This window comes from Trujillonella humicola, assembly GCF_046233715.1.
Classification (GTDB): Bacteria; Actinomycetota; Actinomycetes; order Mycobacteriales; family Geodermatophilaceae; genus Trujillonella; species Trujillonella humicola.
This window is the reverse complement of record NZ_JBJNRJ010000001.1, coordinates 64,904-177,086: the sequence shown is the minus strand read 5'-3', so window position 1 is coordinate 177,086 and position 112,183 is coordinate 64,904. Positions and strand designations below refer to the sequence as shown.

The 112,183-nt window shown below is 75.3% G+C and carries 104 protein-coding genes, 5 tRNA genes and 3 pseudogenes (1 of these 112 only partly in view); 45 read left to right on the top strand and 67 right to left on the bottom strand.

Annotation, left to right across the window (positions count from 1 at the left end; genetic code table 11):
- The 6 genes from ACK586_RS00890 to ACK586_RS00865 form a co-directional block, all read right to left on the bottom strand.
- Positions 1-325: the 5' portion of a hypothetical protein gene (locus tag ACK586_RS00890; protein ID WP_409328570.1), read on the bottom strand. 290 nt of this gene lie to the left of the window's left edge; only the first 325 of its 615 coding nucleotides appear in the window; it begins with the start codon at positions 323-325; the stop codon falls past the left edge of the window.
- A gap of 190 nt (positions 326-515) precedes the next feature.
- Entirely contained in the window at positions 516-1,430 is a 915-nt protein-coding gene (locus ACK586_RS00885; RefSeq protein WP_409328569.1) for a hypothetical protein, read from the bottom strand.
- Positions 1,420-1,680 carry a hypothetical protein gene (locus ACK586_RS00880; protein ID WP_409328568.1) on the bottom strand — a complete coding sequence of 87 codons (261 nt, stop codon included), beginning with the start codon at positions 1,678-1,680 and terminating at the stop codon, positions 1,420-1,422. Before ACK586_RS00880 ends, ACK586_RS00885 begins: the two co-directional genes overlap by 11 nt.
- A gap of 211 nt (positions 1,681-1,891) precedes the next feature.
- Positions 1,892-3,064 (bottom strand): FAD-dependent oxidoreductase, encoded by a 1,173-nt coding sequence (locus ACK586_RS00875; RefSeq protein ID WP_409328567.1) that lies wholly within the window; start codon positions 3,062-3,064, stop codon positions 1,892-1,894.
- Complete coding sequence (locus ACK586_RS00870) at positions 3,061-3,306, bottom strand: helix-turn-helix domain-containing protein (RefSeq protein WP_409328566.1); 246 nt, start codon at positions 3,304-3,306, stop codon at positions 3,061-3,063. The genes ACK586_RS00875 and ACK586_RS00870 overlap by 4 nt, the downstream gene beginning before the upstream one ends.
- Entirely contained in the window at positions 3,306-3,800 is a 495-nt protein-coding gene (locus ACK586_RS00865; protein ID WP_409328565.1) for a DUF2975 domain-containing protein, read from the bottom strand. Before ACK586_RS00865 ends, ACK586_RS00870 begins: the two co-directional genes overlap by 1 nt.
- A gap of 205 nt (positions 3,801-4,005) precedes the next feature.
- Between ACK586_RS00865 and ACK586_RS00860 the strand changes: the two genes are divergently transcribed.
- The 3 genes from ACK586_RS00860 to ACK586_RS00850 are packed head-to-tail and all read left to right on the top strand — an operon-like array spanning position 4,006 to position 7,294.
- Positions 4,006-4,464: a helix-turn-helix transcriptional regulator gene (locus tag ACK586_RS00860; RefSeq protein WP_409328564.1), complete on the top strand. Its 459-nt coding sequence runs from the start codon at positions 4,006-4,008 to the stop codon at positions 4,462-4,464.
- Positions 4,465-4,474: 10 nt separating this feature from the next.
- Positions 4,475-4,888 carry a VOC family protein gene (locus tag ACK586_RS00855; RefSeq protein WP_409328563.1) on the top strand — a complete coding sequence of 138 codons (414 nt, stop codon included), beginning with the start codon at positions 4,475-4,477 and terminating at the stop codon, positions 4,886-4,888.
- 30 nt (positions 4,889-4,918) lie between these two features.
- Entirely contained in the window at positions 4,919-7,294 is a 2,376-nt protein-coding gene (locus tag ACK586_RS00850; protein ID WP_409328562.1) for an ATP-binding cassette domain-containing protein, read from the top strand.
- Positions 7,295-7,315: 21 nt separating this feature from the next.
- Here the strand turns inward: ACK586_RS00850 and ACK586_RS00845 are convergent, their stop codons facing one another.
- On the bottom strand, positions 7,316-9,670 hold the full coding sequence (locus tag ACK586_RS00845) for a lysylphosphatidylglycerol synthase domain-containing protein (RefSeq protein WP_409328561.1): 2,355 nt from the start codon (positions 9,668-9,670) through the stop codon (positions 7,316-7,318).
- A 1,403-nt stretch (positions 9,671-11,073) separates the two neighbouring features.
- Between ACK586_RS00845 and ACK586_RS00840 the strand changes: the two are divergent.
- Together ACK586_RS00840 and ACK586_RS00835 are read left to right on the top strand one after the other, a co-directional pair.
- Positions 11,074-11,931: pseudogene (locus tag ACK586_RS00840) on the top strand (sensor domain-containing diguanylate cyclase); the annotation flags it as partial.
- 145 nt (positions 11,932-12,076) lie between these two features.
- Entirely contained in the window at positions 12,077-12,862 is a 786-nt protein-coding gene (locus tag ACK586_RS00835; RefSeq protein ID WP_409328653.1) for a putative bifunctional diguanylate cyclase/phosphodiesterase, read from the top strand.
- A gap of 79 nt (positions 12,863-12,941) precedes the next feature.
- On the opposite strand, the gene ACK586_RS00830 is transcribed toward ACK586_RS00835, so the two are convergent.
- From ACK586_RS00830 to ACK586_RS00810, 5 genes are all read right to left on the bottom strand, one after another.
- Positions 12,942-13,014: transfer RNA gene (locus ACK586_RS00830), tRNA-Lys, on the bottom strand.
- A 42-nt stretch (positions 13,015-13,056) separates the two neighbouring features.
- Positions 13,057-15,378, bottom strand: a complete 2,322-nt coding sequence (locus ACK586_RS00825) for a putative bifunctional diguanylate cyclase/phosphodiesterase (RefSeq protein WP_409328560.1) — start codon at positions 15,376-15,378, stop codon at positions 13,057-13,059.
- Positions 15,379-15,814: 436 nt separating this feature from the next.
- The gene (locus ACK586_RS00820) at positions 15,815-16,714 is read right to left on the bottom strand and encodes a hypothetical protein (protein WP_409328559.1); all 900 of its coding nucleotides are present in this window, start codon (positions 16,712-16,714) and stop codon (positions 15,815-15,817) included.
- Between the two features lie 24 nt (positions 16,715-16,738).
- Positions 16,739-17,611 (bottom strand): Rieske (2Fe-2S) protein, encoded by an 873-nt coding sequence (locus ACK586_RS00815; protein ID WP_409328558.1) that lies wholly within the window; start codon positions 17,609-17,611, stop codon positions 16,739-16,741.
- A gap of 18 nt (positions 17,612-17,629) precedes the next feature.
- Positions 17,630-18,082, bottom strand: coding sequence for a VanZ family protein (locus tag ACK586_RS00810; protein ID WP_409328557.1), 453 nt, complete (start codon positions 18,080-18,082; stop codon positions 17,630-17,632).
- Positions 18,083-18,229: 147 nt separating this feature from the next.
- Between ACK586_RS00810 and ACK586_RS00805 the strand changes: the two genes are divergently transcribed.
- The 3 genes from ACK586_RS00805 (at position 18,230) to ACK586_RS00795 (ending at position 20,793) form a co-directional block, all read left to right on the top strand.
- Positions 18,230-18,721, top strand: a complete 492-nt coding sequence (locus ACK586_RS00805; protein WP_409328556.1) for a GtrA family protein — start codon at positions 18,230-18,232, stop codon at positions 18,719-18,721.
- Positions 18,722-18,815: 94 nt separating this feature from the next.
- Positions 18,816-20,360 carry a metallophosphoesterase gene (locus tag ACK586_RS00800; RefSeq protein WP_409328555.1) on the top strand — a complete coding sequence of 515 codons (1,545 nt, stop codon included), beginning with the start codon at positions 18,816-18,818 and terminating at the stop codon, positions 20,358-20,360.
- A gap of 100 nt (positions 20,361-20,460) precedes the next feature.
- Complete coding sequence (locus tag ACK586_RS00795; RefSeq protein ID WP_409328554.1) at positions 20,461-20,793, top strand: hypothetical protein; 333 nt, start codon at positions 20,461-20,463, stop codon at positions 20,791-20,793.
- A 56-nt stretch (positions 20,794-20,849) separates the two neighbouring features.
- On the opposite strand, the gene ACK586_RS00790 is transcribed toward ACK586_RS00795, so the two are convergent.
- Positions 20,850-21,512, bottom strand: a complete 663-nt coding sequence (locus ACK586_RS00790) for an AMIN-like domain-containing (lipo)protein (RefSeq protein ID WP_409328553.1) — start codon at positions 21,510-21,512, stop codon at positions 20,850-20,852.
- Between the two features lie 148 nt (positions 21,513-21,660).
- Between ACK586_RS00790 and ACK586_RS00785 the strand changes: the two genes are divergently transcribed.
- The 5 genes from ACK586_RS00785 (at position 21,661) to ACK586_RS00765 (ending at position 24,007) form a co-directional block, all read left to right on the top strand.
- Positions 21,661-21,733: transfer RNA gene (locus tag ACK586_RS00785), tRNA-Glu, on the top strand.
- Positions 21,734-21,779: 46 nt separating this feature from the next.
- Positions 21,780-21,853, top strand: a tRNA-Asp gene (locus tag ACK586_RS00780).
- 27 nt (positions 21,854-21,880) lie between these two features.
- Positions 21,881-21,954 (top strand) — tRNA-Phe (locus ACK586_RS00775).
- Between the two features lie 482 nt (positions 21,955-22,436).
- Complete coding sequence (locus ACK586_RS00770) at positions 22,437-22,757, top strand: TraR/DksA family transcriptional regulator (protein ID WP_409328552.1); 321 nt, start codon at positions 22,437-22,439, stop codon at positions 22,755-22,757.
- Between the two features lie 56 nt (positions 22,758-22,813).
- A complete protein-coding gene (locus tag ACK586_RS00765; RefSeq protein ID WP_409328551.1) occupies positions 22,814-24,007 on the top strand; it encodes a PucR family transcriptional regulator in 1,194 nt (397 codons plus the stop codon).
- Between the two features lie 50 nt (positions 24,008-24,057).
- Here the strand turns inward: ACK586_RS00765 and ACK586_RS00760 are convergent, their stop codons facing one another.
- Positions 24,058-25,068, bottom strand: coding sequence for a glycosyltransferase family 4 protein (locus tag ACK586_RS00760; RefSeq protein ID WP_409328550.1), 1,011 nt, complete (start codon positions 25,066-25,068; stop codon positions 24,058-24,060).
- A 144-nt stretch (positions 25,069-25,212) separates the two neighbouring features.
- Complete coding sequence (locus ACK586_RS00755; RefSeq protein ID WP_409328549.1) at positions 25,213-25,896, bottom strand: phosphodiesterase; 684 nt, start codon at positions 25,894-25,896, stop codon at positions 25,213-25,215.
- 197 nt (positions 25,897-26,093) lie between these two features.
- Here ACK586_RS00755 and ACK586_RS00750 point away from each other — a divergent pair, with 197 nt between their 5' ends.
- Both ACK586_RS00750 and ACK586_RS00745 read left to right on the top strand, forming a co-directional pair.
- On the top strand, positions 26,094-26,300 hold the full coding sequence (locus ACK586_RS00750) for a hypothetical protein (RefSeq protein ID WP_409328548.1): 207 nt from the start codon (positions 26,094-26,096) through the stop codon (positions 26,298-26,300).
- 167 nt (positions 26,301-26,467) lie between these two features.
- Positions 26,468-28,531 (top strand): transglycosylase domain-containing protein, encoded by a 2,064-nt coding sequence (locus tag ACK586_RS00745; RefSeq protein WP_409328547.1) that lies wholly within the window; start codon positions 26,468-26,470, stop codon positions 28,529-28,531.
- Between the two features lie 3 nt (positions 28,532-28,534).
- On the opposite strand, the gene mftG is transcribed toward ACK586_RS00745, so the two are convergent.
- Genes mftG through ACK586_RS00730 form a run of 3 tightly spaced genes read right to left on the bottom strand, consistent with a single transcriptional unit; the run spans position 28,535 to position 32,282 of the window.
- Complete coding sequence (gene mftG, locus ACK586_RS00740) at positions 28,535-30,055, bottom strand: mycofactocin dehydrogenase MftG (protein ID WP_409328546.1); 1,521 nt, start codon at positions 30,053-30,055, stop codon at positions 28,535-28,537.
- Positions 30,052-31,419, bottom strand: coding sequence for a class I adenylate-forming enzyme family protein (locus ACK586_RS00735; protein WP_409328545.1), 1,368 nt, complete (start codon positions 31,417-31,419; stop codon positions 30,052-30,054). The genes mftG and ACK586_RS00735 overlap by 4 nt, the downstream gene beginning before the upstream one ends.
- Positions 31,416-32,282: an MBL fold metallo-hydrolase gene (locus tag ACK586_RS00730; protein ID WP_409328544.1), complete on the bottom strand. Its 867-nt coding sequence runs from the start codon at positions 32,280-32,282 to the stop codon at positions 31,416-31,418. Before ACK586_RS00730 ends, ACK586_RS00735 begins: the two co-directional genes overlap by 4 nt.
- 61 nt (positions 32,283-32,343) lie before the next feature.
- Between ACK586_RS00730 and ACK586_RS00725 the strand changes: the two genes are divergently transcribed.
- Positions 32,344-32,859, top strand: a complete 516-nt coding sequence (locus tag ACK586_RS00725; RefSeq protein WP_409328543.1) for a hypothetical protein — start codon at positions 32,344-32,346, stop codon at positions 32,857-32,859.
- Positions 32,860-32,931: 72 nt separating this feature from the next.
- Here ACK586_RS00725 and ACK586_RS00720 read toward each other — a convergent pair whose 3' ends face one another.
- Positions 32,932-34,290, bottom strand: a complete 1,359-nt coding sequence (locus tag ACK586_RS00720) for a M23 family metallopeptidase (protein WP_409328542.1) — start codon at positions 34,288-34,290, stop codon at positions 32,932-32,934.
- Between the two features lie 244 nt (positions 34,291-34,534).
- Between ACK586_RS00720 and ACK586_RS00715 the strand changes: the two genes are divergently transcribed.
- Both ACK586_RS00715 and ACK586_RS00710 read left to right on the top strand, forming a co-directional pair.
- Positions 34,535-35,599: a Glu/Leu/Phe/Val family dehydrogenase gene (locus ACK586_RS00715; protein WP_409328541.1), complete on the top strand. Its 1,065-nt coding sequence runs from the start codon at positions 34,535-34,537 to the stop codon at positions 35,597-35,599.
- 182 nt (positions 35,600-35,781) lie between these two features.
- Positions 35,782-36,000 (top strand): DUF3073 domain-containing protein, encoded by a 219-nt coding sequence (locus ACK586_RS00710; RefSeq protein WP_409328540.1) that lies wholly within the window; start codon positions 35,782-35,784, stop codon positions 35,998-36,000.
- Between the two features lie 204 nt (positions 36,001-36,204).
- On the opposite strand, the gene purM is transcribed toward ACK586_RS00710, so the two are convergent.
- The 4 genes from purM to ACK586_RS00690 all read right to left on the bottom strand — a co-directional run bounded on the left by purM (position 36,205) and on the right by ACK586_RS00690 (position 40,802).
- A complete protein-coding gene (gene purM, locus ACK586_RS00705; protein ID WP_409328539.1) occupies positions 36,205-37,263 on the bottom strand; it encodes a phosphoribosylformylglycinamidine cyclo-ligase in 1,059 nt (352 codons plus the stop codon).
- Complete coding sequence (gene purF / locus ACK586_RS00700) at positions 37,260-38,825, bottom strand: amidophosphoribosyltransferase (RefSeq protein ID WP_409328538.1); 1,566 nt, start codon at positions 38,823-38,825, stop codon at positions 37,260-37,262. The genes purM and purF overlap by 4 nt, the downstream gene beginning before the upstream one ends.
- 268 nt (positions 38,826-39,093) lie before the next feature.
- Positions 39,094-39,714: an MBL fold metallo-hydrolase gene (locus ACK586_RS00695; RefSeq protein WP_409328537.1), complete on the bottom strand. Its 621-nt coding sequence runs from the start codon at positions 39,712-39,714 to the stop codon at positions 39,094-39,096.
- A gap of 2 nt (positions 39,715-39,716) precedes the next feature.
- Entirely contained in the window at positions 39,717-40,802 is a 1,086-nt protein-coding gene (locus ACK586_RS00690) for an S-(hydroxymethyl)mycothiol dehydrogenase (protein ID WP_409328536.1), read from the bottom strand.
- 195 nt (positions 40,803-40,997) lie between these two features.
- On the opposite strand from ACK586_RS00690, the gene ACK586_RS00685 reads away from it, so the two are divergent.
- Positions 40,998-42,416 (top strand): OFA family MFS transporter, encoded by a 1,419-nt coding sequence (locus ACK586_RS00685; RefSeq protein ID WP_409328535.1) that lies wholly within the window; start codon positions 40,998-41,000, stop codon positions 42,414-42,416.
- A complete protein-coding gene (locus ACK586_RS00680) occupies positions 42,413-42,562 on the top strand; it encodes an MFS transporter small subunit (protein WP_409328534.1) in 150 nt (49 codons plus the stop codon). Before ACK586_RS00685 ends, ACK586_RS00680 begins: the two co-directional genes overlap by 4 nt.
- On the opposite strand, the gene ACK586_RS00675 is transcribed toward ACK586_RS00680, so the two are convergent.
- Positions 42,552-43,343 carry a thioesterase family protein gene (locus ACK586_RS00675; RefSeq protein WP_409328533.1) on the bottom strand — a complete coding sequence of 264 codons (792 nt, stop codon included), beginning with the start codon at positions 43,341-43,343 and terminating at the stop codon, positions 42,552-42,554. The two genes, ACK586_RS00680 and ACK586_RS00675, sit on opposite strands and share 11 nt — an antisense overlap.
- A 79-nt stretch (positions 43,344-43,422) precedes the next feature.
- The gene (locus tag ACK586_RS00670; RefSeq protein WP_409328532.1) at positions 43,423-44,424 is read right to left on the bottom strand and encodes a helix-turn-helix transcriptional regulator; all 1,002 of its coding nucleotides are present in this window, start codon (positions 44,422-44,424) and stop codon (positions 43,423-43,425) included.
- 105 nt (positions 44,425-44,529) lie between these two features.
- On the opposite strand from ACK586_RS00670, the gene ACK586_RS00665 reads away from it, so the two are divergent.
- Complete coding sequence (locus tag ACK586_RS00665) at positions 44,530-45,000, top strand: VOC family protein (RefSeq protein ID WP_409328531.1); 471 nt, start codon at positions 44,530-44,532, stop codon at positions 44,998-45,000.
- 70 nt (positions 45,001-45,070) lie between these two features.
- On the opposite strand, the gene ACK586_RS00660 is transcribed toward ACK586_RS00665, so the two are convergent.
- The 7 genes from ACK586_RS00660 to purB form a co-directional block, all read right to left on the bottom strand.
- On the bottom strand, positions 45,071-45,454 hold the full coding sequence (locus tag ACK586_RS00660) for a sterol carrier family protein (RefSeq protein ID WP_409328530.1): 384 nt from the start codon (positions 45,452-45,454) through the stop codon (positions 45,071-45,073).
- Positions 45,454-47,799 carry a phosphoribosylformylglycinamidine synthase subunit PurL gene (gene purL, locus ACK586_RS00655; RefSeq protein ID WP_409328529.1) on the bottom strand — a complete coding sequence of 782 codons (2,346 nt, stop codon included), beginning with the start codon at positions 47,797-47,799 and terminating at the stop codon, positions 45,454-45,456. Before purL ends, ACK586_RS00660 begins: the two co-directional genes overlap by 1 nt.
- Positions 47,796-48,467: a phosphoribosylformylglycinamidine synthase subunit PurQ gene (purQ, locus tag ACK586_RS00650; protein WP_409328528.1), complete on the bottom strand. Its 672-nt coding sequence runs from the start codon at positions 48,465-48,467 to the stop codon at positions 47,796-47,798. Before purQ ends, purL begins: the two co-directional genes overlap by 4 nt.
- Positions 48,468-48,477: 10 nt before the next feature.
- Entirely contained in the window at positions 48,478-48,717 is a 240-nt protein-coding gene (gene purS / locus ACK586_RS00645) for a phosphoribosylformylglycinamidine synthase subunit PurS (RefSeq protein WP_409328527.1), read from the bottom strand.
- Positions 48,718-48,835: 118 nt separating this feature from the next.
- Positions 48,836-49,717: a DUF559 domain-containing protein gene (locus ACK586_RS00640; protein ID WP_409328526.1), complete on the bottom strand. Its 882-nt coding sequence runs from the start codon at positions 49,715-49,717 to the stop codon at positions 48,836-48,838.
- Positions 49,718-49,859: 142 nt separating this feature from the next.
- Positions 49,860-50,720 carry a phosphoribosylaminoimidazolesuccinocarboxamide synthase gene (locus ACK586_RS00635; RefSeq protein ID WP_409328525.1) on the bottom strand — a complete coding sequence of 287 codons (861 nt, stop codon included), beginning with the start codon at positions 50,718-50,720 and terminating at the stop codon, positions 49,860-49,862.
- The gene (gene purB, locus ACK586_RS00630; RefSeq protein WP_409328524.1) at positions 50,720-52,027 is read right to left on the bottom strand and encodes an adenylosuccinate lyase; all 1,308 of its coding nucleotides are present in this window, start codon (positions 52,025-52,027) and stop codon (positions 50,720-50,722) included. Before purB ends, ACK586_RS00635 begins: the two co-directional genes overlap by 1 nt.
- Positions 52,028-52,130: 103 nt before the next feature.
- On the opposite strand from purB, the gene ACK586_RS00625 reads away from it, so the two are divergent.
- Positions 52,131-53,534, top strand: coding sequence for an AI-2E family transporter (locus ACK586_RS00625; RefSeq protein ID WP_409328523.1), 1,404 nt, complete (start codon positions 52,131-52,133; stop codon positions 53,532-53,534).
- A gap of 15 nt (positions 53,535-53,549) precedes the next feature.
- On the opposite strand, the gene purD is transcribed toward ACK586_RS00625, so the two are convergent.
- A complete protein-coding gene (gene purD / locus ACK586_RS00620) occupies positions 53,550-54,821 on the bottom strand; it encodes a phosphoribosylamine--glycine ligase (protein ID WP_409328522.1) in 1,272 nt (423 codons plus the stop codon).
- A gap of 35 nt (positions 54,822-54,856) precedes the next feature.
- A complete protein-coding gene (rsgA, locus tag ACK586_RS00615; protein WP_409328521.1) occupies positions 54,857-55,879 on the bottom strand; it encodes a ribosome small subunit-dependent GTPase A in 1,023 nt (340 codons plus the stop codon).
- Between the two features lie 229 nt (positions 55,880-56,108).
- Here rsgA and ACK586_RS00610 point away from each other — a divergent pair, with 229 nt between their 5' ends.
- Positions 56,109-57,140: a glycerophosphodiester phosphodiesterase family protein gene (locus tag ACK586_RS00610; protein ID WP_409328520.1), complete on the top strand. Its 1,032-nt coding sequence runs from the start codon at positions 56,109-56,111 to the stop codon at positions 57,138-57,140.
- A 43-nt stretch (positions 57,141-57,183) separates the two neighbouring features.
- Here the strand turns inward: ACK586_RS00610 and ACK586_RS00605 are convergent, their stop codons facing one another.
- A complete protein-coding gene (locus ACK586_RS00605) occupies positions 57,184-58,473 on the bottom strand; it encodes an adenylosuccinate synthase (protein ID WP_409328519.1) in 1,290 nt (429 codons plus the stop codon).
- Between the two features lie 65 nt (positions 58,474-58,538).
- Here ACK586_RS00605 and ACK586_RS00600 point away from each other — a divergent pair, with 65 nt between their 5' ends.
- The 5 genes from ACK586_RS00600 (at position 58,539) to ACK586_RS00580 (ending at position 62,349) form a co-directional block, all read left to right on the top strand.
- Entirely contained in the window at positions 58,539-59,174 is a 636-nt protein-coding gene (locus tag ACK586_RS00600) for a hypothetical protein (RefSeq protein WP_409328518.1), read from the top strand.
- Positions 59,175-59,278: 104 nt separating this feature from the next.
- Positions 59,279-60,337, top strand: coding sequence for an ABC transporter permease (locus ACK586_RS00595; protein WP_409328517.1), 1,059 nt, complete (start codon positions 59,279-59,281; stop codon positions 60,335-60,337).
- Complete coding sequence (locus tag ACK586_RS00590; RefSeq protein WP_409328516.1) at positions 60,334-61,161, top strand: ATP-binding cassette domain-containing protein; 828 nt, start codon at positions 60,334-60,336, stop codon at positions 61,159-61,161. The genes ACK586_RS00595 and ACK586_RS00590 overlap by 4 nt, the downstream gene beginning before the upstream one ends.
- A gap of 196 nt (positions 61,162-61,357) precedes the next feature.
- Positions 61,358-61,990, top strand: a complete 633-nt coding sequence (locus ACK586_RS00585) for a type IV toxin-antitoxin system AbiEi family antitoxin domain-containing protein (protein ID WP_409328515.1) — start codon at positions 61,358-61,360, stop codon at positions 61,988-61,990.
- Between the two features lie 5 nt (positions 61,991-61,995).
- On the top strand, positions 61,996-62,349 hold the full coding sequence (locus ACK586_RS00580) for a hypothetical protein (protein ID WP_409328514.1): 354 nt from the start codon (positions 61,996-61,998) through the stop codon (positions 62,347-62,349).
- A gap of 132 nt (positions 62,350-62,481) precedes the next feature.
- Here the strand turns inward: ACK586_RS00580 and ACK586_RS00575 are convergent, their stop codons facing one another.
- The 10 genes from ACK586_RS00575 to clpB all read right to left on the bottom strand — a co-directional run bounded on the left by ACK586_RS00575 (position 62,482) and on the right by clpB (position 73,927).
- Positions 62,482-62,625, bottom strand: coding sequence for a GPGG-motif small membrane protein (locus tag ACK586_RS00575; RefSeq protein ID WP_409328513.1), 144 nt, complete (start codon positions 62,623-62,625; stop codon positions 62,482-62,484).
- 100 nt (positions 62,626-62,725) lie between these two features.
- The gene (locus ACK586_RS00570; protein WP_409328512.1) at positions 62,726-63,148 is read right to left on the bottom strand and encodes a DUF3151 domain-containing protein; all 423 of its coding nucleotides are present in this window, start codon (positions 63,146-63,148) and stop codon (positions 62,726-62,728) included.
- Entirely contained in the window at positions 63,145-64,179 is a 1,035-nt protein-coding gene (gene fbaA / locus ACK586_RS00565; RefSeq protein WP_409328511.1) for a class II fructose-bisphosphate aldolase, read from the bottom strand. Before fbaA ends, ACK586_RS00570 begins: the two co-directional genes overlap by 4 nt.
- A 146-nt stretch (positions 64,180-64,325) precedes the next feature.
- Positions 64,326-65,672, bottom strand: coding sequence for an FAD-dependent oxidoreductase (locus tag ACK586_RS00560; RefSeq protein WP_409328510.1), 1,347 nt, complete (start codon positions 65,670-65,672; stop codon positions 64,326-64,328).
- Positions 65,673-65,677: 5 nt separating this feature from the next.
- Positions 65,678-67,090 (bottom strand): FAD-binding oxidoreductase, encoded by a 1,413-nt coding sequence (locus ACK586_RS00555; protein ID WP_409328509.1) that lies wholly within the window; start codon positions 67,088-67,090, stop codon positions 65,678-65,680.
- A gap of 42 nt (positions 67,091-67,132) precedes the next feature.
- Positions 67,133-67,735, bottom strand: a complete 603-nt coding sequence (gene pyrE / locus ACK586_RS00550) for an orotate phosphoribosyltransferase (RefSeq protein WP_409328508.1) — start codon at positions 67,733-67,735, stop codon at positions 67,133-67,135.
- Between the two features lie 182 nt (positions 67,736-67,917).
- Positions 67,918-68,586 (bottom strand): fasciclin domain-containing protein, encoded by a 669-nt coding sequence (locus ACK586_RS00545; RefSeq protein WP_409328507.1) that lies wholly within the window; start codon positions 68,584-68,586, stop codon positions 67,918-67,920.
- A 146-nt stretch (positions 68,587-68,732) separates the two neighbouring features.
- Entirely contained in the window at positions 68,733-70,421 is a 1,689-nt protein-coding gene (locus ACK586_RS00540) for a molybdopterin-dependent oxidoreductase (protein ID WP_409328506.1), read from the bottom strand.
- 124 nt (positions 70,422-70,545) lie between these two features.
- Positions 70,546-71,190, bottom strand: a complete 645-nt coding sequence (locus ACK586_RS00535) for a hypothetical protein (RefSeq protein WP_409328505.1) — start codon at positions 71,188-71,190, stop codon at positions 70,546-70,548.
- A gap of 136 nt (positions 71,191-71,326) precedes the next feature.
- Positions 71,327-73,927 carry an ATP-dependent chaperone ClpB gene (gene clpB / locus ACK586_RS00530; protein ID WP_409328504.1) on the bottom strand — a complete coding sequence of 867 codons (2,601 nt, stop codon included), beginning with the start codon at positions 73,925-73,927 and terminating at the stop codon, positions 71,327-71,329.
- 212 nt (positions 73,928-74,139) lie between these two features.
- Here clpB and ACK586_RS00525 point away from each other — a divergent pair, with 212 nt between their 5' ends.
- On the top strand, positions 74,140-74,595 hold the full coding sequence (locus tag ACK586_RS00525) for a MarR family winged helix-turn-helix transcriptional regulator (RefSeq protein ID WP_409328503.1): 456 nt from the start codon (positions 74,140-74,142) through the stop codon (positions 74,593-74,595).
- An 83-nt stretch (positions 74,596-74,678) separates the two neighbouring features.
- Positions 74,679-75,116, top strand: coding sequence for an OsmC family peroxiredoxin (locus ACK586_RS00520; protein ID WP_409328502.1), 438 nt, complete (start codon positions 74,679-74,681; stop codon positions 75,114-75,116).
- Between the two features lie 92 nt (positions 75,117-75,208).
- Here the strand turns inward: ACK586_RS00520 and ACK586_RS00515 are convergent, their stop codons facing one another.
- The 7 genes from ACK586_RS00515 to dnaK form a co-directional block, all read right to left on the bottom strand.
- A complete protein-coding gene (locus ACK586_RS00515) occupies positions 75,209-76,798 on the bottom strand; it encodes an MFS transporter (protein ID WP_409328501.1) in 1,590 nt (529 codons plus the stop codon).
- Between the two features lie 62 nt (positions 76,799-76,860).
- Complete coding sequence (locus ACK586_RS00510) at positions 76,861-77,337, bottom strand: MarR family winged helix-turn-helix transcriptional regulator (RefSeq protein WP_409328500.1); 477 nt, start codon at positions 77,335-77,337, stop codon at positions 76,861-76,863.
- Positions 77,338-77,491: 154 nt separating this feature from the next.
- The gene (locus ACK586_RS00505; RefSeq protein ID WP_409328499.1) at positions 77,492-77,989 is read right to left on the bottom strand and encodes a MarR family winged helix-turn-helix transcriptional regulator; all 498 of its coding nucleotides are present in this window, start codon (positions 77,987-77,989) and stop codon (positions 77,492-77,494) included.
- Positions 77,986-78,456, bottom strand: a complete 471-nt coding sequence (locus tag ACK586_RS00500; protein WP_409328498.1) for a heat shock protein transcriptional repressor HspR — start codon at positions 78,454-78,456, stop codon at positions 77,986-77,988. The genes ACK586_RS00505 and ACK586_RS00500 overlap by 4 nt, the downstream gene beginning before the upstream one ends.
- Positions 78,453-79,661, bottom strand: coding sequence for a molecular chaperone DnaJ (gene dnaJ, locus ACK586_RS00495; protein ID WP_409328497.1), 1,209 nt, complete (start codon positions 79,659-79,661; stop codon positions 78,453-78,455). Before dnaJ ends, ACK586_RS00500 begins: the two co-directional genes overlap by 4 nt.
- 103 nt (positions 79,662-79,764) lie before the next feature.
- Entirely contained in the window at positions 79,765-80,466 is a 702-nt protein-coding gene (grpE, locus tag ACK586_RS00490) for a nucleotide exchange factor GrpE (protein WP_409328496.1), read from the bottom strand.
- A complete protein-coding gene (dnaK, locus tag ACK586_RS00485) occupies positions 80,463-82,331 on the bottom strand; it encodes a molecular chaperone DnaK (protein ID WP_409328495.1) in 1,869 nt (622 codons plus the stop codon). Before dnaK ends, grpE begins: the two co-directional genes overlap by 4 nt.
- A 421-nt stretch (positions 82,332-82,752) precedes the next feature.
- On the opposite strand from dnaK, the gene ACK586_RS00480 reads away from it, so the two are divergent.
- From ACK586_RS00480 to ACK586_RS00470, 3 genes are all read left to right on the top strand, one after another.
- Positions 82,753-83,754 carry a type IV toxin-antitoxin system AbiEi family antitoxin domain-containing protein gene (locus ACK586_RS00480; RefSeq protein WP_409328494.1) on the top strand — a complete coding sequence of 334 codons (1,002 nt, stop codon included), beginning with the start codon at positions 82,753-82,755 and terminating at the stop codon, positions 83,752-83,754.
- A gap of 584 nt (positions 83,755-84,338) precedes the next feature.
- A complete protein-coding gene (locus ACK586_RS00475) occupies positions 84,339-86,636 on the top strand; it encodes a heterodisulfide reductase-related iron-sulfur binding cluster (RefSeq protein ID WP_409328493.1) in 2,298 nt (765 codons plus the stop codon).
- A gap of 145 nt (positions 86,637-86,781) precedes the next feature.
- A complete protein-coding gene (locus ACK586_RS00470; RefSeq protein WP_409328492.1) occupies positions 86,782-88,101 on the top strand; it encodes an MFS transporter in 1,320 nt (439 codons plus the stop codon).
- On the opposite strand, the gene dcd is transcribed toward ACK586_RS00470, so the two are convergent.
- A complete protein-coding gene (gene dcd, locus ACK586_RS00465; RefSeq protein WP_409328491.1) occupies positions 88,067-88,657 on the bottom strand; it encodes a dCTP deaminase in 591 nt (196 codons plus the stop codon). The two genes, ACK586_RS00470 and dcd, sit on opposite strands and share 35 nt — an antisense overlap.
- A 358-nt stretch (positions 88,658-89,015) precedes the next feature.
- On the opposite strand from dcd, the pseudogene ACK586_RS00460 reads away from it, so the two are divergent.
- The 4 genes and pseudogenes from ACK586_RS00460 to ACK586_RS00445 form a co-directional block, all read left to right on the top strand.
- Positions 89,016-90,593, top strand: a pseudogene (locus ACK586_RS00460) (sensor histidine kinase); the annotation flags it as partial.
- 141 nt (positions 90,594-90,734) lie between these two features.
- Positions 90,735-91,079, top strand: a pseudogene (locus ACK586_RS00455) (response regulator transcription factor); the annotation flags it as partial.
- 114 nt (positions 91,080-91,193) lie between these two features.
- Positions 91,194-91,604 carry an ATP-binding protein gene (locus tag ACK586_RS00450; RefSeq protein WP_409328652.1) on the top strand — a complete coding sequence of 137 codons (411 nt, stop codon included), beginning with the start codon at positions 91,194-91,196 and terminating at the stop codon, positions 91,602-91,604.
- 80 nt (positions 91,605-91,684) lie between these two features.
- Positions 91,685-91,758, top strand: a tRNA-Gly gene (locus ACK586_RS00445).
- Positions 91,759-91,814: 56 nt separating this feature from the next.
- Here the strand turns inward: ACK586_RS00445 and ACK586_RS00440 are convergent.
- Positions 91,815-92,462, bottom strand: a complete 648-nt coding sequence (locus ACK586_RS00440; RefSeq protein ID WP_409328490.1) for a class I SAM-dependent methyltransferase — start codon at positions 92,460-92,462, stop codon at positions 91,815-91,817.
- A 49-nt stretch (positions 92,463-92,511) separates the two neighbouring features.
- Between ACK586_RS00440 and ACK586_RS00435 the strand changes: the two genes are divergently transcribed.
- The 3 genes from ACK586_RS00435 (at position 92,512) to ACK586_RS00425 (ending at position 95,579) form a co-directional block, all read left to right on the top strand.
- A complete protein-coding gene (locus ACK586_RS00435) occupies positions 92,512-93,387 on the top strand; it encodes a putative protein N(5)-glutamine methyltransferase (RefSeq protein WP_409328489.1) in 876 nt (291 codons plus the stop codon).
- Between the two features lie 68 nt (positions 93,388-93,455).
- Entirely contained in the window at positions 93,456-93,878 is a 423-nt protein-coding gene (locus tag ACK586_RS00430; protein WP_409328488.1) for a hypothetical protein, read from the top strand.
- Positions 93,879-93,920: 42 nt separating this feature from the next.
- The gene (locus ACK586_RS00425; protein ID WP_409328487.1) at positions 93,921-95,579 is read left to right on the top strand and encodes a GAF domain-containing sensor histidine kinase; all 1,659 of its coding nucleotides are present in this window, start codon (positions 93,921-93,923) and stop codon (positions 95,577-95,579) included.
- A 20-nt stretch (positions 95,580-95,599) separates the two neighbouring features.
- On the opposite strand, the gene ACK586_RS00420 is transcribed toward ACK586_RS00425, so the two are convergent.
- The 4 genes from ACK586_RS00420 to ACK586_RS00405 all read right to left on the bottom strand — a co-directional run bounded on the left by ACK586_RS00420 (position 95,600) and on the right by ACK586_RS00405 (position 98,574).
- The gene (locus ACK586_RS00420; protein WP_409328486.1) at positions 95,600-96,226 is read right to left on the bottom strand and encodes a response regulator transcription factor; all 627 of its coding nucleotides are present in this window, start codon (positions 96,224-96,226) and stop codon (positions 95,600-95,602) included.
- Between the two features lie 113 nt (positions 96,227-96,339).
- The gene (locus ACK586_RS00415; RefSeq protein WP_409328485.1) at positions 96,340-97,356 is read right to left on the bottom strand and encodes a type III polyketide synthase; all 1,017 of its coding nucleotides are present in this window, start codon (positions 97,354-97,356) and stop codon (positions 96,340-96,342) included.
- A 52-nt stretch (positions 97,357-97,408) separates the two neighbouring features.
- Positions 97,409-98,197 (bottom strand): methyltransferase domain-containing protein, encoded by a 789-nt coding sequence (locus ACK586_RS00410; RefSeq protein ID WP_409328484.1) that lies wholly within the window; start codon positions 98,195-98,197, stop codon positions 97,409-97,411.
- A 23-nt stretch (positions 98,198-98,220) separates the two neighbouring features.
- Complete coding sequence (locus ACK586_RS00405) at positions 98,221-98,574, bottom strand: DUF3140 domain-containing protein (protein ID WP_409328483.1); 354 nt, start codon at positions 98,572-98,574, stop codon at positions 98,221-98,223.
- An 87-nt stretch (positions 98,575-98,661) separates the two neighbouring features.
- Between ACK586_RS00405 and ACK586_RS00400 the strand changes: the two genes are divergently transcribed.
- The 4 genes from ACK586_RS00400 (at position 98,662) to ACK586_RS00385 (ending at position 101,928) form a co-directional block, all read left to right on the top strand.
- The gene (locus tag ACK586_RS00400) at positions 98,662-99,246 is read left to right on the top strand and encodes a DUF6328 family protein (protein ID WP_409328482.1); all 585 of its coding nucleotides are present in this window, start codon (positions 98,662-98,664) and stop codon (positions 99,244-99,246) included.
- Positions 99,243-99,404, top strand: coding sequence for a hypothetical protein (locus tag ACK586_RS00395; RefSeq protein WP_409328481.1), 162 nt, complete (start codon positions 99,243-99,245; stop codon positions 99,402-99,404). Before ACK586_RS00400 ends, ACK586_RS00395 begins: the two co-directional genes overlap by 4 nt.
- Positions 99,405-99,786: 382 nt before the next feature.
- Positions 99,787-100,866: a TauD/TfdA family dioxygenase gene (locus ACK586_RS00390; RefSeq protein ID WP_409328480.1), complete on the top strand. Its 1,080-nt coding sequence runs from the start codon at positions 99,787-99,789 to the stop codon at positions 100,864-100,866.
- Between the two features lie 132 nt (positions 100,867-100,998).
- On the top strand, positions 100,999-101,928 hold the full coding sequence (locus tag ACK586_RS00385) for a ribokinase (protein WP_409328479.1): 930 nt from the start codon (positions 100,999-101,001) through the stop codon (positions 101,926-101,928).
- 88 nt (positions 101,929-102,016) lie between these two features.
- Here the strand turns inward: ACK586_RS00385 and ACK586_RS00380 are convergent, their stop codons facing one another.
- From ACK586_RS00380 to ACK586_RS00365, 4 genes are read right to left on the bottom strand one after another with little or no spacing between them, the layout of a single operon-like run.
- A complete protein-coding gene (locus tag ACK586_RS00380; protein WP_409328478.1) occupies positions 102,017-103,231 on the bottom strand; it encodes a hypothetical protein in 1,215 nt (404 codons plus the stop codon).
- A 50-nt stretch (positions 103,232-103,281) separates the two neighbouring features.
- Positions 103,282-104,490 (bottom strand): Dabb family protein, encoded by a 1,209-nt coding sequence (locus tag ACK586_RS00375; protein ID WP_409328477.1) that lies wholly within the window; start codon positions 104,488-104,490, stop codon positions 103,282-103,284.
- Between the two features lie 10 nt (positions 104,491-104,500).
- Complete coding sequence (locus ACK586_RS00370; protein WP_409328476.1) at positions 104,501-105,016, bottom strand: aromatic-ring-hydroxylating dioxygenase subunit beta; 516 nt, start codon at positions 105,014-105,016, stop codon at positions 104,501-104,503.
- A complete protein-coding gene (locus ACK586_RS00365; RefSeq protein ID WP_409328475.1) occupies positions 105,013-106,458 on the bottom strand; it encodes an aromatic ring-hydroxylating oxygenase subunit alpha in 1,446 nt (481 codons plus the stop codon). The genes ACK586_RS00370 and ACK586_RS00365 overlap by 4 nt, the downstream gene beginning before the upstream one ends.
- A gap of 274 nt (positions 106,459-106,732) precedes the next feature.
- Between ACK586_RS00365 and ACK586_RS00360 the strand changes: the two genes are divergently transcribed.
- Positions 106,733-107,521 (top strand): IclR family transcriptional regulator, encoded by a 789-nt coding sequence (locus ACK586_RS00360; RefSeq protein WP_409328474.1) that lies wholly within the window; start codon positions 106,733-106,735, stop codon positions 107,519-107,521.
- 45 nt (positions 107,522-107,566) lie between these two features.
- On the opposite strand, the gene ACK586_RS00355 is transcribed toward ACK586_RS00360, so the two are convergent.
- The 5 genes from ACK586_RS00355 to ACK586_RS00335 all read right to left on the bottom strand — a co-directional run bounded on the left by ACK586_RS00355 (position 107,567) and on the right by ACK586_RS00335 (position 111,973).
- Positions 107,567-107,992 (bottom strand): AraC family ligand binding domain-containing protein, encoded by a 426-nt coding sequence (locus tag ACK586_RS00355; protein ID WP_409328473.1) that lies wholly within the window; start codon positions 107,990-107,992, stop codon positions 107,567-107,569.
- A complete protein-coding gene (locus tag ACK586_RS00350; protein WP_409328472.1) occupies positions 107,989-108,801 on the bottom strand; it encodes an aldolase/citrate lyase family protein in 813 nt (270 codons plus the stop codon). Before ACK586_RS00350 ends, ACK586_RS00355 begins: the two co-directional genes overlap by 4 nt.
- Positions 108,802-108,829: 28 nt before the next feature.
- A complete protein-coding gene (locus tag ACK586_RS00345) occupies positions 108,830-110,014 on the bottom strand; it encodes a hypothetical protein (RefSeq protein WP_409328471.1) in 1,185 nt (394 codons plus the stop codon).
- Between the two features lie 46 nt (positions 110,015-110,060).
- Positions 110,061-110,933, bottom strand: a complete 873-nt coding sequence (locus ACK586_RS00340; RefSeq protein WP_409328470.1) for a fumarylacetoacetate hydrolase family protein — start codon at positions 110,931-110,933, stop codon at positions 110,061-110,063.
- A 152-nt stretch (positions 110,934-111,085) separates the two neighbouring features.
- A complete protein-coding gene (locus tag ACK586_RS00335) occupies positions 111,086-111,973 on the bottom strand; it encodes an aldo/keto reductase (RefSeq protein WP_409328469.1) in 888 nt (295 codons plus the stop codon).
- Positions 111,974-112,183: the final 210 nt, after the last annotated feature.

Sequence of the window (112,183 nt, the reverse complement as noted above, 5' to 3'; positions counted from 1 at the left end):
CGGCGAGCGTGGTCAGCGGGTCCTCGTCGTCGACGACCTCCTCCCACTCGGCCGGCAGGCGCTGCAGCTGCTCCCCCAGGTAGGCCAGCCACGCCCACTCCTGCGGTGAGGGGCGGCGCTTGACCCGGCCGTCGGGGCGGCGCACGCCGTAGACCGCCTCGACCGACCCGGGCGCGTGCTCCGCGGCCGCCCAACCGGCCTCGGCACGGGTGGGGAAGGGACCCGCGACGACCGGGCCCCGCCCGTCGTCCTCGACCTCGGTGAGCCACCAGCCCAGGGCCGTCGCGCCGCCGAGGGCGATCCCGCTGACAGGCAGTCGACTCACGCTGTGCACCACCACTCCAGAGCTGGGGCCGGCGCCGGGGAGAGCGCCGGTGCCGCACGTCGCCGGCGAGCCGGGCCGTGGGCCGTTCGAAACGTAGGAGCCGGACCGCCGCCGGACCGCGCTCCCGCCGGGCGGGCTCCCGGCGCGTCGCGCGGATCTCGCGCGGCGGCCACGGGGAGTCGCGGCCCGCTCACCGCGGACCGGGCGTGACCATCCAGCAGCCGCTGGACCCGAAGGGCTCCACCTCGAAGCCCGTGGCGCGCAGCACCTCCGCGACGGCGGCGCTCAGAGTCCGCTGGACGGCGGCCTCCATCGCCGCGCCGCGCACCTGGTCGACGCTCATCCGGTCGTGCTGGTGCCAGGTGACCAGCACCCCGGCCAGCGCGGGACCGGGGCTCAGGCAGACCCCGCCGGCGGCGCCGTGCCCGGCGCAGTCGTGCAGCGGCAGCCCCGCCTCGACCAGCGCGGCGGCGATCTCGACCACGAGCGTGGTGAGCGCGTCGTCGTCGGAGACCAGCTCGTCCCAGTCGTCGCCGAGGCGGTCGAGCTGGTTCCCCAGGTCGGCCAGCCAGGCCCGCTCGGTGGGCAGCTGCCGGCGGACGACGGTGCCGTCGGCCCGCTGGGAGCCGTAGATAACGCGGGTGGACTCGGCCAGTCCGAGGGCCAGCAGCGCCCAGTCGGCCTCGACGCGGTCGGGGAAGGGCCCGGCGACGGCGTGGTCGCCGGGCTCGTCGACGTCCGCGTCGACCAGCCACCAGGCCGGGGCGGACCCGGGCTCGCCGATCCGCCGGCCCGCCGGGTGGGTGGCGACCCCGACCGCCGTCGCCTGCGCGGCCCGCGCCGGCGCCCCGGCGCCGTCCGACCCGCCGTCCGGGCTGCTGTCGAGCCCGCCGTCCACCGGCCGCGGGCCGGGAGCGGCCTCCACCGAGCGCGCCACGGGGGCGGCGGCGGCCGGTACCGCCGCGGTCCGGGCCTGCACCGCGTTGCGCTCGAACTCGTACCGCGCGGTCGAACCGCGCCCCAGCGCCACCACGAGGGCCGCCAGCAGCAGGAAGCCGAGCAGGGTCACCGCCGGCCAGAGCAGGAGCAGCTCCTCACCAGGCACGCCAGGCTCCTTGCGGGCCGGCGCCCCACGCGGCCGCGCGCTGCGACGACGCGCGGGTCCAGGCGAGCAGGCGGGCACCCAGGCGGGGCGCGGAGGCCCGCAGGGTCGGACGCGGGCGCTGCCCCGGCGAGGGGGTACCGGCCGGCACCTCCTCCGCCGAGAACATGTCCAGCAGCGCCGTCAGCCCGGTCTGCTCGTCCGTCCCGGACCGGGAGGGCGGGCGGGTGGCCAGTGCATGGGGGGCGTTCACGCGGGTGCTCCTCGAGGCGTCCGTCGCGGCCGGGGAAGAGCCGCTGACAGCACGAATAGTGGGGTCCGCGACCCGCGCCGGCGGCCCGCCGGACACGACCCGGGCGACGCCGCAACACAACCGTTGTGAACGCCTCGAGCGGGGCCGGTGACCCCGCTCCCGATCCGCCGCCATGTCGACATACGGCGAGGTCAGGAGCGTGGCGGGCCGGTCAGGACCGGGCGGTCGCACCCGGGCGCGGCATGTCGGCCGGCACGGCGGGCGAGGGGTCGGGGAAGGAGCGGTCCCCGAACAGCACCCGGCGCGCCGCGGCCCGCCCGGGCGGCGTGCGCAGCAGGGCGAAGCCGGCCGACGCCACGGCCGTCGTCCGGACGCCGGAGAGCCCGCGGCGCAGCAGCAGCCGCCCGCGGAAACGCGCCCGCAGGTCCGCGCCGTCGTAGGCGGCCGGCAGGTCGGTCCGGCCGGCGCGCAGCGCCTCGTCGAGGACGGCGGCGGCGTGCGCGGACAGGCGCAGGCACGGGTCGAGGCCGCCGGCCGTGAGCGGGGAGACCGCCCCCGCCGCGTCCCCGACGAGCAGGCCGTCCGACGAGGCGATCCGCCGCAGGAGCCCGCCGACGGGGATGGGGCCGCCGCGCCGCTCGACGTCCCCGGGCACGGCGGGGACGGGCCGGCCCGGCGCGGAGGCGCGGAACGCGTCCAGGGCCGCCCGCAGACCGTCGGGGAACCGGGTGGCGTGACCGGCGACGCCGACGTGGGCGTGCCGGCCGTCGTCGACCACCCAGGCCAGGTAGCCCGGCGCCAGGGCGGGGTCGAGCACGCAGTGGAAGGTGGGCGGCCCGGCGGACCCGGCCACCGGGAAGACCTCCTCCGCACCGACGAGCAGGTGCCGGTTGCGGTCCAGGCCGAGATCGCGGGCCACCCGCGACCGCGCGCCGTCGGCGCCGACGGCGAACCGTGCCCGGACCCGCACCGGCCCGCCGGGGCCGGTGAGCAGCCAGTCACCGCCGTCCCGCCCGCCGCAGCGGGTCCCCAGCGCGATCCGCACCCCCGCGCCGGCCGCCTCCCGGGCCGCGGCGAGGTAGAGCGGGCCCATGTCCCCGACGCGGAACTCGTCGCGCTCGCTGTCCAGCTCGACCGACCGCCGCCGATCGGGCGGGTACAGCACGACGCGCCGGATGGGCGGCCCGAGGTGCTCCGCCGGCAGCGGGAAGTCGTCGAGGGTCCGGCGCACGAAGATCCCGGTCGTGCGGACGGCGCCGGTCAGGGTGGGACGGCGCTCGGCCAGCAGTACGTCGTGCCCGCAGCGGGCCAGCAGGGTGGCCGTGTGCAGGCCAGCGAGCCCGGCACCGACGACGAGCACGTCGGCCGACCACGCTCCGGTCACGGGGCAGGCTCGTGCGCGGGCAGCGGGGCGTCGTGCTCGTCGGGGACCCACTCGAGCAGGTCGCCGGGCTGGCAGCCGAGCACCCGGCACATCGCCTCCAGCGTGCTGAAGCGGACCGCCTTGGCGCGGCCGTTCTTCAGCACGGCGACGTTGGCGGGGGTGAGCCCGACGCGCTCGGCGAACTCGCCGACGCTCATCTTCCGGCGGGCCAGTTCCACGTCGATGCGGACGACGATCGGCATCAGATGACCGCATCCAGGTCGGTGCGCAGCGCGGTGGCGTGCCGCAGCAGCGCGCGCATCACGACCAGGAGGAGCCCGACCACGGCCCCGATCAGCAGGAGCACGAGCAGCAGCAGCGGCAGCGCCGGGTCGTCGCTGACCTCGTCGACGACGAAGTAGTAGGAGCAGACGAGGGCCCCGGCGAGCATCGCCTCCCCGACCGCGACCGCCCGCACGATCGCGTCGACCCACGGCAGGGCATCCGCGCTGAAGATGCGGTCGTCGGCGACGAGGGTCAGCAGCCGCCAGGTGCACACGACGACCACCTGCACGCAGACCAGGCCGAGCACCGAGGCGGCGAGCATGGCCGCCCGCACCGTCGACTGCTCCGGCGAGGGGTCGGCGATGTCGGGGAGCATCCGGGGCAGCGCCGCGACCTGCGCGGCCACGAGCGCGGCGAACACCACGACGAGCAGGACGCGCAACGGCAGCACCACGCGGGGGATCCGGGACATGTATCGACCCTCGCGCTCTTGCTATCGATTGTCAATCGATACACGCCGACTGTCGCTAGCCCCTGGCGGTGTGATGCCGCCTGTCCGACGTGGCCGTCCCGGCGGGGAACCCCGCCGAAGTGGCCACGTCGGCGGAGGACGATGCCCGCGCGTGCGCGCGGCCGACCGCGCACGACGCCGTCCCGACCCGGCAGGATCGGCGCCCGTGACGAGCACGCCCGCCGACCAGCGGCTGCGCGACCTCGCGCGGCTGCGGCGCGTCCGCGACCGGATCGACCGCGAGTACGCCCGGCCGCTGGACGTCGAGACGCTCGCCCGCGGCGCGCACATGTCGGCCGGGCACCTGAGCCGCGAGTTCCGGCGCGCCTACGGCGAGTCGCCGTACTCCTACGTCATGACCCGCCGCATCGAGCGGGCGATGGCCCTGCTGCAGCGCGGCGACCTCAGCGTCACGGAGGTGTGCTTCGCCGTGGGCTGCTCGTCGCTGGGCACGTTCAGCACCCGGTTCACCGAGCTGGTCGGGATGTCGCCGAGCGCCTACCGCCGCGCGCTCGCGCAGACGACCGCCGGACTGCCGCCGTGCGTGGCCAAGCAGGTCACCCGGCCGGTCCGGCTCCGCGACCGGTCAGAAATCGAGAAGCCCCGGCAGCGCCCTCGTCCCTAGCGTGACCGCCATGACCGACATCGCCGTCCACCAGACCTTCCTCCCCCACGACGACCCGGAGGCCTCGCTGGCCTTCTACCGGGACACCGTCGGCTTCGAGGTCCGCCTCGACGTCGGCTCCGGCCCGATGCGCTGGATCACCGTCGGCCCGCCGGGCGGCGAGGGCACCTCTGTCGTGCTGCACCCGCCGGCCGCCAACCCCGGCGTGACCGAGGAGGAGCGGCGCACGATCGCCGAGATGATGGCCAAGGGCACCTACGCGAGCCTCATCCTCGCCACGAAGGACCTCGACGCGGCGTTCGAGCGGATCGCGGCCGGCGGCGCCGAGGTGGTGCAGGAACCGGTCGACCAGCCGTACGGTGTACGGGACTGCGCGTTCCGGGATCCCGCCGGGAACATGCTCCGCATCCAGCAGCTGCCCTGACCTCGCCTCACCAGCGGAACGGAGACCCCAATGAGCACCCGCTCCGACCAGCGGCACCCCGCCGACGGCCACGACCTGATCCGCGTGCTGGGGGCGCGGGTCAACAACCTCAAGGACGTCAGCGTCGAGATCCCCAAGCGCCGGCTGACGGTGTTCACCGGCGTCTCGGGCTCGGGCAAGAGCTCGCTGGTGTTCGACACGATCGCCGCGGAGTCGCAGCGGATGATCAACGAGACCTACAGCGCCTTCGTGCAGGGCTTCATGCCGACGTTGGCCCGGCCGGAGGTCGACCGGCTCGAGGGCCTGACGACGGCCATCCTCGTCGACCAGGAGCGGATGGGGGCCAACCCGCGGTCCACGGTCGGCACCGCCACCGACGCCAACGCGATGCTCCGGATCCTGTTCAGCCGGCTCGGCACGCCGCAGATCGGCCCGCCGACGGCGTTCTCGTTCAACGTGCCGACGCGGAAGGCCAGCGGCGTCATGAGCACCGAGAAGGCCGGCGGGCGCGTCCAGAAGGACGTCGTCCGCGACGTGACCTACCTGGGCGGGATGTGCCCGCGGTGCGAGGGCATGGGATCGGTCTCCGACTTCGACCTGACCGCGCTGTACGACGCGTCGAAGTCGCTGGCCGAGGGCGCGCTGATGGTGCCCGGCTACAGCATGGAGGGCTGGTACGGCCGCATCTTCAGCGGCTTCGGCTTCGACATGGACAAGCCGGTCGGGCAGTTCACGAAGAAGGAGCTCGACGACCTCCTCTACAAGGAGCCCACCAAGATCAAGGTCGAGGGGATCAACCTCACCTACGAGGGCGTGATCCCGAAGATCCAGAAGTCGATGCTGTCCAAGGACGTCGACGCGATGCAGCCGCACATCCGCGCCTTCGTGGAGCGGGTGATCACCTTCCAGCGGTGCCCGGAGTGCGAGGGCACGCGGCTGACCCCGGAGGCGCGGTCGTCGCGGATCGAGGGGAAGAACATCGCCGACCTCTGCGCGATGCAGATCAGCGACCTCGCCGAGTGGGTCCGGGCGCTGGAGGCGCCGAGCGTGAAGCCGCTGCTCGACGGGCTGCAGCACCTGCTGGACTCGTTTGCCGGGATCGGGCTCGGCTACCTGTCGCTCGACCGGCCCGCCGGCACGCTGTCCGGCGGCGAGGCGCAGCGCACGAAGATGATCCGGCACCTCGGCTCGTCGCTCACCGACGTGACCTACGTCTTCGACGAGCCGACGATCGGGCTGCACCCGCACGACATCCAGCGGATGAACGACCTGCTCCTGCAGTTGCGGGACAAGGGCAACACGGTGCTCGTCGTCGAGCACAAGCCGGAGACCATCGCGATCGCCGACCACGTCGTCGACCTCGGCCCGCGGGCCGGCTCCGCGGGCGGCGAGGTGGTGTTCGAGGGGACCGTCGAGGGGCTCGGGACCAGCGGCACGCTCACCGGGCGGCACCTGCACGACCGCGCGTCGCTCAAGCCGGCGGTGCGGACGCCGTCCGGGGCGCTGGAGGTCCGGGGGGCGAGCACGCACAACCTGCGCGACGTCGACGTGGACATCCCGCTGGGGGTGCTGACGGTGGTCACCGGCGTCGCCGGGTCGGGCAAGAGCTCGCTGATCCACGGCTCGGTCGCGCCCCGGGAGGGCGTGGTGGTGGTCGACCAGGGCGCCATCAAGGGGTCGCGGCGCAGCAACCCGGCGACCTACACCGGGCTGCTCGAGCCGATCCGCAAGGCCTTCGCCAAGGCCAACGGCGTGAAACCGGCGCTGTTCAGCTCCAACTCCGAGGGGGCCTGCCCCACCTGCAACGGCGCCGGGGTCATCTACACCGAGCTCGGCGTGATGGCGACCGTCGAGTCGCCGTGCGAGGACTGCGAGGGCAAGCGGTTCCAGGCGGCGGTCCTGGAGTACCGGTTCGGCGGCAAGGACATCGCCGAGGTGCTGGCCCTGCCCGTGACCGAGGCCGAGGCGTTCTTCGGCGCGGGCGAGGCCCGCACCCCGGCCGCGCACACGATCCTGCGCCGGCTGGCCGACGTCGGCCTCGGCTACCTCACCCTCGGCCAGCCGCTCACCACGCTGTCCGGCGGCGAGCGGCAGCGGCTCAAGCTCGCGGCACAGATGGCGGAGAAGGGTGACGTCTACGTCCTCGACGAGCCCACGACCGGACTCCACCTGGCCGACGTGGAGAACCTGCTCGCGCTGCTCGACCGGCTGGTCGACGCCGGCAAGTCGGTCGTCGTCATCGAGCACCACCAGGCCGTCATGGCGCACGCGGACTGGATCGTCGACCTGGGTCCGGGCGCCGGCCACGACGGCGGCCGGGTCGTCTTCGAGGGGACACCGGCCGACCTGGTCGCCGCCCGTTCCACGCTGACCGGCGAGCACCTGGCGGCCTACGTCGGCCGCTGAGGCGGCCGGTGAGGCGGCCGGTCAGATGTGCCGGCGGCGCTGCAGGTGGACGAAGGCGACCCACCCGACCGGCGCGGGCAGCCAGAACGTGGCGGTGCGGAAGGCCAGCACGGCGGCCAGAGCCGTCGCCACCGGCACGCCGACCGCGGTCAGGCCGCCGACCAGCGCCGCCTCGACCGCCCCGAGACCCCCCGGGGTGGGCGCCACCGAGCCCACCGTGGAGGCGACCAGGTACACCCCGGCCAGGGTGGGCAGCGAGACCGACCCGGCGAAGGCCCGCAGCGAGGCGTCGAGCGCCAGCACGTACCCGGCGTTGAGCACCAGGATGCCGAGCAGCGCGGTGCCCAGCCGCCGCGGATCGGTGGCCGCGGTCAGCAGCTGGGGCAGCGAGTGCCGGACGAAGGGCTCGAGCCGGCTGTGCAGCAGGCGCCGGACGGGCGGCACCGCGAGCAGCGCGGCCACCGCCAGGAGGGCACCGACGAGCACGAGCAGCACCTGGCCGCTGGGCAGCAGCGACAGCCGCGCCGTCGTCACGCCGCTGACCCAGCCGGCGACCAGCAGCAGCGCGATCGTGACGACGACGGTGGCCACCTGGCTGACCGCGACGGTCGCCGCTGCGGCGGGGACCGGCATCCCGGACCGCTGCAGGAAGCGGACGTTCAGCCCGACGTGTCCCACGGTCGGCGGCGTCACGAGCGTCAGCCACGACGCGGCCACCTGCACCAGCGTCGTGCGGGCGAGGGAGATCGCCGACGGGGTGAAGGCCACCAGCACCAGGGCCGCGCCGAGGTAGGTGACCGCCGAGCCGACCAGCGCCACGCCGAACCACCAGGGATCGGCGTCGCGCAGCTCGTCGAGGAGGCTGACCCGCGACAGCTGCGTGGCCAGCAGGAAGGCGGCCACGACCGTGGCCGCCACGGTGAGGATCGTGCGGATCGCGAAGCGCTCCAGCCGCGGCGCGGCACCCGGCGGGCCGCCCGGGACCGCGAGCTCCGCCCGCAGCGGGCCCAGGACGTCGGCGCGGCGCACCGGGCGGCGCAGCGGCGGGGCGAGCGCCAGGGGCCGGACGAGCGCGCCGAGCCGGGCCTGCATGGCCGGGTCCCCGCTGTACTCCGACCGCAGCGCCGCCACCGATCCGGCGGCGCCGGCGACCAGGGCCCCCACGGCGAGCAGGGCCACGACGTCGAGGTCGCGCTGCAGCTCACCGGCAGCGGGCTGCGCCGCGCCGAGGTCGGTGAACCCTGCCTCCCCCTCGGCGGTCAGGACCACCGTGTCGGGCCCGATCGCCCCGTGCGCCAGGCCGTTGTCGTGCAGGCGACGCAGGGCCCGGAACGCCGCCTCCAGTCCCTCCGGAGCACCCGCCGGGCCCTCGGCCCCGGTCAGGGGGAGCCCCGTCAGCGGTCGCTCGACGAGCATCAGCGCCGGGCCCACCGAGAGCACCGCCAGGACCGCCGGCGCCGCGACACCGGCGGCGGCGGCCAGTGAGGCGCTCAGCGCCTGCCGCTCGATCAGGCCGCGCTGGGTGAGCGCCGGCCGGCCGACGACCGCGGCGCGGAAGCGCACCATCCGGCCGAGCCGGCGGACGACGGAGGGCCCGCGGCCGTCCGGGTCGACGACGGTCACGCAGACCTCGCCCTCGGCGTCGGTCCCCACGTAGCGGGCACGGCCGGTCGACTGCTCGGCCAGCCGCAGACCGTCGAGCGGAACGCCGGCGCGGGCCAGCGCCGACCGCACGGCGTCCTCCGCGGGGCGGGCGGGGGCGACCCCCACGGCCAGCCGAGCACCGCAGCCGACCACCGCGGCCAGCAGCAGGGCGCCGATCGCTCCCGGCACGGTCACCGACCCGAGGGCCACCGAGGTGGCGGCCGCAGCCAGCACCGCGTACCGGGCCGGCGCGAGCCAGCGTCGGCGGCGCTGCAGGTCGGCGCCGACGAGGAGGGCGGTCGCCGCGGTGACCGGCACGAGCGCCGCGTCGTCGCGCGGACCGGTCAGCGCGTGCGCCACGACGCCCCCGGCCGCGTCCCCGAGGCTCTCGGCGAGGGCGGCGAGCACGAGCCCGGCGAGGCAGGCCAGCACCGCGGTGAGCAGTGCGGGGCGGCGAGACCGCCCGGCGTCCACGAGGACGGCGACGATGACGCCGAGGGTGCCCAGCGAGATCGCCACGGAGGCGATGGACAGCAGCACCCGGACCGGGCCGGCCGTCGCCGCGGGGACGGCGTCGGCCACGTCCGTGGCGACGTCGGGCGCCAGCAGCGCTCCGAAGACCAGGAAGCCGAGGCCGGCGAGGGCCCCGCCGAGCCGGACGAGATCGGAGGGACGGCGGACCCGCGGCCCCAGCCAGACCGACCAGGGCACCCGCGTACCGGCGCCGTCCACCCGGCCATACTCACAGGTCAGCCCGCGCGCCACGCACAGGCCGGGGCTCCGGAGGGTCGCGACCGAGAGCCCTCGCACCCTCGGCCGTGCGGGCCCGGCGCTCCCGCACGCCGGCGTCCGTCCCGGGCGGTCGGGCGCTCGCCTCCCGCACCACCGGGCGCGGCGGGTCGCCGTGGCCCCTGACGGGTGGGAGCCGGCTCGACCTTCACTCAAGCCGAGACGACATCGGCCGATATCTGCCGGGAAGGTCGGCGGTGAGCGCGGCCCGCAGGGACAGGACAGGAGGCACCGTGGACGGGACGAAGGCGCTGGCGGGGACCTCCACGGTCACCACTCGGCTCCTGCTGCGTGTCGTGGCCGAGCGCGGCGGCGAGCACGCGGTCGAGCGCGTGCTCGACCGCGCGGATCTGGCCGGCCGGCGAACGCAGCTGACGGGCGTCCGGGGGCGGGTGTCCTATCCGGAGAAGCTGCGCCTGTTCGCGGCGGCCGCCGAGGAGCTCGGTGACCCGCGTATCGGGCTCGCGCTCGGCGCCGCCGCGATCTCGGACCCTGCGGTGACGGCGCTGCGGACCGTGCTGACCGCCTTCGGATCCCCCGCCGGTGTCCTGCGGCAGGTCTCCCGGATCTCGCCCCGGTTCGACACCTCCGCGGTGTTCCGCTGCGAGGCCGCTGCGGAGCGCACGGCGCAACTGACGTGGCGGGTGCTCCCCCCGCACGCTCCCAGCCGGGTGGACTGCGACTACAACGTCGGGTTGCTGCGCGAGGTCCCCGTGCTGTTCGGCCTGCCCCCTGCGGTCGTCGACCACCGGGCCTGCCAGGTCGACGGAGAGGCGCAGTGCGAGTACACGGTCACGTGGGAGGAGCGGACTGCGCGCCCCCGCTGGCGGCGGCGGACCGGGCACCGCTCCGCACCGGGGAGCACCGTCGCAGCGCCGGCCGCCGATGCCGAGGAGCGGCTGCGCAACCTGCAGGCAGCCGCGACCGATCTCCTCAGCGGGGACTCCCTCGAGGACACCCTCGACCGCGTCGCCTCGCGGGCGGACCAGGCGGTGCACGCGCCGGGGTACGTGCTCGACGTGCGCCTGCCGCACGGTCGACGGCACGTGCGCTCGCGAGGCCTGGGCTCGTCGGTGCTGGCCGCGCTCGGGGACGGCCGGCTGGAGGTCGGCTGCCGGGAGGTCGGCGGCACGTCCGTGCTCGCCGTGCCGGTGACCTCCGCGACGCGGCACTACGGCGTCCTCGCCGTGGTCGCCTGGCCCGGGCAGCACACCTTCCCCGGGGACGTCGAGCTGCTCACCGCCTACGCCCGCCATGCAGCGGCCGCCATCGAACTGGCCGCGTCACTGGCAGAGGCCCGGGAGCAGGAGGAGACAGCGCGCCTGCTGCTCGCGGTCGCCCGCTCGATGGCCGGGCGCCGGGAGCCGCGGGAGATCGCCCAGATCGTCGCCGATGCCGTTCCGGCGCTCTGCGGTGCCGACCGGTCCGCGGTTGCCCTGTGGGAACCGGAGGCCCAGTCCGTCTGGATCGCCGGGATGAGCGGCTGGCCGCAGGACCTGGCCCCGAAACTGGCGGACTACACCACCAGCACCGCCGACAGCCCTGAGCTGCGGGAGATGGCCGCCGTCGGAGCGCCGATGCTCGTCGACCGGTCGAGCTCCCCGTGGGCCGCCGAGGTGCTCGGCGCCTTCGAGGTGACCGCGATGGCCGGGGTACCGGTGAAGGTCGACGATCGGCTGGTGGGCATCGTCCTGGCCCACTGGGCGCACAGCACGGCACCGGCCGCGCTCGGCGAGGGCGTCACCGAGCGGCTCTGGGGACTCTCCGGTCTGGCCGGCGTGGCGCTGGACAACACGCACTTGATGGACGAGATCCGCCACCGGGCCGCACACGACCCCCTCACCGGCCTGCCGAACCGTGCGGTCCTCGAGACCCGGGCCGGCGCCGCCCTGAGGGCGCCCAGGTCGCGAACCGGACGCGTCGCCGTCCTCTTCTGCGACATCAGCCGGCTCAGGCGCATCAACGACAGCCTCGGGCACGGAGCGGGCGACCAGGTGCTCCAGGTGGTCGCCCGCCGGCTGCGGTCGGCGGTCCGCAGCCAGGACTCCGTGGCGCGCTTCCGCGGGGACGAGTTCGCCGTCCTGCTGCCCGACACGTCCGAGGTCGGTGCAGGAGAGGTCGCCGACCGGATCCGCCGGTTCCTGCTGGCACCGGTGCCGGTCGGGGACCAGGAGGTGTTCGTCCAGCTCTCGATCGGGACCGCCGTGGACGAGGCGACGGCGGCAGGCATGGACGACGGCGTGGCGCAGCAGTCGACGCGGGACCTGGTCGAGCGGGCACGGGAGGACATGAAGCGGAGCAGGATCCAGCTCCTGGCACTGCCGGACCAGGACGACCGGGCGCGAGCGCCTGCGGCTCGAGACGGATCTGCACGGCGCCGTCGGGCGCGGCGAGATCGGGGTGCACCTGCAACCGCAGGTCGACCTGGCGAGCGGCCGGGTCGTCGCCGTCGAGGCGCTCGCGCGGTGGGACCACCCCGTCCTCGGCGCCGTGCCGCCGGACGTCTTCATCCCCCTGGCCGAGGCGAGCGGCCTCATCCGGGAGGTGGGGGTGCACGTCCTTGCCGAGGCGTGCCGCACCGTGGCGGCCTGGCAGGTGGACGGGCTGCACCTGGAGGTCGCCGTCAACGTCTCCGCCGTCCAGCTCACCGATCCCGGCTTCACCGCCACCGTCGAGCGGATCCTCCGGGAGACGGACCTGCCGTGCTCCCGGCTGATCCTGGAGGTGACCGAGAGCCAGGTCCTCTCCGCCGTGGCCACCCGGCACGGACACCTGGAGGAACTCGACGGCCTCGGCGTCGGCATCTCGGTCGACGACTTCGGGACCGGCTACTCGTCGCTGGCCCAGCTGAACCGGTTGCCGGTCAGCGAGATGAAGGTCGACAGGTCGTTCACCGCACGCCTCGCCGATGACGCGCGATCGCCGATGGTCGCCGGCATCGTGGGGCTCGGGCACGGGCTGGGGCTGCGGATCGTGGCCGAGGGCGTGGAGACGGAGGGCCAGCTGCGCGCCCTGCGGGCCATGGGCTGCGAGCGCGGCCAGGGGTACCTGTTCGGCCGTCCGGCCCTCCCGGCCGCCGTCCGGGAGTCGATCCTCGAAGCGGCCCGGCGGGCTCCGGCGGCCGGGCCGTCGTGACCCGGGGCCGGTCCGATGACCGGACCGCCGGACGGACGCCGCACCTCGATGGGCGCACGGATGGCGGGCCCTCGGCGGGTGGGCCCCGTGGGGATCGAACCCACAACCCGCGGATTAAAAGTCCGCTGCTCTGCCAGTTGAGCTAGAGGCCCGGTGGGTGCGGTGGCCGCGGCCCGGCCCGAGGCTACCGCCGGTCAGGCCGGCGAGGTCGAGAGCCGCCGGGCGCCGCGCCCCTCGAGCCAGGCGCCGAGCTCGGCCGCCGGGATGGGCCGCTGGTGCAGATAGCCCTGGACGGCGGTGATGCCCGCGCGCTGCACGAACTCCTGCTGCGCCGGGCACTCGACGCCCTCGGCGACGGTCTGCAGCCCGAGCCGGTCGGCCATCTGCGCGATCGCCTCGAGCACCGCCTGGTCGGCGACCTCCGTGGCCGCACCCGCGACGAAGGACTTGTCGATCTTCACGATGTCCACCGGCAGCGTGCGCAGCGTGGTCAGCGCCGAGTAGCCGGTGCCGAAGTCGTCGACGGCGATGCCGACCCCGACCGCGGCGAGCACGTCGAGGGTCCGCCGGACGGCCGGGGCGTCGAGGACGGTCGACTCGGTGATCTCCACGACCAGCTGCTTGGGGGCCAGCACGTGGCCGGCCAGGCAGTCCCGGACCACGGTCACGAAGCGGGGATGCGCCAGCTGCGACGGCGACACGTTCACGTGCACGGCGACCGGCCGCCCGCCGTCCTGCCAGCCGGCGGCGTCAGCGCAGGCCCGGCGCATCACCTGCTCGCCGATCGCCGCGACGATCCCGGTCCGCTCGGCCACCGCCAGGAACTGGTCCGGCGCCAGCAGCCCCCGGACCGGGTGGTCCCAGCGCACGAGCGCCTCGACCGCCACGCAGCGACCGCCGGAGGTCGCGACGATCGGCTGGTAGTGGACGACGAACTGCTCGTCGAGCACGGCCTGCCGCAGCTCGGCCTCCAGCCCCGCCGTGCCGTGCACGTCCAGGAGCTCCTCGGTGAAGCCGTGCACCCGGTTCTTGCCGGCTGCCTTGGCCGCGTACATCGCGATGTCGGCGCGCTGCACCGCGGCCGTGGCGGTGAGCCCCGGATCCAGCCGGGCCAGCCCGACGCTGGCGCCCACCTGCGCGAAGCGGCCGTCCAGCCGGACCGGCGCGGAGAGCAGCTCGACCAGTCGCTGCGCCACCCGCCGGGCCTCGCCCTCACCGGCGTCGCGCAGCAGGACGGCGAACTCGTCGCCGCCGAGCCGGGCGCACAGATCCACCTCGCGGAGGGCCCGCAGCATGCGGGCCGACACGTGCCGCAGCAGCTCGTCTCCGGCGGCGTGGCCGAGCCCGTCGTTGACGACCTTGAAGTCGTCGAGGTCGAGGAACAGCAACCAGGCCCGGTCGCTGCCGGAGCGGACGGCGTCGTCGAGGGCGGCGGTGAACGCCGTCCGGTTGGCCAGGCCGGTGAGGGCGTCGGTCAGCGCCTGCGTCTCCAGGTCCCGGTGGGCCTGGCTGCTGCGCATCGCCAGCGCCACCTTGTTGTGCAGCGACTGCATGGCGGTGACGGCCTCGGCCGATACGCCGTCGGGCGCACCCAGCAGCATCCAGGCGCCCGGGAAGTGCGCCGTGTGGCCGGGGAAGGCCGGCAGCGGCATCCGCAGCCAGACCCGGGCGAAGCCGGCGGCCTCCGCCAGTGCCGCCGGTTCCCCGATCTCCTCCACCTCGCCGCAGGCGTCCCCGGCCGGCGCGAGCTCCCGCGGCAGGGTCGCCGGCCGGCGGTGGAACTCGCCGGCCGTCTCCACCACCCGCAGGAGGCCGCGCTCCTCGTCCACGGCCACGGCCAGCGCCCGCAGCCCCGGGGTCACCTGGCAGACGTCCTCGACCGCCCGCCAGCCGGTGTCGCGGATGGCACCGGGGTCGGTGAGCCCGAGCAGGCTGGTGCCCAGCGCGCGGAGCACCCCGTCCCGGCTCCGGGTCTGCTCCCGCTCGAGCATCTGCTGGGCGAGGTGGCGCGCCGCCACGGCGGTGAGGCCGATGAGCGGCAGCGCGCCGATGACGATGTCGAGGTGGGCCTCCGGCCCCAGCCCGGCGCTGCGGGCCAGCGCAGCGGCCGCCAGGCCCGCGCCCAGCGCGACGCCGTACGCGACGACGTGACGGGTCCGGCCGTACATGGCCCGCGACCACACGGCCGGCAGCGCGATCCCGTAGGCGGCGGCCGGCAGCGAGCAGGCGAGCGCGAAACCGGTCACCGCGGCCACGTCGACGACGTCCAGCACGGTCCCGGCCGAGCGCAGCAGGTAGCGCCGCGTCCACACGGCGGCCAGGACGAGACCGGCGGCGGCGAGCACGGCGGTCCGGGCCGGCCCGGCGCCGGCGACGGCGCCCGGGGCGGTCAGCACCAGCGCGGCCAGCCCGACGTGGAACAGCACCCACCGGGTGTGCTCGACCGGGTCCGCCGGCCGGCTCAGCAGGCCCCGGGCACGCCGCCACGGTGACGACGCGACGGTGCTGCGGCTCATCGGCGTCCTCGAGGTCGGGGGGCTGGGTGCCCGGTCCCGCCATCGGCACCGGGCCGCCGACCCTGGAGCCGGGTGGACCCGATCGGGTGAGACCGGGGCCGCTGCTCAGAGGACGTCGAGGAGCAGCAGCACCAGCAGCGTCAGCACCGCGGAGACCAGCAGCGAGCCCAGGCAGCCGAGACGGGAGGAGAAGAGGAAGAACATCGCCGCCCGGTGCCCATCCCCGCGGTGACCTGAACGCCACCCCGGTCGATGGTGACGCAGCGCGCACCCGACCGGGCGGCGTCACCCGGTCAGGGGATCGCGGCGACCCCGCCGGTTACCTAGCGTCATCTCCGTTCCGCCGCCGGACTGCGCCGCGCGCGCCCGGCCGGCGGACGCCAGGCCCCGGCCCGGCCGCCCCGTTCCCCCCGGGGCGGCCGGGCCGGTCCGGCGTTCAGGACGGCACGCACACCCGCTCGGTCAGCTCCCGCAGCTGACCCCGCTGCACCTCGTCCAGCGGCAGGTCGAGCACGACCTCCGGCCCGCCGTCGACCGCCACGGCCAGCGGCATCAGGTACGGCTGCTTGGTCTCGGCCAGCGCGTGGGCATCGCAGCGCGCCGTGGTGATCATCAGCCCGGCCGACACCTCGCGCTCGCCCGCGCCCAGTTCCAGCGGCAGCTCGGCCTCCGCGGTGTACAGCACGTTGCCCTCCACCCGCGTCACGGTCACGCCGGCCTCGGCGCCCCCGGTCCGGGTGACGGCGAGACGGCCGGTCAGGGTGTCACCGGCCGGCGCCAGGCCCACCACCGAGACGGCGACGATCTCCTGCACCGCCTCCGCCGCGCACAGCCGGGCGTGGACGCCGGCCAGCACCTCCGCGACCAGCGGCACCCGCAGCTCCTCCACCGCCCCGCCGGGCCGGACGAGGGTCAGCCGCGCGGCGGCCGGCTCCGCCGCGCTGCCGCACACCGGCGCCCCGTAGGGAGTGGGCAGGTCGATCCGCCGTCCCGGCACGAACGAGGCCGTCACCGCGACGGGAGCCAGCGGCGTGAAGCCCGGCGAGTCCAGCGCCACCGAGGTCACCGCGAACGGCTCGGTCCCCGTGTCGGTGACCTTGACCTGGACCTGCCCGCCGGCGGCACGATCAGTCCGGTTCTCCACCACCTCGGCCGCGATGCCGGCCACCGGCGGCACCGGCGGGCCCGAGCGCAGCGCCGGTGAGGACGACGCCGGTGAGGACGGCGCAGGCGCGGGCGGCGACGACGAGGAGCCGCCGGAGCCGCACGCCGCCCCGCCGAGGACCGCCACCAGCGCCACGACCGGTGCGAGCGCCCGGGCCGCCGTCCGCCTCACGCCCGGCAGCGTAGGAGCGCGGGGCTACCGGTTGTGGCTGGGCAGCCGCGCCATGACGTGGCCGGCCTGCATCCGCACCTCGAGCCTCTCCTGCGGATTGGCCGCCGGTCCGCGCCGCGGCTCGCCGTTGTCGAGGTCGAACGCGGAGTCGTGCCACGGGCACACCAGGCAGGCGTGCCCGCGCACCTCCTCCACGCGCCCCTCGTACAGCGGTCCGGCCAGGTGCGAGCAGGCCCCCACGAAGACGTCGACCCGCCCACCCCGGCGGACGGCGGCGAGCGGGACCGCCACACCGCTGCCCGTCCCGGTGCGCAGTGCCGGCCGGCCTTCGGGCAGGTCGTCGAGCGGGCCGAGGTCGATCCAGTCCGAGGACAGCGCCCGTGCCGCCGTCGCCGCGTGCGACGCGCCCGAGGACTGGGCGTAGGACATGTGGCCGCCGATCGCGGCCGAGCTCCCGGCCAATCCGAGCCCGGCGTAGGCCAGGACGCGCCCCAGCGTGCCGCGGCCCGTGGCGCGGGCCGCCAGCGAGCCGACGTAGAACCCCAGCGCGACGGTGTTCAGGGCCGCGTGCACCACGCCGAGCCGCCGGACGCCGATGCCCTGCTCGGACCAGTCGGCGGCTCCGGAGGCGGCGGCGGGCAGCGACGCCGCCACGCCGGTGCCGATCAGCACCGTCGCGGCCGGCCGCATCCGCGGGATGGCGTCGAGGATCCCGGCCGAGACCCAGCTGCCGACCGGGACCTGGACCAGCACCGGGTGCAGCGGGTGCCCCAGCCAGGTGCCGTGCAGGAAGTCCTTGAGCGCGCCGGGCCTGAGCGCCGACTGCACGGCCTTGCGGGCCGGCTCCGTCGCCTTGTCGAAGGCATCGGCGTCGGCCAGGCGATCGAGGAAACCCATCAGTCCCATGGTCGCCCCCTACCCCCGGCGGCCCCCCGGCACGCCGCCCGGCCACGGAGCGATGACAGCGGCCACCAGCAGCCCGACGGCGACCGCCCCGGCCGCGTTCAGCAGCGCGTCCACCGGTGAGACCACCCGGCCCAGCGGCAGTGCCCACTGCAGGAGTTCCACCGTCGTCCCGGCCGCCACCGCGGCGGTCGCCAGCGGCACCGGCCGGCGCAGGACCGGCCAGCGCAGCACCGCGAGGACCGCCGCCGGCGCGAGCAGCAGCAGGTTGCCCACCAGCTGCAGCAGCACGGGCGGCGAGTGCAGGCCGGTGAGGTACCACCGGACCTCCGTGACCGGGTCGCCCCAGGCCCAGCCGGCTCCCGCCGGGCTGAGGGTGACCAGGACGACCGGGAGGACCGCCAGCGCCAGAAGCACCCCCGGCACCCGGAGTGCTCCCGTTCCGTCGGTGCGCCGTGGTGTCATGCAGCCACGGTCCCCGGCCGGCCTGTGCGGCGGCTGGACGCGACCTGGGGGCCGCCTCCACCCCTCCCCCGGGTGAAGGCACTGCTCACAGCAGGAATACCGCTGGCGTCCGGGCAGCTCCCAGGAGGAAGCTGCAGAACGGTCTGCGTGTCCACCCAGGAGCTGACGATGTCGTGCGCCACCCTCTCCCGCCCGCGGGGCGTGTGGGTGGAGGCGGCGCTGGGGAGGGTCCGGGGGGACGACGCCATCGCGCAGTTCGCCCGGTTCGTGCTGGTCGGCGGGTCGACCAGCGCGCTGTACGCACTGATCTTCGTCACCTTGCACGGCCTCGGCGAGCAGCCGGCGAACTGGATCGGCTCGGTGGTCACCTCGGTGCTGGCCAACGACATGCACCGCCGGCTGACGTTCCGGGCCGGCGAGCGGGTCGGCTTCCTGACCGCCCAGGTCGAGGGCGGGGCCCTGTCGATCGCGGGCCTGGTCTCCACCAGCGTCGCCCTGGCCTGGCTGACCGCCGCGACCGGCACCGACGACCCGGTGGTGCAGTTCGGCCTGGTCGCCCTGGTCACGGTGACGATCGGCACCCTGCGCTTCGTCGCGCTGCGCTGGCTGTTCCGGCCCCGGGCCGAGCAGCTGGACTGAGGACCGCGGCCGGTCGCGGCCCGCTCTCCCGGCGGGACCGCGGCAGATGGCCTGTCGGCGGGCCCCCGGAGGCGGCGCTCAATAGCCTGGTGGGATGAGCGAGCCGACCGACGCGCCGCCGGCCGAGGTGCCCCCTCCCGCGGACGGCGTCCCGGCGCGCGACCGGCCCCGCCGGAACCGGCTGCGCACCGCCGGCCGGTGGGGGCTGTGCGCACTGGTCGCCCTCACCGGCGCGCTGGTCGGACTGCTGCTGTTCGGCAGGGTGGACGCGCCGCTCGGGCCGTTCGACGCACGGTTCAGCGTGAGCCCCACCGGCGGCGGCGTCGCCCTCGACATCCCGCCCCTGGGCGCCCTGGACGTCGACGCCTACGACGGACCGCTGGGCCTGGACGTGCAGCTGCAGCGGGCCGACGAGGCGCGCATCCGCGCCCTGGTCCAGGACCCCCGGCGGATGGACAGCCTCGTCGACCGGGTCACCGCCGACCTCCGCGACGCGGTCACGAGCCTGGTGGTGCGCTCGTCCCTGGCCGCGGTCGGCGGCGCCGTGCTGCTCACGGCGGTGGTCTACCGCCGTCGCTGGCGGGAGCCGCTGGTGGCGGCCGGGACCGTCGTCGTCGTCCTGGCCGGGGCCGGGGGCATCGGGGCGGCAACCTGGCGGCCCGACGCGCTGGCCCAGCCGACCTACACCGGTCTGCTCGCCAACGCCCCGGGCCTGATCGGGGACGCGCAGGACATCGTGACCCGCTTCGACGCCTACCGCGCCTCGCTGACCGACCTCGTCGGCAACGTCAGCACGCTGTACGCCGCCCTCTCCGCGCTGCCGGCGCCCGGCGGGGGCACCGGCACCGTCGTGCTGCTGCACGTCTCCGACATCCACCTCAACCCCGCCGGCTTCGACCTGATGAACCAGGTGGCCACCCAGTTCCGGGTCGACGCCGTCCTCGACACCGGGGACATCACCGACTGGGGCAGCCAGCCGGAGAACCAGGCCATCGCCTCGATCGGCCGGCTGGACGTCCCGTACGTGTTCATCCGGGGCAACCACGACTCGGCGGTGACCGCCGCCCTCGTGGCGGCCCAGCCGAACGCCACGGTGCTGGACGACAGCGCGACGACCGTCGCGGGCCTCACGATCGTCGGCACCCGCGACCCGCGCTTCACCCCCGACCCGGCCAACGACGTCGGCGAGGAGTCGCTCCAGGCCAGCGGCGAGCAGCTGGCCGAGATCGCCCAGGAGCTGCCCACACCGCCGGCGATCGCGATGGTGCACGACCCGCAGCAGGCGGCTCCGCTGGACGGCGTGGTCCCCCTGGTGCTCGCCGGGCACACGCACAACCGCCGCACCACGACGCTGGACGGCGGCACGCTGCTGCTCGTGCAGGGGTCCACCGGCGGCGCCGGCCTGCGCGCGCTGCAGGGGGAGTACCCCGAGCCGCTGACCTGCACCGTCCTGTACCTCGACGCCGAGACCGGTCAGCTGACCGGTTACGACGACATCACCCTCGGCGGGCTGGGCGAGACCGAGGTGACCATCGAGCGCACGCTCGTGGCGCTGGACGAGGACGCCGCCGGGGACGGGGATAGCGGCGGGGATAGCGACGCGCCCGGCGACGAGGGCACGAGCGAGGACACCGACTGACACGCCGAAGTGGCCACTTCGGCGGACGTGGCCACCCGGGACAGTCCGCCGAAGTGGCCACTTCGGCGGATCCGGCAGGCGGCCGCCCTACGCTCCCGGCATGACCACGATCCGCACCGCCCGACTCGCCGGCGCGCTGCTCGCCGCCGGGGCGGTCCTGCTCAGCGCGGCCGGCTGCTCGTTCACCTCGCAGACGTTCTCCTGCGACACGAACTCCTGCACCGTGACGCTCGACGGCGACGGTGCGGAGGTCGACCTCCCGATCGGCCCCTCGATCCGGCTCGGCGGCGTCCAGGACGGCCGGGCGTCGATCAGCGTCGGCGGCTCCAGCGTCTCCTGCGCCGAGGGCGAGAGCGTCTCCGCCGCCGGCCTGACGCTGGAGTGCACGTCCGTCTCCGGCGACGAGGTGAGGCTGACCGCGTCGCTGAGCTGATCCCGGCCGGCGTCGCACGGCCCGGCGTCGCCCGGCCCGGCTCAGGACGGGTCGGCTCAGGACGGGTCGGCGACCTCTACCACGACCCGGGTCGGGCCCTCGAGCAGGTAGACGCGGAACGGCGACTCCCCCGTCGTCCCGACGAAGGACTCCGTCGTCCCCTCGAACGTCGCACCGAGGACCACCTCGGTGACCGCCGCGCCCGGCCCGGCGACCGGGCCACCGGGCTCGAACTGGTCGACGCCGGTGTCGAAGGGGTAGCCGACACCGGTCAGCGTCACCATCAGCACGGCCTCGCCGGCCACCTCGACGGGCGCCCCGCTGCCCTGGGACGTCGGGTCCTCGACGTAGCCGACGTCCCACCCGGGCGCCCCCTCCCCGGCCACCTCGAACACGACCCGGTCGAAGCCCTCGTGCCCACCGGTGCGGATGTCGGTCACGGTGACCTGGGCGCCGGCCGAGGCCTCCTGCCGGTCGGGCTGCACGTCGGACGGGAACGGCGGGGAGTCGCCCGACCCGTCCCCGCCGTTCCCGGCGGAGCCCTCGCCGGACCCTCCCCCGTCCCCCCCGTCCGGCGATGCCGTGCCGCTCGCCGCGGTGTCGCCCGCCGCACCCGTCGAGCCGGCGGGCCTGCCGTCGTCGTCCGCGCCGCAGCCCGCGAGCAGCAGGGCAGCGGCCAGCAGGGCCTGGACCGGGGTCGTGCATCGGCGCGTCCTCACCCGGCGAGGGTCGCAGGGGAGCCGCACCGACCGGGGCACCCGTGGCCCCGCGCCGCGTCGTGTCGCCCCCGGACACCCGGGGACGGCCCCCCGTCCAGACACCGGCGGCGGGCCATGTACAGTTCTCCACGCCCCCGGCGAACACCGAGCCCCCATCGTCTAGCGGTCCAGGACGCCGCCCTTTCAAGGCGGTAGCACGGGTTCGAACCCCGTTGGGGGCACGCAGCACGACGCACCACCGCAGGACGCACCAGAAGGACACAGCAAGGCCCTGTAGCGCAGTTGGTTAGCGCGCCGCCCTGTCACGGCGGAGGTCGCGGGTTCGAGTCCCGTCAGGGTCGCTTTCGGCGGCACCGATCGCCGGATCGGGGCAGGTAGCTCAGTCGGTACGAGCGCTCGCCTGAAAAGCGAGAGGTCGGCGGTTCGACCCCGCCCCTGCCCACACCTCCTCCTCGCGGCGGCTGCGACCCGCTCGCGGCGGCTGCGGCTGGCCGCGGTCCGTCCCCGGGCACCTACCGGCCGCCGAGCAGTCCCGGGCCGCGTTCCCTGCCCGGTCCTCACCCGCGGGCAGCCGGTGCCGTCCGCGGCCCTGGCGAGCCGGTGGCCGCCCTCCTTGCCGGTGACGGGCAAGGAGGGGGCCGGCAAGTCGCCGATCGTTGCCGTACCGCTGCCCGCCCCGGAGTCGCATGCTCGGGATGCGCCCTCCGGACCGGGGGGCGCGCCAGTCGTTGCGCGGGAGGAGGGGACGTGATCGGCGCAGCTCCGCCCGGGCCGTCGTCCCCCGGCCGCCGGCGACCGCCCGGCAGCTGAGCGCCGCGCGACGCCCCGCCCCCGGCGGTCCCGCCCCTGCGCCTCCCGCGAGTCGCGCGCGGGATGTCCGCATCCCGCCGGCGCCCCGTCTCCCTCGTCCCCCAGGAGGACTCCATGACCACGGCCACCACCCGCTCCACCACCACCGGCACCGCACGCTGGGCCGCGTTCCGGTCCGCGCTGGAGAGCCAGCGCAACGACTGCGTCCGCCAGCGAGAGGCCGCACTCGCGGAGACCGTCGCCTCGTTGCCCGACCCGGTGGCCGTCCAGCGCAGTGCCACCCTGCGCAGGACGATCGAGGAGATCGACGCCGCGCTGGCCCGCATCGACGCCGGCTCGTACGGTAGCTGCGAGCGGTGCGGCACGGCCATCCCCGAGGAGCGGCTGGAGCTCCGGCCGTTCGCTGCCACCTGCGTGGCCTGCCAGGCGCGCTGACGGCGGCACCCCGGGCGGGCCACCGGCAGACTGGCGGCGGCGGCACGGGAGGGGACATGACCGACGGCGGGGCGCAGCACTCCCCCGAGGACTGGCTGACCGCGGTCGGCACGTCGGCGGCCGCTGCCTGCCGGGTGCCGGCGGAGCTGCTCGGCGGGTACCTGCCGATGCTGGCCGAGGCGGCCATCACCGGACGCCGGCCGCTGCCGCAGGACCTGGCGGCCGTCCGGGAGCTGGGCCGGCAGGCCGCCACGCAGGGCGTGGCCGCGGGCGCCGCCGTCGACCTGTACCTGTCCGCCGCGTGGCGGCTGTGGCGGCAGCTGCCGGCGGTCGCGCGCTCCGCCGACCCGGAGAAGGTGCGCCGGGCGGCGGAAGCGGTGCTGCGGGTGCTGGACGACGCCGTCGGCGTGCTGGTCGACGGCCACCAGGCCGAGCGCCGGGCGCTCATCCGCCACGAGGAGGCGCTGCGCCGCGAGTTCGTCGACGACCTCCTGCGCGGGGACGCCGACGTCTCGCGCATGGTCCAGCGGGCCGAGCCGTTCGGCATCGACCTCGGCGCCCCGCACCACGTCGCGCTCGCCGAGCCCGGCGACGGCCAGGCGGCCGTCGACCGCGCGGCCATCGCCCTGGAGCGACGGGTGGTCGACCGGTTCGGCGACCGCGACGTGCTGGTCGCCACCAAGGACGGCCGGGTGGTGGTCGTCGTCCCGGGCACGGCCGCCGGCGGGCAGCCGTCCGGTTCCGGCCTGGCCCTCGGGCGTGCGCTGCGCGAGGACCTGGGCCGAGCCCGCCCCTGGCGCGTCGCGGCCGGCCGCGCGTTCCCCGGCGCCTACGGCGTGGCCCGCTCCTACGAGGAGGCGCGCGAGGCGCTGGCGCTGGCCGACCGGCTCGGCCTGGATCCCGACGTGGTGGACCCGCGCGACCTGCTCGTGCACCGGGTCCTCGGCCGCGACCAGGCGGCGATCGTCGACCTGGTCCGCGAGGTCCTCGGTCCGTTGGACCGCGCCCGCGGCGGCGCCGCGCCGCTGCTGGAGACCCTGCTGGCCTACTTCGCGGCCGGGGACGTCGCCACCGAGGCCGCCCGGCGGCTGGGCGTCTCGGTCCGGACGGTGACCTACCGCCTGGCCCGGGTGGCCGAGCTGACCGGTCACGGCGTGGCCGACCCCGACCAGCGGTTCGCCCTCCACGCGGCGGCACGGGGAGCGCGCCTGCTGGAGTGGCCGGCGCGGGCGCTACCGGTCGACCCCTGACCGCGGGCGGAGGAGATCCGTGGGCGTGACGCCGCCCGTTCTCCTCCGGGTCAGCCCGGGACCCGGTCCCCGACCACCTGGGCGTAGACCTGCGCGTGCACGTCCTGCACCGCGGTCCGCTGCTGCTCCCGCCAGGCGCGGTCGGCCGGGCGCGGGGCGGGGCGGGTGAGTGCCGCGGCGACGGCGCCGTTGAGCGACACCGGGTCCAGTCCGCGCTCCTCGTCGTTGCCGTAGGTCACCACGTCCGACCACTGGTCGGCGAACCAGCCGCAGCTCGGCGCGACGACCCGGGTGCCCACGTCGCGGCAGATCTCCAGCTCCGCGGAGTGGGTTCCGCAGCTCTCCGGGAGGACGGCGACGTGCAGCTCCTGCAGCTGGGCCGGCCAGCGGTCCTCGTCCAGCACGACGAGCTCCAGGGCCGCGCTGTCGGCCAGGTCACCGAGGTCCGGCAGCCGGTGGCCGGGCTCGAGGAACACCCGCAGCCGCCCGCCGCCGTTGAGTGCCCCGTGCAGGGCGGCGCGGACCACACCGGCGGGGTCGGGCACGCGGGCCCCCGCACGCAGGGCCAGCCCGACGAGCCCCCGCTCGCCGCCGACCACGGGGTCGGGCACGGCGAGCGAGGGATGGGCGACGACGATCGCCGTCCGCCCGTACCGCTCGGCGATCTCGTCGGCCGCACCCGGCGTCAGCGTGAAGACCACCTCCGCGGTGGCCAGCAGGGCACGCAGGTGCGCCTCGTGCCGCGCGGGCAGCGGCTGGGCCGGGTCGTGCAGCTGGTGCACGGTCGCCACCAGGGGCACGCCGGTGCGGCGGATCGCCTCGGTGAAGCTGTCCACCTCGTCCTCGGGCAGGTGCCCGAAGCCGGTGTGCACGTGCACGACGTCCACCTCGGCGGCGTGCGCCGTCAGGTACGCGGGGTCCAGCCAGCGGCTCGGCCGGTGGTCGGGACCGACGCGGACGACGCCGTCGGGCAGCACGGCGTCGACATAGGGGTCGCGGTGCGGGATCGAGGCCACCCGGATCGCGGGCGACGCTGCCCGCGACGGCTGTTCGGGGTCCACTCGGACGGCACTCCTCCTGACGCCGAGCACGCGACGGCAGGGCGGTGCTCTCGATGGGACGTAGGTCCCTGTCCGGCTACCCAGCATCCACTCCGGCAACCCCGCGTGGTCACCTGGGTGGACTGCGTCACCCGAAGGAGGGGCTCAGGAGACCCGCTCCCGCTGCGCCCGGGCGTAGGCCGGCGCGCGGAACCGTGCCATCGGGCCGTCGGCGACCAGCTGCGGGGGAGGGTGGCGGACGGCGTCGAAGCGCAGGTCGGGGTCCGTCTCCTCGACCGGCTCGCCGATCGTCAACGTGGCGAAGCGCCGCCACGCGCCGAGCCCGCGGGCGACCGCGACGGCGTACTCCACCGGCCGGTCGCGCAGGGTGGCGAGCAGCGGCCGCGGGTCGGAGGGCACCGGGCGCGCGCCGCCCGCCGTCCAGGCCGCGAAGCGCAGGGTCCCGGCCGGCGAGCGGTAGCCCATGATGGACGAGAAGGGCCGCCCGGCGTCGGTCCGGAACGTCGGCAGCAGCCGCGTCAGCGGTCCGCGTCCGGTGGACGACAGCAGCAGGTCCACCGGCCCGGCGGCGCCGGGCGCGCGGACCGCCAGCCCGAGCAGGTCCGGCCACGGCTCGGGCAGCCCCACCCCCCGGCTGAGCCGGACGGTCACGCGGTCCCGCGCCGGCCGGTCCAGCCACTCGACGCCGGTGCCGAGGCCGCCGGCCCGGTCGAGGACGCCGGTCACCACCGTGCCGCGGGGGTGCATCGGCTTGCCGCGGCGCCAGTGGGCCACGGCGCCCAGCGGCGCGGCGACGGCCCGGCCGGCCAGCTCGGGGACGGTGGTCACAGCAGCCTCCTGTCGTGGGACGGCGCTCCCCTACCCCGCCGGGGGGCGCGAATCCCGCCCTGCGCGACCCCGCCAGGACCCCGCCGGGCCGACCTGGCGGCGTCTGGCAGGACCTGCACAATGCCAGCCGGATGTCCGTGGCTATTCGCCACCGCGGCGCCGGTGACACGGAACGGTCACCCCCTTACGTTCGGTACATGTTCACCACGCTCCTGGTCATCGGTGGGATCCTCGTCGGGCTGCTCCTGCTGCTCGTGCTCATCGTCGCCCTGAGCGCTCGCCCGGCTCCGCGCACGGGGACGGCGCCCGCCGCAGCGTGGGCCGCGCAGACCGGCCGCCCGCACCCCGACGCCTGGTCCCCGCTGACGGAGACGGGCACCTCGGAGATCACCGCCATCCGCTGATCCCCCTGGACCCGGCGTCCCGGCGGCTGCGGCGCAGCGCCGCCGGGACGCTCCGGACGGCCGGGCCGCACCGACTTGTCCCCGGCCCCCGGTCGGGCACATGATCGTCCCGACGGGGCACGCCCGGGCCCGCCGGGCCGCGCACCCGCGGACGGGCAGGACGATCGATGGCCCGACGGCGCCGCCACCCCCGCCTCCGGGCGGCCGCACTGCTGCTGGTCGCCATCCCGCTGGCCGGCGCCCTGGTCGCCGCCTCGCTGGCCCCCTGGGTGGTCGGCACCGGCCTGGCCGCGCAGTCCTCGGCGGACCTGCTGGCCCCGCTGCCGGTGGAGCTCACCGACCGGACCTTCCCCGGCCCCAGCGTCGTCCTCGCCGCCGACGGCTCGGTGATCACCTACTTCTACGACCGCAACCGGCAGCCGGTGCCCGGGGACCGGATCGCCGACGTCATGCGCCAGGCGCTGGTCGCCATCGAGGACCGCCGCTTCTACGAGCACCAGGGCCTGGACGTGGAGGGGACCCTGCGGGCGCTGGCCCGCAACGTCCTCGCCGGGTCGGTGCGCGAGGGCGGCTCCACCATCACCCAGCAGCTGGTCAAGCAGACGCTGGTGCAGACCGCGACCGAGGCCGAGGAGCGGCGCGCCGCCACGGAGGAGAGCGTCGGCCGCAAGCTGCGGGAGGCGCGGCTGGCGCTGAGCCTCGAGGAGGCGTACTCCAAGGAGGAGATCCTCACCCGCTACCTCAACACCGTGTACTTCGGTGAGGGCGCGTACGGGGTGCAGGCCGCCGCCCGCCGGTACTTCTCGGTGGACGCAGCCGATCTCACCCTCCCCCAGGCCGCCATGCTGGCCGGCCTCGTGCGCACCCCGACGGCCGACAACCCGCTCGCCGACCCCGCCCGCGCCGTCGTCCGCCGCGACCAGGTGCTGGCCCGGATGCTGGACGTCGGCTCCATCGGCCAGGCGCAGTTCGACGAGCTCGCCGGGCGCCCGGTCGAGGTGGCGCCCTCCCCACCGCCGCCCAACGGCTGCGTCGCCGCGGCGATCGGCGGCTTCTTCTGCGACTACGTGCAGCAGCACCTGACCCAGAGCCTCGGTATCCCGCAGGAGAGGCTGGACGCCGGCGGGATGGTGGTGCAGACGACGCTGCGGCCGGACCTGCAGCGGTCCGGCGACGCCGCCGTGCTGACCGAGCTGCCCCTGGGCGACCCGCTGGCCATCATGTTCACGGCCGTCGAGCCCGGCACCGGGCACGTCCTGGCGATGAGCGTCAACCGCGTCTTCGGCTACGACGTCGCCGACCCCGCGCAGGAGTCGGTCAACCTCAACGTGGTGGCCAGCCAGGGCTCGGGGTCGACGTACAAGACCTTCGTCGCGGTCGCGGCGCTGGAGGCCGGCTTCCCGCCGTACCACGTCATCACCACGCCGAGCCCGTACGTGTCGTCGGTCTACCGCAACGGCACCGAGCCGTACACGGTGGCCAACGTCGGCAACTACCCGTCGACGCTGGACATGGCCGAGGCACTGGTCCGCAGCTCCAACACCTACTTCGTGGCGCTGGAGGACCAGCTGGGCAGCGTCGAGGGGCCGGTCCGCGCCGCCCAGCGGATGGGCCTGTTCTCCCTGGATCCCATCGCCGACCAGGTGGTGGCCGAGAACCGCGGGTCGTTCACCCTCGGGCCCGAGGCCACCAGCCCGCTGGCGCTGGCGAGCGCGTACTCGACGCTGGCCGCCGAGGGCACCCGCTGCGCACCGGTACCGGTCACCGCGATCTCCGACGCCGCCGGCGGCCCGTTCGCGCTCGAGCTGGGCGGCCCGCCGGTCGTCCCCGCGGCGGACTGCACCCCGGAGGCCATCCCCCCGGCGGTGGCCACCACGCTCAACCAGGTCCTCGTCGGCGACACCGAGGCGCCGTACGGAACCGGGCTGCAGGCGCGGATCCCGGGTCACCAGGTGGCGGGCAAGACCGGCACCAGCCAGAACCGCTTCTCCGTCGCCTTCGTGGGCTACACGCCCCGGTACGCCGCGAGCGTCATGGCGCTCAACCCCAAGCGCAACCAGGACGTCGGCTCCTTCGGCGGCGGCCGCGGCGCCCGCGTGTGGCGCGACGCGATGCTGCCGGTCCTGTCGGCCGAACCGGCCGTCCCCTTCCCGCCGGCCGGCCTGCCCCTCGAGCCTCCGCCACCGCAACGGCCGGGGTCGGGTCCCCAGGACGGGCCGCCCGGGCCCTGACGGTCAGCCCTCGGCGGCCAGGAGCTCGGCCGCCCGCTCGCCGACCATGACCGCGGTCGCCGCCGTCCCCCGCGAGGGCACCGCCGGCAGCACCGAGGTGTCGGCCACGCGCAGGCCCGCCACCCCGCGCACCCGCAGCCGCCCGTCGACGACCGCGCCGGTGTCGCTCGCCGGCCCCATCCGGGCGCCGCCGCACAGGTGCACCGCCGTCCCCAGGTGGCGGCCGATCCAGCCGTCCAGAGCGGCGTCGTCGGCCAGGACGGCGGCCGACAGCTCGTCACCGGGCGGGCCGTCGGGGACCCCGAGGGCGGCCAGCGGCGCCGTGCGCAGCAGGTCTGCGGCGAACCGGACGCCGGCCCGCATCCCGGCCCGGTCGCCCGTCGAGGACAGGTAGCCGTACACCAGGCGGGGCGGCTGCTCCGGGTCGGCCGAGCGCAGGGTCAGCCGACCCCGGCTCTGCGGCCGCAGCAGCGAGACGCCGAGGGACAGGACGCCGTCGTCGGCCGGGGCGGTCCGCCACGCGGGGAGCAGCGCGGCGAAGGAGCGGAACCACGGCAGCACCTCGATGCCCCCGGGCGCGCCGTCGGGTGCCGCGTGCAGCACCTGCTGCAGCGGGAGCCCCGGCGGCGCGGGGAACCCCGGCACGGGACGCCACGGCACCTGCAGCATCGGGTGGTCGCCGAGCCCCTCCCCCACCCCGGGGACGTCGGCGACGACGGGCAGACCGAGCGCCCGCAGGGTGTCCGCGGCACCGATGCCCGAGCGCAGCAGCAGCTCCGGCGACCCGACCGCCCCGGCGGCCAGCACCACCTCCCCGGCCCGGACGGTGCCGGCACCGGTCACCACGCCGACCGCGCGGCCGCCCTCCACCAGCACGCGCGCCACCCGCACCCCGCCGCGCACGGTCGGACCGGGCTGCCCGCGCAGGTACGCGGTCGCGGTGCTGACCCGGAGCCCGCCGACGGCGTTCGACGGGAGCGGCCCGCAGCCAGGGGCGCCGGCGCCGTTCTTGTCGGGCTCGGCCGGCACGCCCAGCGCCGCCGCGGCAGAGGCGAAGGCCTCCGCCGGCTCGTAGCCCGGGGCCGGGCGGGTCACCGGGATCGGGCCGTCGGCGCCGTGCAGCGGCGAGCCGCCGAACTCGCGGTCGGCCTCCAGCCGGCGGAACGCCGGCAGCACCGCCGCCCAGGCCCATCCCGGCACCCCCCAGCCGTCGCAGTCGGCCGGCGTCGCGCGGACGAAGTAGCAGCCGTTCACGGCGCTGGACCCGCCGGCGCCGCGGCCGCGCACCACCGACCGGCTGACCGTGGGCGTGAGCTCGGTCGGCACCTCCACCGCGGCGGGCGAGCCGGGGACGGCGGCGCGCATCGTCGTGGCGTCCCGCGTCTCCGGCGGCGGCTCGGCCGGGCCCGCCTCCAGCAGCAGCACCGTGCGGCCCGCCTCGGCCAGCCGGGCGGCCAGCACGCAGCCGGAGGTTCCGGCACCCACGACGACGACGTCGGTCTCCGTGGGAAGGCGGCCCGTCAACTGTCGGCCTCCCCGCAGGGGCCCGGCGCGAGCTCGCGAGCGGTGGGGGGCGGGGAGGTCCTTCCTCGCAGCACGCCCGGGAGGTCGAGCCGGCGCACCTTGCCGGTGGAGGTGCGGGGGAGCTCCGCGACCGGGTGCAGGCTCTTGGGCCGCTTCGCCGGCGACAACCGCTCCCGCGCCCACGCCGCCAGCCCGGTGGGGTCGGCGTCCCCCACGTAGGCGGCGACCACCCGCTGCCCCCAGTCCTCGTCCGGCACCCCCACGACGGCGCTCTCCACCACGCCCGGGTGCGCGTCGAGCACCGCCTCGACCTCGGCCGGGTACACGTTCACCCCGCCGGAGATGACGAGGTCCTCCCGGCGGCCGTCGAGCCACACGAGGCCGTCGTCGTCGACCCGGCCCAGGTCCCCGACGGTGGCCCGGTCGCCCCGCCAGGCCGCGGCGGTCTTCTCCGGCGCCCGCCAGTACTCGAAGCGCGCCCAGCGCGGCACCGCGCACCACAGCTGACCGCGCTCGTCGGTCTCCAGCGCCCGGCCCGGCCGCGCCCGGCCGACGCTGCCCGGGGAGGCCAGCCAGTCCTCGGGGGAGCAGACGGTGAACTGGGCCTCGGTCGAGCCGTAGAACTCCCACACGCTGCCCTCGGGAGCCGCGTCGAGCACGGCCCGCTTGACCGGTTCGGGGCACGGCGCCCCGGCGTGCACCAGCCGGCGGAACGAGGCGAGGTCCGCGCCGTGCCGCAGCAGCCGCTGCAGGTGGGTGGGCACGCAGAACGTCGTCGTCGGCCGCTCCCGCGCGATGACGGCGGCCGCCCGCGCGGCGTCGAACGGGCCCGGCAGCAGGACCTCGCCGCCGGCCAGCAGCGTGTGCACCGCGAACCGCAGCGGCGCCGAGTGGTGCAGCGGGGAGAGGACGACGTGGCGGTCGCCGGGGCCGAAGCCCCACAGCTCGATCTCCTCGGCGGCGAGCGCGCGGGCGTCCTCCTCGGCGAGCACACCCGACCACACGCCCTTGCGCCGGCCGGTGGTGCCGGAGGTGTAGTGCATCGGCCGGCCCAGCGGGACGGCGGCCAGGTCGGTCTCCGCCGTGCCCTCCAGCAGCCGCTGCGGGTCGGCCCCGACGTCGAGAGCGGGGTCGGCGTCGGTGGCCAGCGCCGCCCGCTCGCCGGCGGGCAGGGCAGGGTCGAGCACCACCGGGACCACGCCGGTGCGCAGGGCACCCAGGACGACGGCCAGCAGCGCCGGCGAGGCGGCCGCCGAGACCAGCAGCCGGTCCCCGCGCCGCAGGCCGGCCGCCGCCAGCGCCGCCGCCGCCCGCCGCTGGTCGCGCTCGCTGTCGGCGGACCGCACGACCGGCACGGCCGTCATGCGGGGCGGACCTCGTCCCCGGCCACGACGAGCCGGCCCTCGGCGGCCAGCTTGTCCAGCATCGACCGGGTGGAGGCGGCCGCGGCCGGCCACACCTCCCGCGGCACCGCCGCGTAGATGGTGGCCACCAGGTCCTCGACGCTGCGCGCGCCGGCGTCGACGGTGGCCAGCACCTGCGCCTCCCGGAAGGCGCGGTGGGCCAGGTAGAAGTCCAGCACCGCGAGCGGGTCCTCGGTGAGCTCGGGCCCGTGCCCGCAGTAGAGGGCGCTCGGGCCCAGGTCGTGCACCCGGCGCAGCGACTCCAGATAGGCCGCGACGTCCCCCTCCGGGTGGGTGACGACCGAGGTGCCGCGGCCGAGCACGTGGTCGCCGACGAGCACCGCGCCGGAGTCGACCCGGAAGGCCAGGTGGTCGGCGCAGTGGCCGGGCGTGGCGACGACGTCCAGCGCCGTCCCGGCCAGGCGCAGGCGCTCGCCGGGCTCCAGCACCCGCCCGCCGGGGCCGGCGACCCGTGGGTCGGCGGCTGCCACCTGCGCCCCGAACCGGGCGCCCCAGGGGAGCGCGGCCTCGGCGTGGTCGCCGTGGTGGTGGGTGACGAGGACGGCGACGCAGCGGGCGCCGCGGGCGGCCAGCGCCTCCTCCACGGCGGCCAGGTGCGCCGCGTCGTCCGGTCCCGGGTCGACCAGCACCGCCTGACCGCTTCCGGGCTCGCCCACGACGTAGGTGTTGGTGCCGTCGAGCGTCATGCCCGAGGGATTGGGCGCCAGCACCCGCGTGACGAGCGGCTCCAGCTCGGCGGTGCGCGGCATCGAGCCCGGGCCGGGGAGCCGCCAGGCGAGCCGTGGGTCCAGTGGTGCGTCCACGACGGGGGACGCTATCGGGGCGACCGGCGCGCCGCGTGACCGGCGGCTAACGTCCCTGCTCATGCACGCCCTCCGACGCCTGGCCCGCCCCGCGGTCGCCACGGCCGCCGCCGTCCTGCTGCTCTCCGGCTGCGGGGGTGACGACGACTCCGGCAGCACGGCGTCGACCACGACCCCCGCGTCCCCCACCACGTCGTCGCCGGCTACGTCCGGTACCCCCTCCGGGACGGCGGGGGGCTCGGCCGCCGACGACGAGGTCGCCGCCTTCTGCGCCCAGGCCGAGGAGTTCGTCGCCTCCCTGGGTGCGGTCGACCCGACCGTCCCGGAGAGCATCCCGCCGGCGCTGACCGAGGCCTCGGCCGCCTTCGACGCCGCGGAGCCCCCCGCCGAGATCACCGCGGACTGGGCGGTGCTCGGGGACTCCCTGCGGTCGTTCGCCGACACCGCCAACACCGTGGACCTCGCGACGCCCGAGGGCGGGCAGGCGCTGGCCGACGCGGCCACCGAGTTCCAGAACGTCTTCACCGGCCCCTCCGGGACCGCCGTGGACGAGTACATCTCCGGCAATTGCACCTGATCCGCTCCTGACCGACGACGGCGGCCCGCCACCCCGTGCCGGGGTGGCGGGCCGCTGTGCTCGGTGCCGGGATCAGCAGCCGCTGATGCTGACCCCCCGGGCCCGCAGCCACGGAGCCGGGTTGACCGCGCCGGAGTGCAGGGCGCCGCCGGGGTGGACCTCGAAGTGCAGGTGCGGGCCGGTGGACTGACCGCGGTTGCCCACCTCGGCGATCTGCTCCCCGGCGGTCACCCGCTCGCCGGCGGACACGAAGTACCGGTTCACGTGGCCGTAGACGGTCACCGCGCCGTCGTCGCCCTTGATGTACACGGCGTAGCCGAAGCCGCTGGCCGTCCCGGCCCGGGCCACGACCCCGCTGTGCGCGGCGTAGACGGGGGTCCCGATGGGTGCGGCGATGTCGATGCCGTTGTGGGTCGTGCCCCAGCGGGCGCCGAAGCAGCTGGTGGTCCGGCCCGAGGTCGGCTTGACGTAGGGGCCGCTCCCGCCCGAGCTGCCGGCCGAGGAGCTCCCGCCGGACGAGGCCGCGCTCGACTGCGCCTGGTTCTGCGCGGCGGCCGCCGCGGCGGCGGCCTCACGGGCGGCCCGCTGCGCGGCCGCGGCGGCCGCGGCCTCCTCGGCGGCCTTCTGCTGCTGCCACTGCTGGTAGGCGTCACGGGCGCCCTGCAGCTCGAGCAGCCGGATCTCGGCGGCCTGCAGCTGCCGCTCGTACTCCGCCCGCTGGGCGGAGACCTCGCCGTACGCGGCCTGCGCCGCGGCGACCTGCTGGTCGGCGGCCTGCTTGGCAGCGGCGGCCTGCGCCTCGGCGGCGGCCATCTGGTCGCGGGCGGCACGGGCGGCGGACTCGGCGTTGGCCTGCTCCACCCGGGCGAGCTCGAGGGAGTCCAGGACGTCGACCTGGGTGTCGCCGACGTACTCCAGGAGGGCGGCCCGCTGCACCAGCTCGCCCGGCCCGTCGGCGTCCAGCAGCGCGCGGGTGGTGGTCAGCTGGCTGCCGCTGATGTAGCTGTCGCGGGCGAGGGCACCGATCCGGGCGCGGGCGGCGGCGACGGCGTCCGCGGCGGCCTGCAGCTGCGCCGCGGCCTGCTCGGCCGCGGCCTGGGCGAGCTGCAGGGCCTCCTCGGCGGCCATGTAGGCGGTGCCGGCGGCCTCGGCCTGGACGTTCATCCGCTCCAGCTCGGACTCGGCGCCGGCCACGAGCGCGGCGATCCGGCCGACCTCGGCCGCCGCGGCGTCCTGCGCGGCCCGGGCGTCGGCGAGCTGACCGTCGGAGGGGTTCGCCGGCGGGGCCGGGACGGCGACGGCGGGGGCGGCGGCACCGAGGAGTGCGGCACCGGTGACCAGTGCGACGAGGGCGGACCGCAGGCCGCGGGGACGGCGGGTCGCCCCGGTCGCGATCGCGCGTGCCCGGCGACGGGCAGGGCCCTGCAGCATGCTGTCGCTCCCTGGGGAAGAGGGGTCGGCGTGAGCCGGGTCCGGCAACGGTCCGGTGACGTGTCGTCACGGGTGTCGCGCCCGTTCACTCCTGTCCCTCCTTCTTTCGTCACCCCCGCGGGTGACCTTGAGGGCTTCCGGCCGGATTTCTCCCGGAACGTGCGCCGCCCCGGCCCCGTCGCAGGGATCCGGCGCGAGCTCGCGAGCGGCGGGGGCGGCGGGGCCCCTTCTCTAGGCTCCGGGCGTGGACGTCTTCGGCTCCGGGCACGAACAGGTCGTCTTCTGCTCCGACCCCGGGTCGGGCCTGCGGGCGGTGATCGCGATCTACTCCACCGCCCTCGGACCGGCGCTGGGCGGCACCCGCTTCCACCCCTATCCCACCGAGGAGGCGGCGGTCGCCGACGCGCTGGCGCTGTCCAAGGCGATGGCCTACAAGAACAGCCTCGCCGGCCTCGACCTCGGCGGCGGCAAGGCCGTGATCATCGGGGACCCGGGCACCGGCAAGACCGAGGCACTGCTGCGCGCCTACGGCCGGTTCGTGGAGGCGCTGGGCGGGCGCTACCTGACCGCGTGCGACGTCGGCACCTACAACGCCGACCTCGACGTCGTCGCCCGGGAGACGCGCTTCGCCCACGGCCGGTCGCTGGCCCTCGGCGGCTGCGGAGACTCCTCGGTGCTCACCGCCTACGGCGTGTTCCAGGGCATGCGGGCGGCCGCGCAGCACCGCTGGGGCGCCCCGACGCTCGCCGGTCGGCGGGTCGCCGTCGCCGGCGTGGGCAAGGTCGGGAGCTGGCTGGTCGACCGGTTGACCGAGGACGGCGCCGCCGTCGTCGTCACCGACGTGGACGCCCGCGCCGTCGAGCGCGTGCAGGCCCGTCACCCCGGCGTCGCCGCGGTGGCCGACACCGCCACCCTCGTCCGCACCCCGGCCGACGTGTACGCCCCCTGCGCCCTGGGCGGCGCCCTGGACGACGAGACGGTCGCGGCGCTGGAGGCCGAGATCGTCTGCGGCGGCGCCAACAACCAGCTGGCGCACGACGGGACGGCGGAGCAGCTGCTGCGGCGCGGCGTCCTCTACGCCCCCGACTACCTGGTGAACGCCGGCGGTGTCATCCAGGTCGAGGACGAGCGGCACGGGTTCGACTTCGCGCGGGCCGAGGCGCGGGCGGCCGGCATCTTCGACACCACGCTGCGGGTGCTGCGGGCGGCCGACGCCGACGGCGTCTCCCCCGCCGTCGCGGCCGACCGGCTGGCCGAGGAACGCATGCGCTCGGTCGGCCGGCTGGCCGCGATCCGGCTGCCGCACTGAGTCGCTGGTCACACCTGCCGGCCGGAAGGCCCCCGGACGGGCGACCGGGAGGGGAGGACGTGTGCCCGCCGTCGTCCGGTGTCGTAAGCTCGGTCGAGACACAGTCACTCAGTCGGGGTCGCCACGCGGGCCGCTCAGCCCGGAGCTGGGCTCCCGTACTCCGTAACGAGGGGGTCGAGCCGATGGGGCGCGGCCGAGCGAAGGCCAAGCAGACACGCGTGGCCCGTGAGCTCAAGTACAGCTCACCGAACACCGACCTCTCCGCGCTTCAGCGCGAGCTGGCCGGTTCTCCGTCGACCTACACGCCGCCCGCGGCGAAGGACGACGACGAGGACGACGACGAGTACGCCGACCGCTGGGCGGACGACGACTCGGACGACGACTGGGCCGCCAGCCGCTGATCGGCGGGTAGGCCTGACGTGCACCGCCGCCCCTCCGGGGGCGGCGGTGTCGTCGTGTGCCCCGGAGCGCCGGGGTGCAGCGGTGCCTCCGGCAGCGGCGGTGCGTCGCGCCCGGAGGCGTCCTCCCTCACCGCGCGTCCGCCTCCCGGCCACGACGGCGGAGGACCCGCCACGACGAGATCAGCCGACCGCGGCCGACCGGCCTCAGCGGTAGGTGCCCACCAGGCGGGCGGCCGCCGGCTCCCCGGTCGACCCGACCGTGCCGGCGACCCAGGCCGGGACGCCGCGCCGCTCCAGCAGTGCGACGGCGCGGTCGGCGGCCTCGGGAGCGACGACGGCGACCATGCCGACGCCGCAGTTGAACGCCCGCTCGGACTCCTCGCGCGGCACGCCGTGCTCCTCGAGCAGGCGCACCGCGGCCGGCAGCGCCCAGGTGCCGCGGTCCAGCACCGCCTCGGCACCGTCGGGGACGACCCGCACGGTGTTGCCGGCCAGCCCACCGCCGGTGATGTGCGCGAGCGCGTGGACCCCGTCGGTGCCCAGCTCCGCCACCAGCGCCAGGCAGTCCAAGGCGTAGATCCGGGTCGGCTCGAGCAGCACCTCGCCCAGCGGCCGGTCGAGGCCGGCGGGAGTGGCGCCGAGGTCGAGCCCGGCCTCGGCCACGACGCGGCGGACCAGCGAGTAGCCGTTGGAGTGGAAGCCGGAGGAGGCCATGGCGACGACGACGTCGCCGGGCCGCACCCGCTCCGGACCCAGGACGGCGTCGGCCTCGACGACCCCGACGGCGGTGGCGGCGAGGTCGTAGTCGTCGGGCGCCATGAGGTCGCCGTGCTCGGCGGTCTCGCCGCCGACCAGCGCCGCCCCGGAGCGGGTGCAGCCCTCGGCGATGCCGGTGACGATGGCGGCGATCCGCTCGGGCACCACCCGCCCGCAGGCGACGTAGTCCTGCAGGAACAGCGGCTCGGCGCCGCAGGCGACCAGGTCGTCGACCACCATCGCCACGAGGTCGATGCCGACGGTGTCGTGCCGGTCCAGCTGCCGGGCCAGGGCGATCTTCGTGCCGACGCCGTCGGTCGAGGACGCCAGCAGCGGGCGCCGGTACCTCCCCACGTCGAGCGCGAACAGCCCGGCGAACCCGCCGAGCCCGCCGACGACCTCGGGCCGGTTGGTGCGCTCGACCGCCGACCGCATGAGCGTGACGGCGCGCTCGCCGGCGTCGATGTCGACGCCGCTGGCGGCGTAGGTGAAACGGCCCTCGGTCACGGCCGGGTCAGCGCGTCGTCCGCGCCGCCGGGCACGGTGGCGCTGCCGGCCTGCTGGCCGGTCCAGCCGGTCACGGCCCGCTGCCCGTCCGGGCGCGGCATCGGCGTCCGCTCGATGCCCTCCAGGAGGTGCTTGCCGAGCACCTCCGACTCGCCGAGGGCGATCGGGTACTGCCCGGTGAAGCAGGCGGTGCACAGCCGCGTGGCCGGCTGCTCGGTCGCGGCGATGAGGCCCTGCTCGGACACGTAGGCGAGGGAGTCCGCGTTGATCGAGGCGCGCACGCCGTCGACGTCGAGCCCGTTGGCGATCAGCTCGGCGCGGCTGGCGAAGTCGATGCCGTAGAAGCACGGCCACTTCACCGGCGGGGAGGAGATGCGGACGTGCACCTCGACCGCGCCGGCCTCGCGGAGCATGCGGATCAGCGCCCGCTGGGTGTTGCCGCGCACGATCGAGTCGTCGACGACGACCAGCCGCTTGCCGCGGATGACGTCGCGCAGCGGGTTGAGCTTGAGCCGGATGCCCAGCTGGCGGATCGTCTGCGAGGGCTGGATGAACGTGCGGCCCACGTAGGAGTTCTTGACCAGGCCCAGGCCGTAGGGGATGCCGCTGGCCTCGGCGTAGCCGACCGCCGCCGGGGTGCCCGACTCCGGCACCGGGATGACCAGGTCGGCGTCGGCCGGGTGCTCCTTGGCCAGCCGGCGGCCGATCTCCACCCGCGCCGCGTGCACCCCGCGCCCGCCGATCGTGGTGTCGGGGCGGGCCAGGTAGACGTACTCGAAGACGCAGCCCTTGGGCTGCGCGACGGCGAAGTGCTGGCTGCGCAGCCCGTCCCCGTCGATGGCGATGAGCTCGCCGGGCTCGACCTCGCGGACCACCGAGGCGCCGACGATGTCCAGCGCCGCGGTCTCGCTGGCCACGACCCAGCCGCGCTCGAGCCGGCCGAGGACCAGCGGGCGCACGCCCTGCGGGTCGCGGGCGGCGTAGAGCGTGTCCTCGTCCATGAAGGTGAGGCTGAAGGCGCCGCGCAGCTGCGGGAGCACCTCCATCGCGGCGGCCTCCACCGAGAGGTCCGGGCGGGCGGCGATGAGGGAGGTGACCAGGTCGGAGTCGGTGCTGGCGCTGAACGCGCCGGGGACGCCGGCGTCGGCGGCCCTGCTGGCCAGCTCGGCGGTGTTCACCAGGTTGCCGTTGTGGCACAGCGCCAGGCCGGTGCCGGCGCCGGTGGTCCGGAACGTGGGCTGGGCGTTCTCCCACGTCGAGGAGCCGGTGGTCGAGTACCGGGTGTGGCCGACGGCGAGGTGCCCGCGCAGGCTGCCCAGCGTGGCCTCGTCGAAGACCTGGCTGACCAGCCCGAGGTCCTTGTAGACGACGACCGAGGCGCCGTCGGAGACCGCGATGCCGGCCGCCTCCTGCCCCCGGTGCTGGAGCGCGTACAGGCCGAAGTAGGCGAGCTTGGCGACCTCCTCACCCGGCGCCCAGACGCCGAAGACGCCGCAGGCGTCCTGGGGACCGGGAGCGTGGGGGTCGAGGTCGTGCGTCAGCCGTCCGTCACCGCGAGGCACTCGTCCGACAGTACCGGGGCCCCGGCCGCGGCGGGTGAGCGCCAGGGGGATCCCCACCACATCGTCACCCGACCGGCGCGCCCGCCGGCCGTCCCCGGAGTCCCTGGCCCTCGGCGTGCGGGAGGGGCGGCACTGCCGCGGTGCCGACTCGACTGCCGCGGTGCACCGCGGCAGTCGGGGCGGTCCGGCGGCAGTGCCGCGGCGCCGGTCCGGGCGGAGGCGCGGTGCCCGCCGCTCAGGAGCAGCGGCCGGCCGCGACCAGCCGCGGTCAGTGGACCGTGCGCAGCTCCGCGGCGATGGTCGTGTCGTCGCCGTGGCCGGTGCGCACCACGGTGTCCCCGTGCAGGGTGAGCAGCTTCGACCGGATCGAGGTCAGGATCGTGGGCTTGTCGCTGAACGACCGGCCGGTCGCTCCGGGGCCGCCGCAGAACAGCGTGTCGCCGGTGAAGACGGTGTTCAGGTCCGCGGAGTACAGGCAGGTGCTCCCCGGGGAGTGGCCGGGGGTGTGCAGGGCGCGCAGCGTGCTCCCGGCGATCCGGAACTCCGTGCCCTGGGTGAGGTCGCGGTCGGGGTCGGCGGCCGGCTGGGACGCGCCGTAGACCATGTCCCACAGCATCCGGTCGGCGGCCGGGAACCAGATCGGGGCGTCCACCGCCTCGCGCAGCGCGACCGCGGCGGTGATGTGGTCGTTGTGCCCGTGGGTCAGCACGATCCCGGCCACCTCCCGCCCACCGACGGCCTCCACGATCGGCTCGGGCCGGTGCGGGGCGTCGATGACCAGCACCTGGGTGTCGTCGCCGACCAGCCACACGTTGTTGTCGACGTCGAAGTCCTGCCCGTCGAGGCTGAAGACGCCGCTGATGACGGTCTTGTCGATGCGGGCGCCCATGGTCAGAACACCACGACCGAGCGCAGGACCTCGCCCTTGTGCATCTTCTCGAACGCCGACTCCACCGAGTCCAGGCCGATGGTCTCGGAGACGAAGTCCTCGAGCGGGAACCGGCCCTGCAGGTAGAGGTCGGTCAGCATCGGGAAGTCGCGGCTGGGCAGGCAGTCGCCGTACCAGGAGGACTTCAGCGCCCCGCCACGGCCGAACAGCTCGATCATCGGCAGGGTCAGCTGCATGTCCGGCGTCGGGACGCCGACCAGGACGACCCGGCCGGCCAGGTCGCGGGCGTAGAAGGCCTGCTCGAACACCGCGGGGTGGCCGACGGCGTCGATGGCGACGTCGACGCCGAAGCCGCCGGTGGCGGCCCTGATCGCCTCGACGGCGTCGGTCTCCTTCGAGTTGACGGTGTGGGTGGCGCCGAACAGCCGCGCCCACTCCAGCTTCCGGTCGTCGATGTCGACCGCGACGATCGTGCTCGCGCCGGCGAGCTTGGCCCCGGCGATCGCGGCGTCCCCCACGCCGCCGCAGCCGAACACCGCGACCGTCTCACCACGGCGCACACCGCCGGTGTTGATCGCCGCGCCCACACCGGCCATCACGCCGCAGCCCAGCAGACCGGCGGCGGTCGCCGGGGCCTGCGGGTCGACCTTGGTGCACTGGCCGGAGTGGACCAGCGTCTTCTCCACGAACGCGCCGATGCCCAGCGCCGGGGACAGCTCGGTGCCGTCGGTCAGCGTCATCTTCTGCGCGGCGTTGTGCGTGTCGAAGCAGTACTGCGGCTCGCCCTTGAGGCAGGCGCGGCACTGACCGCACACCGCCCGCCAGTTCAGGACGACGAAGTCGCCGACGGCGACGTTGGTGACGCCCTCGCCGACCGCCGCCACCGTGCCGGCGGCCTCGTGCCCGAGCAGGAACGGGAAGTCGTCGTTGATGCCGCCCTCGCGGTAGTGCAGGTCGGTGTGGCACACCCCGCAGGCCTGGACGTCCACGACCGCCTCGCCCGGGCCCGGGTCGGGCACCACGATCGTCTCGATGCTGACGGGGGCTCCCTTGCTGCGGGCGACGACGCCCTTCACCTCGTAGGCCATGCCCCGAGCCTAGGAGCACCGCGCGCCGGCCACCCCTCGCGGTCACCGGCGGGGACGCCGGACCGCGGCCGGTTCGCGCGCCGCCTCCGACAGGCGGCGGAACCGGAGCGGCCGTACCGTCCCTGACGGCCCGTGACCGGTGTCACGGGCCGCCCGCCCGGGGCCCCCGGGAGCCCGACCGGCGGAGGTCAACCCGTGGCAGTGCCGAGCTTCCTGGCGCGCGAGCGCATCGTCGCCCGCCCCGGGTTCAACCGGTGGCTGATCCCGCCGGCCGCCCTGGCCGTGCACCTGTGCATCGGGCAGGCCTACGCGACCAGCGTCTACAAGACCGCCCTGGTCGAGGACTTCGGCACGAGCCAGACCGCGATCGGGGTCGTCTTCTCGATCGCCATCGTCATGCTCGGCCTGTCCGCCGCCGTGTTCGGCACCTGGGTCGACCGCAACGGACCGCGCGCGGCGATGTTCACCTCGGCCTGCTTCTGGGTGTCGGGCTTCCTGGTGGGCGGTCTGGGCATCGAGACCGGTCAGCTGTGGCTGCTCTACCTCGGCTACGGCGTGCTGGGTGGCATCGGCCTGGGCATCGGCTACATCTCACCGGTCTCCACGCTGATCAAGTGGTTCCCCGACCGGCCCGGGCTCGCCACCGGCATGGCGATCATGGGCTTCGGCGGGGGCGCGCTCATCGCCTCCCCGCTGTCCCGCCAGCTGATGGGTTTCTACGACCCGGCCTACGACCCGGGCACCACGGGCTCGGTGCCCGACGGCGGTGCGGTCAGCGCCCTGTTCTTCACCCTCGCCGCCGTCTACCTCGTCTTCATGATGTTCGGCGCGTTCATCGTCCGCGTGCCGGCCGAGGGCTGGCGGCCCGACGGCTGGGACCCGGCGTCGGTCGGGCAGAAGGCGCTGGTCACCACGGAGAGCGTCTCGGCGAACAACGCCATCCGGACGCCGCAGTTCTGGCTGCTGTGGGTGGTGCTCTTCTGCAACGTGACCGCGGGGATCGGGATCCTCGAGCAGGCCAGCCCGATGATCCAGGACTTCTTCCGGAACGGGGACTCCTCGCTCGTGGCCGCGACGGCGGCCACCGGCTTCGTCGGCGTCCTCTCGCTGTTCAACATGGCCGGGCGCTTCGTGTGGTCGTCCACCTCCGACTACATCGGCCGCAAGCCCATCTACATGATCTACCTCGGCGGCGGCCTGGTGCTCTACGTCCTGCTGGCGACGGTCGGCAGCAGCGCCACGTGGCTGTTCGTCCTGCTGGCGGCGGTCATCCTGTCGTTCTACGGCGGCGGGTTCGCCACCATCCCGGCGTACCTGCGCGACCTGTTCGGCACCTTCCAGGTCGGGGCCATCCACGGCCGGCTGCTCACCGCCTGGTCGGCCGCCGGCGTCGCCGGTCCGCTGATCGTCAACGGCGTGCTCGACGCGCAGGGAACTCCCGGGCAGCTCGTCGCGGCCGACTACCGGCCGGCGCTGTTCATCATGGTCGGCCTGCTCGCCGTCGGGTTCCTGGCGAACCTGATGGTGCGACCCGTGGCCGCCAAGTGGCACGAGCCGAAGTCCTCCACCGGCGCCGGGAGCGCCTCGACCCCCGAGCGGAGCGCCACCCGATGAGCTCGTCCCCCACCTCCCAGGACGGTCGGCAGCCCACGCACACGCCGACCGCGCTGGTCGCCTTCGCCTGGACCCTGGTCGGCCTGCCGCTGGCCTACGGGCTGTACCAGACGGTCAGGACCGCGGTCTCCCTGTTCACCGGCTGACCCGGCGCCGCACGGGCGACTCGTAGCGGCTCAGGATCCGGGGGTCGGCGAGAGCCGCCGCGGCGCAGGAGCCGATCCGGCCGTCGCGGTCGTACATCCACGCCGTCCCGGCCCCGATGCCCTCGGCACCGACGTGGCCGGAGGACTCCAGGCCGATCCACTCCCCGCGCGGGTCGCGGGCCAGGTACAGCGTCACGTCGGCGTTGATGAACTCCAGGCCCGAGGCGCCGGAGTTGCCCAGCGGGTTGGCGAAGTCGGCCATCAGCGCGGCCCGCACCATCGGCGTCAGGGGCTCCCCCGCCACGAACTCGGTCCGCTCCCGCAGCCACACCCGACCCCGGCGGCCGTTCCAGTCGTCGATCCGCCGGATCTCGAACGACATCGGCCCGCCGGTGGCCCCCTCGACGGCCTCGGGCGGCGGGACGTCCCACGGCTCGGGGGCCCACGGCTCCCCGCCGGGGTGCTCGGAGCGGCGCAGCAGCAGCGCCGAGCCGCGGACCACCTCGACCCCGCCGTCGACGATGCTCACGTCGAACGACGTCAGCCGCCGGCCGTCGCGGACCCGCCGGGTGAGCACCCGCAGCGGGCGCATCGGCACCGGGCGCACCATGTCCACGGTCAGCCGGGAGAGCTGGAGGCCGGGGTCCGGGCAGTCCCGCTGGACGCCCCACGCGACCAGCCCGCCGACGTGGTGGCCGTTGACCATCGCGTCGGACCAGGGACTGCGGGCCGGCGCTGCCGGCACCAGCCGGTCGCCGTCCGGGGTGAACGACGCCTCCATGACACCTCCGGGGAGCCGAGCAGATGACGCCGCACCCTCGCACGGGGCGCTCGGGCCTCCGCGCCCGGCCGGCACGGGGCTACCCCGGTCCCGTCCGCGCGGCCCGGTCGGCCCGGGCGGCGACCTCGGCGAAAGCCCGGCGGAGCGGCGGCGGGCCGAGCACCTCCACGTCGGCGTCGAAACGGATCAGCGCACCGACCAGGCCGGCCCAGGACCACGAGCCCATGCGGACCCGGCAGCGCCCCGGTCCCAGCGGCTCCACCGTGGCGTCGCCGGCGAAGGGGACGACCTCCGGGGCGGGCCGCTCCAGCACGACCTCCCCCGTGCACGGCCACCGGTCGCCGCCGGCCGATCCGCGGAACCTGCCCTCGAGGAAGCGGGCGACGTCCCCTCCCGGGACCTCGCGCGGGAGGAAGCGCGGGCCGTCCGGGGTGCGCAGCGTCATCCGGTCGGCCCGGTAGACGCGCCAGTCCGCCCGGCGGGGTTCCCAGGCGACGACGTACCAGCGCCCGCCGCGGGCCACCAGGTGGTGCGGCTGGGCCTGTCGCGGTGCGGGGACGTCGTCGCCGTCGTCGGGGTCCCCGCCGGGTGCCCGGTAGTCGAAGCGCAGCTCCGTGCGGGTCCGGATGGCGGCGCCGACGGCCACCAGGACCGCGGGCGCGGCCTGCGCTGCCCGGTCCCGGCCGACCGCCGTGACCTCGAGGGCGTCGATGCGGTGCCGCAGCCGCTGCGGCATCACCTGCCGCAGGGTGCCGAGGGCCCGGCCGGCCGCCTCCGCCACGCCGGCACCGGTGCTCCCGACGGCCGCGAGCGCGACGGCGATCGCCACCGCCTGCTCGTCGTCGAACAGCAGCGGCGGGAGCTGGGTGCCGGCCTCCAGGCGGTAGCCGCCGTCGGGTCCCTTCACCGCCCGGATCGGGTACCCCAGCTCGCGGAGCCGGTCCACGTCACGACGCACGGTGCGGTCGCTCACCTCCAGGCGCTCGGCCAGGAGCGAGCCGGGCCAGTCGCGGCGGGCCTGCAGCAGCGACAGCAGCAGGAGCAGCCGGCGGGACGTCGTGGGCGCTGAGGTCGTCGGCACACCCGCAGTGTGCGGCAGGTAGCGGACCGACCCTGTCCTGTATCTCTGCGAGCGTTCCTCCTCGACGGCCGGGACGTCCGGCGGCGCGAACGAGGAGCACAGACGATGACGGTCCAGACGACCACCCACCTCAACTTCACCGGTCAGGCCCGCGAGGCCCTCGAGTTCTACGGATCGGTCTTCGGCGGTCAGGTCGTCGTCGTCACCTACGGGGACGCCGGGATGCCCGCGGACCTCCCCGACGCCGGCCGGGTGCTGTTCGGCCAGGTCGTCACGTCGACCGGGTTCGGGATCATGGCCTACGACGTCCCCGGGGCGCCGGCGTCCGACGGCCTGGCGGGGGTCGCCGGGTCCACCCGTCGCCAGGAGTTCCGCACGCTGACCGACCGGCCCTTCTTCGTCTCGGTCCGGGGGGAGACCGTCGACGAGGTCGGCGCGCTGTGGGAGCGGCTCGCGGTCGGCGCGGAGGTCCTCGACGCCTACGGTCCCTCGCCGTGGGCCCCGGCCGCCGGCATGCTGACCGACCGGTTCGGGGTCACCTGGATCCTCGACGTCGCCGCGCCGTACGCCGGCTGACCGCCTCGACGAGATCTGCACACTCGCCGGTATCAGCGGCTGATGGCGACGAGTGTGCAGATCTCGCCGGTCAGCGCAGCGGGCGCAGCGGCAGGTGCTCGGAGAGGTCCGCGCGGTTGCCGCTCGCGCTGACCCGGCCCTCGGCGACGGCCTCGGCCCACGTGACCGCGCCGGTGGCCAGCCGCAGCCAGGTCGCGGCGTCGGTCTCGACCACGTTGGGCGGGGTGCCGCGGGTGTGCCGGGGGCCGGGGACCAGCTGGACGGCGACGTGCGGGGGCACCCGCAGCTCCACCGACCGGCCGGGCACCTGCTGCGCGAGCCAGCGGGTGCTCGTCCGCACCGCCGCGCTCAGCACGGACCGCGGCGGCTGCTCGGCCTCGCCGGCCAGCCAGGGGCGGACGGCGTCGACGGCGGCGCGCAGCTCCTCGGCGGGGATGGGGGCCGTGCCCGCCATCAGCTGGTGGGGACCGTCCCGGCCGGGACGGTGCCGACGGCGTCCTCGGGCGAGCCGAACAGCGCGGGCAGCGTGGCGCTCCAGGCAGCGCGCAGCTCGGCCAGCGGCAGCTCGGGCAGCCCCTCGACGGCGAGCGCGTCCCCGCCGGTGGTGCCCAGCTCGGTGACCTGCACGCCCGCCCACCGCGCGGTGGCGCGGACGGCGTCCGGGTCGGTCGTGGTGACCAGGGCGCGCGCCGCGGACTCGCTGAACAGCGCGACGAACGGGTCGCCGTCCAGGCCCAGCCGGGCACCGACGCCGTAGCGCAGCGCCGACTCGGCGAGGGCCTGGGCCAGCCCGCCGTCGGCGAGGTCGTGGGCGGCGGTCACCTGCCCCTCGCGGGACAGCGCGGCCAGCACCTCGCCCAGTGCCCGCTCGGCCTCGAGGTCGACCGCGGGCGGGCGGCCGCCGAGGTGGCCGTGCACGACCGACGCCCAGGCCGAGCCGCCGAGCTCCTCCCGGGTGGTGCCGAGCAGCAGGACCGTCTCCCCGGCGGCGCGCCAGCCGGTGGGCACCCGGCGGCGGACGTCGTCGTGCACGCCCAGCACGCCGATCACCGGTGTCGGGTTGATCGCGACGTCGCCGGTCTGGTTGTAGAGGCTGACGTTGCCTCCGGTGACCGGCAGCCCCAGCGTCCGGCAGGCGTCGGCCAGGCCGCGCACGGCCTCGGCGAACTGCCACATCACCTCGGGGTTCTCCGGTGAGCCGAAGTTGAGGCAGTTGGTGACGGCCAGCGGGGTCGCTCCGCTCACCGCCACGTTGCGGTAGGCCTCGGCGAGGTTGAGCTGCGCGCCGGCGTAGGGGTCCAGGCGGGCGAACCGGGCATTGCCGTCCAGCGCCAGGGCGACGCCGCGGTGCGACTCCTCGTCGATGCGGACGACGCCGGCGTCCTCGGGCTGGGCCAGGACGGTGTTGCCGCGCACGTAGCGGTCGTACTGCTCGGTGACCCAGCTCTTGTCGGCGCCGTCGGGGCTGGCGACGACGGCGAGCCAGTGCGCCTGCAGCTCCTCCGGGGTGCCCGGCCGCGGCAGCCGGGCGGCGTCGTCGGCACGCAGGGCGTCGAGGTCGGCCGGGCGCGCCGTCGGCCGCTCGTACACCGGGCCCTCGTGGGCGACCGTCCGCGGCGGGACGTCGACGATCCGCTCGCCGTGCCAGTCGACGGTCAGCCGGTCGCCGTCGGTGACCTCCCCGATGACCGCGGCCAGCACGTCCCACTTCCGGCAGACGGCGAGGAACGCGTCGACCTTGCCCGGCTCGACGATCGCGCACATGCGCTCCTGCGACTCGCTCATCAGGATCTCGGCCGGGGTGAGCGTCGAGTCGCGCAGCGGCACCCGGTCGAGGTCGACGTGCATGCCGCCGGTGCCGGCGCTGGCCAGCTCGGAGGTGGCGCAGGACAGGCCGGCGCCGCCGAGGTCCTGGATGCCGGTGACCAGGTCGGCGGCGAAGATCTCCAGGCACGCCTCGATGAGCAGCTTCTCGGTGAACGGGTCGCCCACCTGGACGCTCGGGCGCTTGGCCGGGCCCTCGGCATCGAAGGTCTCCGACGCGAGCACGCTGACCCCGCCGATGCCGTCACCGCCGGTGCGGGCGCCGAACAGGATCACCTTGTTGCCGACGCCCTCGGCCTTGGCCAGGTGCACGTCCTCGTGCCGCATGACGCCGACGCACAGCGCGTTGACCAGGGGGTTCCCCGCGTAGCAGTCGTCGAACAGCAGCTCGCCGCCGATGTTGGGCAGGCCCAGGCAGTTGCCGTACCCGCCGACGCCGGCCACGACGCCGGGCAGCACGCGGGCGGTGTCGGCGGCATCGGCGCGGCCGAACCGCAGCGAGTCCATCACGGCGACCGGCCGGGCGCCCATGGTGAGGATGTCGCGGACGATGCCGCCCACACCCGTGGCCGCGCCCTGGTAGGGCTCGACGTAGCTCGGGTGGTTGTGCGACTCGACCTTGAAGGTGACCGCGTAGCCGTCGCCGACGTCGACCACGCCGGCGTTCTCGCCGATGCCGACCAGCAGCGCGTCGCTGCGCGGCAGGTCGCCGAAGCGGCGCAGGTGCACCTTGGAGCTCTTGTAGGAGCAGTGCTCGCTCCACATGACCGAGTACATGGCCAGCTCGGCGGTGGTGGGCCGTCGGCCGAGGATCTCGCGGATGCGGGCGTACTCGTCGGGCTTCAGGCCCAGCTCGGCGTAGGGCTGCTCGTCGTCCGGCGTGCCGGCGGCCAGCTCGACGGTGTCGAGCCGGTTCGCCAGCCGGCCCAGGCCGGTGTCGAGGTCGGAGAGCCCCGCGGTGGCGGACTCGCTCATGCGCTGACGACCGCCTTCAGGACGCTGGTGAAGAAGCCCAGGCCGTCGGTGCTCGGACCGGTCAGCTCCTCGACGGCATGCTCCGGGTGCGGCATGAGCCCGACGACGCGCCCGTTCTCGCTGGTCACGCCCGCGATGTCGCGGAGGCTGCCGTTGGGGTTGCCGCCGACGTAGCGGACGGCGACCCGGCCCTCGCCCTCCAGCCGCTCGAGGTCGGCGGGCGCGGCGACGTAGCGTCCCTCGCCGTTCTTCACCGGGACGACGATCGTCTGCCCCGGCGCGTAGGACGAGGTCCAGGCGGTGTCGGCGCGCTCGATGCGCAGCTGCTGGTCGCGGTTGCGGAAGTGCAGGTGCGCGTTGCGGTGCAGGGCACCGGGCAGCAGGCCCGACTCGCACAGCACCTGGAAGCCGTTGCAGATGCCGAGCACGGGCAGGCCCCTGCCCGCCGCGGCGACGACGTCCTGCATCAGCGGCGAGCGGGCGGCGATGGCGCCGGCGCGCAGGTAGTCGCCGTAGGAGAAGCCCCCGGGGAGGACGACGGCGTCGACGTCCTTCAGGTCGTGGTCGCCGTGCCACAGCGCGACGGGCTCCCCGCCGGCCAGCCGGACCGCGCGGGCGGCGTCGACGTCGTCCAGGGAGCCCGGGAAGGTGATGACACCGATGCGCAAGGGGGATTCCTCAGTCGGTCGGGAGGTGCAGCTCGACGTCCTCGATGACGGGGTTGGCGAGCAGGTTCTCGGCGATCTCGCGGAGCTCGGCCTCGTCGGGCGTGCCCTCGACCTCGAGGACGAAGTGCTTGCCCTGGCGGACGCCGGTCACCCCGCTGTGGCCCAGCCGGCCGAGGGCGCCGAGCACCGCCTGGCCCTGGGGGTCGGAGATCTCCGGCTTGAGGACGACGTCGACGACCACCCGCGGCACGGTTCCCGAGCCTACCCGGCGCTCCGCAGCGTCCCGACCGCCGGTGGGTAGCCCTCCGAGTGCGACGAAGTCGTGGCCATCGAGGCCCGACGACCACGAGTTCGTCGCACTCGATGGCTCAGGACCGGGCCAGGGCCGCACGGATCACCGCCACCACCCAGGCCGGCCGGCCGAGCACGTCGGCAGAGCTGAAGCGCAGCACTGTCCATCCGGCGAGGACCAGCCCGTTCTGGCGCCGCAGGTCGACCACGAAGGTCCGCCGGTCGCGGTGCACCTCGCCGTCGAACTCCACCATGACCCGCTGCTCGGGCCAGGCCAGGTCGACAGCCCCGACGCGCTCCCCGCTGACGTCGAGGACGACGTGCTGGAGCACCGGGCGTGGCAGTCCTGCCTCGTGCAGGACCCAGCGCAGCACCGACTCCATCGGCGACCCGGCATCGCCGTCGGCGACCGGCAGGACGCGACGGGCGGTCCGCAACCCACGGGCGCCGGCCGCCGAGTCGAGCAGACGCTCCAGCGTCGCCACCCGGACCCCGCGTCGCAAGAGCTGGTCGGTGACCGCGAGCAACGACGGCGCGGTGAGGCAGCTGGCGAGGTCCAGCCAGGTGCGCTCCAGCGAGGTGACGGGAACGCCCTTGCGCCGCACCGAGTGCTCCGGCAGCAGCCGGGTGCAGTGGATCCTGCGGTCCGCCCGTGACCGCACCCGTCGACCCGGCGGCACGGTCAGGTGGACGCGCGGGTCGTCGGCCACCAGCGGTACCGCCAGTCCCCACAGCGTCGCGGCGGTCAGGTGGCTGACCACGGCCTCCGGCGGCGCCCCCAGGAGCACCGCCGCGATGCGCCCGCGCAGGTCGGCAGCCACCTCTCGCGGGAGGTAGGTGTCCCGTGAGCTGCGGACCGTGTCGGGGTGCCGCAGCTGCCAGTCGCTGATGCCGTCCCGTCGGGCACGACGGCGATCGGTGGGACGGCGGACCCGCGGCGGAACCTGTGGGGTGGGCATCGGCGGAGCCTGCCGAGATGCGGCCTGATGCCGCTCGCGTCGTCCACAGCCCTGCCGAGTGCGACGAACTCGTGGCCATGCGGTGCCGATGACCACGAGTTCGTCGCACTCGGCGCGGACGACCGCTGTGGAAGCGAAGGAGTCAGCCGAAGCGCCGGCCGGTGAGCTTCTCGTAGGCGGTGACGTAGCGCTCGCGGGTCGCGGCCACCACGTCGTCCGGGAGCTGCGGCGGAGGGGAGACGCGGTCCCATCCCGACGACGTCAGCCAGTCGCGCACGAACTGCTTGTCGTAGGAGGGCTGGACGGCGCCGGGCGACCAGGTGATCGCCGGCCAGAAGCGCGAGGAGTCGGGGGTGAGCACCTCGTCGCCGAGGGTCAGCCGTCCCTCGGAGGAGAGCCCGAACTCGAACTTGGTGTCGGCCAGCACGATCCCGGCCTCGAGCGCGATCTCCGCGCCCCGCCGGTACAGCGCCAGGGTCAGCTCGCGCAGCTCCCCGGCCCGGTCGGGACCCACCAGCGAGACGACGGTGGCGAAGTCGATCGCCTCGTCGTGCTCCCCCAGCTCGGCCTTGGTGGACGGCGTGAAGACCGGCTCGGGCAGCCGCGAGCCCTCGACCAGCCCGGCGGGGAGGGCGACGTCGCGGATCGAGCCGGTCCGGCCGTACTCCGCCGTGCCCGAGCCGGACAGGTAGCCGCGGGCCACGCACTCGACCGGCAGCATCGACAGCCGCCGCACGAGCATCGCCCGGCCCGCGACCTCCGCGGGCACGTCCGTCGCCGACACCAGGTGGTGCCCGGCACCGGACTGCGCCAGCACCGGCGCCAGCTGCTCGAACCACCACACGCTCAGCGCCGTGAGCACCCGGCCCTTGTCCGGGATCGGCGTCGGCAGCACGTGGTCGTAGGCCGAGATGCGGTCGGAGGCGACGAGCAGCAGCCGGTCGGAGCCGGCGTCGTAGACCTCGCGCACCTTGCCGCGGGCGACGAGCGGCAGGTCCAGCATCAGCTCAGCGCCGCGACGCGGTCGAACAGCGGGCCGAGCTGCTCGACGTAGCGCTCGGGCCGGCAGATCTCGTCCAGCCGCGCCTCGTCGAGCGCGACCCCTGCGGTGCCGGCGCGGGCGCGCAGGGTCTCGCGGAACGGGGTCCCGGTGTTCCACGTCTCCATGGCCGCGCCCTGCACGAGCGCGTAGGCGTCCTCCCGGGACAGCCCGCTCTCCACGACCTCCAGCAGCACCGAGGACGTGTAGATCAGCCCGCCGGTCAGGTCGAGGTTGTCGCGCATCCGCTGCACGTCGACGACGAGGTTCTCCACCAGACCGGTGGTCAGGTGCAGCAGGTAGTCGGTGGTGATCGCCGCGTCGGGCAGGAACACCCGCTCGGTCGAGCTGTGCGAGATGTCCCGCTCGTGCCACAGCGGGATCCCCTCCATCACCGGGACGACGGCGGCGCGCACCACGCGCGCGAGCCCGGCGATCCGCTCCGAGCGGATGGGGTTCTTCTTGTGCGGCATCGCGCTGGAGCCCTTCTGGCCCGAGCCGAACGCCTCCGACAGCTCCCGCACCTCGGTGCGCTGGCCGTGCCGGACCTCGAGCGCGACGGTCTCGCAGACGGTCGCGATGATCGCCAGCGCCGCGACCCACTCGCTGATCGAGTCGCGCAGCACCACCTGGGTGGAGGCGTCGGCCGCCGTCAGCCCCAGCGCCTCGGCGACCGCCGTCTCCACGGCGGGGTCGATGAGCGAGTAGGTGCCCACCGCGCCGGAGATGGCGACGACACCCACCCGGTCGCGGGCCGCCCGCAGCCGGTCGCGGGACCGGGCGGCGGCGAACGCGATGTCGGCGACCCGGTGCCCCCACACGTCCGGCTCGGCGTGCACGCCGTGCGTGCGGCCGACCTTGATCGTCTCCCGGTGGGCCAGGGCGTGGTCGCGCAGGACGGCCACGAAGCGGTCCATGCGGGCCAGCAGGAGGTCGGTGGCCTCGGTGAGCTGCACCGCCAGCGCGGTGTCGAGCAGGTCCGACGACGTCATGCCGTGGTGCACGTAGGCCGCGGCCGAGCGGGGCTCGGTGTTGTCGGCCCAGGCGGAGAGGAAGGCGATGACGTCGTGCTGCGTCGTCTCCTCGATCTCGGCGACGCGGGCCGCGCTCGGCGGCGGCGCGTTGCGCACCGGCTCGACGACGTCGGCCGGCACCCGGCCGGCGGCGGCGTGCGCCTCCAGGACCAGGGTCTCCACCCGGCACCAGAGCTCGTACTTGTGCTCGTCGCTCCAGACCCGGCCCATGGCGGGGAGCGTGTAGCGGTCGATCATGCGGGTACCGCCCGCATCCGGTCAGCTCGTCGCAGCACGGCGACAGTCTTCCGCAGCGCTAACGTGATCATGGAGCCGCCTGTCGGCCGGATGGGAGGACACCATGCTGCGACGGGCGAATGCGCTGGTCGACCGGGCCCGCGCGCGGATCCGCGCCGCCGCCGAGGCCGACCCGCACGGGTGGCACCGGCGCGACGAGGACCGCTCCATCCTGGTGCAGGACGACGAGGACGACGCGTACGACGTCCCCCTGGCGGAGGGGGATGCGCCCGCCGGCGCGACCCGTCCCCCGCTCGGCAGCCCCGAGCCCGGTGCCCCGGACCTGGACGGCGCCATCGGCCCCGGCGGGGTGAGCGGCCCGCCGGCCGGGGGCTCCCGCCGCCGGGCCCAGCCGCGGCGCCCGGTGGGCGAGGCGAGCGTGCCCAGCGCGTTGCGGACCGCTGCCTCCTGGTCGTGGCGGTTGATCGTGGTCCTCGTCGGCGGGTACGTGCTGCTGTACGCCGCGGCCTACGTCGCCGTCGTCGTGGTCCCGGTGATCGTCGCGCTGCTCCTGGCCGCGCTGCTGCAGCCCGGCGCCGCCGCGCTGGTCCGGCACGGGTGGCCGCGGGCGCTCGCGGCGTTCGCCATGCTGCTGGTCGGCCTGGGTGTCGTCGCCGGCATCATCACGCTGGTCGTCGAGCGGTTCCTCGCCGGCTTCGAGGACCTGTCGGCGCAGGTGTCCGCGGGGCTCGAGCAGGTGCGCAACTTCGTCGTCGACACCTTCCCGGTGACCGAGACCCAGTTGGACCAGGCACTGGCGCAGGCGCAGGACTTCTTCGCCGGCAACCAGGAGCAGATCGCCTCCGGCGCCATCGACACCGCGGTGACGGTGGGCGAGGTCCTCACCGGCTTCGTCCTCGCGCTGTTCACGCTGTTCTTCTTCCTCAAGGACGGCCGCTCGATCTGGCTGTGGATGGTCGGGCTGTTCCCCCGCGACGCCCGCGCCTTCCTGGACGAGGCCGCGCGCCGGGCCTGGCGGACGCTGATCTCCTACGTCCGCGCGACCGTGGTGGTTGCCCTGGTCGACGCGGTGGGCATCGGCATCGGCCTGGCGATCCTCGGCGTGCCGCTGGTCGTCCCGCTGGCGGCGCTGGTGTTCCTCGGGGCGTTCATCCCGATCATCGGCTCGTTCCTCGCCGGCTCGGTCGCGGTGCTGGTCGCGCTGGTGTCGGTGGGCCCGATCAAGGCGCTGATCGCCCTGGCGATCGTGGTGCTGGTGATGCAGCTGGAGGGGCACGTGCTGCAGCCCCTGCTGCTGGGCCGGGCGGTGCACGTGCACCCGCTGGCCGTGGTGCTCGCCATCGCGGCCGGCCTGCTCATCGCCGGGATCTTCGGCGCCCTCATCGCGGTGCCGGTGGTCGCCTGCGCCAACGTCGCGGGCACCTACCTGGCGCGGCGGCACGAGGGCCCCCGCCCGCCCGAGCCGCGGCCCGACCGCGCCCGGCCGGCCGTCGGCGTCCGCGGCTGACGGCCGACGGCTGGGCTACGGGACGGTGATGCGGCCCTCGACCGCGGCCAGCGCGATGTCGCTGCGCCAGTGCGCGCCGGCCAGCCGCACCCCGGCGACCCGCTCGTAGGCGGCCCGGCGGGCCGCGGCGAGGTCCGATCCGGTCGCGGTGACGGCGAGGACGCGACCGCCGGCCGAGCGGACGGCCCCGTCGGCGCCGACCGCGGTGCCGGCGTGCAGCACACCCTCGGCGTCGGCGCCGGTGACCGGGTCCCCGGTGCGCGGCCGCTCCGGGTACCCCTCGGCGGCGACGACGACGGTCACCGCGGCGCCGTCGGACCAGCGCAGCGGCGGGTGGCCCGCGAGCGTGCCCGTGGCAGCGGCGTGCAGCAGCCCGGCCAGCGGCGTCTCCAGCAGCGGCAGCACGACCTGCGTCTCCGGATCCCCGAAGCGGGCGTTGAACTCGACGACGCGCACGCCGCGGGAGGTCAGCGCGAGACCGGCGTACAGGAGCCCGGAGAACCGCTCCCCGCGGCGGGCCATCTCCTCGACGGTCGGCTGCAGCACCGTGTCCAGCACCTCCTCCACCAGGCCCGGCGGCGCCCAGGGCAGCGGTGCGTAGGCCCCCATGCCGCCGGTGTTGGGGCCGGCGTCACCGTCGTCGCGCCGCTTGTGGTCCTGGGCCGGCAGCAGCGGGAGCACCGTCGTCCCGTCGGTGACGGCGAACAGCGACACCTCCGGGCCGTCCAGGTACTCCTCCACGAGGACGGCGCCGCCGGCCTCCAGCACCGCCCGCCCGTGGGCGAGCGCGGCGTCGCGGTCGGCGGTGACGACGACGCCCTTGCCGGCCGCGAGGCCGTCGTCCTTCACCACGTACGGGGACCCGGGCGCCAGCGCGCCGGCCTCGTCGAGCGCCGTCTGCAGCTCGGCCGGCCCGCCGACGGGCCACGACCGGGCGGTGGGCACCCCCGCCGCCGCCATGACGTGCTTGGCGAAGAACTTGCTGCCCTCCAGCTGCGCGGCCTGCGCCGAGGGGCCGAAGCAGGCGATGCCCGCCTCGCGTACGGCGTCGGCGGCGCCGGCGACCAGCGGCACCTCGGGCCCGATCACGACGAGGTCGGCGCGCCAGCCCGCGGCCAGCGCCGCGATCGCGACGGGGTCGGACGCGTCGAGCGCCGCCGGCTCGGCGATCGCGCGGGTGCCCGCGTTGCCCGGCGCGCAGCCCAGCGCGGTCACCGCGGGGTCGGACTGCAGAGCCACGCACAGGGCGTGCTCCCGGGCACCGGAGCCGATCACGAGCACGCGCACGGACGGCGACCCTACCGAGGTGCGTGGCCGGCCGGTCAGCGCAGCCGGTTGGGCTGCGCCCGCATGGCCTTGTGCAGGGACCGCACCCGGGCGTGCTCGGCGGCGCGGGCCCGGGCGTCGGACCGCAGTGCCTGGCGGCGCGCCTCCGCCTGCAGCTTGCGCCACCCGGACAGCCGGCCGGCGTCCAGGAGGCCCTCCTCGACCGCGGCCACGACCGCGCACCCCGGTTCGCTGCGGTGCCCGCAGTCGCGGAAGCGGCAGGAGAGCGCCAGCTCGGCGACGTCGGCGTAGGCGGTGTCGACCCCCTCGTCGTCGGCCAGGGCGAGCTCGCGCATGCCGGGGGTGTCGACCAGCAGCCCGCCACTGGGCAGCCGGTGCAGCTCCCGGGCCGTCGTCGTGTGCCGGCCGCGGCGGTCGGCCGCGCGCACCGCCCCGGTCGCCACGAGCGGCTCCCCGGCCAGCGCGTTCACCAGGCTGGACTTCCCGACGCCGGAGGGCCCGACCAGCGCCCCCGTCCGGCCCGGGCCCAGCAGCGCGCCGACCGCCTCCACGCCGGCACCGGTCACCGCGCTCACCGCGACGACCTCCACCCCCAGGACGGCCGCGGCGACCTCGCCGACGGCGGCCGGGACGTCGTCGCACAGGTCGGCCTTGGTGAGGACGACGACCGGCTCGGCGCCGCTGCCCCACGCCACCGCGAGGTAGCGCTCGATCCGCCGCAGCCGGACGGGCCCGTCCAGCGCATCGACCACCAGCACCGTGTCCAGGTCGGCGGCGACGACCTGGGGCGCGGACGTCCGGCCGGCCGCGGTGCGCACGAACGCCGTCCGCCGCGGCAGCACCGCGACCGCGAGGTCGCCTCGCAGGGCCACCCAGTCGCCCACCGCCGGGCCGGTGCCCTCGTGCAGCGCGGGCGCCGGGTGCGCCCGCCGTTCGCCGCCGGCCGCGAGCACGGTCAGCAGACCGCGGTCGATCCGGGCCACCCGCGCCGGCCGGGTGCCGGCGGGCAGGTCGGCGGCCCGGGCGTCGTCCCATCCGAGCAGCGCGAGGTCGTCCACGCCGCCCGATGGTGGACCGGCGCACCGCCGTTGTCGTCCGGATTTCCACCCGGGGCCCGGTCGAGGTCCGGCTCCCGCGGGCCGGCACGGGGGCACGGCCGGGCCCACACGCGACTTTCGTCACACGCGCCCCGTGGGTCGGCGCCGTGACCAGCGCGTCCGCCGAATCGTGCGGGAAACGCCGCGCGGCGTTCGCCGCGCGTCCACCTGGGTGGGGTGTCCTTGGGTCATGCACGCGACCGTGTCGCAGGCAACCAGTCCTGCGACCCGCTTCCCCCGTCCCGTGATCGTCGGCCACCGCGGCGCCCCGGCCTACCGCCCGGAGCACACCGCCGCGAGCTACGAGCTCGCCATCGACCTCGGCGCCGACCTGATCGAGCCCGACGTCGTGGTCAGCAGGGACGGCGCGCTCGTCGTCCGCCACGAGAACGAGCTCTCCCGGACCACCGACATCTCGGTCCGACCCGAGTTCGCCGACCGCCGCACGACCCGGGTGGTGGGGGACAAGGAGCGCACCGGCTGGTTCGCCGAGGACCTGACCCTCGCCGAGCTCCGCACGCTGCGGGCGATGGAGCGCATGCCGGACATGCGCCCGCTCAACACCGCGTACGACCGGCGGTTCGGCATCCTCACGCTGGCCGAGGTCGTCGAGATCGCCCGCCGCCGGTCGACCCCCCTGCGGCCGATCCGCGTGCTGGCCGAGCTGAAGAAGCCGACCTGGTCAGCCGGGCAGGGCCTCCCCATGACCGAGCTCGTGGCCGCCGAGCTGCGCCGGCTGGACGCCGTCTCCCCCGACGGCACGGTGATCGTGCAGTCCTTCGACGCGCCCGGGCTGCGCGCCCTGCGCGCGCTGCTCGGGGACGACGGGCCGACGATGTACCAGCTCGTCGACGACGTGCCCGACGACGACCAGCTGCTCACCAACGCCGGGCTGCGCGGGATCTCCACCTACGCGCAGGGCATCGCGCCCAGCCGGCACCGGATCCTGCCGCGCGACGCCGAGGGGTACCTGACCGGCGTGACCGACCTCGTCGCCCGGGCGCACCAGGCCGGCCTGGCGGTGGTCCCGTGGACGCTGCGGGCCGAGAACCTCTTCCTGCCGCGGCACCTGCAGCTCGGCGACGACCCGGCCGCTCCCGGCGACGCCGCCGGCGAGGCGCGTCTGCTGCTCGGGCTGGGCGTCGACGGCCTGATCACCGACTCCCCCGAGGTCGCCGTCGCCGTCCGCGAGGAGATCGCCGCGGTCCCCGCCGCCGCCTGAGCGGAGTGCAGGAGGCGAGGTTTCCTCGCTTCCCGCACTCCGCTCAGCCGATGAGGTCGTGCAGGACGACGTTCTCGTCGCGGCCGGGCCCGACACCGATCACGCTCACCCGCGCCCCGGCCAGCTCCTCCACCCGGCGCACGTAGGCCCGCGCGTTCGCCGGCAGCTCGTCGAAGCTCCGGCAGTGCCGGATGTCCTCGAACCAGCCCGGCATCTCCTCGTAGACCGGCGTCGCGTGGTGGAAGTCGGTCTGCGTCATCGGCATCTCGTCGTGCCGGACGCCGTCGATCTCGTAGGCCACGCAGATCGGCACCGTCTCCAGCCCGGACAGGACGTCGAGCTTGGTGAGGAAGTAGTCGGTGATGCCGTTGACCCGGCTGGCGTACCGCGCGATGACGGCGTCGAACCAGCCGCAGCGGCGATCCCGCCCGGTGGTCACGCCGACCTCGCCGCCGTGCTTGCGCAGGTACTCCCCGTTGGCGTCGAACAGCTCGGTGGGGAACGGGCCCGAGCCCACGCGCGTGGTGTACGCCTTGAGGATGCCGACCACCCGGGAGATCCGGGTGGGTCCGATGCCGCTGCCCACGGCCGCGCCGCCGGCGGTCGGGTTGGACGACGTGACGAACGGATACGTGCCGTGGTCGACGTCCAGCAGGGTCCCCTGCGACCCCTCCAGCAGCACCCACTCGCCGGCGTCCAGCGCCCGGCCGAGCATCAGCCGGGTGTCGGCGATCCGCTGCTTGAGCTGCTCGGCGTAGCCCGCGTACTCCTCGACGACCTCGTCGACGTCGATGGCCCGGCGGTTGTAGACCTTGACCAGGACCTGGTTCTTCTCCTGCAGCGTGCCCTCGAGCTTCTGGCGCAGGATCGACAGGTCGAGCAGGTCGGCCACGCGGATGCCGGTGCGGGCGACCTTGTCGCCGTACGCCGGCCCGATGCCGCGCCCGGTGGTGCCGATCTTCCGCTTGCCCAGGAACCGCTCGGTGACCTTGTCGAGGGCACGGTGGTGGGGCATGATCAAGTGCGCGTCGGCGGAGATCACCAGCCGCGAGGTGTCGACCCCGCGCTCCTCCAGTCCCGTCAGCTCCCGGATCAGCACCTCGGGGTCGACCACGACGCCGTTCCCGATGACCGGGGTGCAGCCCGGCGTGAGGATCCCCGAGGGGATCAGGTGCAGCGCGTACCGCTCGCCGTCCGGCGTGATCACCGTGTGGCCGGCGTTGTTGCCGCCCTGGTAGCGGACCACGTAGGGCACGCGGCCACCGAGCAGGTCGGTCGCCTTGCCCTTGCCCTCGTCGCCCCACTGGGCACCGATCAGCACGACAGCCGGCATCGCTCGTAGATCCCCTCACACTGCGGAACCGGTGATGACCGGCCTGGCAGTGGCAGGGTAATCGCATGCCCCCGCTCGAGTTGGACCTGCGCGGTCTCGCCCCCGACGAGGCGCCCGCCTCCGCCGCCGTCGCGGGCGCACCGGAGGCGCCGTCGCTGCTCGTCCGCGGCCCGGTCCCGGCCCTCGCCGGCGTGCTGGCCGCGCTGAACGCCGCCTCCCGCACCGCCGACGTCGTCGTCTCCTGGGACCCGGCCGACGACAAGCTCTCCCGCGGGCTGGCGCGCGACCTGGGCATCGGCACCGGCGGCCCCGAGCGGGTGATGACGCTGGTCCGGGACGACCACGGCGGCGTCCTGCTGCACTCCGGCCGGGTCGAGCCGGCCGGGGACGCCGACGACGGCCGCCCCGGCCGGATGTTCCGCCGGCACCGCTTCGGCGCCCAGGCCCACCACGACGACGCGAAGGTGGCCGACGGGATGATCACGCGGATCACCGCCCGACCCGACTGGCGGGCGGTGGACACCATGCGCGTCGTGGTCACCACGCTGCCGATGCGCCCGGCGAGCCTGACCCGCGGCCGGGCCCTGCAGATCGCCTGCGATCCCGCCCGGGTCACCCGCGACGGCGTCCCCTACCCCCGGCCGGTCACCCGGTGGACCTGGTTCTCCGACGACCGCGTCCGCTGGCGGCTGCAGCCCTGACCGCGCCGGACCGGCCCGGTGGCGGCCAGCGGCGGTCGTGGACACTGGTGCCTTCTCCCCGCAGTCGAGGAGGCTCCGCTGCCGTCGTCCCGCCGCCCGCGCCCGTGACCGCCGGTCCGCTGCCCGGATTCGGGCCGGCCGCGGGGAGCAGGACCCCGCCCCGGCGCCTGCTCGACCGGACGCTGGCCCGGCCCAGCACGGCCGCCTGGATCGGCCTGGTCGCGGCCACCGTCTTCTTCGCGCTGCAGGCGCCGGGCCTGGTCAGCGTGGCAGGCCTGGCCGGCGTGCTGAACAGCGCGGCCCCGCTGGGCATCGGGGCCCTCGCCGTCGGGCTGCTGCTGATCTCCGGCCACTTCGACCTGTCGATCGGGATGGTCGCCGGCGCCAGCGCGCTGTGCACCGGCCTGCTCGTCACCCAGGCGGGCTGGGGCATCTGGCCGGCGCTCGGGGCCTCGCTGGCCGCCTCCCTGCTCGTGGGGCTGGTCAACGGGTGGCTCGTGGCGCGCACAGGACTGCCGAGCTTCCTGGTCACCCTGGCCGCTCACCTCGTCCTGCAGGGAGTGGCGCTCGCCGGGACCCGCGCGATCGCCGGGACGACGGTGCTGCAGGGGCTGGACCGCTCCCCGGGGTGGTCCTCGGCGCGCACGGTCTTCGACGCCACCTGGCAGTGGGACCGCGCGACGTTCCACGTGTCGGTCCTGTGGTGGCTGGCGCTCACCGCGCTGGCGGCCTGGGCGCTGTGGCGGACCCGGTTCGGCAACGCCGTCTTCGCCGTGGGCGGGGCCCGGCGCGCCGCCCGGGAGCTCGGTGTCCCGGTCCGGCGCACCACGGTGGCCCTCTTCTGCAGCACCGCGGCGGCCGGCTGGCTGGTGGGCACGCTGGCCCTCGTGCGGATCGGGAGCGCCGAAGCCGATGCCTCGCTCATGCCGGCGGTCGAGTTCATCGTCGTCGCGGTGATCGGTGGCTGCCTGCTCACCGGCGGCTACGGGTCCGTCGTCGGCACCGCGGTCGGCGCGCTGCTCTACGCCGTCGTCCGCTTCGGGGTCACGCTCGCCGGCTGGGACCCGCTGTGGTTCCAGGCCTTCCTCGGCGTGCTGCTGCTGGTGGCCCTCCTCGCCAGCGGCGCCGTCCGCACCCGGCTGCGTTCGGTGCCCCGCTCGTGAGCGACCCCGTGCGGCCCGAGCCGGCCGGGACCACCGCGGCACTGGAGCTGCGCCGGGTGACCGTCCGGTACGGCAGCGTCGCGGCGCTGTCCCGGGTCGGCGCGGCGTTCGCGCCCGGCACGATCACGTGCGTCCTCGGGGAGAACGGCTCGGGCAAGTCGACGCTGGTCTCGGTGCTCTCCGGCCTGACCCGGCCCGACGAGGGAGAGCTGCTGCTCGACGGCCGGCCGGCACGGTTCCGCTCCCCGCGCGACGCCCGGGCGGCCGGGATCGCGACGGTCTGGAACGACCTCGCCGTCGCCCCGCTGCTGTCGGTGTGGCGGAACGTCACGATGGGGGTCGAGCCCACGGTGGGCGTGTGGCCGTTGCGCCGGCTCGACGTCGCCGCGGCGCGCGCCACCGCCGTGCGCGCGCTGGAGCGGGTCGGGCTCGGCGGGGTCGACCCGGACCGGCCGGCGAGCACCCTGCGTCCCGGGGAGCGCCAGGGGCTGGCGATCGCCCGCGCCCTGCACTTCGGATCCCGCGCCCTCGTGGTCGACGAGCCCACCGCGCCCCGCAGCGTGGCCGGGGCCACCCAGGCGGGGCAGGTGCTGCTCGCGGCGCGGGCCGGCGGGCTCGCGGTCGTCGTCGTCACCGCCAACCCGCGCTACGCCCACCTGGTCGGCGACAGCTTCCTGCTGCTCGCCAGCGGTCAGGTGGCCGGCCACCTGACCCGCGAGGACGTCGACGCCGACAGCCTGACCCGTCTCATGGCCGGCGACGACGAGCTGACCGCGCTCACGGCGACGATCCGGCGGACCCACCCCGAGCTCGGCGACCGCTGACGCGCGGCTGTCCGGCTCCGCTGCGGCCGTCGCCGTCAGCGTCCACCTGTGTCGTCGCCCCACGCCCTGCCGACATCACTGCACCGTGACAGCGAGCGGAGCCGCACACCGGCGGGTGGTCGGGGACGGACTGCCGCTGTCCACAGATCCGGGAGAGGGGACCGCCGCAGCGACCGAGCGCAGCAGGGTCGTGCCCGTGCATCTCCTCCTGGACGCCGCGGCCGGCCGGCAGCACGGCGTCGTCAGTTCCCAGGACCTGCGACGAGCCGGGTTCGGCGACGGCGAGGTGCGCACCCTCGTGTCGCGCGGCGAGTGGGTGCGGCTGCGCCGAGGTGCCCACATCTCCGCATCCGCCCTGGCCGCCGCCGCGTCGGCCGGCGCGCGGCACCGGATCGACGCGACCGCCGTGCTGCTCACCCTGGATCGGCCCTCGACGGTCCTGAGCGGCTACTCCGCCGCTGTGCTCCACGGCCTGCCGACGCCCCGCAGCATGCAGGGGTGCGTGACGCTGACCGATCCCCACCAGCACCGGCGGGGATCTGGCTACGAGGCGACGTGCGCGCCGTTGCCGGCGAGCTCCACCGAGCTGGTCTCCGGTCTGCCGGTGACGTCGCTGGCCCGCACCGTCACGGACGTGGCGCGCACCTGGCCGCTCGAAGCCGCTGTGGTGGTCGCCGACGCCGCCCGGTGGCAGGACCGGTTGACCGCCGCCCAGCTCCGGACTGCCGTGGATGATGTCGTCGGATGGCGCGAGCCGCCGCTGCCCGCCGCGTCCGGGACCTGGCTCGCGACGGCGCCGAGTCCCCGCTGGAGACCCGCACCCGCCTGAGGCTCGTGGCGGACGGCGTCCCAGAGCCGCGGCTGCAGGTGACCCTGACCGCCGACGGGGTCACCGCTGAGGTCGACGGGTGGTGGCCCGACGCGGGCGTCGCGATGGAGTGCGACGGCCGGGTCGAGTACCGGGACCCGTGGCGCGGCCGCACGACCGAGGAGGCCCACTGGCGGGAGAAGCGCCGAGCCGAGGTGCTCACCGCTGCCGGTGTCCGCTTCTGGCGGGTCGCCGACGCGGATCTGGGGCGCGGGTGGCCGGCGGCTCTCGCGCGGCGGGAGGCGATGCTGGCCCATCCGCTCCCAGGCACCCGGCGCTTCGACGTGTCCTCCGCGCGACGGTTCCGGCGGACCGGCTGATCGCCGGCCGGCGCCATCCGCCGTCACTCCACAGCGCTGCCGTCGCCGTGCCACCTGACAGCAGCACTGCACGGTGACGGCGTCCTGAGCACGCCGCCGGGCCGGGGACACCACCCCGGCCCGGCGGCCCGCTCAGGCGAAGATGCTCACCCCGCCCGGGCCGACCAGCAGCCCCACCACGATCAGCACGATGCCCCACAGGAGCTGACCGCGCACGATCGCGACGATGCCGGCGATCACGAGGACGACGGCGAGGATCCAGAGCAGTGTTGCCATGACCCACCCACTTCGCGTCGGGGTGCCGGGACGACACCTGGGACACGCAGTGTGACGGCGGACCAGCCGTTCCGCCTGCCGAGATGACGGAGGGTGAGACCTAGGGGGCGAGGCTGGGATCGCAGTCGCGCAGCAGCTGGGTGCAGCGGTCGTGCTCGTCGGCCTCCCCGATCGCCTCGGCCGCCCGGGCCAGCACCGTGACGCAGCGCAGGAAGCCGCGGTTGGGTTCGTGCGCCCACGGCACCGGGCCGAAGCCCTTCCAGCCGTTGCGGCGCAGCGCGTCCAGCCCGCGGTGGTAGCCGGTGCGGGCGTAGGCGTAGGCCTCGATCGTGTCGCGCAGCTGCCGCTCGGGGGAGTCGATCGCCGCCTCGGCCAGCGCCGCCCACGCGGCGCTGTGCGTCGGGTGGTGGGCGGCCACCTCGGCGGCCGGGACCCCCTCGGCCAGCTCGCGGTCGGCCTCGGGGTTGCCCGGCAGCAGGGTCGCCGGCGGCTCGCCCAGCAGGTTGAGGTGGGAGTGCGTCATGCGCTCGTGGACTGGCCGGCCGACAGCAGGTCCTCGCACGCCTGGACGACGCGGGCGGCCATGTGCGTCTCGGCCGCCTTGAGGTAGCTGCGCGGGTCGTAGGTCTTCTTGTTGCCGACCTCGCCGTCGACCTTCAGCACGCCGTCGTAGTTGGTGAACATGTGCCCGGCGATCGGGCGGGTGAAGGCGTACTGGGTGTCGGTGTCGACGTTCATCTTCACCACGCCGTAGGACAGCGCCTCGCGGATCTCCTCCTGCAGCGAGCCCGAACCGCCGTGGAAGACGAAGTTGAACGGCTTGCTGCCCTCGGGCAGGCCCAGCTCGGCGGTGACGACCTCCTGGCCCTGCTTGAGGATCTCCGGGCGCAGCTTGACGTTGCCGGGCTTGTAGACGCCGTGGACGTTCCCGAAGGTGGCGGCCAGCAGGTACACGCCCTTCTCGCCGAGGCCCAGCGCCTTGGCGGTGGCGACGTAGTCGCCGGGGGCGGTGTAGAGCTTGTCGTTGATGTCGTGGCTGACGCCGTCCTCCTCACCGCCGACGACGCCGATCTCGATCTCCAGCACGATCTTGGCCGAGGCGCACCGGGCGATCAGCTCCTCCGCGATGGACAGGTTCTCGTCGAGGTCGACCGCCGAGCCGTCCCACATGTGCGACTGGAACAGCGGGGCCTGGCCGGCGTCGACGCGGTCCTGCGACAGCGCGATGAGCGGGCGGACGTAGGAGTCCAGCTTGTCCTTGGGGCAGTGGTCGGTGTGCAGCGCCACGTTGACCGGGTACTTCTCGGCGACGACGTGGGCGAACTCCGCGAGCGCCACGGCGCCGGTGACCATGTCCTTGACCCGGGTGCCCGAGCCGAACTCGGCGCCCCCGGTGGAGAACTGGATGATCCCGTCGCTGCCGGCGTCGGCGAACCCGCGCAGGGCCGCGTTGATCGTCTCCGAGGAGGTGCAGTTGATGGCCGGGTAGGCGAAGCCGCCCTCCTTCGCCCGGCTGATCATGTCGGCGTAGACCTCAGGGGTCGCGATGGGCATGCGGGGCACTCCTGTCGTCGTCGACTGCGCACTCGTCTCGGGTCAGTATCCCGCTCACCCATGGCCCCGTGGCAGGGGCCCGCGCCGTCGGCCCCGGTGCAGGGGCCCGCGCCGCGCGGAGCGTGGCGTGGGGGGCACCGGGGTCCTTACCCCTGCTCGATCCGGCTGGACACCCGGGCCGCCACCAGGACCGGGTCGTAGGTCGGCGAGAACGGCGGCGCGTACGACAGGTCGGATCCGGCCAGCTCCTCGGCGGTCAGGCCGGCCCAGATGGCCGTGGCGAAGACGTCGATCCGCTTCCCGCTGCCCGGCCCGCCGACGATCTGCGCGCCGAGCAGCAGCCCGGACCCCCGCTCGCTGATCAGCTTGACCGTGATCTCCTCCGCGCCGGGGAAGTAGCCGGCGCGGGTGGTCCCCTCGACCACCTCGGTGCGGACGTCGTAGCCGGCCCGCGCCGCGTGCTCGCTGCCGAGCCCGGTGAGGCCGATCTCGGTCTCCCCCACCTTGGTGAGCGCGGTCCCGAGGACGCCGGCGAAGCGGGCCGGCCGCCCGCCGATCACCGACCCCGCCACCCGGCCCTGCTTGTTGGCGTGCGTGCCCAGCGCGACGTGCACGGCCTCGCCGGTGATGCGGGAGAACGTCTGGGAGCAGTCACCGGCGGCGTAGACCTCCGGGTGGGAGACGCTGCGCTGGGTCCGGTCCACCTCGATCGCGCCGGTGCTGCCCAGCTGCAGCCCGGCGTCGGCGGCCAGCGCCGCCTCCGGCCCCATCCCCAGCCCGAGGACGACGAGGTCGGTGTCGTAGGCCCCCGCGTCGGTCCGCACCGCACGGGCGACGCCGTCGACGTCGGTCTCCACCTCGCGGACCGGCTCCCCGGGACGGACGTCGATGCCCATCGACCCCATCGCCGCGCACACCCGCTCCCCCATGTCCTCGTCGAGCTGGGCCATCGGCAGCGGGTCGGCGAGGACCACGGTGACCTCGAGCCCCCGCGCGTGCAGGACCTCGGCCATCTCCAGGCCGATGTACCCCCCGCCGAGGACGACGGCCCGGCGGGCCCCGGCGGCGATCGCGGCGCGGATGTCGGCGCCGTCGGCCAGCCGGTGGACGCCGTGCACGCCCGCGGCGTCCAGGCCGGGGATCGGCGGACGCGCGGGCCGGCCCCCGGTGGCGACCACCAGCCGGTCGTAGCCGAGCACCTCCCCATCCGAGGTGCGCACGGTTCCCGCCGCGAGGTCGATCGCCTCGGCGCGGGTGCGCATCCGCACGTCGATGTCCTGGGCGGCGAAGTCCGCCGGGGTCCGGGCGATCAGCCGGTCGCGGTCGCTCACGAGGTCGCCGATCCAGTAGGGGATGCCGCAGGCGGAGTAGGACACGTCCGGGCCCTGCTCCAGCACGGTGATGCACAGCTCGGGACGCAGGCGACGGGCCTGCGCCGCCGCGGACATCCCGGCAGCGTCCCCGCCGACGACGAGCAAGCGGTCTGCTCTCATGCGGCTCAGCGTGTCAGGCGGCCCTCCGGCGGGCGACGCAGCACCTTGCCCGGGTTGAGCAGGCCGGTCGGGTCCAGCGCGTCCTTGATCGAGCGGTGCACCTCCAGCGACACCGGGCCGACCTCCCGCTCCAGCCAGTCGACCTTGAGCGAGCCGACGCCGTGCTCCCCGGTGACCGTGCCGCCCAGCGAGAGCCCCAGCTCCAGGATGTCGTCGAAGGCGGCGAACGCCCGCTCGCGCTGGCCGGCGTCGGCGGGGTCGAAGCAGATGGTCGGGTGCATGTTGCCGTCCCCGGCGTGCCCGACGACGCCGATGGTCAGCGCCCGCCCGGCGGCGATCGCGTCGCAGCCGTCGAGGAAGGTGGCGATCGCCGAGCGGGGGACGGCGACGTCGTCGATGAGCGTGCTGCCCAGCTGCTCCAGCGCCGGCAGCGCCATCCGGCGGGCGGCGAGCAGCAGATCGCCCTCGGCCGGGTCGTCGGTGGTGTGCACGAGGTCGGCACCGGCCTCCCGGCACAGGGCGGCGAGCGCCTCGATCTCGGCGAGGGCCGCGGTCCCGCCGGTGTCGGACTGGGCGACCAGCAGCGCGTGGGCCTCGCGGTCGAGGTCGGCGCGCAGCAGGTCGTCGACGGCGCGGATGCAGGTGTTGTCCATGACCTCCAGCAGGCTGGGCACCAGGCCGGTGGTCACCACCCGCTCCACCACCTGGCCGGTCTGCGCGGTGGTGGCGAACGTGGCCGCCAGGGTGACCGGCCGCTGCGGCGCGGGGCGCAGGGCGAGGGTGGCCTCGGTGATCACGCCCAGCGTGCCCTCCGAGCCGACGAACAACCGGGCCAAGTCGTACCCGGCGACGCCCTTGACCGTGCGGCGCCCGGTGCGCAGCACCCGGCCGTCGGCGAGGACGAGCTCCAGGCCCAGCACGTAGTCGGTCGTGACGCCGTACTTGACGCAGCACAGGCCGCCGGAGTTGGTGGAGAGGTTGCCGCCGATCGTGCACCAGTCGTAGCTGGAGGGGTCGGGTGGGTAGAACAGCCCGTGCCCGGCGACGGCGTCGCGCAGCTGCTTGTTCACCACGCCCGGCTGGACGACGGCGAGCCGGTCGGCCGGGGACACCTCGAGGACGGCGTCCATCCGGGTCATGACGAGCGTGATGGCGCCGTCGACGGCGTTGCTGGCGCCGGCGAGCCCCGAGCCCGCTCCTCGGGGGACGACCGGGACGCCGTGCCGGTGCGCGATCCGCATGACCGCGGCGACGTCGGCCGTGCAGCGGGGGAACACCACGGCGGCGGGTGTGCCCGCCTCGGCGAGCATGGCCTGGTCGCGGGCGTAGGAGGCGGTGACGTCCGGGTCGGTGAGCACGCTGCCGGCGCCGAGCGCGTCGACCAGCTCGGCGATCCACGCCGTGGTCACTGTGGTCACGGACACACGGTACGGCGGCCGGTCGCCCGGACCGGCGGTCCGCTACGCCAGGCCGAGATCGGCCAGGGTGAACGCGGCGCGGTACTCCAGCCCGGCCTCCTCGACCGCCGCCCGGCCACCCCGGTCGACGACGACGGCGACGGCGATCGGCTCGGCCCCGGCCTCGCGCAGCGCCTCGACGGCGGTCAGCGGGCTGCTGCCGGTGGTGGACACGTCCTCGACGACCAGCACCGAGCGCCCGGCGACGTCCGGCCCCTCGATCCGCCGCTGGAGCCCGTGCGCCTTGCCGGCCTTGCGGACCACGCAGGCGTCGAGGAAACCCTCGCCCTGGGCGGCGGCGTGCAGCATCGCCGTCGCCACGGGGTCGGCCCCCAGGGTCAGGCCGCCGACCACGTCGTAGCGCAGGTCGCCGGTCAGCTGCCGCATGACCCGGCCGACGAGCGGGGCACCCTCGTGGTGGAGGGTCAGCCGGCGCATGTCGATGTACCAGTCGGCTTCGCGGCCGGAGGAGAGCGTCACCCTCCCGTGCACGACCGCCAGGTCGACGACGAGCTCGAGCAGCCGGTCGCGATCGGGGTGACCGGCCCCGTTCCGGGGGCCCGCCCCGAAGGACGAGGGGTGCGGGGGAACGGGGTCCTCGTGCATGCGGCCGACCCTACTGAGGGACGACCGTGCGGCCGTGCGCTCCTCCCGGCTCCGCCTCGTCGCCGACCGGCCGGGACGCACGACGGCCCGGCCCCCACGAGGGGAGCCGGGCCGCTGCGTGCCTCTGCAGGGTCCCGCCGCGGGCGTGCGAGCGGTGGGGGTCCTCGCTCTGGCGGCGGGGCTCAGGCGGCGGGCGCCAGGACCTGGTCGATGATGTAGACGGTCGCGTTGGAGGTCTGCACGTTGCCGCAGATGACCGAGGCCTGGGTCTGGGTGACGGTGCCGTCGATCGTGAACGCCTCGCCGGACCCGGCGATGGTCACCTCGTCGCCGTTGAGCGTGGTGTGGGTGCCGGCCAGCTCGTCGGGCGCCATGCGGCCCTCGATGACGTGGTGGGTCAGGATCGCGGTCAGCTGGGCGTTGTCGGCCAGGACGGCCTGGAGCTGGTCGGCCGGGATGGCCTCGAACGCCGGGTTCGCCGGTGCCAGCACCGTGATGTCCTGCGCGCTGTTGAGCGTGTCGACGAGGTTGGCGACGCCGACCGCCTCGACCAGCGTGGACAGGGCCGGGTTGTTGCCGGCCGCCGTCGCCACCGGGTCGTCGGCCATCCCGGTGAAGCTGCCCTCGCCCTCGGTCGGGACCGCGGTGCACCCGGCACCGAAGGGCTCCTCGGCCATGGCCGGGTCGGAGGAGGGGGCGCTCGTCATGCCCTCGTCGGCGGGGGTGCTGGTCGCGGTCGAGCCGGTGTCCGCGGCGGTGTCGTCGGCGTCGTCGGCCCCGCACGCGGCCATGCCGAGCGCGAGGGTCGAGGCGGCCGCCAGCATCACGCCGCGGGTCAGGGTGCGCTTCACGAGGTGCTCCATCTCTTCCTGTGCGGCGCCGGGGTCACGGGCGCCGCGGGGCGGGTGGTGCTCTCCCCGGGCCCGACGGACGGGTCGGGGACGGCGTCTGCGGCCGGGAGGCCGAGACGGGTCCTGGGGTGGTGCGGGCGGGACGGCTAGGTCGCGATCACCCGTATCGAGTGCAGGCCGGTCGCGCCCGAGGGGAACGGCGTGGCCCGCTCGGCGGTCTGCACCTCGCCGTCGGCCGTCGTGGCCCGCACGGTGAGCTGGTAGCTGCCGGGAGCGAAGTCGTGCGGCAGCACCCACTGGCGCCACACGTCGGCGTCGACCTCGGGCGAGAGGTCGGCCTCGAGCCAGTCCCCGTCGTCGATGCGGACCTCCACCCGGCCGATGCCGCGGGTCTGCGCCCACGCGACCCCGGCGATCGGCCGGCGTCCGGCGGGGAACCGCCGCAGCGGCGCCGGGGTGTCGATGCGGGAGGCGACCTTGATCGGTCCTTCCTGAGCCCACTCCCGCTGGACCCAGTAGGCGTCGAAGGCGTCGAACGTCGTCGCCTCGATGCCGACCAGCCACTTGCAGGCCGACACGTAGCCGTAGAGCCCCGGGATGATCATGCGCACCGGGAAACCGTGCTCGACGGGCAGCGGCTCGCCGTTCATCCCGATGGCGAGCATCGCGTCCTCGACGTCGAGCGCGGAGCGCGTCGGCGCCCCGATCGTCATGCCGTCGCTGGAGCGGCAGACCAGCTGGGTGGAGTCGCCGGAGACGCCGTTCTCGCGGAGGAACGTGCCCAGCGGGACGCCGAGCCACCGGGCGGTCCCGGCCAGCCCCCCGCCGACCTCGTTGGAGACGCAGGTCAGCGTGATGTCCCGCTCGACGAGGTCGTCGCGGCCGTACAGGTCGGCCAGGGAGTACGTCGAGGCGGAGTCGAACGAGCCGGTCAGCTCGAGCCGGTAGTCCGAGGGCTTGATCTGCGGAACGGTGATGGCGGTGTCGACCCGGTAGAAGTCGCCGTTGCGGGTGACCAGCGGGGTCAGGCCCTCGACGGTCCCGGACAGATCGGCGCCGCCGGGCAGCGGGGGCGCCGGCGACGCGGGCGCGGGCAGGGTCAGGTCGGCGCGCTCGCCGCTGACGTCGAAGCGGCGCTGCAGCAGGTACCCGCCGCCGCCGGTCACCGCGGCGACGCCGAGGGCGGCGCCGCTGGTGAGGAAGAAGCCGCGGCGGTCCAGGCCCTTGCGGTCGCCGGCGGTGCCCAGCGCCTGGCGGAGGCGGTCGACCGCGGTCTCGTCCGCGTGCCGCCCCACCGCCGCCGACGCGTCCGCCGGCTGCCGGGTGCGCGGGAGGACCGGCGCTCCGGTCAGCGGGCGCAGCAGGAGCAGCAGCGCGAGGACGCCGGCACCGGCGCCGGCGACCGAGGGCAGCCAGGCGAGGGTCTCGGCGGCGGGGCGGCTGGCCGCGGCCCACGCGCCCAGGACGCCGAACACCGCGACACCCACCACACCCACGACGCGCCACCGCAGCGCCAGCACGCCGACCACCAGGGCGTAGAGGGCGACGACCACGAGGGTGCCGGCGACGAGCGCGATCTTGTCGTTCTCGCCGAACGTCGAGATGGCGAACTGCTTCACCGACTCGGGCACGAGGGTGATGACCGTGTCGCCGACCGCGACCACGGGGGCCGTCGACGGTCCGGTGGCCGCCGACACCAGCTGCGCGACGCCGAGCGCGACGGCGGCGGCCAGCAGGCCGGCCAGCGCGGCGAGCAGGCGCCGCGCCCACCGGCCGGGACGCCCCGCGGGGGCGTCGTCGGCGGCGGGCGCAGGGGCCTGCTCGAGGGTGGTCACGGAGGGTCTTCGCCCGGTGGGGCCCGTTCGGTTCATCACGGTTGGGTCACGATGCCCGGACGGGCCCCTCCCGACCAGGCCTCGGCGCGCGCCGATCCCGGGCTCAGCGCGCGCCGTCCCGGGCTCAGCGCATCGCGCGGCGGCGCTGCGTCTCGTGCCGGTACCAGTCCGAGGAGGGCTTCAGCGCCAGGGCGACGACGCCGACGAGCGTGAGGAACCACGAGAAGACCGCCATGGACGTGAGGAAGCCGTCGGCTCCCGTGGCGGTGCCGCCGCCGAGACCGGCGAGCCCGAACACCACCGTGAGGCCGCCCAGGACGAACAGCACGATGCGGGCCCAGTTGCGCCCCTGCCAGGCGAACCAGATGAACAGCGCCTGCAGCGCCACGATCAGCAGCCCGAGGACGATGCCCACGGTCAGGGCCGTGCGGGCGACGTCCTCGGTGATCGACGGGTCCTGGGCCTGCAGCTCGTCGATGAACCCGTCGGTGTCGGAGAACTGCACGACGGCCGAGACCAGGCCGAGGACCAGCGTGGCCACGAAGGCACCGATCCCGACCCGGACGGTCGTCGGCCGCTCCATCGGCTCGGGCGGCGGACCGCCCCAGCCGGGCGGCGCCGACGGCGCCGGCCCGTAGCCGCCGTACGGGGGCTGCTGGCCGGGGTACCCCGGCGGCCCCTGCGGCGGCTGCTGGCCGGGGTACCCCGGCGGCCCCGGCGGCGGCTGCCGCCAGCCCTGCTGGTCGGGACCTTCCTGTCCTGCCGTCATGTCCACTCCCTACCCGCGCCGGTGTGCTCCCCCGATCAAAGACCACGGCCGGCCGGGGCGCCGAGTTCCGCCGCCCCGGCGGGCGTGGCGCCCTCCGGGGCGGCGGCCGGAGCCGGTGGGGGGACGGGGTCCTCCATCAGCCGCGGCGGACGACGAGCCCCTCGACGGACAGGTCGTCCGGCGCGTCCACGAGGACCTGGTCGCCGTCGCGGATGTCGCCGGCCAGCAGCGCCCGGGCGAGCTGGTCGCCGATCGCCGACTGCACGAGCCGGCGCAGCGGTCGGGCGCCGTACACGGGGTCGAAGCCGTTGAGCGCCAGCCACTCGCGCGCGGCGTCGGTGACGCTCAGGGTGAGCCGCCGGGCGGCCAGCCGCCGCGCCAGCACGTCGACCTGGATGTCGACGATGCCGGTCAGCTCCTCGCTGCCCAGCGCCCGGAACACCACGACGTCGTCCAGCCGGTTGAGGAACTCGGGCTTGAAGTGCCCCCGCACGACGCCCAGCACGGCCTCCCGGCGCTGCCCCTCGGGCACCGACTGGTCGGCGATGAGCTGGGAGCCCAGGTTCGACGTCAGGATCAGGATGGTGTTGCGGAAGTCGACCGTGCGGCCCTGGCCGTCGGTGAGCCGGCCGTCGTCGAGCACCTGGAGCAGCACGTCGAAGACGTCGGGGTGGGCCTTCTCCACCTCGTCGAGCAGGACGACGGTGTACGGACGCCGCCGCACCGCCTCGGTGAGCTGGCCGCCGGCCTCGTAGCCCACGTAGCCGGGCGGGGCGCCGACCAGCCGCGCGACCGAGTGCTTCTCGGAGTACTCGCTCATGTCGATGCGGACCATCGCCCGCTCGTCGTCGAACAGGAACTCCGCCAGGGCCTTGGCCAGCTCGGTCTTGCCCACCCCGGTGGGCCCGAGGAAGAGGAACGAACCGGTCGGCCGGTCGGGGTCGGCGACGCCGGAGCGCGCCCGGCGCACGGCGTCGGAGACCGCCCGCACGGCGTCCGGCTGGCCGACCACCCGCCGGCCGAGCTCGTCCTCCATGCGCAGCAGCTTCTGGGTCTCGCCCTCGAGCAGCCGGCCGGCCGGGATGCCGGTCCAGGCCTGGACGACGTCGGCGATGTCGTCGGGGCCGACCTCCTCCTTGAGCATCGCGGCTCCGCCCTGCGCGAGGGCGGCCACCGACGCCTCGGCCTCGGTCAAGGCCTTCTCCAGCTGCGGGATGCGCCCGTAGCGCAGCTCGGCGACATGGGCCAGGTCACCCTCGCGCTCGGCACGCTCGGCATCGGTGCGGACCCGCTCCAGCTCCTCCTTGATCTGCTGGATGCGGACGATGGCGTTCTTGTCCTGCTGCCAGCGCGCGGTGAGCTCGTCGAGCTGCTGGCGGCGGTCGGCGAGGTCGGCACGCAGGGCGGCCAGCCGTTCGACCGAGGAGGGGTCGTCCTCCTTGGCCAGCGCCATCTCCTCGATCTCCAGCCGGCGGACGGCGCGCTCGACCTCGTCCACCTCGACCGGCCGGCTGTCGATCTCCATCCGCAGCCGGCTCGCGGCCTCGTCGACCAGGTCGATGGCCTTGTCCGGCAGGAACCGGGCCGTGACGTACCGGTCCGACAGCGCGGCGGCGGCGACGATCGCGGCGTCGGTGATGCGCACGCCGTGGTGCACCTCGTACCGCTCCTTGAGCCCGCGCAGGATGCCGATCGTGTCCTCGACGGAGGGCTCGCCGACCAGCACCTGCTGGAAGCGGCGCTCCAGCGCCGCGTCCTTCTCGATGTGCTCCCGGTACTCGTCGAGCGTCGTCGCGCCGACCATCCGCAGCTCGCCGCGCGCCAGCATGGGCTTGATCATGTTGCCGGCGTCCATCGCCGACTCCCCGGTCGCGCCGGCGCCGACGATCGTGTGCAGCTCGTCGATGAACGTGACGACCTGCCCCTCGGCCTCGGTGATCTCCTGCAGGACGGCCTTGAGCCGCTCCTCGAACTCACCGCGGTACTTCGCCCCGGCCACCATCGCCCCCAGGTCGAGCGCCATGAGGCGCTTGCCCTTGAGGCTCTCCGGGACGTCGCCGGCGACGATCCGCTGGGCCAGCCCCTCGACGATCGCCGTCTTGCCGACGCCGGGCTCACCGATGAGGACCGGGTTGTTCTTGGTCCGCCGGGACAGGACCTGCACCACGCGGCGGATCTCGGTGTCCCGGCCGATGACCGGGTCGATCTTCCCCTCCCGGGCGCGCTCGGTCAGGTCGACGGCGAACTTCTCCAGGGCCTGGAAGGTGCTCTCCGGGTCGGGGGTGGTGACCTTGCGGTTGCCGCGGACGGTCCGGAAGGCGGCCAGCAGGGCCTCGCGCGTCGCGCCCGCGCCGGTGAGCACGGTGGCCGCCTCGCCCTCGCTGCCGGCGAGACCGACCAGCAGGTGCTCGGTGGAGACGAACTCGTCGCCCAGGGCGCTCGCCTGCTCGCCGGCGGCGTTCAGGGTGCGCAGGAACTCGCGGGACGGCGACGGGGCGGGCACGGTGGCGCCGCTGACGCTGGGCAGCCGCCGCACCGCGGCCTCGGCCTTGGCGCGGACGTCCGCCGGGTCGGCACCCGTGGCCTGCAGCAGCGGGCCGGCGATGCCGTCGGTCTGCTCGAGGAGGGCGACCAGCAGGTGCAGGGGCTCCAGCGCGGCCTGGCCGCGGTCGACGGCCAGCCGCTGCGCGGCGGCGACGGCCTCCTGCGAACGGGTGGTGAGCTTGCTCTGCGCCATCGGGGGCGGGGTCCTTCCGCGTTCGAGGCCGGGGTTCCCGGCCGGTTCGATCGCTCCAACGAACTCAGGGTTGAGTCTGTTCCGCTCAACCCTGCCGCGTCCAGCCGCTGCACCGCCCGGCGCGCCCATGGTGTGACGCACGACTCACCCCGGAGTGCATCCGTGACCGCGCCGAGAAAGGAAGAGTGCAATTCGGCCGTAGACTCGCGGTCATGACGCGCCTGCCGGCCCCCAGCGTCCTCCTCGAGGACCAGCTGTGCTTCGCCCTCTACGCCGCGTCGCGCGCCCTCACGGCGCGGTACCGGCCGCAGCTCGACGACATCGGGCTGACCTATCCCCAGTACCTCGTGATGATGCTGCTGTGGGAAGAGGACAACCAGACGGTGGGCCAGCTCGGCACCCGGCTGAATCTCGACAGCGGCACCCTCTCCCCGCTGCTCAAGCGGCTCACGGCGGCCGGCCTGGTCACCCGGCACCGCCGGGTGGAGGACGAGCGCTCGGTGGCGATCGCGCTCACCGAGCAGGGGCGCGCGCTGCGCGAGCGCGGCCTGGCCATCAACCAGGACATGCTGTGCGCCCTCGAGCTCGACGTCGACGACTTCGGCGCCCTGAAGTCCCAGCTCGAGACGCTCATCGAGCGGGTCGGCACGGCCGGGCGCCCCGCCTGACGGCTCCGGTTGCACCCTGCCCGACCGGGTAGGGCCCGGGTCAGCGCCGCCCGGACCGGGCGGCCCGACCCTGGAGGAGAGCCATGCCCTCTCGTAGCGCCCGCACGGCCTGGAACGGCACCCTGCAGGAGGGGTCCGGCCAGGTGGAGCTGTCGAGCTCGAAGGCGGGGACCTTCGACGTCAGCTTCCCCAAGCGCGCAGCCGACGAGGCGGGTGGCACCACCAGCCCCGAGGAGCTCATCGCCGCCGCGCACTCGTCGTGCTTCGCGATGGCCCTGTCCAGCGAGATCGGCAAGGCCGGCGGCACCCCGCAGGCGCTGGAGATCGGCGCCGAGGTGACGCTCGGCCAGCAGGACGGCGCGCCGACCATCACGACGATCCACCTCACGGTGCGCGGCGAGGTCGAGGGACTGGACGCCGCCGGCTTCGAGCGGGCCGCCCAGGCCGCCAAGGCCGGGTGCCCGGTGAGCAAGGCGCTCGCCGGCGTCGGCGAGATCACCCTCGAGGCCACGCTGGACTGAGCGACGACGGCCCGCACCCCTCCGGGGGCGCGGGCCGTCGCGGCCCCGTCGCAGGGGCCCGCCGGGAGCGGTCGGGGGCGAGGGGCCCTCCGTCAGCGGGCGAGGACCGGCTCCGCCTCCTGCGGGGCCGGGGCCTCGGCGCGCAGCCGCTCCTCGCCGCTCTCCGTCCGCAGGGCCACCTCCCGGATGAGGACGACGGCCGCGGCGGCGACCACGGCGACCAGGCCCGAGACCAGGAAGATGCGGCCCGTCGCGTCCCCGTAGGAGACGGCGATCAGCTCGCGGATCGCCGGTGGCGCGTCGGCCAGGTCGGCCAGCCCGACGTCGCCCGGAGCACCGGCACCCCGGGGCAGCCCCTCGGTGATCAGCGTGCCGACGCGAGCGCTCAGGACCGCACCCAGGACCGAGACGCCGATCGTGCCGCCCAGGCTGCGGAAGAAGGCCACCGCCGAGCTCGCCGCGCCCAGGTCCTGGGCGGCCACGGTGTTCTGCACCGCCAGCACCAGGTTCTGCATGGTCATGCCGATCCCGGTGCCGAGCACGAAGAGGAACACGCCCAGCAGGGGCATCGCCGTCTCGTGGTCGATCGTGCCCAGCAGCCCGAAGCCGGCGACGACGGTGAGCGAACCGGCCACCAGGTACCGCTTCCACCGGCCGTACCGGGTGATGAGGATGCCCGACACCGTGGAGGAGACCAGCAGCCCGGCGACCATCGGGATGGTCAGCAGGCCGGCCGCCGTCGGCGAGTAGCCGCGGGAGATCTGCAGGTACTGGCTCAGGAAGACCGACGAACCGAACATGGCCACGCCGATGGCCATGCTCGCCACGATCGCCAGCGTGGTGGTGCGGTCGCGGAACAGCCGCAGCGGCACGACGGGCTCGCGCGCCCTCAGCTCGGTCACCACGAAGGCCACCACGGCCAGCACGCCGCCGGTGAGGAACAGCGCCGTCTCGGTCGAGGCCCAGGCGAACGCATCGCCGGCGAGCGTGACCCAGATGAGCAGGGTCGAGACGCCGGCGGCGAGGAACGCCGCGCCGAGGTAGTCGATGCGCACCTCGCGCCTGGTCACCGGCAGGTGCAGCGTCCGCTGCAGCAGGACCAGCGCGACGGCTGCGAAGGGCACGCCGACGTAGAAGCACCAGCGCCAGCCCAGCCAGCTGGTGTCGACCAGCAGCCCGCCCAGCAGCGGGCCGCCGACCGTGGCCACCGCCATGACGCCGCCGAGCAGTCCGGCGTACCGGCCACGCTCGCGTGGGCTGATCATCGCCGCCATGGCGATCTGCACCAGCGCCTGGAGGCCGCCGAGGCCCAGGCCCTGGAGGACGCGCCAGGCGATGAGCGACTCCACCGACTGCGCGAGCCCGGCGAGCATCGACCCGGCGATGAAGACGACGATCGCCAGCTGGATCAGCAGCTTCTTGCTGAACAGGTCGGCGAGCTTGCCCCAGATCGGGGTGGAGGCCGTGGAGGCCAGCAACGTCGCGGTGACGACCCAGGTGTACTGGCTCTGCGACCCCCGCAGGTCGGTGATGATCGTGGGCAGGGCGTTGGTGACCACGGTCGAGGACAGGAACGCCACGAACATCGCGAGCAACATGCCCGAGAGCGCCTCGAGGATCTGGCGGTGGCTCATCCGGCCCTGCTGCTCCACGGGGGCCGGTGCGTCGACGGTGCTGGTCACGGTTCTCCCGGTCGGGACGGGTGCGGTCGGTGCGGGGAGGGCGGCACGCGCGGGTGCGGTCGTCACGAGGCGACCCGGACGGTCGCGGGACGGCAGGTGGCCGCCGCCAGGTCGTCGACGAGGCGCTCGACGAGCGCGGAGAGGAGGACGGCGTCGTCCTCGTCCCAGCCACCCAGCGCCGAGGCCGCCCACTCGGTGCGCAGCGCGCGCGTGGTCGTCAGCGCCACGGTTCCCGCGTCGCTCAGCCGCAGGAGGGTGGCGCGCCCGTCCGCCGGATCGGGGCGCCGCTCGACGTGGCCGGCCCGCTCGAGGGCGGCCACCTGGCGGCTGGCGACCGAGACGTCGATGCCGGCGGCGGTGGCCAGCCCGCTGCACCGCTGCTCTCCCCCGCTCTCGAGCCGGACCAGCAGGGCCCAGCCGGAGGAGGGGAGGTCGCCGTACAGGGCGTCCGCCGCGCGGACACCCAGGTGACGCCCGGTACGGATGAGCTGCGAGAGGCCGGTGGTGAGCCGGTCCCGGGTCTCGCGGGTGGTGGGCATGGGGGTCCTCACGCGTCATGTACTTGCTGACAGCAACCATACGCCTAGTTGGTTGTTGTCTGCAACGACAGCCGCGCGGGATCTGCGCCACACCCCCTGACGGACGACGCCCGGTCCCCGCTGGGCGGGGACCGGGCGTCGGGGATGTGGAGGGCTACAGCGTGGTCGCGGTGCGCGCCTGCGCCTCGCCGAGGCGGTTGAAGCGGCCCAGCAGCTCACCGAGGCGGGCGACGTCCTCCACCGGCCAGTGGGACAGGTCCTCCTCCCACCGGGCCCGCCTGGCCTCCCGGATGCGCGCCAGCCGCGCCGCCCCCTCCGGCGAGGGGGTCAGCACCTGCGCACGACCGTCGGTGGGGTCGGCCTCGCGGCTGACCAGCCCGAGGTCGACCAGCGAGGAGACCTGCCGGCTCACCGTGCTCTTGTCCAGCCCGAGGCGCACCACCAGGTCGGCGGCGCGCAGCGGGCCGGCGTCGGCCAGCAGCGCGAGCAGGCCGTAGGCGGCCCCGTCGAGGTCGGGGTGGATCTCCCGCGCGAGCCGCGTGGACATCGCCCGCGACCGGCGCAGCAGCAGGCCGATCTCCCGCTCCACGGTGACGTAGGCCTCGTGCGTGTCCACGAGCCGGTCCCTGCCCACCGGGTCCCCGGCGCTCACCGCGGCTCCCGGGGGCGCCAGACGACCAGGGCAGAGGTCGCGGGTCGCCAGGGCACCAGCGCCCCGCCGTAGCCGGGATCGCCGCCGTAGCCGGCACGGGCCGCGCTCTCGGCGGCGATCCGGCGGCTCTCGGCCACCTCCAGCTCGTCGATCAGCTCGCGGACGCGCTGCTGGAGCGCCTCCACCTGCGACTCCAGCTCGATGATCCGCTTGATCCCGGCGAGGTTGACGCCGTCCTCCTGCGACAGGCGCTGCACCTCCCGCAGCAGCGCGACGTCGCGCGGGCTGTAGCGCCGCCCGCCCCCCGCCGTCCGCCCCGGCCGGACCAGGCCCAGCCGGTCGTACTGCCGGAGGGTCTGCGCGTGCATCCCCGCGAGCTCGGCGGCGACGGAGATGACGAAGACCGGCGCGTCCTCGGCGACGGCGCGGCCCGCCCCGGCGCGGGAGCCGTCGGTCGGCACGGTCACCGGGCACCTCCGCCGGAGACCGCGGCGGTGATCCGCGGCCGCGGATCGCCGAGCTCGGCCTCGAGCGCCTTGATCGCCTGCTCGGCGGCGGGCGACACGCGCTTGGGGACGGCGACCTCGACGGTCACCAGCAGGTCACCGGGCCGCCCCTTCCCCGGGACGCCCCGGCCACGCACCCGCAGGGTCTGCCCGCTCGCGGTGCCGGCCGGCACCCGCAGCGACACGTTGCCGTCGAGCGTGGGCACGGTGAGGGTCGTGCCCAGGGTGGCCTCGCCGAAGGTGATCGGCACGGTCAGCGCCAGGTCGTTCCCGGAGCGGCCGAACAGCTCGTGCTCGGACACGTGGACGACCACGAACAGGTCACCGGCCGGCCCTCCACGCCGCCCCGGGGCACCCTTGCCGGCCAGCCGGATCCGCTGACCGTCCTTGACACCGGCGGGGATGCGGACGGTGATCGTGCGCGTCTGCGTCGTCACCCCGCTGCCGGTGCAGGTGGGGCACGGGTCGTCGACCACCGAACCGCTGCCGCGGCAGTTGCGGCACGGCTCGGAGAAGGCGAAGGCCCCCTGGCTGCGGCTGGTCACCCCGGCGCCCTGGCACACCGGGCAGGTGTGCGGCGAGGTGCCGGGCTTCGCCCCGCTGCCGGCGCAGGTCGGGCAGGTGCCCGGGCTCTGCATCCGCAGCGGCACCGTCACCCCGAGGACGGCCTCGTCGAAGGAGAGCGTCGCCTCGGTCTCGACGTCCTGACCGCGGGCCGGACCGGAGGCCGCCTGGCTGCGGGCGCGGGCGCTCCCCGGCGTGGCCCCGCCGCCGAACAGGCCGCCCAGCAGGTCGCCGAGGCCACCCGCACCGCCCGCCCGGCCGCCGGCCCCGCCCCCGAACAGGTCCCCGAGGTCGAACGGCTGCCCGGTGCCGGCGTTGTTGGGGAAGCCGCCGGGGAACCCGGCCCGCGCACCTGCACCGCCGGCGCCGAACAGCCGCCGCGCCTCGTCGTACTCCGCCCGCCGCTTGGGATCGGACAGCACGTCGTACGCCTCGGAGACGTCCTTGAACCGCGCCTCCGCCTCCGCGTTGCCCGGGTTCTTGTCCGGGTGCAGGTCACGGGCGAGCTGGCGGTAGGCCTTCTTGATCGCCGCCGCGTCGGCGTCCCGGGCGACGCCCAGCGCGGCGTAGTAGTCCTTCTCGATGAAGTCCCGCGTGCTCATCGCACACCTCCCGTGGGGAACACGAGCCCTCGGGCGCTCATCGACACACCTCCGGTGGGGGAACCGGACACCTTCGGCGCGTCCATGCCGTTCCCTCTCGCGCTCAGTCCGACGCCGGCGAGCCCGCCGCGGACTCGTCGGCCTGCTCGGCCGCGGGCGCCGGGTGCTCGGGCTCGGTGACCGCCACCATCGCGGTGCGCAGCACCCGGTCGCCGCGGCGGAACCCCTGCCGCAGCACCGTGGTCGCGGTCGGCACCTCCACCTGCGCGGAGGTGTCGTGCATGACGGCCTCGTGCAGGGCCGGGTCGAACGGGTCGCCGCTCTTCCCGAACGCCTCGACCCCCAGGCCGTCGAGGACCCCGAGGACCCGGTCGGCGACCACCTTGAACGCGCCGGTCAGGTCGCCGTGGTCACGCGCCCGCTCGATGTCGTCGACGATCGGGAACAGCCCGCCGGCGAACCGCTCCGCAGCCTGGTCGACCACCAGCGTGCGGTCGCGGTCGACGCGCCGCCGGTAGTTGGCGTACTCCGCGGTGACCCGCTGCAGGTCCTCCGTCCGCTCGGCGAGCTGACGGGCGAGGTCACCGTCCGCGCCCCCGCTCGCCTGCTGCTCCTCCGGCGGGGCGGCCGCCGTCTCGTTCTCGCTCATCTGCTCCCCTGCTGCACGTCTGGTGGATGCGGTGGGCCCGCCCGGCGGGGAGCCGGCCGGCTGCGCGCCGGCCGGCTCCCGCACCGCGCCGCTGGTGGGGTCGATCCGCCGCTTGTCACGGATCACGACCCGCGGCTGCTCGTCCCCCGTGGTCATCGGCGGGTGTCGTCCTCGTCGACGATCTCGGCGTCCACGACGTCGTCGTCACCCGACGACGCGCCCGGCGCCTCGGCCTCCGGGCCGGGGGCTCCGGCACCGGCACCGGCCGCGCCGGCCTCGGCCTGCTGCGCGTACAGCGCCCCGCCGACCTCCTGCGAGATGCGGGCGACCTTCTCCTGCGCCGCCTTGATCGCCGCGATGTCCGAGCCGCCGAGGGCCGAGCGCAGCTCGGTCAGCGCCTCGCCGAGCTCCTCCTTCTTGTCGGCCGGGATCTTGTCCCCGTTCTCGGCCAGGAACTTCTCGGTCTGGTACTGCAGGGACTCGGCCAGGTTGCGCGTCTCGGCCTCCTCGCGGCGGCGCTTGTCCTCCTCGGCGTGGGACTCGGCGTCGCGCATCATCCGCTCGATGTCCTCCTTGGGGAGGGCCGAGCCGCCGGTGATGGTCATCGACTGCTCCTTGCCCGTGCCCAGGTCCTTGGCCGACACGTGCACGATGCCGTTGGCGTCGATGTCGAAGGCCACCTCGATCTGCGGGACACCACGGGGCGCCGGCGGCAGACCGGTCAGCTCGAACATGCCGAGCTTCTTGTTGTACATGGCCATCTCGCGCTCGCCCTGGAAGACCTGGATCTGCACGGAGGGCTGGTTGTCGTCGGCCGTCGTGAAGATCTCGGAGCGCTTGGTCGGGATCGTGGTGTTGCGCTCGATGAGCTTGGTCATGATCCCGCCCTTGGTCTCGATGCCCAGGGACAGCGGGGTGACGTCGAGCAGCAGGACGTCCTTGACCTCGCCCCTGAGGACGCCGGCCTGCAGGGCGGCACCGATGGCGACGACCTCGTCGGGGTTGACGCCCTTGTTGGGCTCCTTGCCGCCGGTCAGCTCCTTGACGAGCTCGGAGACGGCGGGCATGCGGGTCGAGCCACCCACCAGGACGACGTGGTCGATCTGGCCGACGGAGATGCCGGCGTCGCGGATCGCCTGGTTGAACGGCGCGCGGGCGCGGTCGAGGAGGTCCTGGGTCAGCCGCTGGAACTCCGCCCGGGTGATCGTGACGTCCAGGTGCAGCGGGCCGTCGGCCCCGGCGGTGATGTAGGGCAGGTTGACGTTGCTGGACTGGGCGCCCGACAGCTCGATCTTGGCCTTCTCGGCGGCCTCGCGGAGCCGCTGCATGGCCAGCTTGTCCTTGGACAGGTCGATGCCGTTCTGGGCATTGAACGTCTGCACCAGGTGCTTGACGACGCGCTCGTCCCAGTCGTCGCCGCCGAGGTGGTTGTCACCCGCGGTGGCCTTCACCTCGATGACGCCCTCGCCGATCTCGAGCAGCGAGACGTCGAAGGTGCCGCCACCGAGGTCGAAGACGAGGATCGTCTGCTCGGTCTCGCCCTTGTCGAGCCCGTAGGCCAGCGCGGCGGCGGTCGGCTCGTTGACGATGCGCAGGACGTTGAGGCCCGCGATCTCACCGGCCTCCTTGGTGGCCTGGCGCTGCGCGTCCTCGAAGTAGGCGGGCACGGTGATGACGGCGTCGGTCACCGGCTCGCCGAGGTAGGTCTCGGCGTCCCGCTTGAGCTTCTGCAGGACGCGGGCGCTGATCTCCTGCGGGGTGTACTGCTTGCCGTCGATGTCGGCGGACTTCCAGGTCGTGCCCATCTCGCGCTTGACGCTGCGGATGGTGCGGTCGACGTTGGTGACCGCCTGGTTCTTCGCCGACTGGCCCACCAGGACCTCGCCGTTCTTGGCGAAGGCCACGACCGAGGGCGTGGTCCGCGAGCCCTCGGAGTTGGCGATGACCGTCGGCTCGCCGCCCTCGAGGACGGTGACGACGGAGTTGGTGGTGCCGAGGTCGATACCGACCGCTCGAGCCATGGAGCTGGCCTCTCTTCCGTGCTGCGGGTGGGTGGTGCCGTTCCGGGGGCAGTCGAGGGACGCCGCACACCATCTTGCGTCGGGTCCGCTCAACTTTCCTGCCCACCCTAACGGCACGTCGACCCGTCGTGTTCCCGACCCCGCCCGCCACCGTCCCGCCGTCCGCCCGCCACCGTCCCGACCCCGCCCGCCACCGTCCCGCCGTCCGCCGTCCGCCACCCGTCGATCCCCCGGGAGTGCTGCACCGCGGCAGTGCCGCCGGACGGCGGCCGGTGCCGCCCCGCAGCGCGGCACCGGCGACGACACCGCGGCAGCGGCTCGCCGACCCCGCACGGAACCCGGTCGTCCACCGGGCGGCGGCGGATCCACAACCGCAGCGCGAGCGGTCCGCCGGGCGCCTCGCACCCCGACGCTGACGCGCATGCACCCCACACTCCGCGCCGCCGCCGAGCGCCGGCTCGGCGTCTTCACCGCCGCCGACGTCCGGGCGGCCGGCTACGACCACGCCGAGGTCCGGCGCCTGTGCTCCTCGGGCGCGTGGGCGCGACTGCGCCGCGGGGTCTACGTCGGTGCCGACGAGTTGGCGTCCGCGGAGACCTCCGACCGGCGCCACGAGCTGGACGCGGTGGCCGTCCTGGCCGCCCTCGACCGGCCGACTGCGGCGCTGAGCCACCTCACCGCGTGCCGCCTGTGGGGTCTTCCGGTCCGGCGGGACGCCGATCCGCTGGTCCGGCTGACCGACCCGACGCACACGCGGACCGGTCGCGGGTTCCGCGTCACCTGCGGACCCCTGACGGACGACGAGGTCCGCACCCGCGGGCCGTTCCGTCTCACCAGCCCGGCCCGGACGCTCGCCGACTGCGCCCGCGACGGCGGTCTCGACGACGCCGTCGTCGCGATGGACGCGGCCCTCCTCCTGCGGACCCTTTCCGGATCCGAGCTCGATGCCGCGGTGTCGGCCGCAGCCCGATGGCCGGGCGGGCCGCGCGCGCGCCGCGCCGCAGCACTCGCGGTCGGACGGGCGGAGTCCCCGCTCGAGACGCGGGGACGGCTGCGCATCGTCGGCGCGGGTCTGCCGCACCCCGAGCTGCAGGTGGAGATCCGCAGCGACGGCTGCCTCGTGGCCGTGGTGGACGCCTGGTTCGACGACGCCGCGGTCGCCGTCGAGTTCGACGGGAAGGTGAAGTACACCGAGCCGTGGCGGGGACGGACCCCGGCACAGGTGCTCTGGGAGGAGAAGGAGCGGGAGGACCTCCTCCGGTCGCTCGACATCGGCGTCGTCCGGATCACCGACACGGACCTGTACTCGCGCTGGCCCCGGACGGAGGCCCGGCTGCTCGACCTGACCTCCCGCCCCGGCCCGGCCCTCCGGCGCTTCACCGTGACGCCTCGGCCGCAGGACCGGCTCCGCTACCGCCGATGACCGGACCTGCCCGCTCGGAGCCGGCGCTGCTGCTGCACGACGGGGGCGGCGCCTCTGACCGGCGCCTCTGACCGGCGCCTCTGACCGGCGCCTCTGCCCGGCGCCGTGCGGCGGCGGTGCCGCCGGACGGACCCGACCGCCGCGCCGCAGCACGGTCGTCGAGTCGGCACCGCGGCAGTGCCGCCGCGCGCTCCCCCATGGCGGACGGCGGTGCGGCGGACGGCGGTGCGAGGGACGGCGGTGCGGGGGACCGCGGTGCGGGGGACGGCGGCGCGGCGGACGGCGGTGCGGGGGACGGCGGCGCGGGCCGCGGTCCGGGTGGCGGGGAGCGACCGCGGCGACGACCATCGGCCGGACAGGTGAGAGGCGTCACCCCCCGGCCTCCGCTCCGCGCGGCGATCGGGGTTACCGGCGAGTAACGTGAGCGCGCGCCGTTATCGTGCGCAGGCGTGCGGGCAGCGGTGCCCGTGGCGGTCCGCCGCCGGCCGGACACGGCCGATGGGCGGCGGCGAGGCCTTCCTCGGCGTCGTCCGGTGGACCGGAGATCGTCCGACGCCGCCGGGCGTCCGGGAGGGAAGCACTCTATGACAGGCCCGCTGCAGATCGTCATGGGGACGATCAGCGTCCTGTTCCTGATCGTCGCGTCCGTGCTCGCCTACCGGGCGGTGCGGGCGATGGTCCGGATCATCAGGACCGGCCAGCCGGACAGCACCCGCTCCGGCCCGGTCGGCCCGCGGCTGAAGACCCTCGTGGTCGAGTCGCTCGGCCACACCCGCATGCTCAAGTGGTCGGCCATCGGTGTCGCCCACTGGTTCGTCTTCCTCGGGTTCTACGGCCTGTTCCTCACCCTGGTCGAGGCGTTCGGCGAGGTCTGGAACCCGGCCTGGCACCTGCCGATCATCGGCGAGTGGGGCATCTGGAACCTGTTCGCCGACCTCATCGGTGCGGGCACGATCCTCGGGATCCTCTACCTCATCTACCGGCGCCAGCGCGACCACCCGCGCCGCCAGGGCCGCAGCAGCCGCTTCGCCGGGTCGAACGAGGGCCGCGGCTACTTCGTCGAGGGGATCGTCCTCACCGTCGGCGTCTGCATCCTGCTGATCCGCGCCCTCAAGATCTCCTCCGACCTCACCGACGCCCCCGGCTGGTCGCACCCGATCTCGGGCGCGCTGGCGACCGTTCTCCCCGACAGCCCCACGCTGCTGTCGATCGTCGCCTTCATCAAGATCGTGGTGTCGCTGACCTGGCTCGTGGTCATCAGCCGGATCCTGAACATGGGCGTGGCCTGGCACCGGTTCAGCGCGTTCTTCAACATCTACTTCAAGCGGGACGGCGACACCGGCGCCCCGGCCCTCGGTCCGCTGCTGCCGATGACCTCCAACGGCAAGCCGATCGACTTCGAGGACCCCGGCGAGGACGACGTCTTCGGCCGCGGCAAGGTCGAGGACTTCACCTGGAAGGGCATGCTCGACTTCACCACCTGCACGGAGTGCGGTCGGTGCCAGAGCCAGTGCCCGGCGTGGAACACCGGCAAGCCCCTGTCGCCCAAGATGGTGATCATGGACCTGCGGGACCACCTCTACGCGAAGGCCCCGTACCTGCTCGGCGAGAAGACCGCCGCCGAGACCGCCCCGGACTACGACGTCCTCAAGCCCAGCGACGAGCAGGTCTGGGCGTCGGGGTACGCGCGCATCGAGGGCACGAACGACGCCCAGGCCCACCGCCCGCTGGTCGGCACCCTCGAGGAGGGCGGGGTCATCGACCCCGACGTCCTGTGGAGCTGCACCAACTGCGGCGCCTGCGTCGAGCAGTGCCCGGTCGACATCGAGCACATCGACCACATCGAGGACATGCGCCGCTACCAGGTGCTCATCGAGTCCAGCTTCCCCTCCGAGGCCGGCGTGATGATGCGCAACCTGGAGAACCGCGGGAACCCCTGGGGCGTCAGCCCGAGCACCCGCAACGAGTGGATCAAGGAGATGGACTTCGAGGTCGAGGTCGCCGACGGCCCGCTCGACTACGACGTCGAGTACCTCTTCTGGGTCGGCTGCGCCGGCGCCATCGACGACCGCGCCAAGAAGGTCACCAAGGCCGTCGCCGAGCTGCTGCACACCGCCGGCGTCCGGTTCGCCGTCATGGGTGAGGGTGAGACCTGCTCGGGCGACCCGGCCCGGCGCATGGGCAACGAGTTCCTGTTCCAGATGCTGGCCCAGGAGAACGTGGAGTCGCTCAACGGCGTGTTCGAGGGCCGCGTCCCCGGCATGCGCAAGATCGTCACGACCTGCCCGCACTGCTTCAACTCGCTGGGCCGCGAGTACCCGCAGGTGGGCGGCGAGTACGAGGTCGTGCACCACACCCAGCTGCTCAGCCAGCTGATCGAGGAGGGCCGGCTCACGCCGGTCACCCCGGTGGACCGGAAGATCACCTACCACGACCCGTGCTTCCTGGGCCGGCACAACAAGGTCTACACCCCGCCCCGGGAGATCCTCGACTCCGTCCAGGGCCTGGCCACCCAGGAGATGCACCGCTGCAAGGACCGCGGCTTCTGCTGCGGCGCCGGAGGCGCCCGCATGTGGATGGAGGAGAAGATCGGCAAGCGGATCAACGTGGAGCGCACCGAGGAGGCCCTCGGCCTCGATCCGGACGTCATCTCCACGGCCTGCCCGTTCTGCATCACCATGCTGTCGGACGCCCTCACGTCCAAGAAGCAGAACGGCGAGGCGGGCGAGCACGTCGAGGTCCTCGACGTCAGCCAGATCCTGCTCCGCTCCATGGCTCCGGCCGGCGCCCCGGGCACCGAGTCCGGCGCGGACGTCGGCACCAAGGCCGACGACGTGGCCGGCACCGGCTCGGCCGCGACGGAGCACGGCCCGCAAGCCTGAGGAAGGACCCCTCCCAGGGGGCGATGACGACGGCGCGTGCCCCCTCTCCGGGGGCACGCGCCGTCGCACGTCCGGGACCGGCACTCCTTAGCGCGGCGAAGGACCCGGTGGCACGCGCCGGCCGAGGGCGGAGGACCATCGACCGGTGACCCGCACCGCCGACCGCGCCACCACCGCAGGGCCGGCCGCCACCCGCCGGGGGCTGTGGCTCGTGGGGACGGCGATCGTGCTCACGGCGCTCAACCTGCGGACCGCGGTGAACAGCGTCGGGCCGGTGCTCGAGGAGCTCGAGCGCGGTCTCGGCATCTCCAGCGGCGCGGCCGGCCTCATCACGACGATGCCGGTGCTCTGCTTCGCGGCCATCGGCTTCGCCGGACCGCCGCTGGCGGCCCGCTACCGCGACGGGCACGTGCTCGCCGGCGCGCTGCTGACGATGGCCGCCGGTCTGGTCGTCCGCGCGCTGGCCGGCTCCTTCGCGCTCTTCCTGGCCGGAACCGTCCTGGCCATGGTCGGTGGCGCCCTCGGCAACGTCCTGCTGCCCAGCCTGGTCAAGCGGTACTTCCCCACCCGCACCGGCCTGCTCGTCGGCGCCTACAGCGCCGCCATGGCCGTGGGCGGCGCGGTCGCCTCGGTGGCCGCCGCACCGATCGCCGCAGCCGGTGGGACCGACGGCTGGCGGTGGGCGCTCGGCGTCTGGGCGCTGCTCGCCGTGCTCGCCGCGCTGCCGTGGCTGGCGGTCCCCGTCCGGCCGGGGGCCTCCCGCGGCACGCACGCCGTCGTGCGGATGCGCTCGCTGGCCCGCAGCCCCCTCGCCATCGCGCTCGCGGTCTTCTTCGGCCTGCAGGCCACGCAGGCCTACGTCGTCGTCGGCTGGTCGGCGCAGTACCTGCGCGACTCGGGGCTGTCCGCGGCCACGGCCGGCCTGCTGCTCGCCCTCAACACCGCCGTCGTCGTCCCGGTGAACGCGGTGGTGCCGGCGCTGACCGTGCGTCCCCACCTGCAGCGGCCGATGCTGCTGGCCTTCATGGCCTGCTACGTCGCCGGGTGGGTGGGCCTGTGGGCGGCACCGACCGCGGCGCCGTGGTTGTGGATGTGCCTGCTGGCGCTCGGCCTGGGGACCTTCGCCATGGTCCTGACCCTGATCGGGCTGCGCGCCCGGACGCCCGAGACCACGGCCGCGCTGTCCACGGTCACCCAGGGCTGGGGATACGTGCTCGCGGGCGCCGGACCGCTGCTGGTCGGCGTCCTGCGCGGCAGCACCGGCGGCTACACCGGCATGTTCGTCGTCGTCCTCGCCGGCGTCGCCGGGCTGACGGCGACCGGCTGGCTGGTCACCCGGCAGCGCTACGTCGACGACGAGGTCCCCGGCTGGATGCCCCGGCGGGAGGACGACGTGGTGCGGACGGCGGGCGCGGAGCCGCCCGTCGTCGTCAGGGAGCCGGGCGGCGGGTCTCCGCGCGGGTGAAGTTGCGGAAGGACCGGGACGGCGTCGGCCCGCGCTGGTCCTGGTAGCGCGAGCCGTACACGGCCGACCCGTAGGGGTGCTCGGCCGCGCTGGTCAGCCGGAACAGGCACAGCTGACCGATCTTCATCCCCGGCCACAGGGTGATGGGCAGGTTGGCCACGTTGGACAGCTCCAGCGTGATGTGGCCGGAGAAGCCCGGGTCCACGAACCCGGCCGTGGAGTGCGTGAGCAGCCCCAGCCGCCCGAGCGAGCTCTTGCCCTCGAGGCGGGCCGCCAGGTCGTCGGGGATCGAGACGACCTCGAGCGTCGACCCGAGCACGAACTCGCCGGGGTGCAGCACGAACGGCTCGTCGCCCTCGGGCTCCACCAGGGTGGTCAGGTCGTCCTGCTGCTGCGCAGGGTCGATGTGCGTGTAGCGGGCGTTGTTGAACACGCGGAAGAACCGGTCCAGCCGGACGTCGATGCTCGACGGTTGCACGAGAGCGGCGTCGTAGGGCTCGATGCCCAGACGCCCCTCCGCGATCGCGCCGGTGATGTCGCGGTCGGACAGCAGCATGGCCGGAGTCTAGGGAGCGGCCGCGAGCAGGGACCGGGGTCCTCGATCGCCTGCCCGGACGGCCGGACGGCTGCGCTCGGAGGCCATCGGGTCCCTGCGAGATGCGCCGCCGAGTCGCGTGCGTCCCCCCGTCGGGTGGACCGTGCGGTCGGGCCGACGGCTCCCGGCCCCCGCCTGTAGCGTCTGGGCGTCACGGGGCGGCCCTCCCCAGGGCCCATGACCGGCAGGGGCGCGCCCTCGGTGCGCCGGTCGCCGGCGCCTTCCCCGAGCGTGTGCGGAGGTGAGCGTGGGCACGGAGGACGGAGCCGCCCCCACGGGCACCGACCTCTTCTCCGGAGGCGGCGAGATCGGCCGGCTCATGGCCGCGCACGACTGGTCCCGCAGTCCGATCGGCCCGGTGTCGACATGGCCGGCGAGCCTGCGTTTCGCCGTCCGCACCGTGCTCACGTCGCGCTTCCCCATGATCCTCACCTGGGGAGCGGAGTACACCCAGATCTACAACGGCGCGTACGCCGAGCTGATCGGCGCCAAGCACCCCGGGGCCATCGGCGGTGACCTGCGGGTGACCCAGGCCGAGAACTGGGCGCAGCTGCAGGGGCCGGTCGAGCACGCGGTCACGACCGGGAAACCGACCTGGATCCCGCAACTGCTGCTCCCCATCGAGCGTGCCGGGTACCGGGAGGAGACGTACTTCACCGTCTCCCACGCCCCTGCCTTCGGCGACGACGGCGAGGTGGCGGGGATGCACGCGGTGTGCACCGAGGTCACCCGGCAGGTGCTCGCCGAGCGGCGGCAGGAGCTGCTCCGCCGGGTCGCCGCCTCGGGCGGCAGGCTGGACGACGACGCCGCCGTCGTGCGCGGCATGTGCGCGGCGATCGGCGAGGCCCCCGGGGACGTGCCGGTCGCCGCCGTGTGGCTGGCCCCGCCCGGAGGTGGCGACCTCGAGCTGGTGGCCGCGTGCGGTTGCGACGAGGCCCGGCTGCCCGCCACCACCTCGCTCTCCTCGCTCACCGCCCTGACGGTGGCCGACCTCGGTGCGCACGGGGGACCGTTCGGCGATCCGGTGACCGAGGGCGTCGTGCTCCCGCTGACCGGCAGCGACGGGAGCGCGCCCGTCGGCGCCCTGCTGGCCGGCGTGAACCCCAACCGGGCGCTGGACGACGAGTACCGGTCGTTCCACGAGCTACTCGCCGGGCAGGTGGCCGGTGCGGTGGTCAACGCCCGCGCGTACGCCGCCGAGCGGTCGCGCGCCGAGGAACTGGCCGAGCTCGACCGCGCGAAGACGGCGTTCTTCTCCGACGTCAGCCACGAGCTGCGCACACCGGTGACCCTGCTGCTCGGGCCGCTCGCCGACGTCCTGGCCGACAGCGGCGACCGGTTGCCCGGCGACGTCCGGGACCGCCTGGCGATGTCGCTGCGCAACGGCCGGCGGCTGCGCCGGCTCGTCGACGACCTGCTCGAGTTCGCCGGCATCGAGGCCGGTCGCGCCGGCGCCGTCCGCGTCGCGACCGACCTCGCCGCCCTGACCGCCGAGCTCGCCGGCGTGCTCCGGGCCGCCGCGGAGCGGGCCGGGCTGCGGCTGACCGTGGACTGCCCGCCGCTGCCGCGGACGGCCGCCGTGGACCCGCGGATGTGGGAGAAGATCGTCCTCAACCTGGTCAGCAACGCGGTCAAGTACACCTTCGTCGGCGGCATCGACGTGACGCTGCGGGACGACGAGGGCCGGCTGGTCCTCCGGGTCGCCGACACCGGCGTGGGGATCCCCGCCGAGGAGCTCCCGCACGTCTTCGAGCGCTTCCACCGGGGCACCGACAGCCGGGCACGCACCCGGGAGGGGACCGGCCTGGGGCTGGCCCTGGTCGCCGAGCTCGTCGGGCTGCACGGCGGCGAGGTGGGCGTGCGCAGCGAGCCCGGCCTCGGCAGCACCTTCACCGTCACGCTCCCCTACGGCGAGCCCGACGCCGATCCGCCGGACCACGCAGGGCCCTCGGAGGCGGCCGGGACCCTGGCGCCCTGGGTCGACGAGGTTCCGCCGGCGGCGGCGGAACCGGCCGGCGAGGGCCGGACGACGGTCCTCGTGGTCGACGACAACGCCGACATGCGCGCCTACCTGACGCGGCTGCTCGCCCCGCACCACGCCGTCCGCTCGGCGGTCGACGGCCGCGACGCCCTGGAGCAGATCCGCCGCGAGCCGCCCGACCTCGTGCTGACCGACGTGATGATGCCCGTGGTCGACGGCTTCGAACTGCTCCGCGCGCTGCGGGCCGAGCCGGCCACCCGCGGGCTGCCCGTCGTGGTGCTCACCGCCCGGGCCGGGCAGGAGGCCGCGGTCGAGGGGCTGGAGGCCGGCGCCGACGACTACCTGCCCAAGCCGTTCGAGTCCGCGGAGCTCGTCGCCCGCGTCCGGGCGGTCCTCGACCGCGCCTCCGGAGCCCCGCACACCGACCCGGCCGGGGAGCACCACCCCGCACCGCCGGTCGACACGGTCCCCGCACCGGCCTCCCCGCCGCGCCCGCGGGACCCCGTCGCCCGGCAGGTGACGGCGCAGCGGCCGCCCGCTCCCCCGGCGCGGGGTGTGCGCCGCGAGCGCTGGCGCTTCCCCTCCAGCGCCGCGTCCGTCCCGGCGCTGCGCCGCCGGCTGCGGCTGCTGTTCGCCGAGTGCGGTGTGGACGAGGAGCTGTCCTACGACCTGCTGCTGGCCACCTGCGAGGCCGCGACCAACGCCGTCGAGCACGCCCAGGAGCCGGTCGAGCCGCTCGTCGAGATCGCCGTGGAGATCGGCGCGGCGGACGTCGTGGTCCGGGTGCGCGACTTCGGTCAGTGGCGCGAGCGCGTCCCGAGCATGGACCGCGGCCGCGGCTCGATGCTGATGAGCGCCTTCGCGGAGGTGACGGCGACCCCGAGCGCCGAGGGGACGACGGTGGTGATCCGGGCCGCGCGCCGGTGAGCAACCCGGCGTCCGCGTGGACCGGTGCCCGCCCGCGGCCGGGCACTTGCTAGGCTGGGAACCGCGGCCCGAGGCCGCTCGCGGGTGTAGTTCAATGGTAGAACATCAGCTTCCCAAGCTGACAGTGCGAGTTCGATTCTCGTCACCCGCTCCACCGCACGCCGGGCCCGATCCGCCGATCGCGCCCGGCGTCCCTCGTTTCGGGGCCCATCAGGAGCGGACGGCGGTGACCGCCCACAGCGGGTCGCCGAACCCGGGCGGCGTCCGCAGCGCGACGGCCGGCTCGCCGAAGCCGCCGGCCCGCCGCACGAGCTCGGCCACCAGCGCCCCCCGCTCGCCCTCCGGCGTGAGCAGCCAGCCGCGCACCGCCTTGGTCGGGAAGCACCGGTTGGAGAAGGTCACCGCCAGCACGCCACCGGGGCGCAGGACGCGGGCCACGTCGGCGAGCACCTCGACCGGGCGGATCAGGTAGTCGACCGACACGCAGCAGACGACGGCGTCCACGTCGGCGTCGGGCAGCGGCAGCCGCGGGTCGGCGTTCAGGTCGTGGACGACCCGCGCCGTGGCGGCCGGGTTGGCGGCCAGCTCCGCGGCGTTCATCCCGAGGACGACGAGCTCGGCCGGTGGCGTGCGGAAGTGCGAGACCCACGACGACATCAGGTCCAGCACGCGCACCGGCCGGCCGGCGTCGCCGTCGATGCCCAGCTCGGCGTACAGGTCGCCGACCGCCGCGATCGCCCGGTCGTCGATGTGCGTGACCAGCCGCTGCGGCCGGTAGAAGAGGCCGTCGGGGGTCTCGTCGGCCCGGGAGAAGAAGCCGGCCGGGAAGTCGGGGCGGGGGTCGGGACCGGGATGCACACGCCGAGTCTCCCGGCCGCAGCGCCCGGGCGTCGGCGAGACTGCGCGGGTGACCCCCGGGCCGGACCGCGCGCGAGCTGCACACCCGTCGGCACTCGCGGCCGGTGGCGACGAGGGTGCAGGTCTCGTCGAGGCGCTGCGGGCGGCCGGGTGCGTGTTCGCCGAGGAGGAGGCCGCCGTCCTGCGGAGCACCGCCGCCGGCCCCGCGGCGCTGGCGGCCCTGCTGGCCCGACGCATGGCGGGCGAGCCGCTCGAGCAGGTCGTCGGCTGGGCGGCCTTCGACGGCCTGCGGATCCCCGTGGCGCCGGGGGTGTTCGTGCCCCGGCAGCGCAGCGTCCTGCTGGTCGAGCTGGCGCTGGGCGCGATGCCCCGACCGGGCGTCGTGGTCGACCTGTGCTGCGGCACCGGCGCCCTCGGCGCCGCGCTGGCCGCCCGCGCGCCCGGTCCGGTCGAGGTGCACGCCGCCGACCTGGACCCCGTCGCCGTCCGGTGCGCGGCCCGGACCCTGGCGCCCTGGCACGGCCGGGCCCACCGCGGCGACCTCTTCCGGGCCCTCCCCGGCGGGCTGCGCGGCCGGGTCGACGTGCTCGTCGTGAACGCGCCCTACGTGCCGACGGGCGCGATCGCGCTCATGCCGCCCGAGGCGCGGCTGCACGAGCCACGGACGGCGCTCGACGGCGGACCCGACGGCCTGGCGCTGCACCGCCGCGTGGCCACGGGCGCCCCGGACTGGCTCGCACCGGGCGGCGTCCTGCTGCTGGAGACGAGCGCCGCGCAGGCCGAGGGGACGGCAGGGGCGGTGCGCGCGGCCGGCCTGCGGGCAACGGTGCACACCGATCCCGAACGCGACGCCACCGCGGTCGTCGGCGTCATGACGGTGGGTGAGCGACCCGATCGGACGCGTTCCGGAACACCGACGTCCTGAGGAACCCGCAGGTCAGCCCAGGCCCTTGGTCCCTGTACCGAGGGTCGCGGTCCGGTCACGATGACGCCATGACGGATGTGGAGCCGCTGCGGTTCGGACACCTGCGTCCCCGCCGTCGTCCCCCGACGCTGCTCGTCGACGTCGACGGCAGCTCCGATGCCTACCGCTCGCTGGTCTGGTCCCTGCACGAGGCCGCCCGGCGCGAGGCGACCGTGGTGGCGGCCTGCGTGCTCGCGGAGACCGCCGAGGCGCACGAGGCACCCGTCGTCGCCGCGGCCCGGTCCCGGGTCGACGCCCAGGTGCTCCGGGCCATCGCCGAGACCGGCGTGCACGGCCGGGCCCGCACGGCCGTCCTCGAGCGGCCCGTGTTCGACGCGCTGTCCGGCGCGGCCCACGGCGGGGACCTGGTCCTGGTGACGGGCACCGGCAAAGCGCTGCTGCGCCACGCGATCCCCCGTCCCCCGGTCCGGCGCCTGGCCCGCGGCGCCTGAACGGTCCCGCCACGCGTGTCGTCGTCCCGTGCCGGTCGGGCCGTGCCCCCGCCCGACGGCGAGGGAACCGCCGACGCCACCCGCCTGGCCGCCGCCGTCCGCGCGGTCGCCGCCGTCCGGACCGCCGCCGCGGAGGGGCGCCTGGAGGCGACCCTCCGCGACGTGGTGCAGGCCGCGGTCGAGCACTCGGGCGCCACCTACGGCGCCATGGGCGTGCTCACACCGGACGGCACCCGCCTCGACCGGTTCGTCGTCGTCGGCATGGACGACGACGACGTCGCCCGCATCGGCCGGCTGCCGGTGGGCGAGGGCATCCTCGGGCTGCTGGTCGAGCAGCCGGCACCGCTGCGGCTCGACGACCTGGGAGCCCACCCGGCCGCCGTGGGGCTGCCGAACGGGCACCCGCCGATGCGCTCGTTCCTCGGCGTCCCGGTGTCGGCCGGCGACGCCGTGTTCGGCAACCTGTACCTCACCGAGAAGCGGGGCGGGGGTGGGTTCACCGCCGCCGACGAGGAGGTCGTGCAGGCCCTCGCGGAGGCGGCGGGGCTGGCGGTGGAGAACGCCCGGCTCGCCGAGGCCGCCGAGCGCCGGCGGGCCTGGGCGCAGGCGGGAGCAGCGGTGGCGACCTCGCTGCTGTCGGGCACCGATCCCGAGCAGGTCCTGCACGACGTGACCGAGCGGGTGGCCGAGCTCTCCGACGCCGACCTCTGCGGCGTGCTGGCGCCCCGGGAGGGGTCGGACGCCGAGTTCGTGGTCGTCGCTGCCGCCGGCGAGATCGGCGCCGAGGGCGTGCGGGTCCCGATGGCCGGCACCCGGCTGTGGGAGGCCCACCGGGCCGGTCTCCCCGTGCTGCTCGACGACATCACCAGCACCGCGGAGAGCCGGCCCTACGCCCCGGTCGTGCGCGAGCTGGTGGCCGACGGGTACGGCCCCGGTCTCGTCGTCCCGCTCCCCGGCCGGCCGGCGCCCGCGACGCTGGTGGCGCTGCGCCGCGAGGGCCGCGTCCCGTTCACGGCCGCGGACCTGGAGCTGGCGTCGTCGTTCACCTCGCGCGTCGGCCTCGCGCTCGAGCTGGCCCGCAGCCGGGCCCGCGAGCGGGCCCTGGAGGTGGCCGCCGACCGCGACCGCATCGCCCGCGACCTGCACGACCACGTGGTGCAGCGGATCTACGCCACCGCCCTGGCGCTGGACCGAATCAGCCGGTCCCTGGCGGCCGAGGACCCCGGTACCGCGGCGCGCCTCGCCGAGCGGGTCGACGAGCTGGACGAGACGATCGCGCGGATCCGCACCGCCATCTTCGAGCTGCACGACGACGGCGACCTCTCGCCGACCGCGGTCCGCGCGCGGCTGGGGGAGGTCGTGCGCTCGGTCACCGACGGCAGCGGCCTGAGCGTCGCGCTCCAGGTCCGCGACGGGTCGGAGGACCTGCCCGGCGGGCTGGTGCACGACGTCGTCGCGGTCGTGCGTGAGCTGGTGACCAACGTGGTGCGGCACGCGGGCGCCGGCCGGGTGACCGTCGAGGTCACCGCCGACGGCGAGGTCGCCGTGACCGTCACCGACGACGGGCGGGGCATGCCGCCGGTCACCGCGCGCAGCGGGCTGGGCAACCTCGCCGAGCGGGCGGAGCGCCGCGGCGGCCGGATGGAGGTCGCCTCCGGCCCACCGGGGACGGCGGTGCGCTGGTCGGTCCCCCGGCCCTGATGCCCTCGCGCGGGCCGCGCTCAGCGGTCGCGCAGCTCGGTGGCGAGGATCGCCGCCTGGGTGCGCCGCTCCAGGTTGAGCTTGGCGAGCAGGTGGCTGGTGTAGTTCTTGACCGTCTTCTCGGCCAGGCCCATCCGGTCGCCGATCTGGCGGTTGGTCAGGCCCTCGCCGATCAGCGTGAGGACGGTGCGCTCCTGCTCGGTGAGGGTGGCCAGCCGCCGCTCCCGCTCGGGGTCGCGCCGGCGGGTCACGGTCCGCTCGGGTGGTGCGACGCCGTAGTAGGTGCCCCCGGCAGCGACCGTGCGGACGGCGGAGACCAGCGCCGCGCCGCGCACCTGCTTGAGCACGTACCCGGCCGCACCCGCGGCGACCGCGGCGGCCACCGCGTCCTCGTCGGCGTAGCTCGTCAGGACCAGGCAGCGCAGGCCGGGCACCCGGTCCCGCAGCCGGCGGCAGACCTCCGCGCCGTCGCCGTCGGGGAGCCGCATGTCCACGACGGTGACGTCGGGACGGACCGCCGGGACCCGCGCCAGCGCCTCGCCCGCCGAGCCCGCCTCACCGACGACGACGATCCCGGGGTCGTCCTCGAGGACCTCCGCCACGCCGCGGCGCACCACCTCGTGGTCGTCGACGAGGAACACGCGCACGGGAGAGACACTGCCGGGCACACCCACCGCCTCTCGCTGTGAGAGACGTCACACCGACGTCTGTCACGGAGAGTAGTACCGGCAGGTCGGCAGCACACCCCGATGACGCGCTGTCACGACCCGGGCAGGAGGAGCGCGGCGTAGAGGGTCAGACCGGGACCGAAGGCCATCGCGACCACCGGGCCGTCCACGTCGGAGAGCTCGTCGAGCACCAGGAGCACGGTGGCCGACGAGCAGTTGCCGTGCTCCGCGAGCACCCTGCGCGAGGCCGCCATCTGCTCCTCGGTCAGTCCGAGCTCGTCGCGGACGACGTCGAGGATGCGCGGGCCGCCGGGGTGCACGGCCCAGCCGGCGACGTCCTCGACCCGCAGGCCGGCCCCGGCGAGCAACTCGTCCACCACGTCCCCGACGTGCCGCGACAGCACGTCGGGCACCCGCGGTGACAGGCCCATGCGGAAGCCGAGATCGGTGACGTCCCAGGTCATGTGGTCGGCCGTGGAGCTGTCGGTGCGGGCGACCACCCCCGCCAGCCGGCGCCCTGGCCGGGCTCCGGGCTCGACTACCACCGCGGCCGCCGCGTCGGAGAACAGCGCGTGCGCGACCACCTGCTGCAGGTCCCGCTGCGCGGGCTGCACGTGCAGGCTGGTCAGCTCGCAGCAGAGCAGGACGGCCGGCCTCGCGCGGGCGGTCACGTAGTCGCCGACCGCTGCCAGCCCCGGCAGCGCCGCGTAGCACCCCATGTGGCCGACGAGCAGGCGCTGCAGCCCCTGCGGCATCCCCAGGTCGCTGGCCAGCCGGATGTCCAGACCCGGGGTCGCGTAACCGGTGCAGGTGGCCACGGCGAACATCCCGACGTCCCCCGGGGACAGGCCCGCCCGGTCCAGCGCGCCGGCGACGGCCTGCTTGCCCAGCGGCAGGGCCTCCTGCACGTAGCGCGCCATCCGCGCGCCGGTGCTCCAGCCGCTGATGTCCTCGACGACCGGGTTGGCCACCGCGTGGCGGGTGCGCACCCCGGCGCCGGCGAAGATCCGCCGGGCGGCGCGCACGCCCTCGTAGTGCCGGGCGAAGAAGCCCTCCCAGGCGGCGTCCTGGTCCAGGGTCGCGGGCAGCGCCGAACCCGATCCGGTCACGACCGCGCTCACCACGGGCGCTGCCCGGCGTCCGCGCTGCTCGGCGAGGCACTCATCTCTCGACGGTAAGCGGGGACGGCGATCCCTGCCCCTCCACCCGGACGCCCGCAACCCGCTCCCCGCCCGGCGCTGTGGCGCGCTTCACCCCGTATCCGGCGAACAGCACCGAGGTGAGCGGGATCTGCCGCATCCGCACGCCGGCCCGCCGGCCCCGCCGCCAGGAGACCAGGTCGCGCACCGAGGGACGCAAGCCGACCAGCCGCAGGTCCAGCCCCAGCCGGTCCGCGGCGGCGAGCAGCCGGCGCCGGTCGACGAACAGCCGGGGGTCGTGGATCCCCGGCGGCGGCCCACCGGGGAGGCGCTCGAACAGGTCGACGGCGATCCACCCGGCCAGCCGCGTGGCGGCTATCGCGTCGATGACCAGCGTGCCGCCCGGCCGCAGCAGCCGGGCGCACTCGGCCAGGACCGCGACGTCGTCCTCGACGTGCTCGAGCACCTCACCGGCCACGACCACGTCGGTGCACGCGTCGGCCAGCGGCACCTCGAGCACCGACCCCCGCACGGGGAGCACCCCGTGCTCGCGCGCCGTCCGCAGGCCCGACAGGCTCAGGTCGACGCCGATGTGCCGGTAGCCCAGCCGGGCCGCGTGCGGCGCCATCAGCCCGCCGCCGCACGCCAGGTCGACGAGGAGGGCACCCGGCCCGCGCGCCGGCGGGATGTGCTCGGCGCGGGCGGCGGCGAGCCAGTGCAGCATCGCGAACCCGCCCGCGGGCTCCCACCACTGGTCGGCGAGCTCGTCGTACTGCGCCAGGTCGTTGCGCCGGGGATCGTCTCGCCGCATGCGGGTCCCTTCCTCGGTGGCCGCTACCCCTTCTTGAGCGGGTCGTGGCCCCAGTTCATCAACGAGTACCGCCACCTGGAGGACCCGACGTCCTCCTTCTTCGGCTCCTGGGCCAGGTGTCGCTGCACGTAGCCGCGCACCTTGCGCATGTGGGCGAGGTCGTCGTCGGTCAGGTCGTCCTTCTTCGTCCTCAGCAACTCGACGATCCGGCGGCCCGACTCGTGCCCGGTGGACTCCCCCGACCCGCCGTCCTTCTGGCCGACCGATCTCGACTCGTCGCTGTCCAGCCACTTCTCGAGCTCGGCGGGGGTCATGTTGACCGCCTGGCCGAACTCGCGGCGGATGGTGTCCCTGTCCTCGGCGCTGTCGCCGGCCATGAGGCCCTCCCTCGTCGTCGCGGATCGGTCGCGCCCTACCCGGTGGCCGCCCTCCGGCAACCGCCGGAGTGGGGCAGGGTGGACGGCGTGGAGGACGTCCCGCCGGACCGGTTCGACAGCTCGCACGCCCGCCGCAGCGCCGAGGCCCGCGGCGAGAGCCTCGACCAGCTGCTCGACCGCAACCTGGCCGAGCTCCTGCAGGAGCTGCGGGTGGCCATCACCGGCGTCCAGGTGCTCTTCGCCTTCCTCCTGGGCCTGGCCTTCACCCAGCGGTTCGCCGAGCTCGACGCGTTCGGCGTGACCTTCTACACGATCACGCTGATGACGACGGCCCTGGCCACGGTGCTGCTGATCGCCCCCGTCTCGTTCCACCGGCTGGTCTTCCGGCGCCGGCAGAAGGGCGCGCTGATCCGGGTGGGCGACCTGATGCTGCAGGCGGGGCTGGCCATGCTCGTGGTCGCGATCGGCTGCGGCACCCTGCTGGTCCTGGACGTCGCGCTGGGTCGCGGGGCCGGCATCGCCGGCGGGGCGCTGGTGCTGCTCACCGGGGCGGTCACCTGGTACGTGCTGCCGCTGTGGGCCCGTCGACCCGGTTTCCCGGCGGGGCCTGCGGATACAGCCCCCGACGCCGACGTCGACCCGGACGTCGACCCGGAGGAGGAGCCACGATGAGCGAGCCCGACAGCGGCCGCACGCCGCACCCCGACCAGCCCGCGGAGAGCGGTGGGCAGGAGCCGGCCGCGGACGGCGGCGGACGGACGCCCCACCCGGACCAGCCGGCCGAGGGCGCGGAGGAGACGGGAGGCGAGGGCGCCGACACGCCGTCCTGACCCGCCCCGCCCTCCACAGGACGGCGTCCCGCTCCGATCTCGCGATGCGGGACGCCGTCTCTCTTGACGCTCCGCCGCTCGGTGGCCTAGCGTTCGCGGCACCGCTCGCGCAGGCACATCCACCCGGGGAGGACGACCGTGACCGCAGCCGGCACGCCCGCCCCCACCCTGCGTCCGAGCATCCGTCCCGGCACCGCTGCCGGGGCCGTCCAGGTCCCCTTCTGACGGAGGACCCCGTCCTCCTCACCCCTCGCACGCTCGGGGTGGGCCTCGGGACGGGGCCGCACCCGCCGACGTCCGACGTCTGCGGGCTCGCGGCGCATCCCGCGCGCTCCGCCGACCGCCGCACGTCCCGTCCCGCCGCACCGTGGAGGAACTCCCCATGACCAGCACCGTCTCGCTCTCCCCCGTGGAGGGGCCCGCCGCGTGGCGGGGTGACGCCCTGTCGCAGTCGACCGAGTGGATCTACCAGCTCTCCGACGCCGAGCGCACCGAGCTCGAGGAGGTCGGCCGGCGGTTCGTCGCCGACGACCCCGACCTGCGCGAGGTCACCGCCGGGCGCTACCCGCTGCCGGCCAACGCCGCCCACCTGGCCGAGGTCTCCCGGCAGCTGGACGCCGGTCGCGGGTTCGTGCTGGTCCGCGGGCTGCGCACCGAGGAGTACGGCGACGTGCTCGCCGCGGCGATCTTCTTCCTCATCGGCCTGCACCTGGGCGTGCCGATGAAGCAGAACGAGGTCGGCGACCTGCTCGACCACGTCATCGCGACGTCGAACCTGACCATGGCCGACGGCGCGCTGCCCTCCCGGGTCCGCGACCGGCTGCCGTTCCACTCCGACAGCTCCGACGTCGTGGCGCTGATGTGCCTGCGCGGCGCGAAGGCCGGCGGTTCGAGCAGCCTGGTCAGCGGCGCGACGATCTACAACGAGATCCTCCGGCGCCGCCCCGATCTCGCGCCGCTGCTGTTCGAGACCTGGTACTGGGACTGGAAGGCCCAGGACAAGGACGCGCCGGCCGACTACTACACCTCGCCGATCTGCAGCTGGGTCGACGGCGTGTTCTCCAGCTACGCCGGCAGCTCGATGATCGAGTCCGCGCAGCGCTTCCCCGACGTCCCGCGGCTGACCGACGCCCAGCGCGAGCTCCTGGCCCTCTACGACGAGGTGTCGCAGGAGGAGGGGCTGCCGATCGACATGGACTTCCAGCCCGGCGACGTCCAGTGGCTGCTGAACTACGCCGCGCTGCACTCGCGGACGTCCTACGAGGACTTCCCCGAGGTCGAGCGGCGCCGCCACCTGCTGCGGCTGTGGCTCAGGCGCGACGTGGGCCGGCCGCTGGTCGAGGGCTTCGGCAAGAACTCCGTGGTCCAGGGCCGCGACAGCGACCGCAGCGCCAAGGAGGACGTGGAGCGCATCTCGCACATCGCCAGCGCCGCCGTCCCCGACATGACCTGGGGCCTGTAGAGGGAGGACCGTCCTCCCCCCGCCCCGCTCGCCCTCGGGGCGGGCCCCGGGAGGATGTCCACCGACCGCGGCGGCGGGCGCCCCGGGGCCCGCCGCCGCGCGCTGTCCGCCGCTCCCAGACCAGGAGGACCGTTGTCCGTCACCGTCGTCGGCAGCCTGAACGAGGACGTGCTCATCCCCGTCGAGCGGCTCCCCGGCCGCGGGGAGACCGTGATCGGCGGCTCCCCCGTCACCGCCGCGGGCGGGAAGGGCGCCAACCAGGCCGCCGCCGCCGGCCGCCTGGGGCCCGGCGTGCACATGGTCGGCCGGGTCGGGGACGACCCCGCCGGGGCCCGCATGCAGGCCGCGCTGGCCGAGTGCCGGGTCAACGTCAGCCGGGTGCACCGCACGCCGGCGGTGCCGACCGGCACGGCGACGATCCCCGTGGAGACCGGTAGCGGGGAGAACCTCATCGTCGTGGTGCCCGGCGCCAACGCCGCGCTGACCCCCGGGGACGTCGACGTCTCCCCGGTGCACCGGGCCGACGTGCTGCTCCTGCAGTTCGAGGTCCCCATGGAGACCGTGACCGCGGCCGCGCTCGCCGCCGGCGGCACCGTGGTGCTCAACCCCGCCCCGCCGGCCCCCCTGCCCGCGGAGCTGCTGGAGCGCGTCGACGTCCTCGTGCCCAACGAGCACGAGCTGGCCGCGCTGGCCGGCGTCCCCGACGAGGAGCGCTCGCCGGCCGAGGTGGCCGAGCTCGCCCGCGGCCTCGTCGGACCGGGGACGGCGGTCGTGGTGACCCTCGGCGCGCGCGGGGCCGTCGTCGTCCCGGCCGGCGACGCCCCCGCGCTGCTGCAGGCGCCGCCCCGGGTCACGCCGGTCGACACCACGGGCGCCGGCGACTGCTTCTGCGGGGCCCTGTGCCAGGCGCTGGCCCGTGGGCAGGAGCTGCCGGAGGCGGTGCGCTACGCGGCCACCGCGGCGGCGTTGTCGACCACCGGCCCGGGCGCCCGCGGTGCGCTGCCGGCCAACCGCGACGTGCAGAAGGCGTTGGAGCAGACCCCGGAGGCCACCTCGCTCTGACCCCGCCGACGGCCCCCTTCTCCGCCGAAGTAGCCACTCCGGTGGACCGGTCGCGCGCGACCTTCCCGCCGGAGTAGCCACTTCGGCGTCAGGGGGTGGCGAGGGTGACGGCGACGTCGGCGTAGAGGTCGGCGAAGGAGCGCAGCTCGGCCAGCGAGAGCCGGTCGCGGCGCGGGTCGCCCGGATCGGGGGACGACGCCGGGCCGGTGCGGGCGGTGTCGATGCCCGCGGCCCGGAAGACGACGCCGTCGGTGGACCCGGTCCAGTCGCGGACCTCCACCGGCGGCCCCGGGCGGTGCCGGACCCAGGCGGCCGTCGCGGCCCGCACGACCGGCGCACCGGCCGCCGTGACCCCGGCCGGGTGCAGCGGCTCGGCGACCACCTCGACGGCGCAGCCGGCCAGCGGCGTCCGCGCCAGCGCCAGGCGCACCGCCGCGGCCAGGTCCTCGCCCAGTGCGGCCAGGTCGTCGCCGGGCACGGTGACCGCGTACAGCCGCAGGTCCAGCACCGCCGGCAGCAGGTCGGGCTTGTCCGGCCGGCCGCCGGTCAGCGCGCCGAGCCCCAGCTCGCCGCCCAGCCCGTCCGCGCGGCCGCGCCGGGCGTCGCGGAAGGCCACCCGCCACCGCCCGACCGCCTCGAGCACCGTGCCCGCGTGCACCAGCACCCCGCCGACCGGGTCGGCCGAGGCCGGCGCCAGCGCGGCGCCCATCCGGCCGGTGACGGTGAGCCGCAGGTAGCCGGCCCCCGGCTCGGCCCGCAGCACCGCCGCGGGACCGCCCTTGGCCACCAGGACGGCGTCCGGGCGCGGGCCGGCCGCCAGGTGGGCCGCGGCGCCCGCGCTGGAGGAGGGGCGCACCGAGCCCGGCGGCACGGTCGCCGCCAGCGCGCTGCGGTGGGTGCCGGAGCCGGCCAGCAGGAGCTGCAGGGTGCGGTGGGGGCGGCCGGCGAGCCGGTCGGCGGCCAGCGCCAGCCCGGTGAGCGCCGCGGCGGCGGGCCCCCGGGCCACGCCGAGGCCGGGCCCGCTCACCTCGTCGCCGTCCACGCGCAGCGGCCCGGGGTCGTCGGCGCGGCCGGTGACCGGGGCGTCCTCGGCGGGCAGCCCGGACAGCGACGTGTCGAGGTGGGAGGCGAGCAGCAGCGCCGGCGGCCCGTCGCCGGGCAGCGTGACGACGACGTTGGCGCCGGCCTCCCCGACCGCTGCGACCGACCAGTCCAGCCCGGGCAGCACGCCCCGCCCCCAGGCGGCCAGCGCCTGCGCGGCCCGCCGCTCGGCCCCGTGCGGCGCCGGGGTCGCGGACAGCACGGCGAGGGCGGCGGGGAGGAGCTCCCCGCCACCCCCGCCCGCGGGGAGGCTCAGAAACGGCCCCAGTCGTCGGCGGCGGGCCGCCAGACGTCGATGTTGCGCGGGTCGGCCGGCATCTTCCGGGCGCGGTGGGTCTCGTGCTCCTCGGGCGTGAAGACCCGGTGGGAGTCGCACAGCTCGTAGCGCGGCCCGAACCGCGGGTCGTGCATGTAGAAGGCGATCGAGGTGGACGCCGAGTGGTTGACCATGTCCGAGACGATCGGCCGGCCCTTGTACAGCGCCCGCGCCCGCATCCGCATGACGTGGTCGAGGCTCTTCATCGCGAAGCACAGGTGGCCCACGAACGAGCCCTCACCGCGGCTGCGGGAGATCGCCAGGCTGTGGTGGTAGCGGTCCTCGCAGCGGAAGAACGTCGTCGAGCCGACGACGTGGTCGCTGGGGATGAAGCCGAGCACGCCGGAGTAGAAGCCGACCATCTCGTCGAACTTCTCGGTGATGAGGAACGGGTGCACCAGGTCGACCGGCCGCAGCTCGACGTGCGGGGCCTCGGCGTACTCCTGGTACTCGGTGAACAGCTCGACGACCATCCCGTCCGGGTCGCGGACGGCGAAGCCCTCGTCGCACAGCGCCTGCTGGCGCTCCTCGAGGTCGAACACCTCCAGCCCGGCGTCGAGGACCCGCTTCTGGATCTGCTCGAGCACCTCGGCGGACTCGACGCTGTAGCCGACGGCCACCGTGTGGCCGATCTCCCGGTGCGGGGCGGCGATCAGCTCGAGGCAGTGGTGCTCGATGTCGGCGCGCAGGTAGGCCCGCTCCGCCGTCCGCTCCTCCACCTGGAGCCCGACGTGGTAGACGAGGAAGTCGATGGTCTCGTCGAGGTCGGGCACCTCGATCCGCGCGTACTCCATGCCGAAGGGGCCGTGGGGACGGGTGCTGACCGCGGTCATGGGCTCTCCTGCGCTGGGCGTGTACTCGTAGCTGACGATGGCCCGCTCGGCGATGACCGGGCGCCACACCTCGGCGACGAAGCGCTCGTGCCGCTCGCTGGACAGGTAGGCGGCGAGCTCGGCCTCGGTGTCGAACTCGACGGAGAAGGCGTGGGTGAAGCGGTCGTCGCGCGTGCTGCGGTTGAGCCCCGACGACCAGCGCTGCATCGCCGGGTACTGCGCCGGGAAGGTCTCGAGCTCGGCCTGCAGGGCGTCGATCGTCGCCCGGTCGACGTCGTCCCTGAACCGGTAGGCCACGGTGTGCCGGATCATCGCCGTCCGCCTACAGGACGAAGGAGAGCCGGGCGCCGGCCTCCAGCCGTTCCAGCGCCAGCACCGAGCGGCGGAGCCGGAAGCGCAGCCCGTCCTCCGTCACCAGCAGCCGGTGGGCGTACCGGCCGTGGAAGCTGTTCGTGTGGCCGTCGCGGGCGCGGTGGACGATGAAGTTCGCGGCCACGGCGAGCTCGTCGCCGGAGCGCTCGCCCAGTCGCACGTTGGCGATCATCCGGTGGGTGAGGGACGCCGGGTTCTCCGCGTGCGCCTTGCGGCTCTTCAGCCGCTTCACCCTGGCGCGGAGCAGGTCCCAGTCGTCGCAGACGAAGTAGCCGCCCTGGCTGGCCGGGGTGTCGCCGGCGTCGGTCGTCGGGATCTCGAAGCGGCCGCCCTCGACGAACAGCGCCAGCCACTCGTCGTAGCGCTGGCGGTCGAGCAGGTCCGCCTCGGCGAAGAGGAAGTCCTCGACCTCGGCCCGCGCAACGGTGCGGGTGGAGGCGACCGGTGCCGTGTCCAGTGCGGTCATCGGGCCGCTACCTCCTCCTGCGCGTCGGCCGGGGCCCCCGTGTCGAGCCCGGCCAGGATCTCGTCCAGCCCGTGCGGCCTCTTGCTGGGCAGCGGGGTGGGCTCGGGGTGCGGCGGCGGGGGCGTGCCGAGGTCGATCGGTCCGCCCTCCCCGACGGCGGTCACCCAGTGCCGCCAGAAGCCGCGCATGGCGCCCTCGTCGGTGGAGCGGCCGCGCTCGCCGGACACGTCGGCGGCCATGCCGCGGGACATGTCGCTGTAGTCGAGCTCGGCGCGGCTGTCGCCGGCGGTCGCCTCGATACCGCGCTGCACGGCCTCGTAGGCCTCGATGTCGTCGGGCGTGGCCAGGCCGCCGGGGCCGACGAAGCTGACCATGGTCCGCATCCGCAGGTCGCGGACGGCCGGGTCCTCGCCGCGCGGGGCCAGCTGCCAGGCGCGGACGTCGGTGTGCCCGGGAGCGACCGGCTCGAGCTGGCGGATCGACAGCCCCTCGAGGTCGAACAGCAGCAGGTTCGGGAAGACGAACAGGATGTGGCTCTCGTCGGCGACCAGGTGCGCCCGCTCGGAGCCCAGGCGCAGCTCCATCTCGCGGCGGTGCTCGGCGGTGCGGACGCGCTCCTCCTCGCCGAAACGCGGCTCCCACAGCATGCTGATCCGCCCGCCGTGGCCGGTGAGGATCAGCAGCGAGTGCCCGTTGCCGAGGTTGTAGGCGTACTGGTCGTCGTCGTCGACGGCGAAGCCGCTCTCCCGCAGGTAGCCCACGAAGGTGTTGTGGGTCGGGGAGAAGTGGTAGCCGTCCATGGCGTTCTCGACGGCGAGCTTCCAGTTGCCGCGCACGCCGTAGAGCTGCGTGCCCGGCAGGACCTCCATGCCGGCGACGTGCTGCTCGCCGATCATCCGGATGTAGTCGGCGGCGGGGCCCAGGTGCTGCTCCAGCGGCGGGACGTCGTCGGTGAAGGAGACGAAGACGAAGCCCTCGAAGACCTCCAGCTTCGCGACCTCGCGCAGCCGCATGCCGGCCTTGTACTCCTCGTCGGCGTAGGCCGTCGGGTCCGGGATGGCGGCCACCTCGCCGGTGTTGTGGAACGCCCACGCGTGGTAGAAGCAGTTGAAGTGCTTGCTCGTGCCCTGGGTCTCGCGGCAGAGCACGGTCCCGCGGTGCGGGCAGCTGTTCAGGAAGGCGTGCAGCTGCCCGGCCGAGTCGCGGGTGAAGATCAGCGGCCGGCCCCCCAGCGTGCGGACCTTGAAGTCGTTCGGCGCCAGCTCGGTCTCGTGGCCGAGGTAGAGCCAGGTGCGCTCCCAGATGTTCGCCCGCTCCGCGGCGAACAGGGCGTCGTCGCGGTACGCGCGGCGGTGGACGCGGAAGGCGAGGCGGTCCCAGTCCTGGACGACCAGCGGCGCGGCGGCGGCGTCGGACGCGGGGTGGGCACTGGGGGACGTCACAGGGGCTCCCGTCTGCCCCCGGCGGAGCGAGGGCGGCACTGTGGGGTAACTCTGGTGAAACACATGCGAGATGCTGTCTCGCATCGCGGTACTGAGCATGTGCCGTGGGTCGAGGGATGTCAACATCGGACCGGGCCCGCTCCCGAGGGCCCGGCGGTGCTCTCCGAACCCTGCCTCTCGTTGACCGTTCCCGTCTCGCCGGTCAGGATGCTGTCTCACGACGGGAGACGAAATCGTTCCCGCCCCCGACCCCCACGCCGCGAGGAGCACGATCGTGTCCGAGCCTGCCAGCCGCCCGGCACGCGACGGCGACGGCGCCGCGCCGACCATCCAGACCGTGCAGCGGGCCGCGCTGATCCTGGACGCCTTCACGCCGGCCAAGCCGTACCTGAGCCTCAACGAGATCACCCAGCGCCTCGGCGCCAGCAAGGCGACGGCGCACCGCTACACCAAGGCCCTGCGGGCGGCGAAGCTGCTGCGCTACGACGAGCGGACGGCGCTGTTCTCCCTCGGGCCCCAGGTGCTCACGCTGGGCGCCGCGGCGCGGGCGGGACTCCCGATCGTCAGCGCGGCCGAGCCGTACATGGAGCGGCTGCTGCACCAGGTGGACGAGACCGTCGTCCTCTCGGTGTGGGACGGCGAGTCGCCGATCGTCGTCCGCTCCGTCGACAACACCGACCGCGTGATCCGGATCAGCGTCCGGGTGGGCTCCCGGCTGGACCCCGTGCAGTCGGCGCAGGGCCGGGTGTTCTGCGCCTGGCTGCGCCCCGAGGAGGTCGCCGGCCTGCCGCGGGCGCTCAAGCGCGACCCGGAGCTCAGGGCCGAGATCGAGGCGGTGCGCGCCGCGGGGGTCTCGGTGAACGTCCCGGCGGTCAACGGGGTCCGGACGCTGGCGGCCCCGGTGTTCCAGGGCGCCTCCCTGGTGGGGGCGGTGGGCATCGTCGGGACGACGGCCTCGATCGACCCGGACGTGCACAGCCCGATGGCCGCCGCGCTGGTGCAGACGGCGAAGGAGATCTCGGCGCACCTGGGGACCGAGGAGCCCGCCGCCCCCGCCGGCTGAGGGAGGCCCCGCCGTCCCCACCTCCTGCGGGCCCGCGGCGGGTCCCTACCGCGGGGCCGGGGTCCCGGCGCCGGCCGGGGCGGCGCTCAGCCAGCCCAGCGCGGAGGCGAAGTCGGCCCGCGGGGGCACGAAGTAGTCGATGTTCACGCAGGGCCCCTCGAGCGGCTCCACGAAGTGCTCCGCCCCCGCGGGGACGAGCAGGAACGACCCCGCCCGCATGCGGTGCGGCGTTCCGGCGACGTGGTAGTCGCACACGCCCTCGGCGATGAAGACGAGCTGGTCGAAGTCGGCGTGGGAGTGGGGGTTCAGCGCCATCCCGACGTCGAGGCTGTGCCAGGCGATCATGATCTCGTCGGTGCTGTAGACCCGGCGGCGCACGCCCGGGCGCACCGTCTCCTCGGGGATGTCGTCCCAGTTGACGACCCGCCCGTACAGGGCGGCGTTGCGCGAGGGGGCGGGCTCGGTGCTCATCGGGCCTCCGGGGACGGCGGGGCCGCGGCCGGACGGGCCGCAGCGGGGCGGGACGGGGCGGCGGCGCGCAGGGCGGCGCCCAGGAACTGCAGGTCGGAGCCGACGACGAGGTAGCCCGCCGGGCCCAGGCCCAGGCCCTCGGCGGCATCCGGGCGGGGCGCCCAGCCACCGAAGACCACCCCGGCGGCCAGCGCCGCGGCACCCACCGCGTCGACCTCGGCGCGGATGCCGGCCGCGTCGTCGGGATCCAGCCCGAGCGCGACGGTCAGGTCGGTGGTGCCGACGAAGGCCACGTCGAGGCCGGCGACGACCTCCTCGATCGGGTCGGTCGTGCGGCTCTCGATCTGACCGACCAGCAGCGGCGGGTCGGCGCGCTCGGCGGCCAGGTAGCCGGCCAGCGGGACCGCGCCGTACCCGGCTCCCGTGTGCGCGAGGCTGACCGACCGCCGGCCGACCGGCCCGTAGGCCACGGCGGCCTGCAGCTCCTCGCGCTGGGCCACCGAGGTCAGCATGGACAGCTGGATGCCCACCGCGCCGGCCTCGAGGACCCGGTTCACCAGCGGCGGGTCCACCCGCGGCAGCCGCACGAGGGCCGGCAGGCCGAGCGCGTCGGCGTAGCGGAGGAGGTCCAGCGCCTCCTTGTCGCCGAGCGTGGAGTGCTCCAGGTCGACGACCACGAGGTCGAAGCCCGCCGAGGCCGCCAGCTCGAGGACGTCGGGGCAGGGCAGCTTGACGAAGACCCCGGTGAGCCGCTCGCCGGAGGCGAGGGCCGCCCGCAGGCCGGCCCTCGCCCGGTGCACATCGGTCACCGCGGGTCTCCTCTCCGTCCGGCGCCGCTCAGGCGCCGAGGCCCCGCCACGGCACCAGCTCGACCGGCGCACCGCCGTGCAGCACGGTGACGGGCTCGTAGCGCGGCGCCACGATCGAGTTGCCGGCCGCATCGGGCAGCACCTGGTCGCTGACCTCCTCGACGACCGTCACGTGCGCCGGGTTCCCGACGGTCAGCGCGCCGTAGCCCTCGTCGGCGATCCCGAGGAGCCGGGCCGGGTCGATGGTCGCGCGCTTGATGATCTCCGGCAGCGGGGCGCCGAGAGCGACCAGCTTCGACAGGCTGGTGAGCAGGTCGAAGACCGGGCCGCGCCAGTTGCGGCCGCTGGTGTCGGAGGAGGCGATGTCGGGGAGGAAGCCCTCGGCGATCGCCGGGCGGGCCACCTCGAAGCTCAGGTTGCTCTTGCCGTGGGCGGAGTCGAACAGCACGCCGCGGGCGCGGGCCTCGGCCACGGCAGGCTGGACCGAGCCGTTCTCGAGGATGTTGTACTCCTTGCCCGTGTAGCAGTGGGCCACGATGTCGCCGGGGCGCAGGTAGGGCAGCACCTGGGCCAGCGGCTCCGGGGTCTCGCCGATGTGCACCATGAGCGGCAGGCCGGCCTGCTCGCCGATGGCGAGCGACTTTCTCAGCAGCGGGCGCCACTGCTCGGCCGGGACGACGTCGGTCGAGAGCCGGATCTTGAAGCCGCGGACGATCTCCGGGTTCTCGGCGGCGACCCGCAGCGCGTCCTCGGGCACGAGGGTGTCGGGGTTGAGCAGCTCGCCGAAGCGGAAGTCGATCAGCCCGAGCACCGAGACGTTGAGGAAGCTGAGGATGCGCATCCCGCTGGGCTCGACGACCAGCTTCTTGAACGCGTCGAACGTCGAGGCGCCCGCGGTGCCGGCGTCGGCGGCGGCGACGACGCCGCGGCGCAGGTGCGCCTCGACGGGGTTGGCGCCCACCTTCGACACGTGCTCGAAGATGTGCGTGTGGCCCTCCACCAGGCCGGGCAGCACCAGCCGGCCGGTGCAGTCGATCCGCTCGGTGGCCGGGCCGTCGATGGCGGGGGCCACGGCGCTGATCCGGCCGTCGGTGACGGCGACGTCGTAGCGGCCGTCGAGGCCGTTGGCGGGGTCGAGGACCCGCCCACCGGTGAGGACGAGGTCGTGGACGGCGCTCGCAGCGTCCGTACGGGTGTCGGCGGGTGCGGACATGCGGTGGGCTCCGTGGGATCGGGGACGGCGGGGGTCGGGAGGCGCGTCAGCGCGCCGGGACGGCGTCCTCCCGCGGCTCCGGGACGACCGGGGCGGCGGTGGACGAGACGGTGGTGGTCAGCGGCGCCACGCCGTCGACCTCGACGGTGACGACGTCACCGGGGACCAGGAAGCAGCCGCGGTCCTGGCCGGTGCCTGCGGGGGTGCCGCTGAGAAACACGTCGCCGGGCTCCAGCGCGGCGTACCAGGAGATGCGGGCGAGCAGCTCGGGGATCGACCAGATCATGTCGGCGCTGGTGTCGTCCTGGTGCAGCACGCCGTTGACCGACCCCCGCACGCGCAGCGACGCGCCCTCGGCGAGCGTGCGCGCGTCCAGCACGGAGGCGCCCAGCGGGGTGCAGCCGGGGAAGCTCTTGGCCAGCGCCGGTGTCCCGGTCGCCTTCATGACGTCGCGCGCGGTCAGGTCGTTGCCGGCCGTCACACCGGCCACCGCGGCCCAGGCCTCGCGCTCGGAGGCGCGGTGCAGCCGGCGCCCCAGGACGACGGCGATCTCGGCCTCGGCGTCGAGCTGCTCGGTGACGCCGGCGGGGTGCGCCACCCGGCCGTTCGGCCCGCCCACCGAGGAGGCGGCGGACACGTACAGGATCGGCTCGGCCGGGACGTCGCGGCCGGTGACCCGGGCCTTGGACCGGTAGTTCAACCCGACGCCCCAGACCGTGCCGGGCGCCGGCAGCGGCGGCAGCGCGGCGGCCAGCGCCTCGCTCGCGGGAACCCGGCGGACGACGCCGGCTGCGGCCGCCGGGGACAGCGAACCGGCATCGGCGACCAGCGCCCCGACGTCGCGGTGCGGCAGGTCCAGGACGGCGACCTCGTCGCCCTCGCGGCGCCCCAGGCCCCACGGGGTGACGAGCAGGTCCATGCCGGCGATCCTTCGATGCGAGACGCCGTCTTGTCAAGCAATACGAGACGGCATCGCGAAAGGTGAGATGGAGACGTCCGTCGTCCATGGCGGCCCCGCTGCAGCGGCCCGCCGCGAGCGGAGCGAGCGGTGGGGGGCAGCGGGGTCCTTCCTCAGTGGGCGAACGTGGTGGGCCGGGCGGGGTCGGCCGGAGCGTCGTCGATCCGCGCGACCTGCTCGGCGGAGAGCTCCAGGCCGGCGGCCGCGGCGCTGTCGCGGATCGACCCCGGGCGGGTCGAGCCGGGGATGGCGACGACGGCGGGCGAGTGCGCGAGGAGCCACGCCAGCGCCACCCGCTGGGGGGACACCCCGAGCTCCGCGGCGACCTGGCGCGTGGCGCGGGCTCGCGCGCCCTCGCCGGTCACGCCGGCCAGCGGCGTGTACGGGAGGAAGGCCAGCCCCAGTTCCTCGGTCCGGCGCAGCACGGGCTCGCCCCAGCGGTCCTCGACCGAGAAGGGGTTCTGCACGCTCACCAGCCGGCCGCCGAGCACGTCGGCGGCGGTGTCGAGCTTCGCCACGTCGACGTTGCTCACGCCGACGGTGCGGACGACGCCCGCGTCCACGAGCTCGCCCAGCGCGCCCACCGACTCGGCGTAGGGCACGGAGGGATCGGGCCAGTGCAGCTGGTAGAGGCCGATCGCCTCGACCCCGAGCGCCCGGGCGCTGGCCCGCGCCGCGACGTGCAGGTGCTCGGGGGTGCCGCGGAAGTCCCACCCGCCGCCGGGGCGGACGAGACCGCCCTTGGTGGCCACCAGGACGTCGTCCGCGTCGCCGGACCAGGTCCGCAGCGCCTCGGCGACCAGGCGCTCGTTGTGCCCGATCTCGGTGTCGTCGTGGCAGTACACGTCCGCGGTGTCCACCACGGTCACCCCGGCGTCCAGGGCGGCGTGGACGGTCGCCGCAGCCCGCTCCGGAGCGGGGCGTTCCGGGGCGCTGGACAGGTGCATGGCGCCCAGGCCGACCGCGCCGACCTGCCGGGAACCGATCGCACGGGTGCGCACGACGGCCACCTCCTCACTGCTCGGTGGGACGTGCGCACAGTACGAGACGCCGTCCCGCCCTGTGAACCAACGGTGTCCTCGCCGGAGTGGCCACTCCGGCGGTCCACGGGCACGACGACGGCCCCGGCGGGCGGGGGGGGCGGGGGGGGGCCGGGGGGGGGGGGCGCCCCGGGGGGCGGGGGGGGGGGGGGGGGGGGCGGCGGGGGGGGG

Excerpts from the sequence above, each read along its gene's own strand:
- ACK586_RS00870 (WP_409328566.1), bottom strand. The coding sequence starts at position 3,306 with ATGCCGATCGTCGTCCGCATCGACGTGGAACTGGCCCGCCGGAAGATG.
- ACK586_RS00865 (WP_409328565.1), bottom strand. The coding sequence starts at position 3,800 with ATGTCCCGGATCCCCCGCGTGGTGCTGCCGTTGCGCGTCCTGCTCGTC.
- ACK586_RS00855 (WP_409328563.1), top strand. The coding sequence starts at position 4,475 with ATGACCGACATCGCCGTCCACCAGACCTTCCTCCCCCACGACGACCCG.
- ACK586_RS00850 (WP_409328562.1), top strand. The coding sequence starts at position 4,919 with ATGAGCACCCGCTCCGACCAGCGGCACCCCGCCGACGGCCACGACCTG.
- ACK586_RS00825 (WP_409328560.1), bottom strand. The coding sequence starts at position 15,378 with ATGAGCCGCAGCACCGTCGCGTCGTCACCGTGGCGGCGTGCCCGGGGC.
- ACK586_RS00815 (WP_409328558.1), bottom strand. The coding sequence starts at position 17,611 with ATGGGTTTCCTCGATCGCCTGGCCGACGCCGATGCCTTCGACAAGGCG.
- ACK586_RS00810 (WP_409328557.1), bottom strand. The coding sequence starts at position 18,082 with ATGACACCACGGCGCACCGACGGAACGGGAGCACTCCGGGTGCCGGGG.
- ACK586_RS00800 (WP_409328555.1), top strand. The coding sequence starts at position 18,816 with ATGAGCGAGCCGACCGACGCGCCGCCGGCCGAGGTGCCCCCTCCCGCG.
- ACK586_RS00795 (WP_409328554.1), top strand. The coding sequence starts at position 20,461 with ATGACCACGATCCGCACCGCCCGACTCGCCGGCGCGCTGCTCGCCGCC.
- ACK586_RS00770 (WP_409328552.1), top strand. The coding sequence starts at position 22,437 with ATGACCACGGCCACCACCCGCTCCACCACCACCGGCACCGCACGCTGG.
- ACK586_RS00765 (WP_409328551.1), top strand. The coding sequence starts at position 22,814 with ATGACCGACGGCGGGGCGCAGCACTCCCCCGAGGACTGGCTGACCGCG.
- ACK586_RS00750 (WP_409328548.1), top strand. The coding sequence starts at position 26,094 with ATGTTCACCACGCTCCTGGTCATCGGTGGGATCCTCGTCGGGCTGCTC.
- ACK586_RS00745 (WP_409328547.1), top strand. The coding sequence starts at position 26,468 with ATGGCCCGACGGCGCCGCCACCCCCGCCTCCGGGCGGCCGCACTGCTG.
- ACK586_RS00735 (WP_409328545.1), bottom strand. The coding sequence starts at position 31,419 with ATGACGGCCGTGCCGGTCGTGCGGTCCGCCGACAGCGAGCGCGACCAG.
- ACK586_RS00725 (WP_409328543.1), top strand. The coding sequence starts at position 32,344 with ATGCACGCCCTCCGACGCCTGGCCCGCCCCGCGGTCGCCACGGCCGCC.
- ACK586_RS00720 (WP_409328542.1), bottom strand. The coding sequence starts at position 34,290 with ATGCTGCAGGGCCCTGCCCGTCGCCGGGCACGCGCGATCGCGACCGGG.
- ACK586_RS00710 (WP_409328540.1), top strand. The coding sequence starts at position 35,782 with ATGGGGCGCGGCCGAGCGAAGGCCAAGCAGACACGCGTGGCCCGTGAG.
- ACK586_RS00695 (WP_409328537.1), bottom strand. The coding sequence starts at position 39,714 with ATGGGCGCCCGCATCGACAAGACCGTCATCAGCGGCGTCTTCAGCCTC.
- ACK586_RS00690 (WP_409328536.1), bottom strand. The coding sequence starts at position 40,802 with ATGGCCTACGAGGTGAAGGGCGTCGTCGCCCGCAGCAAGGGAGCCCCC.
- ACK586_RS00680 (WP_409328534.1), top strand. The coding sequence starts at position 42,413 with ATGAGCTCGTCCCCCACCTCCCAGGACGGTCGGCAGCCCACGCACACG.
- ACK586_RS00675 (WP_409328533.1), bottom strand. The coding sequence starts at position 43,343 with ATGGAGGCGTCGTTCACCCCGGACGGCGACCGGCTGGTGCCGGCAGCG.
- ACK586_RS00665 (WP_409328531.1), top strand. The coding sequence starts at position 44,530 with ATGACGGTCCAGACGACCACCCACCTCAACTTCACCGGTCAGGCCCGC.
- ACK586_RS00660 (WP_409328530.1), bottom strand. The coding sequence starts at position 45,454 with ATGGCGGGCACGGCCCCCATCCCCGCCGAGGAGCTGCGCGCCGCCGTC.
- purL (WP_409328529.1), bottom strand. The coding sequence starts at position 47,799 with ATGAGCGAGTCCGCCACCGCGGGGCTCTCCGACCTCGACACCGGCCTG.
- ACK586_RS00640 (WP_409328526.1), bottom strand. The coding sequence starts at position 49,717 with ATGCCCACCCCACAGGTTCCGCCGCGGGTCCGCCGTCCCACCGATCGC.
- ACK586_RS00635 (WP_409328525.1), bottom strand. The coding sequence starts at position 50,720 with ATGCTGGACCTGCCGCTCGTCGCCCGCGGCAAGGTGCGCGAGGTCTAC.
- purB (WP_409328524.1), bottom strand. The coding sequence starts at position 52,027 with ATGATCGACCGCTACACGCTCCCCGCCATGGGCCGGGTCTGGAGCGAC.
- ACK586_RS00625 (WP_409328523.1), top strand. The coding sequence starts at position 52,131 with ATGCTGCGACGGGCGAATGCGCTGGTCGACCGGGCCCGCGCGCGGATC.
- ACK586_RS00610 (WP_409328520.1), top strand. The coding sequence starts at position 56,109 with ATGCACGCGACCGTGTCGCAGGCAACCAGTCCTGCGACCCGCTTCCCC.
- ACK586_RS00605 (WP_409328519.1), bottom strand. The coding sequence starts at position 58,473 with ATGCCGGCTGTCGTGCTGATCGGTGCCCAGTGGGGCGACGAGGGCAAG.
- ACK586_RS00600 (WP_409328518.1), top strand. The coding sequence starts at position 58,539 with ATGCCCCCGCTCGAGTTGGACCTGCGCGGTCTCGCCCCCGACGAGGCG.
- ACK586_RS00575 (WP_409328513.1), bottom strand. The coding sequence starts at position 62,625 with ATGGCAACACTGCTCTGGATCCTCGCCGTCGTCCTCGTGATCGCCGGC.
- ACK586_RS00570 (WP_409328512.1), bottom strand. The coding sequence starts at position 63,148 with ATGACGCACTCCCACCTCAACCTGCTGGGCGAGCCGCCGGCGACCCTG.
- fbaA (WP_409328511.1), bottom strand. The coding sequence starts at position 64,179 with ATGCCCATCGCGACCCCTGAGGTCTACGCCGACATGATCAGCCGGGCG.
- ACK586_RS00560 (WP_409328510.1), bottom strand. The coding sequence starts at position 65,672 with ATGAGAGCAGACCGCTTGCTCGTCGTCGGCGGGGACGCTGCCGGGATG.
- pyrE (WP_409328508.1), bottom strand. The coding sequence starts at position 67,735 with ATGCACGAGGACCCCGTTCCCCCGCACCCCTCGTCCTTCGGGGCGGGC.
- ACK586_RS00535 (WP_409328505.1), bottom strand. The coding sequence starts at position 71,190 with ATGACGGCAGGACAGGAAGGTCCCGACCAGCAGGGCTGGCGGCAGCCG.
- clpB (WP_409328504.1), bottom strand. The coding sequence starts at position 73,927 with ATGGCGCAGAGCAAGCTCACCACCCGTTCGCAGGAGGCCGTCGCCGCC.
- ACK586_RS00525 (WP_409328503.1), top strand. The coding sequence starts at position 74,140 with ATGACGCGCCTGCCGGCCCCCAGCGTCCTCCTCGAGGACCAGCTGTGC.
- ACK586_RS00520 (WP_409328502.1), top strand. The coding sequence starts at position 74,679 with ATGCCCTCTCGTAGCGCCCGCACGGCCTGGAACGGCACCCTGCAGGAG.
- ACK586_RS00510 (WP_409328500.1), bottom strand. The coding sequence starts at position 77,337 with ATGCCCACCACCCGCGAGACCCGGGACCGGCTCACCACCGGCCTCTCG.
- dnaJ (WP_409328497.1), bottom strand. The coding sequence starts at position 79,661 with ATGAGCACGCGGGACTTCATCGAGAAGGACTACTACGCCGCGCTGGGC.
- grpE (WP_409328496.1), bottom strand. The coding sequence starts at position 80,466 with ATGACCACGGGGGACGAGCAGCCGCGGGTCGTGATCCGTGACAAGCGG.
- dnaK (WP_409328495.1), bottom strand. The coding sequence starts at position 82,331 with ATGGCTCGAGCGGTCGGTATCGACCTCGGCACCACCAACTCCGTCGTC.
- ACK586_RS00480 (WP_409328494.1), top strand. The coding sequence starts at position 82,753 with ATGCACCCCACACTCCGCGCCGCCGCCGAGCGCCGGCTCGGCGTCTTC.
- ACK586_RS00475 (WP_409328493.1), top strand. The coding sequence starts at position 84,339 with ATGACAGGCCCGCTGCAGATCGTCATGGGGACGATCAGCGTCCTGTTC.
- dcd (WP_409328491.1), bottom strand. The coding sequence starts at position 88,657 with ATGCTGCTGTCCGACCGCGACATCACCGGCGCGATCGCGGAGGGGCGT.
- ACK586_RS00430 (WP_409328488.1), top strand. The coding sequence starts at position 93,456 with ATGACGGATGTGGAGCCGCTGCGGTTCGGACACCTGCGTCCCCGCCGT.
- ACK586_RS00410 (WP_409328484.1), bottom strand. The coding sequence starts at position 98,197 with ATGCGGCGAGACGATCCCCGGCGCAACGACCTGGCGCAGTACGACGAG.
- ACK586_RS00405 (WP_409328483.1), bottom strand. The coding sequence starts at position 98,574 with ATGGCCGGCGACAGCGCCGAGGACAGGGACACCATCCGCCGCGAGTTC.
- ACK586_RS00395 (WP_409328481.1), top strand. The coding sequence starts at position 99,243 with ATGAGCGAGCCCGACAGCGGCCGCACGCCGCACCCCGACCAGCCCGCG.
- ACK586_RS00390 (WP_409328480.1), top strand. The coding sequence starts at position 99,787 with ATGACCAGCACCGTCTCGCTCTCCCCCGTGGAGGGGCCCGCCGCGTGG.
- ACK586_RS00375 (WP_409328477.1), bottom strand. The coding sequence starts at position 104,490 with ATGATCCGGCACACCGTGGCCTACCGGTTCAGGGACGACGTCGACCGG.
- ACK586_RS00370 (WP_409328476.1), bottom strand. The coding sequence starts at position 105,016 with ATGACCGCACTGGACACGGCACCGGTCGCCTCCACCCGCACCGTTGCG.
- ACK586_RS00355 (WP_409328473.1), bottom strand. The coding sequence starts at position 107,992 with ATGAGCACCGAGCCCGCCCCCTCGCGCAACGCCGCCCTGTACGGGCGG.
- ACK586_RS00345 (WP_409328471.1), bottom strand. The coding sequence starts at position 110,014 with ATGTCCGCACCCGCCGACACCCGTACGGACGCTGCGAGCGCCGTCCAC.
- ACK586_RS00340 (WP_409328470.1), bottom strand. The coding sequence starts at position 110,933 with ATGGACCTGCTCGTCACCCCGTGGGGCCTGGGGCGCCGCGAGGGCGAC.